Genomic DNA, 115,343 nt, shown 5'->3' on the forward strand with positions numbered 1-115,343 from the left:
AAAACGCACCAGTGTCGGGCCGCGGTTAGCAAATCGGGATGCCATGATAAACGCTATTTTAGAGAATAAAAATATGCGCCGCGTGATCCAGCAAACCGCTCTGCTTGAGCAATGCAGTGAAGCGAAAGTGGCAGCGCAATGTCGACTCTATTTAAAGGAGATAAGTGCGCATTTTTCCTATACTTGGTTGCGCCTATTTAGAGGAATATTGAGTACATTCTGGAACCATATTTACCATGGTATTGAGGTGCATCATGCGCAAAATGTGCGCGATGCTTGCCAAAGTGGTGCTGAGATAATCTATATGCCATGCCATCGTAGCCATATGGATTATCTCCTGCTTTCATATATTTTATTCGAGCAGGGGCTAGTACCTCCCCATGTAGCGGCAGGAGTGAATCTTAACTTTTTTCCTGCGGGGGCTATTTTTAGGCGTTCTGGTGCCTTTTTTATACGTCGCTCCTTTAAAGGTCAGCCTCTTTATGGAGAGGTCTTTAAATCCTATTTTGCGATGTTATTTAAACAGGGCTATCCCATCGAGTTTTTTACCGAGGGGGGACGTAGCCGTACTGGGCGTTTATTGCCTGCAAAAAAGGGACTGTTAGCGATTGCTTTGCAAACCTATGTTAATCAACCAAAACGCAATGTCTGTATCGTTCCTGTGTATATCGGATATGATCATATCATGGAAGTGAATACTTACAATAAAGAGCTTTTAGGGGCGCGAAAACGGACAGAGAGTCTATTGCAAATAATAAAAAGCATCAAAAATCTAAGCAACTTTGGGCGCGTTTTTGTTAATTTCGGAGAACCAATAAACCTTAAACAATGTTTAGATGAAAGCGTCCCAAATTGGCAACGTTCAGGCTTAACGACAGCGCAATTGACGGGACAAGTTGCTCATGTTGCGGATCGGGTGATGGTTGCGATCAATGCTGCGGCAGCGGTTAATGGTCTGCCATTATGTGCACTACTTTTGCTTGCCAATAAAACGTTATCAGTGCCCAAGGCGGTATTTCTTCACTATATTAGTGTGCATCAGCATTTGTTAATGCTGTTTAAAAAAGAGAACAAGCAAATCACCCATGTAATGGGAAGTGCCAACCATATCTATCAACAAGCGTTAGCCCTAGGTAAATTTAGCGAACAGGGGGGGCTGGTTACTTGTTCACGCTCAGAAGCGGCAATGTTGAGTTATTATCGTAATAATATAGTGCACCTCTTTGCGCTCTCTAGTTTGTTGTGCCACTGTATTATTTTTTTGCAAAAACAGGGAAAGTGGATCAACGCGATGACGATAGCTGATGCGGGTAAAAACGTGATTCATCTTTTGCAGAATGAGTATTTTTTAGATAAGCGGCAACCTTGGAGTGAAATAGTAGAGAAGGGGCTAATTCAACTGCAAGGCATTGGCGTTGTCGCCTTAAAGGGAGATGATTATCAAATTGAAGATGATAAATTGCTGCGCTTACTAGCCAATCACTTGCAAGAGACCTTTTTACGTTATCAACAATGTTTACGGCAGCTGTTATCCTTATCGTCAAACTGGCAGAAGGTTGATGCTGATGATGTCGCTTTATCTTGCCAAGAAAGGTTACAGGGCATCAGTTTTGAGCCCTTTGATAAAAAATCGGTCGCACCATTTTTACAGACCTTACAAAAATGTTACCCTAAATTTATTAATCAACAGCAAGCGCAGGCGTTAATGGATTTTTTTAGCGCGAATGCAGGTGATGGGCAGTCTACTAATTGGCATCATTATGGTCTAGTAAAATGATGCAACGCTGTTATCTATTATTTTAACCAACAAGATAGTTATGCGGATTAGTATCTATTTACTGTGATAAAATAACGCGATTCATGAATAACAGGGAGTAATAACTATGTTGATGACGGGGCAAGAATTAGTCGCATCTTTACAAGGAAAAGTGCACGAAATTTCCGTAGATAAGCTGAACATCATTATCCAAGATGATCCGCAAACATTATTGATAGATATACGTGAAAAGCATGAAACGGATGTAGGTTATGCCCGTGATGCTATCTTAATACCCCGTGGCGTGTTAGAGATGCAACTTAATAACAACGCGATTATCAACGAACGAATCGCCTCGCTTACATTAACTGCTCTGCAGCCTATTTATTTAATTTGTCGCTCTGGCGCACGCTCAGTATTGGCCGCTCATTCACTACAGCAGATGGGGTTTAGCGATGTTTATTCGGTTGCTGGTGGTTTTTTGGCGTGGCAAGCGGCTAAGTACCCATGTGCAGTAGACAGCCAATAAATTGAGATGATGACCCCCTATAATATTTTAAAATGTGATTTGTCTTTTCAAGAGGAGATCAAGAAAAGCCGTTTTATTACCTATTTAGCTGCTGCTCAAGGGAAACAACAGGCGCTTGAATATCTGCAATCGATAAAAGAGCAACATAGAGAGGCGCGTCATCACTGTTGGGCTTATATTGGCGCGTCTCCTCAAAATAGCACGATCATGGGCTGTAGTGATGATGGTGAGCCCAAGGGCACAGCCGGTAAACCGATGTTGGCGGTTTTGCAGGGGTATAATGTCGGCGAAATCGTTGCAGTGGTGGTCCGTTATTCTGGGGGCATAAAGCTAGGGACGGGCGGTTTAGTGCGAGCCTACTCTAATGGCTTGCAACAATTAGGGATGCAGCTAGAGACAATTGAAAAGCGTTTTTATCAGCAATATCAAGTAGAGTGTGATTATGCTCAAATGGCAACTATTGAGAGTTTGCTAACCGCGGGTAGCGCTCGCATTGTTGAGATTAACTATTTACAATCGGTAAAGGCGATTATTGAAATTGATATACAATATGAGCAACAATTCATAGAGCAGTTGATTGCATTAACACAAGGAAAAGTTATGCCAGTAAAAATTATATCACCGCCAAATGCTATGAGAGAGTAGAGTGGCTTTTCGTTCTATTATTCGTATTGTCGGCATGTTGATTGCCCTGTTTAGTTTAACGATGTTACCACCTGTATTTGTCGCTTCATTATATGATGGCAAGGGTGGCGGTGATTTTCTTGCTGCATTTATTGTTACGCTATTGATTGGTCTTTTGTTATGGGCTCCCAATAGAGGTTGGAAAAAAGAGCTAAAAGTACGAGAAGGCTTTGTTATTGTTGTGCTTTTTTGGGCTACGCTAGGCAGTGTTGGGGCGATTCCATTTTTAATGAGTTCGAGCATTGATATGAACATGGCCGCCGCCTTTTTTGAGTCCTTTTCAGGCTTAACAACGACCGGGGCGACGGTTATTGAAAATCTTGATGGGTTGCCTAAATCGATTATTTTTTATCGACAAATGCTGCAATGGTTTGGAGGCATGGGGATCATTGTCTTGGCTGTTGCCGTGTTACCGATGCTTGGCATTGGTGGTATGCAGCTATATCGTGCAGAAACACCGGGACCTGTTAAAGACTCAAAGATGACCCCGCGCATTGCTGAAACGGCGAAAGCGCTTTGGTATGTTTACCTCTGCTTAACGGTTGCTTGTATGTTGGCATTCTGGTTAGCGGGGATGAGTTTGTTTGATGCGTTGGGGCATAGTTTTTCAACGGTTTCTATTGGCGGTTTTTCTACCCATGATGCTAGCATTGGCTACTTCGATAGCCATTTAATTAATTTTATTACGGTGATCTTTTTACTTATTTCAGGCATTAACTACGCGTTACATTTTACCGCTTTCTCTGCTAAAAAATTCTCGCTCGATATCTACAGAGAGGATCCTGAAGTCCGCGCCTTTATCTTTATTCAAGTGCTCTTAACCACCATCTGTTTTACGATGTTAATGAATCATCATGTCTATGATTCCATTGAAACTGCCTTTTCACAGGCGCTATTTCAGGCCGTTTCTATCTCGACAACGGCGGGATTTACGACGACCTCTTTTGCTGATTGGCCTCTGTTTTTACCGGTGTTACTGGTTATTTCTAGCTTTATTGGTGGTTGTGCGGGGTCAACGGGCGGGGGGTTGAAAGTTATACGCGTATTATTACTTAATTTGCAGGGACTGCGTGAATTAAAACGATTAGTACACCCCAAAGCGGTCTACAAAATAAAAATTGGTGATAAGGCGTTGCCAGATCGCGTCGTGGAAGCTGTCTGGGGATTCTTCTCAACCTATGCATTGGTTTTTATTGTGTGTATGCTAGCCCTGCTCATGACTGGAATGGATGAACTAAGTTCTTTTTCTGCAACGGCTGCGATGCTGAATAATTTAGGGCCGGGGCTGGGGGTAGTCGCTCTTCATTTTAATGAAGTAGCTGACTCTTCTAAATGGATCATGATTTTAGCAATGCTCTTTGGGCGTTTAGAGATATTCACTTTGCTAGTCTTATTTACGCCCGTTTTTTGGAAAAATTAACAATGACGATGAAAACCCTTGTTTTATACTCATCGGTGGATGGGCAAACATTAAAAATAGTAAATCATATCAATACCTTGGTTGATGATGAATTTGTAATCATCAATATCGATAATAACCCCGAAATTGATTTTAGTCAGTATCATAAAGTGCTCATTGGTGCATCTATTCGTTATGGTAATTTGCGTAAAAATATAATCGATTTTGTTAACCAACATAAAGCACAATTAGATTTATTACCCAATGCCTTTTTTTTAGTCTGTTTAACGGCGCGTAAGCCTGAAAAAGCGACGCCTGCTAATAATACCTATATGATTAAATTCACCCAGCAGTCCCATTGGCAACCGCGTTTGAAGGGCGTTTTTGCAGGGGCGTTGCTCTATTCCCGTTATAATTGGTGGCAAACCCTGCTGATTCAATTGATTATGAAAATGACAGGTGGCAGCACCGATAAGCGCCAAGATATCGAATTAACTGACTGGGCAAAAGTAAAGGCGTTTAGTAAAGACTTTTCTGCTTTATAATCTGTTTTATACGCTATTTAATATGCACCTTACAAGCTTCATCGGCTCACTGTTTAGCATGTAGGTTTTTGCATTTTGTTGGCTAACGGGTATACAATACGCGCCCTTTAATGCTTCTTAACTAGGCTGAGTGATAGTGCAAATGCAAGCAGAGCCCACCATCTCGCAAATTTTATTTGATGTTTTTGGTTACAGTCAGTTTCGTGAAGGGCAGCAGGCGGTTATTGAACATCTCTGCAATGGTCAGGACGCCTTGGTGGTGATGCCTACGGGGGGGGTAAAAGTCTCTGTTTTCAAATACCCGCATTGGCACGAGAGGGTATCTGTTTTGTTATCTCGCCACTTATTTCATTAATGAAAGATCAAGTTGACACGCTGCGCGCCTGTGGGGTTACTGCTGCTTACCTAAACTCTAGCCTATCCTATAGCGAGCAAAATCAAATCATTAATGATATGCATCGTGGTCTGTTAAAGCTTGTTTATATCGCCCCTGAGCGCTTACTCCGTGCCGATTTTATGCAACGATTAGAGAACTTGCCGATTAATCTTTTTGCCATTGATGAGGCGCATTGTATCTCGCAATGGGGGCATGATTTTCGTCCTGAGTACGCTTTACTTGGTGAACTCAAGCAACGCTTTCCAACCATCCCTTTAGTCGCCTTAACGGCAACCGCAGACCATGCCACACAACGAGATATTTTGGCGCGCTTGCAATTGCATGATCCACTTGTCGCCATTCATAGCTTTGACCGTCCGAATATTGAGTACCTGTTAATTGAAAAGTATCGCCCCTTGGTACAGCTGTTTAACTACCTTGCAGAGCATAAAGATGAAAGCGGTATTATTTATTGTACCAGTCGCCGTAGAACCGAGGAGTTGACGCAAAAACTGCGTGAAAAAGGGTTTGTTGCTCGCTGTTATCATGCCGGGTTGGCGCTCGAGGAGCGGCAAAGTGTGCAGGAACAATTTATTAAAGATGGGGTGGATATTGTTGTTGCTACAGTCGCATTTGGGATGGGGATAGATAAACCCGATGTACGTTTTGTGGTGCACTATGAAATCCCCAAGAATATCGAATCCTATTATCAAGAGACTGGGCGAGCAGGAAGAGATGGTTTACCTGCGCAAGCGATGTTGTTCTACGATCCCGCCGATCCAGCACGGATCCGCAGTATGTTGGAAAAAAATGATAATGAGACGCAACTACGTGTTGAATTGCATAAACTCAACACCATGGTTGCCTTCGCAGAAGCGCAAACCTGCCGTCGTCAGGTGTTGCTTAATTATTTTGGTGAATATAGCCATAAGGCCTGTGGCAACTGTGATATCTGTTTAGATCCTCCAAAGAGTTATGATGCCACCGAAGATGCCCAAAAGGTGCTTTCCTGCGTCTACCGTACAGGGCAGCAGTTTGGTATGGGCTATATCGTCGAAGTCTTAAAGGGGGCGCAAACGGCGCGCGTGAAAAGTTTAGGTCATGATAAGTTATCCACCTTTGCCATCGGCAAAGAGCAGTCCGCCGAATATTGGTTAAGTGTGTTACGTCAACTTATCCATTGCGGTTTATTAATGCAAAATTTAACGCGTGGTTCCGCATTGCAATTGACCGCCGCTGCTCGACCTGTTTTAAGGTCAGAAGAAGCGCTATTTTTAGCGGTGCCGCGTTTGCAAATGGTTAAAGCTAAAAAGCGACGCAGTGCAATGTCAAATGTTGCAGACAACCGACTCTTTGCTCGTTTGCGGCAGTTGCGTAAACAGATAGCGGATCGCGAAGACCTGCCTCCCTATATTATTTTTAGTGACGTCTCATTGGCTGAGATGAGTGAAAACTTGCCAGTTAACGACCGAGAGTTTTTAAATATTAGTGGCGTTGGGCATATCAAATTAAAAAAATATGGTCGTGAATTTATGCAATTAATTAAAGAGTATTGTAGCGACTTATAATTTATAACTTATACTTGTTATTGATTAACAGGACTATTTCGAACAATAACGGCTATTTTACTTATACCAATTCCGGTAAGTATGTGATCTATATTTTGCGCAGGAAAAACAGCTTAATTCAAGGCGTAATTTGACGTAAATGGTTATTCCCTTTGCGAAAATTACAACGCAGCAGTAAGTTGTTTTAACCAGTAAAATAGATCAGCTATTTATCGAAATTGGTATTACCTGCTCATTTTTATATTTTCACTCACTTCTGCTATTTTTTATTCGCAGAAGGCGTTGTTTTTAAGGATGCAGATGTTACTCGATCAAATTGAAGTAGTTGGATTTCGTGGAATAAATCGTTTATCAATCAATGTTAAAGAGTTGAGTGCCTTTGTCGGTGAAAATAGCTGGGGTAAATCGAGCCTATTTGATGCCTTATCATTGATTTTTTGTGGTACGCGTAAGAGCTATAAATTTGTCCATTCAGACTTTCATCAATCGCCCGATCCCGATATCACCAGTAGTAAGCATATTCAGCTTGTTTTTGCCTTTAAAGAGCAGTGGCAAGGTGAAGCTCAATTACGCCAATATAGATCAATCAATGAACTCTGGAGCCCATCATCTCACGGTCTAAAATATATTTATATGCAAGTCGATGGTGAGCGTTCAGAGGTTGGAAATATTAAAACCTATCGTTATTTTTTAGATAATAACGGCCAGAAAAAAGTTTTTACAAAGGAGAAGTTAGCAGAATTAGTAAGCGAGTTTACCTCTTTTGTGCCGGTATTACGGATGGGCGGCGAGTTTTGCAAAATAGAAGAGGAAGAAGCACTTGAGATTAGCGGAAAGCGTGCATATTGTGAAGCGCGAATCAAGCGTATATTTAAACGTTTAACGGGTTCATCCCAGCAGCTATCTAAGGATGAAATAGCGCGTGGTTATGAAGCGTTAAACTATCTTTTTGACCACTATTTATTTAAGCGTTATGGTAATTTTCATACGCAAATGATAGAGACGGAACATGAAGTGCCTAGCCAGCGTCCTTTCTCATTTCAAGCGTTGACCCATTTTAACGAGCTGTTAAAGACGGGCAACAAAAATGATCGCGCCATGTTACTGCTACTTTTTGGTGAATTTCTTGAAGTGCGTGGCGAGCATTTGCTGCGTCGAGGGGCTAGTCCCATTTTGTTATTGGAGGAACCTGAGAATAGCTTACATCCGGTTAATTTAGCGATTACTTGGCGTTTTTTCTCGCTTTTACCAATGCAGAAATTAATCTCTACTAATTCCAGTCAATTACTCTCCTTTGTGCCATTGAGTCGTATCCAGCGGTTAGTACGTCATCCTGATTTAATACAAAGTTATTCACTGACAGTGGATCATTTTTCTATTAACGATTTACGGCGCATCGCCTTTCATGTGCGCATGAATCACCCACAAAGCCTTTTTGCTCGGGCATGGCTATTAGTGGAAGGAGAGACCGAGACTTGGCTTTTAACCGAACTAGCGCACTCTTGTGGCTATCAGTTAGTGGTCGAGGGGGTGCAAATGATTGAGTTTGCTCAATGTGGATTGACCCCTTTAATTAAGCTAGCTCAAGAGTTGCATATTGAGTGGCATGTGTTAACGGACGGTGATGCAGCTGGGCAAAAATATGCGGCACGAGTTCAAGAAATGCTTTTAGGTAAAGAGTTTTTATCAAATCGTTTATCTGTTGTGCCTGCTTTGGATATTGAACATCTGTTTTTTGAAAATGGTTTTGCCGATGTATACCTTGAAGCGGCTAATTACAGTGAAAAAGAGTTAGCCAAGTTGTCGGCAGCGAAAATCATTGAGAAGGCGGTGCACAAGTATTCAAAACCGGGGTTGGGGTTGGCGATTGCCAGTGCCGTTGAGCAACGGGGAGTCGATTCGATTCCTCCCCTCTTAAAGCGGCTATTTGCTCGTTTGGCCGGGTTAGCCCGATCGCAGTCTGGCTAAGATCACTTAGCTATAAGTTTATAGGTTAGTTGATGCGCTTGCCCGATAAACGTTAAGCTATCATCTTTAAGCTGCACTTCTGACCAATCTGTAAATACCGTTGTCACTTGTTGTTCAACCGTATTTTGTAAATCTAGACAGATTTTTCTGGTGCTGCCCATTGCCACTATTTTTGCCGTCTTTTCCTGTAGTTCGAATGTACCAAAAAAATTATTACAGGCTAAATTTCCCGTCGCTTTGCCATTTTTGGCAATGTTTAGGGTGCTAGTAATTGATTTATCTACAGCTTGCTTATCAATACTAACCAATTGCCATGTCTGTTGCAGTTCAGCGAGGCTAACCACTTTATCCGTTGGCGCGCTACAGGCGGCTAAAAACAGGGTAAATAGTGAGATAATCAGTCGTTTCTTCATTTATTGCTCCTCTTTTGTGGCTCTTTTTTGTGTTATACGTCTGACGCTTTTCACATTAGTTAATTTTTTGATTTGTCTCATCACGCGTGATAAATGAATGCGGTTAAGAACGCTTAAGGTTAAATTAATGGTATAGAAGTGATTCGGTAACTCTAGTGTTTGTATATCGAGGACATTGGCATTGTTTTTAGCAATAACATTAAACAGCTTGGCAAGTCCCGCTTTATGGTTAACCATGACAACCCTAAGGTCGGTTGAATACTCATATTGATTAATAAAGTTCATATCCCATTCAACGGAGATATATTTATCTAATTCATTTTTAAAACCACTGACATTATGGCACTGCTTAAGGTGAACCACTAAGCCTTTTCCATGGCTAGTATGCGCGACGATCGCATCGCCCGGTAGAGGTTTGCAGCAGTTTGCATAGGATACCATCATATTTTCAGTACCTAAAATTGCACTTTGTCGACTCACTTGTTTGAATTCAGATTCAGTGAGTTGATTGATATTACCACGCAATCTTCTTGCAATAACAATACTGAGTAACTGACCGCTGCCTATCTTGTGTAATAATGAGTCAAAATCTTCTAGATGGTGATCAGCCATTACTTTATCGATATTTTCTTGGCTTATATCCGTTAAGTTGGTTTTGTTTAATGCTTGTTTTAATAAACGGCGCCCCTCTGGGATGGTAAAGGATTTTGGCTGCTGTTTTAGGTATTGGCGAATACTATTACGTGCCTTATGGGTGGCAACAAAATTTAGCCAATTGGCGCTAGGGTTAGGCTGTTTACCGGTGATTATTTGGATGGTTTGACCGCTTTCTAATTTATCACTTAATAGCACAAACTCTTTATCCACCTTTGCGCTGACACAGCGATGTCCAATTTTGGTGTGTAAAGCATAGGCAAAATCGACAGGGGTTGCCTGCGCGGGTAGAACAATAATTTCTCCCTGTGGTGTTAATACATGGATTTCGTTTTTGCCTAGTTCTTGCTTAATGTTCTCTAACAATACTAACGGATTACTGGTTGTATCTTCTTGCTCTGTAATGCCTTGTAGCCAATTGCGGGTTTGTAATTGCGCTGTGATGTTGGAGTTGCCTTTACCCTCTTTATAACTCCAATGCGCAGCTATTCCTTGCTTGGCCACCTCGTCCATATCTTCTGTGCGAATTTGAATTTCAATATTAACACCATGATGGGTGACTAATGTCGTGTGTAAGGACTGGTAACTATTGGATTTAGGAATTGCGATGTAATCTTTAAAAAACTCTAACTTAGGTTGATAAAGGTGGTGCATTTGCCCTAATACGCGGTAACAAGTGTCCAGATCTTTTACAATAATACGAAAGGCGTAAACGTCCATTACATCGTGAAACTGACACCCTTTTTTATGCATTTTTTGATATAAGCTAAAGAGATGTTTCTCTCGCCCAATGACATTTGCTTGAATAGACATATTGGTTAATGTCGTCGATATTTCATCGCAAATACTCTGGATAAAATCCTTACGATTGCCTCGAGCTTGACTAATCGCCTTTTCTAAAACGCGATAACGAGCGGGATGTTGTGCTTTAAAGGCAAGCTTTTCCAATTCGTTTTTAAGGTGGTGGAGGCCGAGTCTATCCGCGATTGGGGTAAATATTTCAAAGGTTTCGCGGGCAATGCGTTGGCGTTTATCAAGACGTAAGGAGTCTAGCGTACGCATATTATGGACGCGATCCGCTATTTTTATCAGCATCACTCGGAAATCTTTAGACATCGCGATTAACATTTTGCGGATATTTTCGGCCTGTGCTTGCTCTCTATTTTCGAAGTTAACTTTATCAAGTTTGGTAACTCCTTCGACTAATTCTGCAACGCTCGGATTAAAGGCTTCGGAGAGCTCCTGATGAATGACGTCGGTATCTTCGAGCACATCATGCAGCAATGCTGCCGCAATGGCTTCGTGATCCAGTTTCATTGATGCAAGAATTTCTGCCACTGCGACCGGGTGAGTGATATAGGGTTCACCACTGGCGCGGGTAACACCTTCGTGCGCGTTGTCCGCAAACTCGTAGGCTCGTTCAATAAACCGACACTGCTCGGGAGACAGATAAGATTGAATGATGTCATTAAGAGTTTGAAAAATCGACATTTGCTACCTTTATTAACGGCTGTTATAGAGAAACAGAATAGCTCTAATAGTAAAGCCAGTTTGTTTGCTTGGGAAGTCTAAATATCGACTTAATTTGTTTATTCTGCCCATTTTTTTAATTGCGCGATTTCAGCCGCCCAAATATCAGGATTCGTTGTCTCTAAAACCATGGGGATATTATTAAAACGCACATCTTGCATAATGTATTTAAAACAGGGCCACCCTATTTCACCCGCCCCCAATGGCGCATGGCGGTCCACACGACTAGCGAGGGGAACTTTACTGTCGTTGATATGCATGGCACTTAAAAATTCAAAACCGACACAATCTGAAAATGCTTTAAAGGTTTCTTCACAGGCTTCGATGGTGCGGAGATCATAACCAGAAACAAAAGTATGACAGGTGTCGAGGCAGGTGCCGACACGTGATTTATCATCAACATGTTCAATGATAGTGGCAAGCTGTTCAAAACAGAAACCGAGATTAGTGCCCTGTCCGGCAGTATTTTCAATCACGGCTTTAACCGATGTCGTTTGTTGCAGGGCCCAATTAATCGATTCTGCCACACGTAGTAGGCAATCATGGCTGTCGATTTTATTAAGGTGGCTACCGGGATGAAAGTTGAGCATGGATAAACCGAGTTGTTGGCAGCGCTGTAATTCGTCTAAAAATGCGAGACGTGATTTTTGCAGTGGCTCAGCTTCTGGGTGTCCTAAATTAATAAGGTAGGAGTCATGGGGTAATATCTGGTCGCTACTGTAATTATAACGGCTGCATGCTGCTTTGAACTTACGAATTGTTTCCTCATCAAGCGGCTTAGCATTCCATTGACGTTGATTTTTGGTAAATAGTGCGAAGGCGGTTGCGCCTAAATTATGGGCATTTTTAGGGGCATTAAATACGCCACCAGCAGCGCTGACATGCGCCCCAATATATTTCATAGTTCATTTCCGATAGTAAATTATTGTTATTGAGCGGTTATTTTAGAAGATGAACGGGTGATTGTACAGTTAGGCGGTAAACGCAAAGCAACGTTAATCATCTTGCTTTGCGTATATTTAATTTGGCGGATTTATATTTATTTTTTTACAGCACCGTTGATACTGATAGTTGTTCCATCGACTATCGCTTGGCGTAAAAGCGGTCTGTCGATTGTGTCGATCAGCGCATCATTTTCTTCATCGTTTTTAAGGCTAACATCGGTTTGATCAACCATTCGTTCTGAGAGGATATTTTTATCCGTTGCTGTTTCCGGGCGTTGGTATTCGCCTTGTTTTTTACTTTCATTTTGCCTAGTCACTTCCTCTTTTTTAACGGCTAGAGGTGCGGCGGTTGTTTTTTCACTTGCTGAAATAGTGGCACTGATCGGTAATAGCGTCACTTCGTTTATCTCTGCTTGATAGGCCGGCTTGCTCTCTGAAAAATGGGTGATGCCATCTTTGTCTGTCCAAGTATAAATTTCTGCAGAGATAGCTGATGTCGTAAAAAATGAAACGGTTAATAATGTTAAAAGAGCGCGCATAGGGTAGACTCATAAAAATTAAGTGGTTGACATTGTATTTATTTTGTTCGCAATAACAATATAATTTTTTTAAAAAGGAGGCCAAAATCATGTCTTGTAGTGGCTGTAATAACCATTTCTTTAAAGAAAAGTTAGGCCGTTGTCGCAGTTGTATGCTACTTAATTTTGTGTTGTTGCTAAGTAGCGCGATAGGTTGGTATTTTTGCTATCAATCATCCCCATCGCAAGTGACAACTATTGCCCTATTATTTGCACTGATAGGCAGTGGAGTCTTAATGGTTTTACATCTTAGCGCCTATTTATATTATCAATTAATGGGGCAAGATTAAGGTTTGTAGATAGCGCCTAAAATAGCATTTTTATAGGCGCCAGTGACCTCTTTTAAGGCAATAGGAATTTCATACAAACGTTGTTCTGCAAGCCATGCAAAGGCAACTGCTTCAACAAACATTGGATCAATATTCAATATTTGTGTATCGAGAACGGTGTGGTCGGGTAGCAGCGCTTGTAAACGCTGCATTAATAACGGGTTAAGTGCACCGCCACCACAGACGTAAACCGCACAGGGACTGGTTTGTAATTTTATTTGTTCAGTAATCGTTATTGCACTGAATTCGAGTAATGTGCGTTGCACATCGTGAGGAGTGAAATAATGGGGTGTTAATGCATGCAGTTGCTGCTGCAACCAAGAGAGATTAAATTTTTCTCGCCCGGTGCTTTTGGGGGCAGCTTGGGCGAAATAGGGATCGCTTAATAATGGTGCTAGCAGTGCCGGGGCAACTTTTCCCTGTTGGGCAAATTTAGCATCTTTATCAAAGTGTTTATCATGATGTAGATTGATCCACGCATCCATCAACATATTGCCCGGGCCAGTATCATAGCCGAGTACCTTTGTATCTGAATGCAGTATGCTGATATTGGCAATCCCCCCAATGTTTAGAATGACGCGATTACAGCCCTGTTTGGCAAATAGTGCTTGATGAAAAGCGGGTACTAGTGGTGCACCTTGTCCACCATAGGCCATGTCCATGCGTCTAAAGTCTGCAACGCAGGTGATGCCCGTTCGTGCAGCAATGAGATTCGCGTCTCCAATTTGTTGGCTAAAGGGGAGTGGGCCTTGTGGACTGTGAAAAATAGTTTGCCCATGGCTACCTATTGCGCAGATTTGCTCTGCACGGATATGGCTATCTTTGAGTAATTGATTAACAGCCGTGGCACAGGCGATAGCAAATTGATGATCCACTTCGCCGAGGGTTTGTAAATCTACTTTTTTATCTTGGCAAATTTGTAACAATTGCAAACGCAGCGACGGCGGTAAATCAATGCAACAGGCGGCTATCTGCTTAAAGCCACAACGGTCGCGTTGTGCGATCACCACGTCAATACCATCTAAACTAGTGCCGGACATCAAACCGATGTAGTATTGACCAAGCGCTGATTCGGGCAAGCTTTGCATTGGCTTAAATGACTCTGGAAAACTGTTGTTGACGTGCTTTATTACGCAGGTAGATATCAAAGCACATACAAATATTGCGAATGAGCAAACGCCCCTTAGGTTCAACGGTAATTTCCTGTGCTGACACTGAAACCAGTTGATCATCAATAAAACACTGCAATAACTTAATATCTTCAGCAAAATAGTGCGCAAAATCTAACGCGAAGCTTTTCTCAATCGCAGAGATATCTAACTTAAAATTACAAATCAGCTTTTTGATCACTTCTCGGCGAATTAAATCATCTTGATTGAGGCTAACACCACGCCACTGTGCATGTCCTAATTCGTTAACTTGCTGATAATAATCGGCTAATTTTTTTTGATTCTGTGAATAGGTATGACCAATTTGGCTGATGGCCGAAACCCCCATGCCCAGTAAATCGGTATCCTCTTGCGTGGTATAACCTTGGAAATTTCGGTGTAAAACCCCTTGTTGCTGGGCAATGGCTAACTCGTCATTAGGTTTAGCAAAATGATCCATGCCAATGAATTGATAGCCTGATTGGGTTAAAAATTCAATGGTGTGTTGCAACATAGCTAATTTCTCAGCGGGCTTGGGCATATCATCTTCATTAATTTTACGCTGAGCGGCAAAAAGGGATGGCATATGTGCATAATTGAAAATGGATAAGCGAGCAGGATCGAGCTCGACCACTTTTTCTAGTGTATGGGCAAAACTTGCTTTATTTTGCAAGGGTAAACCATAGATCATATCGAGATTGGTTGATTGAAATCCCTGCGCTTTTGCGCGTGCTAATAGCTTGACGATAAAGGCTTCATCTTGTTCTCGGTTGACTGCCTTTTGTACTGCTTTGTTAAAATCTTGAATACCTAAGCTAAGGCGATTAAAGCCTTCATTGGCAAGGTGATCGATGGTCGTCAATTCAATTTCGCGTGGGTCGACCTCAATGCTTAATTCAGCATTATCACTAAAATTAAAGTTATCACGTAGTAACGTCATTAAACGGCTAATTTGTGCCGGTAGTAAAAACGTCGGTGTGCCGCCACCCCAATGCAGTTGTGTCACGGTGCGTTCTGTAAAATGTTGCGCTTGATTTTTTATCTCAATTTCAAGGTGATCTAAGTATTTATCTGCTTTCTCTTGATGACGAGTGATCACTTTATTGCACCCACAAAAATAACAAATCTTGTGGCAGAATGGAATGTGAATATAGATGGAAAGAGGGCGCTTCGGGTAGCTCTGAGTCGCCTCAAGCATCTGTGAATAAGTAAAGCGCTCATCGAACTCAAGTGCCGTTGGATAGGAGGTATAACGAGGGCCGCTGTAGTTATACTTTTCGATGATAGCCTGATCCCAGAGAAGCTTTTCCATTATAATTTCCCGCTCTTATATTATTATTGTTTGTTAAACAGAAAAGGTCTTTAACTGTATTGCCTCTGCAACGATCGATTCTTCTAACTCATTTTCAAACACGTTGCGCTGCCTATCTAACATTTTCAGTTTTTTCCCGACTATTTTTTTACGTGCATCATGTGTTGGCATATCTTTAACTTTATTAAAAAGGGTCGATAAAGCGGGATATTCTTTTTCTATATCTATTTTATTATCAATATCTAATGTTTCTAGCAATACGGTTAAACGGATCGCGGCTTCTGAGAGATTACATTGCTTTTGTGTTGTGGCATGGGCAATCAGGCGGATGCTTTCACAAATATTAGCATTACGCTGCTGTCTTTTTAATTGCCTCTGTATCTGTTGCTGCTGTATCGCCTGTTGTTGGATCGCTTTTAATGTTTGTATTCTACGAGTGAGTACTCCTATATAAAAGGCCAAAGAGATAATGATAACAACGGCAATAATGGCCAATATAATCTTAAAATCCATCACTTACTCGTATTTATTTAAATTCATCTAATGCAGAGCTTGCATCTTCAAACTGTTGTAACAGATCTTCTTCGCCATCATCATCGAGCCAGCCGAGTTGCTGCATTAATTGTTGGTGACGTTGCGTTTGCTTATTAACCCACGATTGATCTACCTGTGATAGTGTTTCGCCATTATCAAGTTGTTCAAGCAAGTCGTTAAGGCGATCATCATTTTCAATTAATGCCAGTTCTTTCTCTGGTGATAGTTTCACGGGAGCTGCTGCTTTGACGACTTTTACCTGTGGTTTAAGAACCGGTTAATCTGTTGTTCGGGTTGTTTTTCTTCGATAAGCAGAGGGACTGCTTTTTGGCTGCCAATACGTTTATCATTTGCCGCTTGTCTAGCATTTTGCTGTTGCGTCTGTTTAGACTGCACCGCATTACGCGCGCCTGCCTTGTTACCTTTTAATTTCTCTTTGCGTTTACGCTCACGAGACTCTTTTGCCTGTGATGACGTTTCTTTGCGCTTGGGAGCTAATTTACTTTCTGAATTACCTGCATTGCGATTTTTTTTAGTACGAGACATGGTTGTTTACCTTCTATAAGAGCATGCTTATATATTGGGGGTTAATTAGCGCAGAATAGCAGATCTTAGATTTTTTAAAAAGCACAGATAAATGGCGTTTCTTAATTTGAAACGCCATGATTAATTTTGATAGCCTAATGTAGTGCCGATATGTACTTAGAAAGTAATTCAATATCGTTATCGGTGAGCTTAGCTGCAATATCACTCATCATTCCGTTCTGGTCATTATTACGTGCTTTGCTGCGGAAGCTTTCTAATTGTGCTTTTAAATAAGCAGGATATTGGCCTGATATTTTTGGAAATTTTGCCAGTGCAAGACCATTGCCGCGAGGCCCGTGACAGGCACTGCATGAAGGGATTCCGCGTTGTGGGTCACCGCCCATATAGAGATTGCGTCCGGGTTCAGCCAATTCTGCCGTGACGGTTTCAGGGGTCATGGTTTGCGTTTCAAAATAGGCTGAAATATCTTGCATATCTTGTTCTGATAATGGTGTAGACATTCCCATCATGATCGCGTTATTACGAATCCCCGTTTTGAATTCTTGCAGTTGTTTTGTTAAATAATCAGCATGTTGTCCTGCTAATTTAGGGTACATATCGGTCGGACTATTTCCATCTGTGCCATGACACGCAGCACAAGTCGCTGACTTAGTTTTACCCTCTTCAATATTTCCCTGTGCTTGTGTTGCGCCAGAGAAAGAAATTGTAATCATCAATGCCATTAATAATTTATTCATAACTATCCATTTTGTTCTTAATGTATGTACAATGTGGCTAAAATAAAACTTCTCTAGTTTACACAAATTTAATAAATTAACAATTTTGCTACACGGTAAAGCGAGGCATATCTTGGAATTTCCAAAAATACATTTTCAAAAAGCGCATTTTCTTATTAGTGCACCAGATATTCGTCATTTAGACAAGCATCTGCCAACGGAGAGCGGCATTGAAATTGCTTTTGCTGGACGGTCTAATGCCGGCAAATCTAGCGCACTAAATCGTTTAACGAGACAAAAAAACTTAGCGCGTACCAGTAAAACGCCTGGACGGACACAGTTAATCAATGTTTTTGAAGTTGATCCGGGTCAGCGCTTGGTTGATCTACCCGGTTATGGATTTGCAAAAGTTCCTCTGCAGATGAAGCTAAAATGGCAACGTTCATTAGGGGAGTACTTACAACAGCGCGAATCTTTAAAAGGGCTTGTTGTTTTGATGGATATTCGCCATCCCTTTAAAGATTTAGACCAGCAGCTTATTTACTGGGCTATTGATGCCGATATTCCGGTTTTAGTGTTATTGACCAAAGCAGATAAGTTAAAGCAGGGCGCGCGCAAGACAACGCTATTAAAGATGCGTGAAGAGGCATTGCGTTTTGAAGGTGAGGTGCAAGTTGAACTGTTTTCTTCATTAAGCGGTTTGGGTGTGGATACGTTGGAGAAAAAAATTGCTTCCTGGTACGCGGTAGACGCGTTGCAATCGCAAGTTCAGCAAGAGAGTGAAGAAAATAGTGCTCAGTAAAATTAATTGAGCACTATTGGTATTATACCCATGCATCATGGGTATATCTGTTGCTAAGCTTTTTGGGCTTGATAGGGAACATCTATTATAAAATGAGCACCTTCTGTTTCTGGAATATAGTGGATATCACCCTTTAACAATTGTTTAACAATATTGTAGACAATATGAGTACCTAGTCCACTTCCTCCCGCTCCACGTTTGGATGTCACAAAGGGCTCAAATATGCGATTTGCAATATCCTTTGGAATACCTTTTCCTGTATCTCGGTAATCAATCGTTAATAGATCATCGTGCTGTGTTACATCGATAAAAATTTCGCGTTTGCCATCCCAATCATCAAAGCCATGAATTAACGAATTAAGGATCAGATTAGAATAAATTTGCATGAAACTACCGGAAAAGCTGTAGATGGATAGCTCTTCAGGGCAATTCACATTAACCTGACAGCGACCTTGTTTTAGTTTGTGTTTTAATGAAGTCACCACTTGATGAATATTTTCATTTACTTTAAAGGAATAACAGGCTTCACTTGATTGGTCCACTGCTACCTGTTTAAAGCTGCGAACTAATTCTGCAGCACGGTTAAGATTGCTGTTTAGCAGGCGACCTGACTCTGATAAACGGTCGATAAAGTTATCTAAAAAGGATCGAGATAATGTATTGTTGTCGAGTTTTTGTTTTAAATCGTTGATTTCATCAAGTAGGAATGAAGCCGCTGTTACGCTGATCCCAATCGGCGTATTTATTTCGTGGGCAACGCCTGCAACTAAGCCACCTAAAGAGGCCATTTTTTCTGATTCAACTAATGTAAGCTGAGTATTTTTAAGCTGCTCTAAGGCTTTGTTAATCTGTTTGTTGCTTTCAGTGAGCGCTGCAGTACGAATATTTACTTTTTCTTCTAGCTTGTCATTTAGCTGTTTAATTTCTAGTTCTATTTTTTTCTGTGCGGTAATGTCATGCCCAAAACCAATTAAATATTTGATACTCATCCCCTCATAAAAGGCAGAAAAGGTCCACAGCAGTGTATTTGTCTCGCCCGTTTGATCATGCATGGGAATTTCAATGCTGTTAATGGTTTCATTGCGTTGTAGTTTTTTCAGGAGACTGTTTTTTTGTTCGTTCGTGGTAAATATATCTAGCCATCTCTTACCTATTAACTCCTCTTGGCTATAGCCTGTGATAATAACTGCAGCTGGATTGATGGTGGAAATTTTAAATTCTTGATCTAGACAGCAAATAATGGTGCTCGATGAGTTGATGACGGTGGCTGAAAAATCGCGTTCCTGCTGTAGTTCCTCAATGGCTACTTTTTTATCGGTAAACTCAGAAACAATGCGATTTTGCATTTTATTGAGTAAGAAGACTAATTCATCTAATTCATCGGAGGATCTTTCTGATGTTCGCCCATCGAGTTGTAATTCATTTTGATGAGTAGTGAGGTGAATATTACGTGTATAGAGTGCGATTTTATTAATGTGACGGATCACCATGTAATAGATAATTAATAAAATACAGATTGAAACGAGCATCGTTTTGATGGTTTGGGTGACTAATATGAGTACCGATTTGGCAATTAAGCGGTCATAAACTTTATTTAATGAAGCCGCTATAAATAAACGGCCTATTGTTTCATTTTGATAAACGAGGTCAAATGTATTTTGGATATCAAATTTATTTTTCTTTTCACCGAGCTCAATTAACGGGATTGCACTCTGACCAAGTACTTCATGCACACTAACATATTGCATATCAGAAAGTTGCATGATCCCTTCAAGTTGAATTTGAATTTGTTCTTCATCAAGGTTCCATAAACTGGCCGCAATTGGTTGTAAAAAGCTGGATTCTATCTGCGCAATACTCTCTTCTATCTTATTGACATCTTGTTTAAAATCCCATGTCAATTGTACCAAGGTGATAATAATGGCAAGGCTACTACTGCAAAGTAAGATATAAGCAAGCAGGCGAACAGATAAACTCCTTTTTATTTTTAACTGTTCGAAAATGAGAGGGAAATTATTTTTTTTCATTGTTATCCACAAAGAACCAAGTTAAACGACATAATAATCGTTAGTTTGCCATAGTGAATAGATTCTCACTAGACTTGCGTTGTTTAAATGTACTTTAATAATAAAAACATTGTAAAAAACTGTCCTTTAAATTTATTAAAGCGATCTCATCATACCTATTTGCATAATATTATGGTCATCGCTTGTTGAGGAAAAATAATAGAGAGCAAGGCGCATGATTGAGTAATAGCTGGCTATTACGATTGAATGCAACGCTGTTTTCTATTATTTTAACTAACAAGATAGATCAGATACTTATGTCGATTGGTATCAATTATCCATAGAGTTTTTATTTTACAGATATTGTTAAACTTTTTGCTGTTATGATTCTATTCTGTGATTTGGGTATAACATGTAACGGTTGTTTTTTTATCTTATCGCCCATATATCAGACATTAATCAACTTTTTAAATTAGAGAAGACTATGACTCAAGCAGAAATATCATCCATGACTAGAACATCTGATTTACCGCTATTCACACAAATTAACGTAGAGGAGATAGTCCCTGCGCTGCAAAAGGCAATTGCCGACAATAAAGCATTAATAGAAGAGAAATTGCGCACACTTACTCACTATACGTGGGATAACTTTGTCAATGTGCTTGATGAGGCAGATGATAATTTATCAAAATTCTGGTCACCTATTTCACATATGAATGCCGTAGTAAGCAATGATGCATTACGTAAACAACACGATGCATGTCTCCCTTTGTTTGCTGAATATGGCACCTATGTTGGCCAGCATCAAGGGTTGTATCAAGCGTACTTAAGTATTGCTAATAGCGACGAATTTATTCAATTAAAAACTGAACAGCAAAAAGTCATTAAGGATGCGCTGCGTGATTTTAAATTGGCAGGTATTGCACTCAGTGATGATAAAAAACAGCGTTATGGTGAGATTAAGCAGCAGTTGGCGCAGTTACAGTCACAATTTAGTAACAACGTAATGGATGCGACCTTAGCTTGGAGCAAATTAATTACCGATGTAGATATGTTAGCTGGATTGCCCGAAAGCGCATTAGCAGCCGCACAGCAAGCTGCACAGGAAAAAGGCAAAGAGGGTTATTTGCTGACTCTGGAATTCCCAAGCTACTTACCTGTTATGACCTATGCAAAAAATCGCGAGTTACGTGCAGAGGTATACCAAGCATTTTCTACGCGCGCATCGGATCAAGGTCCGAATGCTGGTGAGTTTGATAACAGCGATATTATTGAACAGTTATTGGCATTGCGTCATGAGCTTGCGTTGTTATTGGATTTTGCTGATTACGGTGAGTATAGCCTAGCGACAAAAATGGCTGAAAATCCAGAGCAGGTTATTGACTTCTTAACTCAGTTAGCTGAAAAATCATATCCTCAAGCACTCAATGAACGCGATCAAGTCTTGGCTTTTGCAAAGCAAATGGATGGCATTGAAGAGTTACAGGCATGGGACCTAAGTTATTACTCTGAGCTGTTAAAGCAGCATAAATATTCAATTTCAGATGAAGTTTTACGACCTTATTTTCCTGAAAACAGGGTGCTTGAAGGTCTTTTTGAGGTGGTCAAACGTTTATTCGGTTTAACGATTAAAGAGCGCATTGATGTAGACATTTGGCATAAAGATGTGCGCTTTTTTGATATCTATGATCAACAACAGGTGCACCTTGGTAGTTTTTATTTAGATCTCTACGCTCGTGAATTTAAACGTGGTGGCGCTTGGATGAATGATTGCCGGGTGCGCCGTCGTTTAGTTAATGGCGAGCTACAGCTACCCGTTGCTTACTTAACCTGTAATTTTAATAAACCCGTTGGTGGTAAAGAGGCGCTATTTACACATAACGAAGTGATCACGCTATTTCATGAATTTGGTCATGGTTTACATCACATGCTCAGTAAAATTGAATCTGCGGGCGTATCTGGTATCAACGGCGTGCCTTGGGATGCGGTTGAATTACCTAGTCAGTTTTTAGAAAATTGGTGTTGGCAACCACAGGCTTTAGCCTTTATTTCAGGTCACGTTGAAACGGGTGAAACGCTTCCTAAAGCACTGCTTGAGAAGATGTTGGCCAGTAAAAATTACAACAGCGCATTGATGATGTTACGTCAATTGGAATTCTCGCTCTTTGATTTTGTGTTACACCATCAATATATCCCAGAAAAAGGGGGGCAAATAGAGCAAGTTTTAGCCAATGTTCGTGAAAAAATAGCGGTGATCATTCCGCCTAAGTTTAACCGTTTTCAGCATAGCTTTAGCCATATTTTTGCCGGTGGTTATGCTGCAGGATATTATAGTTATAAATGGGCTGAAGTATTATCTGCCGATGCGTTTTCACGTTTTGAAGAGTTAGGTATTTTTAATGAACAAACCGGACAGGGGTTCATGCAAGCTATTCTTGAAAAAGGAGGAAGTGAAGAGCCGATGGTATTATTCAAGCACTTTATGGGGCGTGAACCGAATATAGACGCATTGCTGCGTCACTCGGGAATAGAATAAACAGGGGTAAAGGCTTGATGGTTTAATCGATCAAGCCGCTCTACTTTTTATACCAATTCCGGTAAGTATGTGATCTAGATTTTGCGCAGGAAAAACAGCTTAATTCAAGGCGTAATTTGATGTAAATGGTTATTCCCTTTGCGAAAATTACAACGCAGCAGTAAGTTGTTTTAACCAGTAAAATAGATCAGCTATTTATCAGAATTGGTATTACCACTCAATACCGGGCTGTGCTTTTACACCCGCCTTAAATGCGTGTTTTTCATTTAAGATTAAACTGTAAGTATCGACTGCGGCGATTAATTCTGGTGTTGGTCCACGGCCAGTTAAAATGACATTCATTTTTTCAGGGCGATTTTTTAATGCCAATAGCGTTGGTTCAATATCGAGATAGCGATATTTAAACATATAAGTAATTTCATCGAGAATAACCAGTTGATATTGCGGATCAGCTAATAGCTGCTCCGCCTTTTGCCATGCTCTTTTGGCACTGGCAATATCCTGTTGTTGGTTTTGTGTCTCCCAGGTAAAGCCATCACCCATGGCGTACCAATCCACATTTTTCTGTTGGCTGAAAAAAAGCTCTTCACCCGTTGACATTGCACCCTTTAAAAATTGTACCACGGCCACTTTATGACCATGACCAAGAGAGCGTGCTAACATGCCAAAGGCCGAGCTGCTTTTGCCTTTACCTGGCCCAGCCAGTAAAATAGTGACGCCTCGCTCTTCGTTGGCTGCCGCAATTTTCTGATCCTGTTTCTCTTTTACCGCTTGCATCTTTTTAAGATATTTATCATCACTCATTTATAACTACACCTTTTTTATAATAAAAAGCCTACTTAACATAGCCATGAACTAATGGCGATGTTAAGTAGGCTGATGAATTCGGAAAGGATTAACTATTTGCTGGTTTGCTACGCATTAAAATAGTGTAGCCGATAAGGCCTGAAATAATAGAGGCGATTAGTACTGCAACCTTGGCAATAATTTGTGATTCAGGATCAGAAAAGGCAAGGTCGGTAATAAATAGCGACATAGTAAAGCCCATCCCCGCTAGGAATCCGGCACCAATAACATGTGTCCAGGTTACGCCTTTAGGCAGTTGTCCCCAATTGAGTATCGTCAATAATTTAGTAAATATCAGTATACCTAAAGGCTTACCAACGATTAAACCTGCTGCGATACCGAGCACAATTGGATTTGATAACTGATCGAGCATGCTGCTATCGATGATAACACCTGCATTACCTAAGGCAAAAAATGGCACGATAATTAATGTTGATAATGGATGTAGGGCTTCCTCTTTAAGTTGTAAAGGATTCGCGGCTTGAAAACTTAATAACTTGATTTTTTTAAGGGATTGGATCGCATGTTTAGATAAGGTGTCATCTTTATGATGGCGCTCAGTTTCTAAATCTTGTAATAACTTTTTAGTTTGCGAGAGATAGCTATCCATCGATATTTCTCGGCGAGAAGGTATAGTGAATGCGACGGCCACGCCTGCCACTGTTGCATGAACACCTGAGGCTAAAAAGCTTATCCATACAATCGACAAACCGATTGTGTAGTAGAAAATAGGGCTACGTACACCAATACGATTTGCGATCCCTAAAATAATGATCCCGACTAAACCGACGAGTAATTCGTTAACGAATATTTGCTCGGTGTAAAAGGCGGCAATCACTAACACCGCCATTAAATCATCCCCGATAGCAAGGGCAGATAAAAACAGCTTTAAAGTTAATGGGACACGACTACCAACGATCGCTAATACACCCAGTGCAAAAGCAATATCGGTTGCCATTGGTACACCCCAACCATTAGCAGAAGGGAGACCTGCGTTGAAAAAGTAGTAGATGCCTGCAGGAAGAAGTACGCCGCCCACTGCTGCAAATAAAGGTAGCGCTGCTTTTTGAAAGCTAGAAAGCTCACCATCTAATAATTCTCGTTTGATCTCTAAGCCAATAAAAAAGAAGAAAATGGCCATTAAAAATTCATTGGCAATTTTATGCAGATTGATCGCGTGTACTTTATCACTGAAACCCGTTGATACTTCCCATAGGGTGTTGTGCCAAAAGTGATGATAATTCTGTGGTGCTATATTCGCCCAAAAAAGAGCGATAGAGGCCGCGATAACTAATAATACACCGCCAGTTATTGGACTATGTAACCAGTGCCATTTATGTGAACTCATTGATGCTCCTAAAAATAAAAAATGTTCTTTCTATGTAAAATAATAGATAGAAAAACAAAATCGTGAACTGCTTCTCATTTATAATCTACAAGGTTTTTTCTTAAAAAAGAAGCAAAATCGTGACATTTTAAGTCGTTATATTATTTTGCCTTGTAAAGTATTATAGTTATGTAATGCATTTTGGTGTTTTATACTCTTGCAATTTTGAGATGCAAAGTCAGCAAGAAAAGCGTGTCAGTGTGCTAGGCATAACGTTAAAGTATAGATATGTTATAGCAATAGAGATTGAACTGGGTATATTTGTTGTTTTTTTGAGCTCATCATTTGGAAATGCTATGAAAAAGTTAATATTGGGTATTGCTGCCATTTTTTTATTGCTTCTCACGGGCATCTACTGGGTCGGCGTTGTCGCGGAAAGAGAAACCGTGAAAATGTTTGCGTTGAAGCAGCAACCGGGCAGCGAAAGTAAGTTAATTCGTTACCATCGAGGTTTTTTTACGGCAACCTCTGAAAGTGAAGTGAAAATGGTCCTTGATGATGGTCAAGATATTGTATTTCATATTTTCAGCAGTATTCAGCACTACCCCTATAAGGCGTTGATAAAAAACAAGCTAGTGGTTAAAGATGAACTGTTAAATAATAAAGTGGTTAGTTACTTTGGTCGTGAAGATTGGTTGGTGTCAGAGGATGAAATTGACCTTTTTGGACAGTTAAGTGGTCGCTTAATGGTCCCTTCTGGACGTTTTGAGAGTACCTCCGAGCTGTTTTTAAGCCAACCATTACAGCTTGATTATCAGTTTAACCTAGACGATTATTCGGGCACGGTTGATGTGATATTAGAGGGGCTGGAGTCGCGCGGTCAAGATACAGGTGTTACGTTCAGTGAAGTTAAATTCCATTCTAATTTCAACCTATTAGAGAAAGATGATGAATATGAATACCTTGTGGAAATCGCTAAGATGACTGCTAAACAGGCGCATCGAGTGATTCGTGTTGAAGAGATTAAATGGCAAGGAAAGAGTTATCTGAGTGACAAGGGTGAAAATATAAATAGCGACAATGAATTGTCTATGGGACGCTATCAAATAGGGCAAGATAATTCACATTTATTTACCGATAGCCGTATAAAAATAAATGTAAAAGGTTTATCTGCTGCTGCCTTTGAGCGCTTAACTCATGACCGAGTCAGTGAGCAGGACATTGCGCGAACCCTTTCTGATCTATTTGCCTATGGGGTGCAGTTAACAATCGCAGACTTATCCTCGCAGACCCCGTGGGGAGCGATTGATGGTGGTTTAGATCTAACCTTGCAAGAGGGGGCTGTATTAACGGAAGTGCTAGGTAATCCCTTTATGCTATTAGATTATGTTACGGGATCTATAAATCTACAATTACCCGAAAAGATCTTGCAACAGAGTGACTTAAAGCCACTGCTACGAGCAGCTTTACAGGCAGGTTTCTTGCGAGAAGAGGGGCAATCACTGCATTTTCAGACGCAGTTGCAGCTAGGTGAATTAACCGTTAATGGCCATAATATTCCCCTCTAGCAGTTATTGGCCGCCATTAGGCGGCTAATGGCTTTAGCGTAAAAAAGGGTTCAACGCCTTCTCTTTTCCTATCGTTGTTGTTGGACCATGCCCTGGATAAACAATGGTTTCTGATGGCAGTGTGAGTAACTTTTCTTTGATGCCCGTAATCAGTTGGAATTGATTGCCACGTGGGAAATCAAAACGTCCAATACCGCCGTTAAAGAGGATATCACCAACAATGATCTGTCCACTTTGTTGATCTAATAGGGCGATATGACCGGGTGTATGTCCGGGTATGTGCAGGACTTTTAATTTGATATTACCGACTTCGACGAGGTCATTCTCTGCTAGCCATTGGTCGGGAGTGAAGCTAGCCGTATTGGGAAAACCGAAGCGCTGACTTTGTGCTTCTAATTGATCCAACCAGAAGGCATCTTCCTTTTGTGGGCCAATAACTGGAATATTAAGCGATTTAGCAACCGCTTGTGTGCCACCAACATGGTCTAAATGACCATGAGTTAAGATGACTTTGGTTACGGTCACGCCCTGTGCGGCTACAATATCCAAAATATGTTGTTGATCGCCTCCTGGGTCAACAATGGCAGCTTGCTTTGTCTCTTCACAAATCACCAAACTACAGTTTTGTTCATAGGGGGTAACGGGGATCACAATGATTTTCATAATTTATCACTCTAAATAGCACAAGCTTCTAAACTTGCTCTGTTTGTAAACGTTGTTTTTTATCTTCGACAGCTTTCGCTAAATGAATATGATTCATCACATGCACCATGGCTTTCGCTGATGATTCAATAATATCCGTCGATAAACCGATACCATGGAATTTCTGCCCATTATAAGTTGCCACAATATCCACTTGCCCAAGCGCATCTTCACCATCACCCTTTGAGCTGATGTGGTAATCTAACATGTGAATATCTAAATCAGAAATGCGCATCAAACACTGGTAAGCCGCATCGATTGGGCCATTGCCCGTCGCCGCTTCGATAACTTGTTTTTGATCGCCAATGGTCATTTTTACGGTGGCTGTCGCCGTTGCATCACTGCCAGATAAGACGCTAATATGGTTTAATTTGTAATATTCAGGCTCAATATTTACCTTACTGAAAAAGAGTAACGCTTCCAAGTCGTAGTCAAATACTTGTCCTTTTTTATCGGCAAGCGCTAAAAAGCTATTATATAGCTCTTCTAAATCATAATCGCTATCTCGATATCCAAGTGCCTGCATGCGATGTTGAATGACATGACGCCCAGAGCGTGAAGTTAAATTTAATTTATTGGTTAGCAAGCCAACACTCTCTGGGGTGATGATCTCATAGGTGTTTTGAGATTTTAGGACGCCATCTTGATGGATACCTGAAGAGTGTGCAAAGGCATTCGCCCCTACAATCGCTTTATTCGCTTGAATCGGCATATTACATAATTGGCTGACTAATTGGCTGGTACGTGAAATTTCAATGGGTTTAATATTGGTCGTTAAACCGAGTTTACTTTTACGTGTTGCTAAAATCATTGCCACTTCTTCAAGTGAACAGTTACCTGCACGTTCGCCAATGCCATTCATTGTACATTCAATTTGTCGAGCGCCTTTTTCTACGGCGGTAATCGAGTTGGCAACGGAGAGACCTAAATCATCGTGACAATGGACCGAGATAACTGCTTTATCAATGTTTGGTACGCGATTAAATAAGGTTTCAATGATCCCGCCAAACTCACTAGGAATAGTGTAGCCAACGGTATCGGGAATATTCACTGTCTTTGCGCCAGCATTGATTGCCGCTTCCACCATGCGGCATAAATTATCAATCGGTGTACGCCCTGCATCTTCACAGGAAAACTCAACATCATCGGTAAATTTTCGTGCATACTTTACTGCATTCACGGCCATCTCTAGGACATCATCAAAGGACCGTTTTAATTTGCTCTCTACGTGTATCGTTGAGGTAGAAATAAAAGTATGAATACGGAATGCTTCAGCGACGCTTAATGCTTGTGCGGCTGCATCGATATCCTTAGTAAGTGCGCGTGATAATGCACAAACGCGACTATTTTTGATCTCTTTGGCAATGGTTTGTACCGATTTAAAATCACCAGGTGAAGAGATCGGGAAACCGACTTCCATAATATCTACACCTAAACGTTCGAGAGCAAATGCAATTTGTAGTTTTTCTTTTACGGTAAGGCTCGCGCTTAATGCTTGTTCGCCATCGCGCAACGTCGTGTCAAAAATAAGAACTTGATTGGACATAGGAAATCTCTCTTGTTTAGCTGTAAAATTTATACGTAGGTATAAAAAAACCCGCGCAAGGCACGGGTTTTGGAGTTCTAATTGATCTTATTCAGACTCCCGCCACCCGCATGCATTGAGCATCAGCAGTATCGTTGGCAGGCGTAAAAATATCGTTTTCATCAATTAATCTCAAAATATTTATTTGTGCTTAAATTAATACCGTTTTTTAACAAATGCGTCAAGCAATAGTTGCCTTTATTGCTAGGTGGTTACATTGTTCATACAAATTGATAACATGGTAGCTAGGCATCTTACTCGTCAGTTTATTGAGTAAGGTTGCGAGTATTAATTGTTGCTAATTGAAAAGAGGGATTAATGAAGGATTATAAAAAGCCACAGCCTGAAGCGTTACGCGAGCAGTTAACGGAATTGCAATTTTCGGTTACTCAAGAAGAGGGCACAGAGCCACCATTTCGCAATAGTTACTGGGACCATCATGGAAAAGGAATTTATGTCGATATTGTTTCTGGCGAGCCATTATTTAGCTCCCTTGATAAATTCGATGCCCATTGTGGTTGGCCGAGTTTTAGTCAGCCATTGCCAAAAACGCATTTAATTGAAAAAGTCGACAATAAACTATTTTCTACCCGCACAGAAGTGCGTAGTTTGCATGCAGATTCTCATTTAGGGCATGTTTTTAATGATGGCCCCGCGCCGACAGGATTACGTTACTGTATTAACTCAGCCGCTTTACGTTTTATACCATTCGCTGAAATGGAGGAGCAAGGGTATCAAGATCTATTAGTTATTTTTGACCAATAATTGCAACCTGTTTTTCTTATTATAGATGGCAAACTTATCACGAACTTGCTGTGGCGATCTCTCTTTGGTTACAAGAGTAAAACCAAGCTTATTGTAAAAAGGGGTGAGATGGGTGTATGAAAAACAGTAAATGGGCTGCGTTTGTAATGCTAATACGAGCTTAAGTAATTGTGTTGCATAGCCTTGTCTTTGATAATCGTGATGACAAACTACGCCGGTTAATAATAAATAGCTATCAATCGGCACGACCTTGGCACTACAAATAATCTCTTTAAATTGTAAAACAAACACAGACTCATTGTTGCTGGCGACCCCTTTTTTATAAAATTGTTTATAAAAAAGGTTAACCCAAGGGTATTTAATTTTATCCACAATAACAAACTGTAATTCGCTTCTATCCACAGAAACTCCTTTATTTTTTGTTTCATCATATGAATCAGGTAAACTATTGCTATCAAAAATATAGGGCATCATTATGATTGAACGCAATACCTCTCTGAAGGCTTTTAACACCTTCGCTGTTGAAGCGCAAACGCAGACGCTATTTCATTTTTACAATAGTGGACAGGTCAATGAGTTATTATCGCTTGTTAAAGCAGCACAACAAAGCAACCAACCCATTTTAATTTTAGGCGCGGGTAGTAATATTTTGTTCTGTGATGATTTTGACGGTTTAGTCATTAAAGTCGAATTAAAAGGTATTGCGATTCGTGAATCTGAAGATGCCTATTACTTACAAGTCGCAGCCGGTGAAAATTGGCATCAATTAGTGAGTAACTGCATTGAGCAGGGGATCGATGGACTGGAAAATTTAGCGCTCATTCCCGGCGTGGTCGGTGCGGCACCCGTACAAAATATTGGTGCCTATGGCGTGGAGTTTAAAGATTTTTGTGAGTCTGTTGAATACCTTGATTTGGATTCTGGTGAGTTTATCACATTGTCAGCAGCGCAATGTCTATTTGCTTATCGTGATAGCATCTTTAAAAGCGCGGCAATGCACAATGCGTTGATCACCCAAGTCACGATGAAATTAAACAAAGCGTGGTATGCACATAGCCGTTATGGCGTTTTAAACGATTTAGATGCCAATACTCCAGTGACTGCAAAGCAGATTTTTCAGTCAGTTTGCGATGCGCGCAATCAAAAATTACCCGATCCTGAGTTACTAGGTAATGCTGGCAGTTTCTTTAAAAACCCCGTCGTCACTCAACAGCAAGCCAACCATTTACTCAGTATATATCCCGCCATGCCCCATTATCCACAAGCAAACGGAGAAGTGAAACTCGCTGCAGGGTGGTTGATTGAACAGGCCGGTTTGAAAGGAACGCAGGTAGGAGGGGCTGCCGTTCATCAGTTACAAGCATTAGTGCTTATTAATAAAGATAACGCATCGGCGCAGGATGTTATCCAGCTGGCGGAGTTGGTACGTGCAAAGGTTGAAGACTTATTCAATGTTAGTTTACAGCATGAGGTGCGTTTTATTGGTAAGCGGGGCGAGACAAATCTACAGCAGGTACTCAATCATGTCTGAGCTTAACGAGCAAGGTAATGCACTGCTAAAATTATTGGCCGATGGCGAGTTTCATTCTGGAGAAAAAATCGGTGCGTTATTGGGTGTTTCCCGCACATCCGTAAATAACTATATCAAGGCGCTACAAGAGATTGGCTTAGATATTTATAAAGTTACAGGAAAGGGCTATCGTAGTGCCGTGGCGATTGAATTGTTAGATGAGCAAAAAATCAAGCAGCTTAGCAATACGAATCATGTGCATGTCGAGCAGATTTTAGACTCGACGAATCAATGGCTGTTAGATCGTATTGACAAGATCGACAATGGACAAACGTGCATCAGTGAATATCAACTTGCCGGACGAGGCCGACGTGGACGCACTTGGGTATCTCCCTTTGCATCGCATCTCTATTTCTCTCTATATTGGCGCTTTGATGCCGGAATCGAAAAAATTTCGGGTCTCAGTTTGCTGGTGGGCATTGCAACCGTTAATGCCTTAGAGAAAATGGGTATACATGGCGTTAGTTTGAAATGGCCCAATGATCTCTATTATCAAGGCAAAAAATTAGCAGGCATCCTAATTGAGCTAAAGGCACAGGCTACCGCTGCTTGCCACTGTGTAATTGGGATTGGCATTAACGTGCGTATGCCTCCAGAGCAAGCCAAGCTGATTGATCAACCTTGGATCGATTTAACCAGCATAAGTGCGCAAGCAATCGATAGAGATCAGTTGAGTGCTACCCTGATCAATGAATTACAGCAGCTATTGAGTGATTATGAGCAAAGCGGCTTAACGCCCTATATTAAACGTTGGTTTGAGTTAGATTGTTTTTTAAACAAAAGTGTCAATTTACTTATTGGTGAACAGGTAAAAACGGGAATTTGTCGAGGAATTAACCCGAGTGGTGCCTTATTGTTAGAGCATAATGGAGAAATTGAACCTTTCATTGGTGGTGAAATATCATTACGTTTAGCGGATTAGGTGTCACTAAAGCCATCAAGCAAACAAAAAAACAGCAACTTGTTTTGTTTTTGAGCAATCAAACAATAAATTGCTTTTTTTCTTAATAAACACTTGCAAGGTGAAATCAATTTCTCTATTATTCGCACCACTTAGACGGCGCCGACTTAGCTCAGTCGGTAGAGCAACTGACTTGTAATCAGTAGGTCACCAGTTCGATTCCGGTAGTCGGCACCATTTAAGTCTAGGAGGGGTTCCCGAGTGGCCAAAGGGAGCAGATTGTAAATCTGCCGCGAAAGCTTCGATGGTTCGAATCCGTCCCCCTCCACCATATTTTCTCTCACTTGCCACAGTGAGTTTAGTAACTAACAATGCCGATGCATTGTTTTTTGCTATAAGATGCATCTTACGCGGGCATCGTATAATGGCTATTACCTCAGCCTTCCAAGCTGATGATGCGGGTTCGATTCCCGCTGCCCGCTCCAAGTTTTATTTGAAGATGGAACTTCCGATGTTCTCTATGTACCTAAAAACTCAGAAGATTTTACCAGCCGCGTGTTTGCTAAATACAATGTTCGTCAATATAATGATGTTTTTGCAATAGATAACTGGCGAAGCGAATTTGCAGGGCCGATGTTTAATGAACTTGATACGGTAGGATTGTATCAAGGGAAAGGTGCAGGCACCCCTAAACTTGGGGTTGGAGTTGATCTTATAGGGGATGCTAAGGGGATTGATTTAAGTCGATGGCAACAACAGGAGTTAGCTGTTGAAGGAACAATAAATACCTTTAGCCGTACGACTAGATATTCTGATGGTTCTACATTGCCATCGCAATGTATTTCCTATGATCTAAAAATAAACAACGTTGGCTCACCTACAACAGGCGAAAATGTGCGTATTAATTACAATTTTGGTCAGATGAAGTTGGGAATGCCTTCCCCGATTGAGTTAGTTATGCCCTGGAAATTTTAATGTTTAAAAAATTAATTACTTTTGTCTTTTGTTTGTTTTTACTCCCTGTTGCTATTGGGAGTGAAAGTGATGTGATAAAGCATATTGATAATCTTCTGAATGATTATCAAAAGAGAGATTGTGAGGGTTACTATGGCGAATGGTATGCACCAGATTATGCTGACTGTCAAAATCTTTATTTTGCGTTTAAAAACAGCATTGGAGTTTCGACAATACAGTGGGATTCACAGCAAAAAGCTAAATTGCTTGAGCGTCTGTGGCATTCTAATTCCGCTTTATTAGCAGAAAATAGATTATTTAGAACAAGGCTGGCAGCATCCATCGCTAAACTCCCTGAAGAGCAGAGGGGCTATCTTACAAATGAAGAGCTTGAAAAGTTGGCGTTTAAGCAACTTATGAATACACCAACCTATATTAGATACGATTCTATTTATATTTTGGGTGATTTGGGTAAAAGAAGCTATTTAGATGTTCTGATACGTCTAGCAATTGAAAACCAAGATGGCGCTGGTTCTGTAGCCGTTACATCAATCAATCGTATTATTCCTGATAGAAGAGAATTACGGCCGATCTTGTGGGATATTCGTGGTCAGACAAAAGATATAAAATTTTCAAAATGGCTTGATAAGTATATGAGCAAAAGAGGAGGCTGGCAAATGAAAGAGGCTGGACATCCATAAACTTTGACTTGTTTAAAAGCGAGCTCTACCTTTTAGTTATGCATGCATTTTGCATTGCTAGGAGGTAGTTATGACCCAGTCTCGCCAATCGCAAATTTCCCTTATCGACACCCCTTATTATCACTGTATTTCCCGCTGTGTTCGCCGTGCATTTTTGTGCGGTGAAGATAAATTTACTGGGCAGAGTTTCAGTCACCGTCGGCTGAAAAAGGATGGACATCCATAAACTTTGACTTGTTTAAAAGCGTGCTCTACCTTTTAGTTATGCATCGATTTTGCATTGCTAGGAGGTAGTTATGACCCAGTCGCGCCAATCGCAAATTTCCCTTATCGACACCCCTTATTATCACTGTATTTCCCGTTGCGTTCGCCGCGCGTTTTTGTGTGGTGAAGATAAACTTACCGGGCAGAGTTTCAGTCACCGCCGGCAATGGCTGGCGGAACGTATGCATTTTTTGACGGACGTGTTTAATATCAATATTTGCGCCTATGCGATTATGTCCAATCATTATCATTTAGTTTTACATGCCGATATTGATGAGAATCAAGCTCTTAGCGATGATGAAGTGTGCCTGCGCTGGTGTCAGCTATACCGAGCGCCACTATTGGTCGATAGGTGGATAAAACAGCAATTGAAGACACAGGCAGAAAAAGACGTTGCTTTGCAGATAATTAATAACTGGCGTATGCGATTAGTTGATATCTCTTGGTTTATGCGTTGCTTGAATGAGTTTATAGCGCGTAAAGCCAATAAAGAGGATAAATGTAAAGGTAGATTCTGGGAAGGACGTTTTAAATCACAAGCCCTATTAGATGAAGAAGCTTTGCTCGCGTGTATGGCTTATGTGGATTTAAATCCAGTGCGTGCCAAAATGGCTGATAGCGTGGAAGCGTCAGAATACACATCAGGTTATGAGCGTATTCATGGTGTTGCCAGTAATGGAGGCGTGAATGAAAATAATGTTGATAAAAAGCCGCTTTTCGGTTTTGTCGGTGATGAGCATCAGGCAAGCCCCAAAGGAATACCTTATTCCCTGATTGATTATCTTGAACTGCTAGACTGGACGGGGCGAATTCTCCGCGCAGATAAGCGTGGTGCTATTTATGCACAGCATCCGAGATTACTTAATATTCTTGGGCTGGAAGATGCTGCTTGGCTTGAGCTTGCCAGTGGTTTCGGTAAAAATTATCAGGGGGCAGTAGGCTCATTAGACGAGTTGGCCTTATTTGCTGACCATACTGGCAAATGTTGGATAGCCAAAAAAAATGCACTGCGCCGATGTTTGCATTAACAGCTCTGCTTTAATCAAGTAAGCACTTCAAAATCTACCTCATTAGCTGCAGCTAAGAGGATAACCTTCCTAAAATTTACCAAGTCCATCATCAATACGAACTATTCAGTAATTATGTCGCTATATACCGTTTTTTAATGATTGAGTCTTGGGGCACAGTTTGTGGTTTTGCTCTTTCCTTCTCTTGTTGAGTGATTTGGATGTTTACTAGTTGCTTACACCGTACGCTGTGAGATATTAACATTTTGATATTAAAGGGTTTTGTACTTCCGCCATTCCTGGCTGAGGTTAAGTAAAAACAATTTCTATGCTATTCATGTGTTTAAATCAATAAGTTTAACTATAAATCAGCCCCTATTGACTTTGTGTTACACGTCTCGCAAACAAAAATAAATGGTAGAAAAATAGTCCTACAAACAAAAATTAAAAATCAAAATATCTTTTTTTCAATAAGATAGGCGTGTAAAATCTTTGGATTTTATAATGTTCATTTGTTGTCTGGGGCTAGGCCCCCTTTCTCTGTTTACAATACTTTTCAATTTAAAAATCAAGGATGATGTATGACTGCATTAATTGTTAATGAAGGCTTAGGTTTGTTCAACCCCTCTTATGTTGGCGGGCAAGCAAGCATTGGCCAAGGCGATATAAAAAATTATGTTAATGCAGCGACAGGTAACTTGGTTCTTAATGACCGTGATGAAATATTGGTCGGGCGTGGCGTCGATATTGTTGCTGAGCAAACCTACAACAGTCTAGGTGAGTGGAACGATAGCGACCAAAATGGCTGGCGTTTCGGTTTTGAGCGCACGGTTAAATTAGTCGGCTCACTTAATAGCAGCGGAAGCAGTATTATCCGTACGCTTGGAGATGGTCATGAAGTGACCTATGCCTATATCGGCAGCGGTCAATATGAAAGCCGTAATGGTGAAGGCAATTTTGACCGCATCTGGAAATCGGGCGCGAATTATATCTGGAAAAATCAAAGCTCTGGCGCATCCGATACATACAATAGTGCTGGTTATCTCATTAGTTCGGCGGATAAAGACGGCAACACCCGTAGTTACAGTTATAGCGGAATCAAGCTCACTGAAATCAAATTTGGCAATAACGAAAAGATGTTGTTTGATTACCATAGCAGTGGTTATGGTAGTGGTAAATTAGCAAGTTTAAAAACCTATGCCAATGGCGTGACCTCAACTGAGGTTTATTATAATTACGATAGTAGTCATCGTTTGTATCAGGTTAAAAGTGATTTAAGCTCAGATGATAACAGCATTAGTGATGGGCACGTTTACACCTCAACGTATCTTTATGATGGTGCCAGCCTCCGAGTGCGCGAAATTAGCCAAAGTGATGGTAGTAAAGTCAGTTTTACTTACCTGTATCATGATGGCAAATACAAGGTCCACACTGTTACCGATGGCACCGGGCATAAGCAGACTTACAGCTATGGCAGCAGTTACACCAGTGTCAGTGATGATTTGGGTAACAGTTGGCGTTATGATTTTGATAGTGAAAAACGGCTAGTAAAAACGACCAGTCCCAATGCAGACGGGCAAGTGATGGTCACGCAGTTTCAGTATGATGCGAATGACAACATTATTAAATCCATTGATGCAAATGGTAAGACCACCAGTTTCACTTACGATGGAGTGGGTAATAAAACCAGCCAAATCGATCCGCTTGGCCATAAAACCGAGTGGCGCTATGTGGGTAAAAAGCTTGTCAGTGAAACGCATTATATTAATGCGAGCACTCCTGCTACTAACCGTTTCGTCTATGATGGAGTCGGGCATTTACGTTTTACTATTAGCGCCGAAGGGCGGGTCAGCGAGCAACGTTATAACAGTGTTGGTCAGCGTGTAGCTGCAATAACTTATAACGGCGGCCAATATCCGGCAGGTAGCTTAGCGGTGACTACGCAGTTGAGGCTGTAGAATTTCTCCAAAAAGACCGTTTTTACGTTGTTTTTCATTTAATGAAAATTGTATAAAAAATGTACTTGCATGCGCTGATCGGCTGTGATCTAATAGTTATTATTCGCTCAGAGTGAAACGTCATGGCTAATTACAAACCAGACCTATCTTGTCAAAGTAAATTCATCCCGATTGACTTTGCACAGCAAATTCTCCCCGGTACATTTGAGTACGCACTTTCCCATATCGTTGATAAGCACCTTGATTTAAGCACCTTTGATGATTGGTACAATAATGACAATGGCGGTGCAGCTGCTTATCCACCTTCTGTTATGCTAAAAATCATCTTGTTCGGTTACTCTCGTGGCCTTGTTAGTAGTCGCCGTATCGCAGACGCGTGTGAGCGTAATATCACCTTCATGAGTTTATCGGGTGATGTACAGCCACATTACACGTCAATCGCCAACTTTATCTCCAAAATGAAAGATAAAATCGAGCCGCTTTTTACCCAAGTCTTAATGATATGCGATAAAGAAGGGTTGATAGGTCGTCACATGTTTGCGATTGATGGTTGCAAGATAAGCAGCAATGCGAGTAAAGAGTGGAGTGGTACATTTGCAGAGCTTGAACGCAAACAACGCAAGTTGCAACGTGCTAGCCAACGCATTATTGCAAGACATCAGGCACAAGACGGTCTTAATGAAGATGAACGCCAACATGACCTAAAACAGAAACAAAAATTAGATGAAAGTGCCAATAAAATTAGTGCGTTCCTTGCGAGTAATAAAGAGAAAATAGGTAGTCGAAATAAACCAGTAAAAAGCAATATCACCGACCCAGATAGCGCCAAGATGACCACCAGTAAAGGGACGATTCAAGGTTATAACGGTATTGCTATCAATGATGATAAACACCAAATCATAGTGCAAGCGCAGGCATGGGGCTCGGTAGGTGAGCAGCAGACATTGAAGCCCGCGGTTAAGCAGTTGCAAGAACAACTTACGAAGCTAGGTACACCCGATACCTTTAAAGATGCCAAGTTCAGTGCTGACAGTGGTTTCCACAGTGAAGTGAACCTTGAGTTCATGGCCACGACAGGGTTAGATACTTATATAGCAGATACCGCATTTAGAAGCCGCAATCCTTTATTCCAAACCAGTCAAACCTATCAAACAGAACAAGAAAAACGGCGATTAAAACGCAGTAAAGGCAGAGCGCGACTATTTACTAGTCACGATTTTTACTTTGATGAAACGGTCTCAAGTTGCCGCTGCCCAGCAGGTAATGAAATGTGGTTAAGTGTTAAAAATGTTGAAACGGCAGGTCGGCAATACGTTCGTTTCTCAGGTTATTTAAAGGATTGCCGGGCCTGCGTACTACAAAAGCAATGCATGCGCAACGCGCCGACTAAACAAGGCAGACAAGTCCAGTTTGAAATCAATAAAAGCACCAAACCTATATCTTATAGCGATAAAATGCGGGTGAAAATAGACAGTAGCCCCGGACGGCGACAATACAGTAAACGGTTAGGTGCAATAGAGCCGGTATTTGGCAATATTACGGTCAATAAAGGGATGAATAAATTCACGCTGCGCGGGCAAGAGAAAGTGAATGCGCAATGGCAGATGTACTGTTTAGTGCATAATATTGAGAAGTTAAAAAACAGCCTGCATTAACCCAAGGGCGATGCCTTAACATCGAATACCCCCGCCTAATTAAGCCAATTCAGCGATATATCACTCAATTTAATCAGTCAGTTATTAAAAACAGAATATTTAATTGAATATCAATAAATTATGAATTATTGTGTTTTTTATTTAAAATAATCAGGCTGAAAATGAGAAATTCTACAGCCTCGTTATCTGAAGGTCAGCTTAATAGTTGGGTTGCCAGCCAAAATAAAATCCTGACCAGTCGCAGCGATTATGAATATGATGGTCGTGACCAATTAGTAAAGAGCAAAAATTTCAGTGCAGTCAATAGCAGTGGTGTCGGCATCATCAACAGCGCAATGGAAGAGAGTCGTTTTGCTTATGATGAGCATGGTAAGCTGCGTCAATCTATTACCGTCAAAGGCAACGCAACTTATATAACCAGTTATGCTTATGATGGCATGGGGCGTTTGCTTGCAACCACCAATCCTAAAACACAGGCCGTTTTTAGCAGTTATGCAGGCAATAAAATCACCACCACCTCTGCCGAAGGTAAGGTTAGTATACAAACCTTTGATGCTGCAGGTAAGTTAAGCAGCAGCACTGTGACAGGCGCTGGTAGCACTGCTACCAGTAAGTATGTATATGACAGCGCGGGGCGATTAAGTATGACTGAAAATGCGCTAGGGCAACGCAGTTATACATTTTATGATGCCGCGGGTCGGGTGAGTGGCAGTGTCGACGGCACAGGTGCGGTCACCGAAAACATATACAGTAAAACAGGGCAGTTAACGAAAACGCTTGCTTATGCGAATTTGGTCAATACATCGGGTTGGTTTAATGGCAGCGTGGTGGTTAAAGCCTCACTCGCACAAATTCGCCCTGCGCTGCATGGTAACGACAGAACAACACAATTTAATTATGATGATAGCGGTCGTTTGACCAGCTCTGTTGATGCATTGGGCATAGCTGCAATGACCAATTATGACGATGCATCACGGGTTACCGCACAAACTCAAGCCGGGGTAATTACGTGTTTCTTCTATGATAAAGATGGTTTGAAAACGGGTGTATTAGACGGTGAAAACAACCTAACTAAATTCACCTATAACGCCCAAGGGCAGTTGGTTGAGACCATTCGTTACTATAACAAAGGTGATACCAGCGGCACAGCAACGGCTAATACAAAAGACCAGCATAGCTACAACTACTATGATGGTGCTGGGCACTTGGTGGCAACGGTTGACCCAGAGGGTTATTTAACGGAATTTGTATTTGATAATAACAATAATAAAAAACGAGAAATCAATTATAAAACCCCAGCAACGGGTATCAATAGCGGTACCACGCTAACAACTTTACGCACCAAAGGGGCTGTTGTTGTCTCTTACTCTGAACATTATTACAACAACCTTGGTCAGTTAGAAAAAACCATTAACGGCGAGGGCGTCAGTACAACTTATAGTTACAATAAAGATGGTCACCTCACTCAAGAAGTCAGTGGCTTAGTCGGCAGTGACACTAGCCACAGCCATACCATTAACTATGCGGTCAATCAATTAGGGCAAGTCACTCAAGTTTCGGGTGATACCAGCACAGCGAACTATACCTATGACTTGCTGGGCAGAAAATATTCCGATTCATTAAATCATATTACCTCTCAAAGCTATGATGCAGTGGGACGTGCAACAACCAGCGCCAATACGTTATATCAAACCATGAGCAATAATTACGATGCTTTTGGTAATGTCACCAGTGTTGTTGACGGCGCTCGTGTGGTGAATTTTTTAGCCGATAAAAATGGGCAAACACGTTATACACTCGATGCACTGGGTTATATTACAGAATTTAAATATGATGCAGCGGGGCATAAAACAGATGCAATCACCTATGCGCGCCAATTCCCCGTAGACAGTTTTACTTCAATTAGCAGTGTGAGTAGTTGGTTGGGCGCGGTACGGGCAGAAGACCGCCATACCCAATACGTATATAATAAAATTGGCCAGCTAACCAGCACCACGGATGCTGAAGGTAAAATAGAAATCTATGCTTACGATGCGTTAGGTAATAAAACCAGTTTCACAGACAAACGCGGTAATGTTTGGCAATACAGTTACGATAAAAATAGGCGCTTGCTGGAAGAAATAAGTCCTCAGGTAGGCGCTTATGTTGACTCTTTGGGATCACCCAGTAGTAATGGTAGCTACAAAACAGGCTCTGTGGTCACTAAATTTGCTTATAACCATCAGGGCGCGGTGACGGCGCGCACAGAGCTATTTAGAGATACCGCTAACGCCGAGCATGACGTCTTAACGACCTACTTTAGCTACGATATTATGGGGCGTCAGGTAAAAACTACCTTGCCAGGTTATTATCATGCTTCTACCGGGCTGGTAAACGGCAGCTCAGCAGGCGGCACTCAAACCACCAGTCAAACTATTTATAATGCCAGAGGGCAAGCGGTTGTCGGTATCGATGAGGCCGGTAATTCTAGCCATAAAGTTTATAATAAACAGGGGCAGTTGCGCTTCGAACTCGATAGCGAACGTTATGTAACTGAATATCAGTATGATGCCAAGGGCAATCAGATAAAAACGACCCGTTATAACAATCGCTTTAATATCAGTGGGTATGAAAACACAGAGCTGAGCGAAGCCGTTGTTATCAGCCGCTTAAGTAAAAATAGTAGTTTAGATCGCAGTATTACTAAAACTTATGATGAACTTGGGCGGGTCAGCAGCGTTAAACAAGATGCCATTAGCATATTTGACCCAATTCATTGGCGGTGGGATAGCCTAAGCCCTGAAACTCAATATGAATACAATCGGTTTGGCGAGGTGATAAAAGAGCATGTTAAAATCAATAGCCTTGATTGGGCTGATACCTACCACTTTTATAATAGTAATGGCCAAAAAACAGCAACGGTGGATGCAGGGCTGTATTTAACCACCTTTGCTTATAACAGCTTTGGCCTGCTTGAGACGCAAACTGAATATGCAGGAACAGTGAGCAGTATATCAACCTCAAGCTACGGCTCCCCCGCAGCAGGCAGTGCCACTATTGGTTATAATCGTATCACTACTTTTAGCTATGATGAGCTGGGCCGCAAAATATCAGAAAACCATTCCGGTCGTGTAACTCGCTTTGAATATGATGCCAAAGGTAATATTACCGCAACTGTGAATGCGGCAGGAGGTCGTGAAGAGAGTGAGTTTGATGGGTTAGATAGAGTGACGCGCGCATCTGGCGTCAGCCATCAAGTATTTAATGGCGGCGATCTATTTAACGGAGCTGCTAAGTATGATCGACAAGTCACCGACTTTAGTTATGACAGTCATGGTAATTTGAAAAAACAAAGCAATGTCTCGCTGAGTGGCCGAGAGGGTAACGTGGTTACGGATAATTATTATGATTATCGTAGTCGTAAAATTGGCATACGCAATGCGAATGGCAGTTTAGTCGAGATGGCATATAACCAAAAAGGGCAGGTGACTAAAGAGTCACGTCAAATATATAGTGGCTATAACTACTGGTCAAGTCTCTCTTTAACCAGCACTAAAACCTACACTTATGACAAAGTGGGGCAATTAGTATTATCAACCCACAATGGTCAAAGTGGTTATAGTGATGACAAGTACGAACGCGCTGCTTACAATGCCTTTGGTGAGGTGACAGAAAAAGGCAGTTATAACAGCAGTGCAAATACCGGCTGGCAGTTCACCTACAGTTATGATAAAGCAGGTAATCTAACTCGTGCTAAAGGTGCGGACAGTGTTTACACCTCCAACTATTACGATCTGCATGGTAGCCTTACTTATTCTAACAAAGGCGGACGTCAAACCTTTAATTACATGGATAAACTTGGGCATATTACTCGCCAGCAGCAGCCCAGGATAAACGGCGCCGTTCCCAATATCTACCAAACAAGCGATCGCTGGGGTAATGTTATTACCAGTAAAGATGCGCGTGGTTACTCGACTTATATGCGTTTTGACAAGTTTGATAAAATGACCCGTCAACAGTTGCCATCCACCACGGTGATGCGCAGTAATGGCTCGACTTACAGCCTTGCGCCAATCACCACTTATCAATACGACAGCTTAGGTAATTTAACAAACATAAGCGATGCTGGCGGTCACACGCAACAATGGTCTTACGACAGTGCAGGGTTAATGCAATGGTCTAAAGATCAAATAAATCGTTATACCTATTACCGTTATGATGCTTTTGGACAGCAAATAGGTAAAAAAGATGCCCTTGGGCGTGTTACTAAAACGACGTTTGATAATTTAGGACAAGTAACGCGACAGGGGTATATTAACAGCGCGGGCAGTTACAGCTGGGGCAGTAAATCCTATCAATATAATGCGTTGGGACAACGCATAGCCGATATCACCCTAAGTGGTACCAGTACAGCCGAAGCGGCAGGTTATGCGCTTTATAGCCAATATGATGCGCGAGGCAATGTTATCCGCACTCGCGACTTGGCTGGACGGGAAACCAGCAGTCATTATGATCATCAAGACAGAAAAATCTATAGTTATCGCGCTCACACGGGGGCGGTTGCTCAAATCTGGAGTTACGATGCTTACCACCTGAAAACCCACTCAGATATGGCGGGCGTGGTAACCAGCTACAGTTACAATGGCCTTGGGCAACTGAGCAATGAGAGTAAAGGTGGTATCAATAACAGTTACAGCTACTGGGAAAATGGCTGGTTAAGAAAAATCACCACCACAGGTATAGACAGTGGCTTTACCCAGTTAGCCACTGATATGGCCAGCTGGCAGTTTGCTAAGCTGGGCTCAACGCATCGCATAAGCAGTGCTTTTAGTGTCTCCAATCTGAGTCGTACTGAAAGCACTGAATATTATTATGATCTTAACGGTAATCGTAGCCAAGAGATAAGCAGCAGCGAACGCAGTTTCTCTATGAGTGCCGCAAAGGAGGTATATGTTACCTCGCAATATGGCTCCTCTTCTTGGCAATCTGATGGCGTTTTTCAGTCTGGGCTGAGTTACCATTATGCGCGAACGGTTAATAATAGTTACGATGCTCAGGGGCGTTTAACTCAGGTTACCTCTCCTCAAAGTATCTTTACACCCAAAGCATTGCTTGTGGCAGCGTCGGTAGCTTATGGCAGCTCTGTTCCGGAGCAATCTGTCAATGAAACATCTGGTTTAAAATCATTGGCTTATCATTATGATGAGCTGGGTAATCGTCGCCATATTAAGTCTGAAGTGTATAAGCTGGGCTCCAGCGGCATCGTTGAAACGAAAGATTTGTATTACACCTATGATTCGGCTAATCGCATGTTAATCAGCCAGGGGCGATTATATAATGGCACAATAGATATCGCTCAAGAAGGCGCGCATCAGATTTTGTATGATAATGCCGACCGGCGCATTCAAGATAGTTGGAAGGATGGTGACAAGTACCGCCATGAAACCTACAGTTATCAATATGATTCAGCGCGTGTGTTGGTGACTAAAGCAGTAGAAAATAGCAGTGAAACGAGTTTCAGCGGTTTGGCTGATCTCAGCAGCCGAGCTTATGATAGCCTTGGCAATTTAACCAGTGAAACACGTTATAACGACTATAACGATAAAAATAAGGGGGCGCGTGGGAGTTACCTTTCTAGCATGACCAATAGTTATGTTGGCTCTGAGCTTAGAAGTCAAACTAATTATGCGCGCAAAGATAATTTCACCACAACCAGCAGCACGTATGGTGGCACCTCCGTCACTTATAGTGGTTACTCTCAAGTCAAACAGGCGGCATTAAACTACACCTATGACAGTGCTGGGTTACAAAAAGGTAATACATTAACCGCTTATAAAGACACTGGCGCCACGTTGTACACAGATACTTATAGCATGGTGTACCAGTTAGGCAACAGTGCCCAGTTACTGGAAAACAATGTGAGCACGGCGCGAGATGGTTGGCGCTCGAGTAGTATTAAACAATATTATGATGCGCGTGGCGAACTGCTTTATGTGCGCGGCAGTAATAAAGGTGCAAAAGGTCACGACCGTTATATTGTTAATAACCGGGAAGGGCAAATATTATCCCGCCGAGACGGGGCTAAAATCCAAGATTATTATTACGCCAATGGCAATATGCTGGGAGAGACGGGCGACCTATCAGATACCAATTTTGATGCGAATTATAACAGTGTTGCCGATATGCAATCATCTGCGAGTACCTACACGGTACAAGGTGGAGACAGTTTAAAAAGTATCGCTCAACGTCTATGGGGCGATGCGAGTCTTTGGTATATGCTGGCAGACGCCAACGGCATAAGTGATGACGGTGCGTTAGCGGCAGGGCGCACATTAACCGTGCCGACAGTAAACAGCAATGTGCATAACAACGCCAGCACCTTTAAACCCTATAATGCCGCTGCGATTATAGGCGATACCACGCCCGAGGCGATAGCGCCGCCGTCCCCTTCTGGATGTGGTATGGTTGGTATGATCATAATGATTGTGGTGGCTATTGTGGTCACTATTTATACTGCGGGAGCGGCAACTGGCCTTGTAGCGACTGCGCTTAATAGTGCAGGTGTTGCCACCGGTGCGTCAACGGTTGGTGGTGCTGTGGCTGGCGCTATTGGTGGTGCTGTTGGTGGCGCTGCCGGCTCAATTGCCAGTCAGGCGGTGGGCAATATAACCGGTAATGTCGATGGTTTTGACTGGAAGCAGGTTGCACAAGGGGCTGCATTAGGGGCTGTCGCAGGAGGCATTAATGGTGGTCTCAATGGTGTTGATGCAAATGGAATTATGCAGCCAAAGACTAATCCTGATATAGGAACTATAGCCTTGAAGAGTGTGGGACGTACTGCGGGTAACTATCTGGTCAATAAGGCGATGAATAATGAGTCATTTAGCTGGCGTTCAATGGCAGCTGGAGTTGCGGGAGGGATGGCTAGTGAGAGTGGCTTGACCAATGTGAGTAATAGCAATATTTTCGTTAACAGTATCGCAGGCAGTACGGCCAGCATGTTAATTCGTCAGGGCTTTGGTGTGCAGGGGGAGTTTAACGCAGAGATGTTTGTGGCCGATGCGTTTGCCAATGCCTTGGGGAGTACCATGGCGGCGGGGATGAAATCTCGGGTGCAGGGGGGGGGGAGTAAGAATACCGCTGAGAAGAGCGCTGCAATAATCCAGAAAGAAGTTGGCCAATTAAAGGGTGAATATTTAGAGGTTTATAATCAGGCGATAGCAGCAAATGATTATGGGAAATCAGTCAGTCAAGCACAGGCGCTTGAATTAACATATATGGTAGATGTGAGGAAAAAGGTGGATATTATAACTACCCAACTTGATGAATTTTCTGATGTAACCAGTTCTGAATACGCTGCACTGCTTGCCGAACGTAATCTAGGAGTTGCCGCGCTGGTGGCAACTGATGTGTATTTTGATAAATCAATTAATCTATTACTACCTGCAAGTATTAAAGCATTAACCACTGATAGCCAACTTAACCTATTTGGCATAAAATCTAACCAGTTAAATACGAGTTCAGGTTACTATGCACGCGTCTATTCGGACGACTTTGCAAAGTCGCCTATTCTCGTTAATCGTGGCACTGAAATGGGATCTATCAGGGATTGGGCAACAAATGTCGGACAAGCAATGGGTTTTGAGGTTGATCAATATCAGGAAGCAATAGCGGTAGCGAAAACAATTTCTGGCACAACTGAAGGGGAAAATGTTAGATTTGTTGGTCATTCTTTAGGCGGTGGCTTGGCTTCAGCACAATCCATGGTAACTGGTCATTCTGCAATTACCTTTAATTCAGCAGGACTCAACCTGAAAACAGTTCAAGATTATGGGGTTAAATCGTTTGATAATGCATCAACACAGATTGAGTCATATGCATTAAATGGGGAAGTATTAACTTGGGTACAAGAATCAAGCTGGTTATCAGGTGTTGCACCAGATGCTATCGGGCACCGAAATCCTTTGTCGGTGCAGAATTTTAGTCATCAATCATCGCCATCAATGATCGATAAGCATGGCATGACTTATTTTGCTCAGGCCATGGGCTTTTAACTAAAAGTAATTATAGTGAGAGAAAATATGTTAAAGGAGTTAGTTAAGTTAAGTATGGCAAGGGGGTTTTTACTTTTGTCGTTGCTACTTATTTCAGGGTGTAAAGATATGGAAATTAAAGGTAAGACATACCAGCAAAGTTATACTGATCAACAAGTTGTGGCTTTGATAAAAGCGGCTTGCAGTGGCAATATAAAGAAGCTAGAGCAGTTAGTTAGCGCCGGTGCCGATGTTAATGCTATGGGTGAGCATGGATCAACACCTTTAATATGGGTAATGTTGGCTAAAAATTATCAGGGCGTTGAAGCTCTTCTTAAATTGGGTGCTAATCCGAATCAACGCTTTGACCAAGGTTATACCCCGATGTGGTTTGCTGCCGGCGGTGATGATATTAAGCTATTGAAATTGCTATTACAGTACGGAGGGGATGTTGATATATGGGCGGAAGGTAAAAGTCCGCTAGTCTTAGCCGCTCTGCAAGATCGCACTGCTCATTATGAATTACTCATAGAATATGGCGCTGATATCAATAGTGCTGATATAGTTGGGAATACATTGGCAACTTGGTATGAAGCGTTGGCTTATTATGAGAAACTGTTGGGGCTACTAGAAAGTGGTTATCATTATGATCTTGATTATCTTGCACGTCGAGTCGCCAATAGTCAGGTGTCTGAAACAGCGCCACAATGGCAATGGCGTAAAAAAGTGATCGGCAAGTTAAAACAGATGGGAGTAAGCTATCCGCCAGTCCTCTATACAGGACCTGAGCTTACTTATATGCGCTTAAAACCCAGTGAAAGAGTGCGTCTTGAACAGGCTGAAAGAGACGGTAAGTTACCGTCAACATCTAGAGGTCAAAAGAGGCTTGATGATGATCGTGAACTGGAAAAACAAGCCAACTATCAGGCTAAGCTTGAATATGATAAATTATTTGGGCAGCTTGAAAAAGGCTATTGTGAGAACACTGTTGAATTTGCTCTTTGGGTAGAAGATAACCCTGTGCCAATAAATACCCCGCAATGGCAATGGAGAAATAAAGTCATAGAAAAATTAAAAATAATGCGAGTGTATTACCCTCCTCGTAGAGCTAAAAAAATGCGTTTAACTGAAAAATATAGGGCAACATTAGAGCGCTTAGAAGCCGGAGGGAAACTGATGCCAGGATCAAATGCAGCTCAATTTTTAGCTAGAGATAGAGCATTACAAAGTACCGTAAAGTAGAAAAATAATGGGGCAGATCTTGCCTTTTAATAATAAAAGGCTGGACATCCATAAACTTTGACTTGTTTAAAAGCGTGCTTTACCTTTTAGTTATGCATCGATTTTGCATTGATAGGAGGTAGTTATGACTTAGTCTCGCCAATCGCAAATTTCTCTTATCGACACCCCTTATTATCACTGTATTTCCCGTGTGTTCGCCGCGCGTTTTTGTGCGGTGAAGATAAATTTACCGGGCAGAGTTTCAGTCACCGTCGGCAATGGCTGGCGGAGCGTATGCATTTTTTGGCGGACGTGTTTAATATCAACATCTGCGCTTATGCCATTATGTCCAATCATTATCATTTGGTTTTGTATGCCGATATCGATGAGAATCAAGCTCTTAGCGATGATGAAGTGTGCCTGCGCTGGTGTCAACTATACCGAGCGCCACTATTGGTCGATAAGAGAAAAGGCTAACATCAGACAAAGAATCGTTAACAACTCATACCGCTTTTATTTAGTGCATAAATCTGGCATCGTTCTTCATAGGTCAGTTGTTTATATGTTTTCATTGTTGCATCTCTTGCCGGAGCAAAAACGCTTAGCATATATTCAGCAGACCACTTTGTCTACCAATTCAAGTTATGCACTTATTATTTGAACCTAAGTAATAAAAGAAAGCCTTTAATAGCACAGAATGATACGTTGTAATAAGTAAATTTTAGAATCAGTTTGTATTAATTCACGATCAATAAACTGTAATAGACGCATTGGCCATTCTATTGCAGTCTTATCGGATTTAGTGTGTTGTTTGATAAGCAGAAAGAAACAATTGATTTGTAGAGTTATCGTCCTCTTCTTCTTGGACATTTTCCTCAGCTAAATTAACGTTTTTTTCCTTTGGTTGTTGGAAGGGAAACATATTGATCTTTCCGATTGAGTTTAATACATTTTTCATGTCATTATTAAGTGCTGTATTGTCTTTATTTAACTCAATGCCTTCCGCTAACAGTGATTTAGCTTTTTCTTCTTGATTATTGACGAGGTGAATTAAGGCTTGGGAAAAAATATAAATATAATCATTTTCTCCTTCTTGTTGAATCGTTTTCCATGACTCTTGTGCGTTGTCGTATTCTTCTGTTGCCATATATAACAGCCCTAATTGAAAATTAGCCGCAGTTAAAGTAGTACCTAATTCGATGGTCTTTTCCATATACTTTATAGCTTCTGAAAAAAGCCCGACTTGGGCGTATTCAGCGCCAAGAAGGAACAATCCTTGTTCGTGATCTGGTACGTTTTCAATTAGCTGCTTTAGGTAACCAATCGCTGTATCGTGACGCTCATTTTTATTGGCATCCAGCGCAAAATGAAATAATTCATCATTAGATAAATTTTGCATTAGCAATTCTCCATAAATAATATTTAAAATATACAGCACGATCTCATTGTTTTTATAAAAATTCAAGTTTTGCTTTCTATTTTCAGCAATTCTCGGCAATTTGGAACTTGCTAAAGGGGCGAAGTTATTTCTCAGCATTTTTACTTTCGTTAGTATTTTCTGGTACTTCGCATTGTGCGATAATCTGTTGATGAAAAATTCCAAGTATTTATTATTTTGGTTAAAAAATTTAGGAGTTTATTTGCCAACTTACACACTTTAAGCAAAGTCATCGTTTATGCATTCTTATTTAACATCATAATTCCCATCATGTGAATTAAAAAACTAAGGGCATTTGATGAGTATTTTCTTATTACTTTTCCGCTAGAGGATTTTTTTACTGGGGAAGTGCTCAATGTATTAAACTTTTCTAGTTTTTCAGCATGGCTTTCTCTATGGATTGCTTTAATTGACGCTTCATCTGGATGAATAAGCTCTAAGCGTACATGTCCTCTGCCGGTTGAACCTGTAGATTTCGCTCTCGCCCCCTTTCTCGTTCGAATATTTTTATAAGCGAGCTCCCACTCGTTAACTAATGAGCCTTCTTCGATAGTGTAAGTGATCACGCGCCAATTACTTTTGGGGATGATATTTTCAAATGCTTTTAAAAAGTATTCCAAGTCTTCTGGCCAATTGAAATTGATGCCTGATTGATTCATGCATTGGTTTTGTAATGCATGCTTTATCATATTGGTAATGTGCTCTTTATTTTCAGGAAATTCCGTGCGCATTTGGGTTGTTATCTTATCGAGAAAAGCGAGTTCTTTACTGCTTGGCGGCTTACCTTGAAGTAATGATGAAGGTCTTGAATGGCGAGGAGCAGGGTTACTTCTTTTGGTAATGAATGTTTGAATATAACTAGCGTTGTCTATCCAGTGATTAATCGTTTTAATGTTGATATTAAATTCAATTGCCGGTAACTCTGCAGCATAACCCTGTTCTATTTTCTTTAGAATATCGTAACAAAGCATGATACTTATTCGCTTTTTTTGAGCTTCTTTATGCTGTTTATCTTTAAATTCTGTTGCACCAAGCAACTGAGGCTCTAATCTATTTATCTTTAATTTTTTATTCAACTCCTCATGGCAGTGCGCTATTTGCACTGAATTTGAGTGTGTGGCTTGTAATTCGGAGAAATGACGGCGATTTGTTAAGCCAAAAGCTCGATTCTCTTGTGGGGTGATGCTATGCGTTGTTTTAGATAGTTTGTAGGCGACAATCCAATCAGAAAAATGAAAGTAATTACTAAAGCAGGTAACTGGTGTCGCGTGGCCATCAAAACGTGCAATGCCATAGTACTTGTTACGTAATGATTGGCCACAAATGAGTTGTGTGATTGCTTCGCTTTGTTCTTTTGAATAAGGTACTGCATTAGGCAGTAGGGCGTAGGCATCATCGATTTCGACCATTAGCTGTATCCGGCTAATGCAGCTATGTCTTAGGTGATGAAACACAAAAATATCTAGCTGTGAGAGATGGCGTAAGATGCCTGAAATTGTGCTTGAAACATAGAGCTCAGAAAAGGGCGTGTAAATGTCACTGCCTAATGTAAATGCAAGGTTGTTATCTGCCATTGATAATATTCGCTTGCGACTGATATACTCTCGAATGAGTTCATTTTCATTTTTGGTGAGTAATGGATACAGTGGTACTTTTCTTAAAGAGGCGGGTTTCTTATTGTTGCCAATTTTATTAGTGCGGATTTGCATCCAGCCAATCTCTGATTTTTCAATTTGATTGAGTGTTAATTTTCTTATTTCACCAATGCGCAGGTTGCAACGGAAGCTGATAATGGCAATACATTTTAATATGTCTTTATTGTCATCACTTAAATCGGTTAAGTTATTTATTTCCTCTAAGGTTGCACTGAAGAGCGCTTCATCTACAAAGCCTGCACGAGTGTGATTAGGTTGTTCTGCATTACTATTGATAGGTTCAAGTAAAGCTGGAAAGCCAAATTGTGATACGCAAAATGAATGTAAGTCGCTAATACGCTTTATTAGGCTTTGTTTAATTTTTTCAGTCGGTGCTTTTTCAATCAACTCTCTATATATTTCAGCTATCTGACTGTGCGACATATCTCGAATATTTTCACCTTCAAAAGCAAACAGCCATCGACGCGTTAATAATGAATGGTAGTTAGCAATTGTTTTTGGTTTACATGTTGTGGCTAGTTTATGAATAAACCAATGCAGTAGTGCTTTGGGAGCAGTTGGTAGAGGTAGCTGCGCAATGTTTAATAATGCTTTTTCGAGTGCTTTTTCCGAACGTTTTTGTTTTGGCTCTGCTTTCTTTAATGCTGCTTTTAATCGATGAAACAGATCGCTATTTGGACTTGAATGGTTACCGATAGAAGTTGGGCTGTTAGTAGATATACCATTGGCATCTATTTTGTTTGCATTTGGTTCAAATCTACCCTGAGCAACTAAAGTGGTATTGATTCTAGCTAGATTGCTCGATGGTAAAGAGTAGGATTTGGTTCGCCCAGATATATATTCAGAAAGTGCCTGATTAATGTTAACACCCTCAGTTCGCTCCACAATATAGGTCGCTACTCTGCTTAGTTTTTTTAATGAGTCAGGGAAATATTCTAGTTCCTTATCCATGCCCAATATAATTTGGTTATACAGGGCTAAGTGAGATGTAGGGGACTTCCAATTTAACTTGTCCAATGATTGCCACTGCTTGATCAGTCCTAGTGTGAAAGGGGATAAATAGCACTGGCTTTGCGTTGAACTATTCCCTTCCTCATCGTACACATTTGTATTAAACCCAGAGGCTTTATAGCTTAATGTGATTAAAGGTAAGCCACCCGCTTTAACGATGGTTAAAGGCGATGTAAGTCGTTTTGAGAAGGCAATAATCAGCGGGTAACTGCAATGGCCAGAATGGCACATGAAGGAAAGTAATAGTGCTTGAAAATGCTGTTCAATGGACCTTTTTGCTGGTGGTTGTTTAATAAAATCGTCATACCAGCCACGGTATTCCTGTTCAAATGCCCAAGCAGTGTGTAACCAGTTTATATTTTTAGTTTGTTTCTCTGGCTTAGCGGTAAATAAGTAAGCAGGGGCACTCACTTGCCAGTTATGTTTTTTGCGATAATTTTCAACGGTATTAACTGCGCGATTAAACGCTAATTTAAAGTCGCGAGATTCTCCAAATGTGTCACGTAGCCTTTCTTCCATTTTATCCCACTGTGGCAGAAACTCGGGTTGTTGAAGCGGACGTTCGACAGGTAGGAAATCATTCACGACTTTGCTTGCTCTTTCTAATACGCATCGTATCTCATCGTTTCTGTTTTTCCGTCTTGCCTTCGCGCCAATCTCATTAGACATACGCAACCTCCTTTACGCCGATTCTATTCAGTAAGTTCTCAATAAAGATTGATATCCCTCTTAAATCTTTAATGCCAATGCTACTGAATTGTGAGAAAGCCGTTTGGCTAATGCCTGTATGCCCCATCCAAGCATCCATTAGGTCAGGCGCTACTTTATGTTTATGTAAAAGTGTTCTCAATTGGTGGCGATGCCAATTAGGAGGGAGTGGAAAATAATCAAATTGTAAAATAATGGTGCTTGGTGTTGATTCATCAAATAGGTTATCAGGATCTTGAGTATTGCGATAAAAAAAGAGGTGTTCTCGACTATTTAATATTTTTTGATAACGCTTACTTAATTGAGGATCTATATTTTTAAAATAACGCGCAGCCTGTGACACAAACTCTAAGTATTGTTTAATTATTTTTAATGTAATAGGGGGGATAATAACAACGCGGCCAGATCCGATCGCTAATGAATCTTTATCTGAAATGTAATACTCACCTGAAAAAAGGTTTAAATCAGACTTTTTACCTAACCATCCCGTTACTGGTCGATAACCAGAAGATAGCCCTAAAACCATCTGCGAATATGATGTGATCAAATCATGGTGATCTTCTGTAAACCAATAGCTCTTGTTTGCTGCGCTTTTATTAAGACGTTCAATTAACTTATTCATTAAACTAGAAAGGATCTCATCAGATACATATAAAGCAGAGCCGATCTGTTTATTGTCGATCGCACCTTGCTTTTTGGTTTTTTTTTTCACGGAAATATAGGGGCGTGAAATTGAAATAGTTGGTGCTATGTTATAAATATAACGGACAAAATTATCAAAGGTATCGATCAGGTCTTCAATATTAATATGTGTATATGAAAGGGCTGGTAATTTTTGTACATCAGGATCAGATATTAGCTGTGTTAATACAGGATCAATGCCTACCTGTTTATGAAAATGGCTTAAAAACCCACTGATTTTATTTAACGTTAAATGTGTATGGTGTTGCTTATTAATTGTTGATAAAGCACCGGAAAGATCTTCTTTCGTTACTCTTCGTAAAAGCGTTGCATTTTTTAATGAAGAAGGAAAGGTAATATCAAAGTGTTGGCTGACATGGGGTAAATAAAGCGCGACTTCAGGGCGTTGTTTTTGAGATGGAATTACATGTTTTCTAGTGAGGGAGCTGTTCCCGTTTTTAATACTAAATTTGGTGTTAATAATTTGCGGTAGAGCATTCCCTAAAAATAGCATCAATATTAAGCAGTTAACGACTGGTTTTTGCTCTTCAGCTGCAGAGTAATAATGGGTTTCACAATAAGCTAATAATTGCTGTATCTCAAATTCAGTTGCTTGGTTTATGCTACAGGAAGCGGAAATTTTATTTTGGATGATATGGTCTGAAATAGCTTTTGCTTGTAACGCTTGAGCACCATAATGAGAGAGTGTGTGCTCAGAGGAAGCTTCCTTTATCGTTACAACAACAAACTCTTTAGTATTACCAATATTTTCTTCTTGTTGGTATTTCTCGGTCGCTTTTTTTTGGCTTGCAAGTACTTTAACCTCGATGTTATTTTCATCTTCCAATTCAGCATCTTCATAAATTGTTTCAACCATCGCGTGTTTACTCGTAAACTCTCGAGTACCACCGCTCTTTTCTATGCCTTGCTTACCTTCGGCGCAATTACTTAAGGGAGTATGATAGTGTGCTAATTGAGCATCGATTGCTTTAGTGAGCTTTTTCGATAAGTCACTGTTAGGTAAATCTTCTCGTGCAGTTTCAAAGTCACTAATTAGGCTTTGTAGATAGCGATTGCCGACTTTATTAAGCCTAGGCAAGTATGGAGTAAGGTTTTCTCTTTTCCCTTCTGCGTATAGCCTTATCTCATCGCAAGCTCTTTTAATTAAACCTTGAGTGCTTCCCATAAAAATCAATTTAATAGCGACAGAAAGCATCAATGCTTTGTATTGATCAAATTGCTCTAGGTTGTATGATTTTCTGATAGGCTCAGAAGCTAGCATTGCCGGTAAATAATACGTACCTAAATGATCTTTGCAGCGAATCAATAACGTTTTTTTTGTGCAGGGCGTACACTGTGAATATTCTCTTAGTTTTTCTTGTAGTAGGATATCTTCATCAAAACTTACCTTTAAAGTAGGAGAAAGAAGCTGAGTCAGTCGTTTTACTTCTTGTGAAATACAAGAGAGGGCATCTTTTTCGAATGAAGCAGGAAATAGCGTCATAAAGAATATTTCAATATTCTCTTTTTCAAATCTTGCTTTAACGTCATCTTCTGTCATTGATAATCCTCATTCATGTGATATCTTTTCAATTAGAAGTGCTAATATTGTTGAAAATCTAATTTAGGTGAAAAAATGATTAAGCGTAAAAAAGAAAATCTAGATTTATCGTGCCGTTGCTAGCTCTACTGCAATTGAAACGGGTGAGTCTATTCCTGAACTCGAGAAAAAGTTGAAAAATAAAGAAAGTAAATTTAATTGGCTGACTTTGGCGTAAGTACATCACCTATTAACCTTTCCATGTGTTGATAATCACCTGCAACACCCGCTTGAATCGCTTTAAAATAAAACGCTTTATGCTCGTCCCAAAGGTTGTAATTCAAAAGCGAAAAGCCTGCCTTATCTGCAATAACATCCAGTAATAATCGTGCAATCCTATCGTTACCTTCCCTAAAAGGATGGATCAAAATAAACTCTACATGCACCTTTGCTAAAAAATGAATAAGAGATTCTTCGCTTATATTAGGTAAGTCATCGAACTTATTGAGTAGTGATTTTTCAAAGTTATCTAAAAGACTAGGGATTTGTCTCGCAGCCGAAAAATCAAAGCTTCCTTTTCTCATATTTACAGACCTTGCGGTACCTGCCCATTCATAGATATTACCTAACCATTTTCGGTGCCATTCGCTAATGTCTGCGACCGTTAATGAACTTAATGCGGGGTTTGAGCCATCGAATAAATACTGATATAGCTGAACAAGCAGAAGACTTTCAGCTTCATTGATCTCGGCTTCAGAAATGATTCCTTATGAACGATTTATCGGTCTGATTGGTTAATTCGTTTAAATGTTAGGCTTTGCTTAAAAGTAGCTCTGCTCTCATTTCATTTAAAATATCATCTTTGTTAATTTTTTTATCTACTTCCTTTTCTTCTCTAATTGCAGTTCTCTGATTAGCAATCGTGCCACGACATATTGATGCTAGTTCTGCCAGTTTTGGCTCAGATAAATGACTTGAGCCATAAAGTGTTTTTATGAAATCTTTTGGCATTTTTTCGTTAGTTGTATTCATAAAATGGCCGAGTGATTTCATATCAATTGATGAGTGAATTTTTTCCGCGACACCAGACCAAGCCATTTCAGAAATGTCATTTTTAGATAATTCAGGTGAATAAATGAGTATGTTGATGGAAGAAAAATTAGTTTTTGTTAAGTCAAAAGCTGCATGTTCGAAACCTGAAATTATTTGAATAGAGCTGTGATTTTCAATTGCATGTAGGGTCATCGACTTAGTAAAAAACTCAGTCGATGAGGTGGGGAGCTTTTCAATGTTGAATAATTTTTCCATGGAAATAAAAAATTCAAATGCAGTTTTTGCTCTTTCATGAATATCAAAAGTTAGATTTTTCTTCTTGTTTGCACCTAGAATTTTGACCATATAGCACCGCTTAAATTGCCATTTCAGTATAAATACTATACGATCTATTGTGACCAAAAACAAAGAAAGTGCCGTAATAATAGGTGTTTTGTGATGTTAAACGGTGTTAATTATTTTTTTAAATTTATATTTAACTATATGTTTTAAATGAAGTTGTTGTTTTAATAGGCATTTTCAGATTAAAAACAAAAACTAGGGGGTAAGCCTTCCAAGCTGATGATGCGGGTTCGATTCCCGCTGCCCGCTCCAAGTTTTATCTTCATAAAATCAACCTCTTACGGTTGATTTTTTTGTTTCTGGCATCCAGTAAAAATAAATTTGTGGCAGATTTGTGGCCAACTTGTGGCACACACTGCTTATTACATTTTTATTGTTAGTTTTCCACGGTATTGTCAACTTAACAACCTCCAAGCCAATTGTGCGATAATCTGTTGATGCATAATTCTAATATCTACGCAGGTTATCGTTATCCTGCACAAATAATCAGCCATGCTGTTTGGCTTTATCATCGATTTACGCTGAGCTTTCGTGATATTGAATAATTACTAGCAGCGAGAGGTATCATCGTCAGTTATGAAACGATTCGGCAGTGGTGTAAAAAATACGGCAATATCTACTGTAACCAGATCAAAAAGAACCGTTGATCAAGATGGTGACGAGATAGATCTTTGGGTTCAGAAACGAAAGAATATGGCGGCTGCGATGCGCTTCTTTAAACGATTATTAAAAGGGCAGGGATGTACGCCGTTAAAGATTGTGACGGATAAATTAGCAAGTTATTCTGCTGCAAAAAAGAATTAATACCAAGCGTAGAGCACTCAACTGTTCAGTATGCAAATAATGGTTGCGAGCTCTCTCATCAGCCCACTCGGCAACAAGAAAGACAGATGCGACGCTTCAAATCACAGGGTCAAGCTCAACTGTTTTTAAGTTGTCATGGTGTGGTCAATAACCTGTTTCGTTTTGGTCGTCATTTAATGCAAGCAAAACATTATCGAGCATTCCGAGAGCGCTCCTTTTCAGAATGGATGCAGGTGAGTTGTGTCCAAAAATCAGATTAAAGCTAATTTTAGAGTCTTTAATCGTCCTGTTCATATAAGTTGACAATACCGTCATAAAGAATATTTTAATATTCTCTTTTTCAAATCTTGCTTTAACGTCATCTTCTGTCATTGATAATCCTAACTCAAGTGGTTCGCTGTAACTTCTTATACAGTCATGTTTACAGAGGTAATTACTTGTGCTGATATATTGATTAAACGTGCCACTTTGACACTTTTGTTTGTAAGAAGTCTGTAATTGTAATATACTTTTGATGTGCCACTTTAACACAACCTGGAGATTATTATGGCTACTGCACTACCTCGTATTACTGCTCGTGTAGACGTTGATACGCAAGAGCTACTTTCACAAGCTGCAGCTATTGCTGGCATGTCTAGCATTAACTCATTTGTACTTAGTGCTGCTTTAGAAAAAGCAAACACAATTATGGAACGTGAAAGATCCCTTAAATTAAGTCAGAAAGATACAACGGCATTAATGAATGCCTTAGATAAACCTGCAAAATCAAATGATAAACTACAACAAGCAGCCTTACGCTACATGGACAAAAAACAATAATGAACACTGTCCAATTAGAAAAAGCTAAGCACGATCGGAATCGCTTTGATTGTGGTATAACTGCACTAAACAATTACCTAAAAATAATGGCAAGTCAACAAGCTAAAAAAGACAATACTCGTACTTTTGTACTTGAGGATGAACGCTGTCCTGAACATATTATTGGTTATTATACATTAACGATGACGCCTATTGATGCTGATGGCTTGCCAGCAAAATTACAAAAGAAACATTACAATGTTACGTCTGGTGGCTTAATCGCTAGATTAGCTGTTGACCAAAGATACAAGGGTAAAGGTTTTGGAGAGTGGCTTTTAATTGATGCGCTTAGAAAATTATTAGCAGCCAGTGAAACGGTCGCATTTCCAGTTGTGATTGTTGATGCGAAAGATGGTGCGGGGCATTTCTATGAAAAATATGGCTTCACGCCCTTTAAAGATGCAAATAATAAACTGTTTATAACAATTGCTGATATAAGAGTCAGTATCTAGCTTGGTTAGCGGTAATTAAACCGTAATGCCAATTAGTTAGCCTTGTTACTATACCTTCAGTCTGAAATACTATGTTGTTGAAAATTTAATTTGGGTAAAAATGACAAAGCGTAAAAAAGAAAATACCGATTTAAAAAATCAAATTTATCGTACCGTTGCTGATTCTACAGCAATTGAAACTGGTGAATCGATTTGTGAACTAGAGAAGAAATTGAAAAATAACGATAGTAAATTTAACTGGCTAACTTTGGCGTAAGTACATATCTATTATCGGTTTCACCTGTTGATAATTGCACTCAGTTCTGAATATTATCAAAGCAATTCCAGCCTCATCTCACTTAAAATATCATCTTTGCTAATGCTTTCATTAGCTTCATTCTCTCCTCTAATTGCAGTTCTCTGGTTAGCAATAGTACCACGACATATCGATGCTAATTCTGCTAATTTAGGCTCAGACAAATGGCCTGATCCATAAAGTATTTTCATGAGATCTGTTGGTATATTTTTATTGCTTTGATTCATAAAATGGCCGAGTGATTTCATGTCAATTGACGAGTGAATTTTTTCAATGACCCCAGACTAAGCCATTTCTGTAATGTCAGATTCAGATAATTCAGGTGAATAGATGAGGGTGTTAATAGAAGAAAAATCAGCTTTTGTTAAATCGAAAGCGATGTGTTCGAAGCCTGAAATTATTTGAATAGATTTGTTATTTTCGATTGCATGTAGGGTCATCGACTTAGCAAAAAAATCAACAGATGAGGTCGGGAGCTTTTCAATGTTGAATAATTTTTCAACTGAAATACAAAATTCAAATGCAATTTTTGCACTTTCATGAATCTCAAAAGTTAAATTTTTCTTCTTGTTTGCACTCAAAATTTTGACCATATAACACCACTCAAATTGCCATTTTAGTATAAATACTATACGATTGGTTGTGGCCAAAAACAAAGAAAATGCCGTGATAATAGGTGTTTTGTGATCTTAAATGGTGTTAAATATTTTTAGTTAAACTGTCTTTAATTGCATGTTTTAAAAGAAGTTATTATTTTAGTTGGTATTTTTAAGTTAAAAACAAAAACTAGGGGGTAAGCCTTCCAAGCTGATGAGGTGACCAAACGGTGACCATCTGCTGCCCAAACTGATTTTTTAGTACTAGCTAGGTTAATAATCCCTTAGCGTCTTCAAACTGTTTCTTCAGACTCACCTTCTAAATCTTTCTTTGGAAGTTCGTAAAGATCGCCAACTTCAATTTTTAAATACTCACATAAAGTTTCAACAACATTTAATTCAACTCTTGTCTCTGTTTCATTAAATATTCTTCTGATGGTGCCCGGTGTGCACGACCATCCCCTAGTACAGCAGATTGATAACGAAATTGCACATCGCGAAGCGCGTTTATCTGAGTTGCAAGTACAAAAAATATCGCTGACTAAGGCGCTATTAAAGTCCACCTATGAAGTTGCTGATACTCTTTGTAGGAGGCTGCATATTCAAAAGAGGGAAAGGGTGTAGTGGTACATTGATTTTGGCGACTTAAGTAGAGGTGATATTATTCATCTGGCGATTAAAATGGGCAGAACAACGCACTCCAGCGGCTCACTAGGACTTTGAGGTTGCTAATTTTTGTATTAACCTTGTTAATTTAAGTTAACGTATCAAATTCAGTTACATTAATCTTATTAATTTAGGGTAATGTGTCAATTTTGGTTACATTAATTGATTAAATTTCTGTTAATGAGTAAAGTTATATACATTATCAATTAAAGTTAGTGACTAACTAATGGTGACAGCATGAAGCAAGATGAACTAACAATCCAAGCTTTCTTGGATAGAGAATGGGTTGATATTGCGAAACTTTCGTTTAGAAATACAAATGGTGTTCTATTTAAGGGGACACAGCTTGAGTATGATTTTGATCACACCATTCTGAATCCGAATAGTGATGATCACCGTGCGGTTTCTATTAATCACCCAGTGATAATGATGGAAAAGTACATTGATGCTAATGGCTTGCTTACATTTATAGATGACATTATACCTAGTGGATCAAGCCGTGACTTTTTGGTTCGTCATTTAGGTATTTTAGACCACTCGATTGATGCACAGCATTTTATACTTCTTAGCACTAGCACTAATGCCCCTATTGGTAACTTAAGGATCAAGGAGTCTTTATTGCATAACTCAGGTGGTGATGAAGAATCAGTTGGCCAGCATTTTACTATTGAGCATGTGATAGATAAGTCAGTTGATTTTTTAGAGTATGCTCAAGAAAGGGGGGCCGCCTGTGGTGGTGCCACTGGCGCTGGAGGTGCTGCACCTAAGTTGCTTGTGCGTTTAAACGATGCGAATCAGGTATGGATTGATAACCTTCAATTAAACAACTCTACAGATATTCATTACTTGGTAAAGTTCCCTAGAGGGAAAGCGAACATTGATAGCGATATTTTAAGGGCTGAATACCATTTCTACCATGAGCTACATGCCATGGGCTTTGATACTATCCCTATTGCAGATATGAGGCTTGAAGAAGGGGAAAACGTACCTTCTTTATGGCTACCTCGTTTTGATATAGAGATGGATAGTAACGGAGTGGCTAAACGCTATGGCATGGAGTCTCTTTACTCAATGCTTAAGCAGCGTTCTGGAGCTTACGTTGATCATAATCATGCTATTGATGATGTGATTCGTAAGATTAAAGGGAGTGACCTGCTTCTTCAGAATCCAGACTTTCATTTTGATGCTTCCGCGTTTGTGGCAGAGTGGGTAAAGCGGGACTTACTAAACATTGTGTTTGGCAATAGTGATAACCATGGGCGTAACACTTCTTTCTTGAGGGATGAAAATGGTATTAGGTTCGCACCTATATATGATTTTGCGCCTATGAAAGCTGATCCCGAGGGAATTACACGGGTAACGAAGTGGGCTTCTCCTATGGAAAAGGGGGGGGAATATGATTTTGGGGCTATCACTAAGTCTTTGGAGGTTTATGTTGAACCGGCAGAGTTAATGGCGGAATTACAAAATACTGCTAAAGATTTACTTACTCTTAAGGCTCGTCTTGCTGTTCGTGGAGTGCCACTAGCTATTTTAAATCATTCTAATATTGGCTTTGACTATATTGAAGATAAATTGAAAAGATGGGGGCTGTTATGAGAAGCAAACATACAATGATGTTGGTTAATCAAGTGACTGAAAGAGAGCAAGCTGTGAAAAAGTTGCCTAGTGATTCGGGCAAGCGGAACATAAAGGTGAGTTCGACTGGTAAGCAGGTGGAGATAGACACGAGTCGCGATTATGATCCCCTGCTTGCTCCTACCAAGCGTAGGGTGGCTAAAAAGGTCGTAGCAGGTAGAGTAACTCATAAGGATGTGCTTAAGCTCATCACTCGGGCAATTATGGGAAGCTTGTTGCTAGGAGAAATTACTTATGGTGATGCTTTAAGGCAGTTGCGTTTAGAGGTGCTTAATATGAAGCAACAAGATTATGCAAATATGGTAAGCGTATCTCGTAAGACGATTTCTGATATAGAGAATGGTAGCAAAATGCCAAGTGCAGATGTTATCAATAAGGTATTTAAGCCTTTTGGTCTTGAGCTTAGCTTGGTTCCTAAGAGTAAGAGTGTTTTGCGCGATATATTGAGTGGCGATGGTGATTCATTCTAACCAGAATGCAGGTGAAGTGTACTAGCTCAGACTTAATCTGACAGTTACCCGTTTTGTAATACTGCTTATATCTTCTCTAGTTGTGTTTTCAATAGCGTCATAACTCATCCCAAGGAAGTACTAATACTAATCCTCTAGCAGCATTTTCTTACTAATTCAGTCACTAGTGTTTACTGGTTTTAGCGTGTAAAGTTTGATTTACCTGTTAAGGCGTGTAATACTTTGTTTACTTGTTATAGCGTGTAAGGTGTAATATGAAAATATCCACAACAAAACAACTCAGTGCATATTTAAAGGATGTTCGTTTAGATAATGAATTATCTCAAGCAGATATCGCTAAAAAAGTAGGGATTCGCCAAGACACTGTTTCAAACTTTGAGTTAAGGTCTGGAACGACCAAGATGGATACCTTTTTTAAACTACTTTCTGCGCTTGAGTTAGATTTTGAAATTACACCTCGTAATGGCAAAAATAGCGATGATGAATCAGGCTGGAAAGAGGAGTGGTAATGGCTGTTTTAGATGTTTACCTCAATGGTTATCTTGTTGGTGAGTTTAAAAAGTCTAGTAACGGTGCTCACTCTTTTCGTTACTCAGCAGGTTGGTTAGCATTGAGTGGAAGCCACCGGTTTCATTATCAATGCCGCTCGCTAAGTCTGAATATCGTGGCGATGTTGTGTATAACTACTTTGATAATTTATTGCCTGACAACTCAGAGGTCAGACAGCGTATTGTTGCGCGTTATCAAGCTGGCTCTTCTCTACCCTTTGATTTGTTATCCATGATCGGTAGAGACTGCATAGGTGCGCTGCAGCTATTACCAAAAGGGGAAGTCCCTTTAAACGTTAAAAATATAGAATATAGAGCGCTAGATCATGAAGAGTTAAATAAAATAATAATGGGATATCGTGCCGATATACCACTTGGTATGATTGCAGAGCTGCAAGATTTCCGCATATCCATTGCGGGAGCACAAGAAAAAACAGCGCTATTGAATATCGATCAAACTTGGTGCTTACCCTTAAATTCCACACCTACTTCTCACATTATCAAACTGCCTATTGGGCAGATTCAAAGTCACTCTTATTCACTAGATATGTCTGATAGCGTAGAGAACGAATTCTTATGTATGCAATTACTACAAGCTTACGGCTTATCTGCTGCTGGCTGTGAAATATTAACATTAGAGGAGATGAATGTACTTTCTGTTGAACGTTTTGATCGCCAATATTCAAGTGATAAAAAATGGTTAATGAGAAGGCCTCAAGAAGATTACTGCCAAGTATTTAATGTACCTTCAGCCTTGAAGTATGAAAACCAAGGTGGCCCTGGCATTGAGCAAATCATGAGTCATCTATTAGGCTCAAAGAATGCAGCAAAAGATAGATGCGACTTTATGAAGGCACAAGTGCTGTTTTGGCTGATGGGCGCTTCAGATGGTCACGCTAAAAACTTTTCAATTTACATATTACCAGATGGACAATTTCAATTAACACCGTTTTATGATGTGTTGTCTGTTTTCCCTGTCGTGAATAAAAAAGGGCTAAATATTCGTCAGGTAAAACTGGCGATGGGCTTGAAAGCGACGAAAGGTAAAAAGTATCATATTAATAAAATTTACCCTCGACATTTTATTGAAACAGCAAAGCAAGTTGGATTTGAAACGGTTAAAATGGAGGGAATACTCAGTGATATTAAAGCGAGTACAGAGCAAATAATTATTGAAACTCAAGCTAGCTTGCCAGTCAATTTTCCAAAAAAAATATCAGAAAGTATATTTTCAGGAATGTTAAAACAGCTTAAAAAATTATAAATCAAGCTTCAAATATTGAGTTTTTCCAACAGCAAAGCTCAGTGACCACTGCTTAAGTTGTTTTTTAGTGGCTTGTGCAGAGGGGCTTGCATCAAGTCCTGAGGTGAATGGTGAAATCAGCTTTAAACAGGTACGTTTTCGTTATCAAAGTGATGCTCCAGAAGTCATCAGTAATTTAAGTTTTGATATAAAGTCAGGTGAATTTATTGGCATAACAGGTAGCTCTGGCTCGGGTAAAAGCACCGTCACTAAACTGCTACAACGTTTATACAGCCCCTCCTCGGGCGAGGTCTATGTCGATGGATTAGATTTGGCGATAGCCGATCCCGTGGAACTGCGCCGCAACATGAGCATTGTACTGCAGGAGAGCCATCTTTTTTCCGGCACGGTAAGTGACAATATTCGCCAGTGCCTGCCGCAGGCCAGCGATGAGCAGGTTATGAATGCTGCAAAACTGGCAGGGGCAGATCAGTTTATCGAGCAGCTACCGCAAGGTTATAACACGCAAATTGGGGAGCGTGGCGGCAGTCTGTCGGGCGGCCAAAAACAGCGTTTAACCTTGGCTAGAGCATTACCAACCCGAAAATACTGGTCTTAGATGAAGCCACCAGTGCGCTGGATTACGAATCGGAAGCTTCGATTATCAGCCGTTTACCGGAGATAACCAAAGGACGTACCGTGATAAGCATTGCCCATCGATTAAATACCATCAGACACTGCGACCGTATTTTTGTGATCGAAAGCGGACAGATAAGCGAGTCGGGATGTCATCAGGATTTGCTCGAACGTCAAGAAAAGTACGCAAGATTATGGGCGAGTCAGGTTGGCTAGGTTTTATGTATAAAAATAATGCTAGATTTTAAAAAGAAGAGGAAAAGCAAATGAAAAAAATACTACTGTTGGTAGCCTTAATAGCCGTTGGATATTATATCTATAGCGATTATTTATCGCCACCCGATAAAGATACAACGCTATCCGAGAAAGATTTAAGGGCAAAAAAGCTGTTTGATAAACTGTCTTCAACACCTGTTTCAGCTCAAGAGGTAAAACCTGTTTTTAAGGATTCCATGATTAGTAATTGCAAACTCAATGGTGCTAATACAGAGAATGGTTTCGGAACCACTGCTGAATGTATCAATAATTTCGAAACGCTGGCAAGTGACCGTTGTTTTGGTCAACTTGCTGATTTTGAAGGTAAAGTTTACGCTTCAAAACGTGCTCTAATGGCTGACTTTCTAGTGTTCAATAGCTGTGCATCGGCTATAGTCAGGGACGCCGCATTGTAATTTAGGTTGTTTTTTGATCTATTAACGCGCTTTACGATGAAATCTTGAACGGGCGAAAGAGGCGGGACAAATAAGCGAGTCGGCTAGTCACCAAGCCTTGCTTGAGTAGTAACAGAAATAGGCAGGATGATGGTTGAGCCTGCCTTGTCACTTTATGTATAACTAATGGAATAAAAAATGAAAAAAATACTACTTTGGATCGCTTTAATAGCCGTCGGATATTATATCTATAGCGATTTTTTATCGCCACCTGATAAAAACACAACGCGATCTGGTCAAGATTTAAGGATAAAAATGCTGTTTGAGAAAGTGTCTTCAACACCTGTGTCAGCCCAAGAGGCAAGACCGGTTTTTAAGGGGGCAATGATTGATATTTGCGAAAGAATGGCTCGTATTAATGAAAATGTTTACGGAACGGCTGTTGAATGTACTCATAATTTCGAAAGACTGGCAAGTGAGCAGTGCTTCGAGCAACTCACTGATTTTGATGGTAAAATTTACAATTCACTCAGCGTGCTAATAACTGACATTGAAACATACCAAGCATGTGCATCTGATATCATCTATCTCGAAAAATTGTGATTTAATCGCTTCTTAGCCTATCACTGCGTTTTATGATGACGGGCAAATAAGCAAGTCCGGTTGTCAGTGGAGTTTACTTGAACTACAACGGAGATAGGCAGGATGACGGAAGAGCCAGCTTTGCCACTTTATATAACTAATGGAATAAAAAATGAAAAAAATACTACTGTTAGCCGCTTTAATAGCCGCTGGATATTATATATATGATGAACATTTTTCGCTCTCCGAAAAAAATCTAACGCTAACCGATAAACAATTAGCGGTAAAAAAGTTATTCGATAAAGTGGCTTTAACGCCCGTTTCAGATCAAGAGGCAAAAGCTGTTTTTAAGGGGAACGTTATTGATATTTGTGAAGAAAATGGTGGAGATACTTTCGGAATAACAGATGAATGTATCAATAATTTTGAAAGACTTGCAAGTAAGCAGTGTTTTAGGCAGTTGGTTGATTTTGAAGGTAAAATTTACAATTCAAAACGCGAATTACATGTTGACTTGCTAACATTCGAGATGTGTGCTCTGGATATAATCCGGGAGGCCAACTTCGACAACACTATCGGGGACATCCACACTATCGGGGACATATATGGATGCTCCCCATCTGTCAAATAAATTGAGTTAGATAATACAATTTAAGTACTCTGTTTCGTTGCAAACTGCTGGTCATTATAAGTTAAACGGTTATCGACATATATCCGGCTTCTTTCATGACCATCCGTGGCCGAGCCTTAATGAGATTCAAATGCGCTAATGTCCTTTGCACCCAAGTGGCCTATTACGGCCGATGTCCACGAGCAGGTTTTCATTAGCGCGAAACCAGTTTAATTCACAATGTGCATAGCACCGTTTGCGGTGAGTCCTTCTTGGTTAAACTTGTTTTAACATCTTTTTAAATCGTATAACTTGGTAACTTAAAATCTTGCTCTTTGGCAATCACGGCCCATGTCATTCGAGCTAGTTTATTTGCGACAGCTACAATAACTTTACACGTCGGTTTAGTTTCCATAAATGACTGTATCCACAAGTTAAAACTGTCATTATGTTTGTGGCACCAATTCATTAACGCTCTTGCTCCATGAATAAATAGAGTCCGTAGTTGTCGATTCCCGCGTTTGGTAATGCCGCTCATATAGCTATTGTCGCCACTAGCGTGTTGCCTCGGCGTCACACCTATCCAAGCTGCGAATTGACGCCCATTTTTAAATTGTTTTCCATTGCCTATGGCTGCGATAGTGCCTGCTGCGATAATAGGACCAATGCCAGGAACTTGCTGCGCACGTTTATAATGTGGGTTATCAGCGAGCAGAGCTTGCAGCTGTATTTCAATTTCATTAACAGCGAGATCTTTACCTTTTACTTCGTGATGTAGCTGTTGTAGAAACTGTCTTGATATGACTGTTAAGGGCTGCGTAGCATCTTCGAGGATTTCAGGTAACTCTGCCCGTAGCTTGACGATGTTCTTACCGATTATGATCCCATAGTCTGCAAGAAAGCCTCTTATTTGATTGCAGATAGCAGTACGTTGTTTGACGTGTCTTTCTCGTATCCGCTGCAAGCATTGCATATCTTGTTGCTCAAGTGACTTAGGTTTAACAAACTTTATGTTAGGTCGGAAGCTTGCTTCTGCGATTGCTAAAGCATCGTTTGCATCATTCTTATTGCCTTGCACAAAAGGCTTTACTTTAATGGCAGGGATCAAGTTAACGGTATGACCTAACTTAGCGATTTCTCTGCCCCAAAAGTTAGCTGAATAGTAGGCCTCCATAACAACGTGTGTTGCTTTATATTGTCGTAAAACATCAAGTAATAGATCTCGTTTCACTTTTTTATTGGAGATAACCTTGTGCGCTTGGTTAAGTGCGCAAACTTGAAATACGTTCTTTGCTAAATCGATGCTAATTACACTAGTATTCATATTGGACGCTCCTTTTGCTTTAGTTAGACGCTTTAAGCATGGCACATTGCGATGCCGATACTTGGAGCGTCCATCTCAGCATCCATATCTTTTCATTTATAAAAATATAATAGCCATTCTTTTTAAAAATAATCTTAATCAGCGCTTTGCTGTAATTAAATAGTTAAATTCCCGCACTTGAGACTCAATCCAATATGTTTAAACAAGTTTTATTAAAATCAACGCACAGAGCCTCCTTAACGAAGCGCTAATAGTTAATAAAAAAAACAAATGATTGGGAGTTAATGCAGCATACAACTCAGTTTGTTTTGCCCAGATACCCAACATCGGCCTGTGTGTTCGGCAAATAGTGCCAGTTCTTCGAGTGAGCCCACTGCACCATGGTAACCTTTACCAAAACTCACGGCTAAGGCTAACCATGTGTCACTCTCTAAGCCAAGGCTGCTTAATAAGCTTGGCAGTTCGCTCGAAATCACGCCGCGCTTATCCTCTCGAATCGCTCGTCCAGTCCAATCAACAAGCTCTAAATAATCGAGTAAGGCATAGGGAATACCTTCGTGGGGCGCATCACATTCTGCCGCTAAAAAACCAAATAAGGGTTTACTGTTATCATGGTGATGCAAGGCTTCATCGTGACTACATTTACTGTGGATACGCTCAAATATGGACGTAAACTCCGATGTTTCCACACTTACTGACATTTTTGCTCGCACGGGGTTTAAATCAACATAAGCCATACAAGTTAATAGTGCTTTTTCATCAAGCAATGCTTGCGACTTAAAGCGCCCTTCCCAAAAGCGTCCTTTACAGTTATCTTCGGCGTTCGCTTTGCGGGCAATAAATTCATTTAATGCGCGCATGAACCAAGAGATATCAAGCAAGCGATGACGCCATTTGCTGATTATCTCAAGCGCCACCTCTATTTGACCTGCGCAAGTCAGTTCCCCTTTACGCCATCGCGAAACTATTTCTGAGCCAGAATAAAGTTGATACCAACGTCGGCAAACTTCTTCATCGCTACAGGCGCTAATCTCGGCTTCATTAGCATGTAAAACAAGGTGATAGTGATTAGACATAATCGAATAAGCGCAAACATCAATGGCAAAGATATCACTTAATTGCCGAATGCGATCGACCATCCATTGCCGGCGATGTGAATAGTTTTTACCGCTGTAATTATCTTCGCCACACAAAAATGCACGGCGAACACATCGAGAAATGCAATGATAATAAGGTGTGTCCACAAGAGAAATTAACGAAGCACGTGATTGTGTCATACCAAACCCCACAACTGTAAACAAAAACACTGTTTATATAGTAGGTGCAGTATTCTGTTTAGTCAAAAAGGTGTGGGTGTCCTACACTATCCTACACTATCACTACACTATCATGCTTTTCTCAACAGCAAGAGAAAAGTAAGCAAAAGAGGTGTCGTCCAGAGACGTTGTATTTCGTATAACGGGGTCAAAATGTTGACTGACCCCATTTCACTGAACACCATTTTAATGTGCAATGGCGACATCGAGCTTTAAAGTGCTTGGATGAGTTTAGCGATTTCAGGCCAGTTGCCTTGGTCAATCAGGGGCGTTGGTACCATCCAAGTTCCTCCACAGGCTACAACCGCATCTAGCGCTAAGTAATCCTCTACATTAGCGACTGTAATGCCTCCCGTTGGCATAAATTGCACCGGATAAACGGCTGCTAACGATTTTAGCATCGCAATTCCACCCGAAGGTTCAGCGGGGAAAAACTTAACCGTTTTTAAGCCGAACTCCATCGCTTGTTCAACCAAACTCGGGTTGTTAATGCCCGGCACAATGGCGACCCCAATCTGCTGGCAATATTTTACCGTATTAGGATTTAATCCTGGGCTAACAATAAAATCAGCACCCGCTTCAACCGCTTGATCAACTTGCTCTTTGTTAAGCACTGTGCCCGCGCCAATTAAAAGCTCAGGATAAGCTGCCCGCATTAAGCGAATTGACTCTGCTGCCGCTTCTGTTCTGAATGTCACTTCAGCACAAGGTAAACCATTTTCGACTAAGACTTTCGCTAAAGGCACGGCATGCGCTGCATCTTTAATGGCAATGACTGGTACGATACGAATCGTTTGTAATTTTTGTTCAAGTGTTTGCATATTAAAACCTTAAATAATGTAACTAAGTACAGCAACAATAATGAATGCGATACCACCAAGCAGTGTTTCCATCACAGTCCACGTTTTTAATGTGGTTTTCTCATCCATATCCATCAAACGAGATACTAACCAAAATCCTGAATCATTAAAGTGTGATAGTACCGTTGCGCCAGAAGCGATCGCGATAACAATGAAACAAAGATCTAATTCACTTAGTCCAATAGTTGAAGCAACCATTGGGGCAATTAGTGCAGCTGTTGTTGTGAGTGCAACCGTTGCTGAGCCTTGCGCAACACGTAAGCATGTTGAAATAAGGAAGGCGGCGAGAATAAGTGGCATGCCAGTATCGGATAATGCACCTGATAACGCTTCGCCAATACCGCTTGCACGTAATACGCCACCAAACATGCCCCCCGCACCCGTTACTAAGATAACGGCACAAATTGGCGCTAATGATTGAGTACATAGTGACTCTAATTTGGCCATGCCGTACTCTTTCGCAAATACCGCAAGACAAACTAATAGTGTGATAAGGAGCGCTACGGGGGTTTTACCTAGCATGCGCAGGAAATCCACGACCGGTGAAGCACCGTCAATAACACCAGAAACCGCTAATGTATTTAACCCTGTATCTAAAGAGATTAAGATGATAGGTAGGATTAGAATCGCTAATACAGTTGAGAATGTTGGTAGTTTTTTCTCATTAATAATTGCTTCTTCGCCAAAAAAGGCTTTTGAAAGAGGGATATCGAATTTTTTACCTGCATAGAGACCAAATAGGTACGCGCCGAAGTACCAAGTCGGGATCGCGACTAAAAGACCGACAAACAATAGTAAACCAATGTTCGCACCTAATAATTCAGCTGCTGCAACTGGGCCCGGATGCGGGGAACAAAGGCATGCATGACCGCAAAGGCACCTGCAGAAGGAAGTGCGTACTTTAATACTGAGCCACCAAACCGTTTTGCCACACTAAAAATAATCGGCATCATGACAATTAGACCCGCATCAAAAAAGATCGGAAAACCAAACAGTAGAGAAGCGACACCCAATGCAAGTGGCGCTTTTTTCTCACCAAATCGACCAATTAGGGTATCAGCCAGTACTTTGGCACCACCAGTGATTTCAAGGATCTTACCAATCATTGATCCTAATCCGACCAATAGGGCTACCGAAGCTAATGTGCCTCCGAATCCGCCCATCATTGTCGGTACCACTTGAGATGATGATACGCCCGTGGCAATCGCAGTGCCTAAGCTTACTAATGTCAGTGAGATAAACGCATGTACTTTTAATTTGATTATCAGGACTAGCAGTGAAAGAACGGCTAATCCTGCTATTGTTAATAGGAATATTGGGTCTGCTTGTTGAGCTATCTGTTCCATGTTTATACCTTATTTAAGATTAATTTTCATGATGAATATTTTGTGAGAAACTTCACAAACCGCTAAGTTACGGGTAACATGTTACCCGTAACTCTTGTAAGGTAAACACATATTTTTGGTTTCGTTTAAAAATGCGATCTACTTCAAAGTAGAGCTGGGAGAGAAAAATGGCAGGTAAAAGTATTGTTGTAATGGGAGTATGTGGCTCAGGTAAAAGCACGATTGGTGATAAAGTATCAAAGTTAATGGGGTACAAGTTTATCGATGGTGATGATTTACACCCTAAGGCAAACATTATTAAAATGGCGGGTGGAGAAGCACTGAATGATGATGACAGAGCACCATGGTTAGAGCGCATTCGTGATGCAGCGTTTAGTTTAGAGAGTAAAAATGAAACGGGTATTATTGTTTGCTCGGCACTGAAAAAAAGCTATAGAGATAAAATTCGCAATGGCAACCAACACGTTCATTTTCTCTACCTAGAAGCATCGATTGAATTGATCATGCAGAGAATGCGTGCGCGTAAAGGTCACTTTATGCAAGAAAGTATGGTGAATGGCCAATTTGCTACTTTAGAGCGTCCCGAAAATGAACCTAATGTCGCAGTCGTTGATATTGATGGTACGCGAGAACAAGTGATTGAGCGTGCAATAAGCGCATTAACCCAATTAAATATTATTAAGGAAGTAGCATGACACATTCTGTAATTCTCGCTGTGACTGAGCGAATTATACGTCGTAGTGAAGCTTCACGTAGTGCATTTTTAGCAAAAACAGAGCAACAAGCTGCTATCGGAAAATCGCGCGCATCACTGTCCTGTGGCAACTTAGCACACGCGGTGGCAGCATCTTGTCAAAGTGAAAAAAATCAGATCCTCGATTTTACGCGTTCAAACCTTGCCATTATTACCGCATATAACGATATGCTTAGCGCGCACCAGCCTTATAAAACTTACCCAGATCAAATTAAGCTGGCGCTTTCAGAGCTTGGCCATACCGCGCAAATAGCGGGCGGTGTACCGGCAATGTGTGACGGTGTCACACAAGGTCAAGCAGGAATGGATATGTCGCTTTTTTCACGTGATTTAATCGCGCAAGCAACCGCTTTTTCATTAAGCCATAATCTATTTGATGGTACGTTATTGTTAGGCATTTGTGACAAAATTGCACCAGGGCAGTTGATGGGGGCATTGACATTTGCTCATTTACCGACCGCTTTTATCCCAGCAGGTCCAATGGCAACGGGTATTTCGAATGAAGAAAAAGTCGATGTAAGGCAAAAATATGCGGCTGGGAATGTGGGTAAAGATGCGTTATTAGAGATGGAGTGTGGTGCCTACCACTCACCGGGGACTTGTACTTTTTTTGGTACGGCCAATACCAACCAATTAGTTTTTGAAGCGATGGGCTTAATGTTACCCGGTTCGGCATTTGTGCATCCGCAATCCGATTTGCGTAGAGCGTTAACTGACGATGCAGCCAAAAAAATAGCAGCAATGAGTTATGGCTCATCTTGTTACCGCCCGCTAAGCGAAGTTGTGACCGAGAAAAGCTTGGTCAACGGTGTTATCGCCTTGTTAGCATCGGGCGGTAGCTCAAACCATACCATTCATATGGTGGCGGTTGCGCGCGCTGCAGGGATCATTTTAACATGGCAAGATATGAGTGATTTATCTGATGTTATTCCGCTGTTATTAAAGCTTTACCCCAATGGCCCTGCCGATGTGAATGAGTTTCAGCGTTTAGGTGGTGTGCCTGCCTTAATGAAACGCTTGCATGCCAGTGGTCTTTTGCATATCGATGTCACGCCAACGTTTGGTTGTTTTGAAGATCAGTTATTGTCACCTAACTTAGTGGATGGAAAGTTGGCTTGGCAAGCGCTTGGAGAGTCTGTCAATACGCAAGTATTAGCGGCAAATGATAGTTACTTCCAAAAAACCGGAGGCACAAAAATGCTCACTGGTAATATTGGTAGATGTGTCGTGAAAGTGTCTGCCGTTGCGGAGCAGTTTCATATCATTGAGGCGCCCGCGAAGGTTTTCCATTGTCAGCATGAGGTTGAAAAAGCTTATCAGGTAGGGTTACTCAATAAACATTGTGTCGTGGTGGTCGCCTTTAATGGCCCGGCCGCCAACGGCATGCCTGAGTTACATAAATTAATGCCTATCTTAGGTAATTTGCAAAAGGCTGGCTATAACGTTGCATTAGTCACTGATGGTCGATTATCAGGGGCGTCTGGGAAAATTCCTGCGGCTATCCACTTATCACCAGAAGCCCTGCATGGCGGCGCCATTGGGTTGATCTGTGATGGCGATATTATCCGCTTAGATTGTACGACGGGTACGTTGGATAACCTCAGTGATGTCACAGGGCGAACACCGCCAACACCGGATACTGAAGCCGCACAGCAAACATGGGGGCGTGATATGTTTAAAAACATGCGCAGCTGTGTATCAAGTGCAGAGTTAGGTGCGAGTTTTATCGTCTAGTTTGTTATATCAATGCGTCAAAGGCTTTGCCCAAGGCGCATTGAAAATCCAACATCCACCACTTTTTGTTGGATATCTTCACCGCGCAGCGCTTGTAATAATAACCTCGCGCTTGTTTCGCCAATCTGCTCGATGGGGATTTCAATACTGTTTAATTGCGGGGTTAATGCCATGCCGATATTAAGTGCGTTGTACCCAACAACCCCTAATTGTTTTGGGATCTGGATGCCTTTCTTTTGCGCCGCCATGATTGTACCAATCGCAATATCATCATTGGTGCACAGTACTCCATCAATATTAGGGTTTTGCCGTAACGCCATATCAAGTAACTCTCCGCCTAATGTAAATGAAGAGTGCGCTTGAGTTAAAATGTGTATGCTTTTCATGCCTTGCTCAATCAGCGCGCGATCGTAACCCGACATGCGTAATTGTGTGCGCGAATCTAAGCGAGCACCAAAGTAAGCGATGTTTGATTTGCCTGATTCGAGTAACGCCTTTGTAGCAAAATATCCCGCTGCTTCATGGTCGACACCAACCACCATATCTATCGGTTGTTTGGGTAGCTCCATCGCTTCGACAACGGGCACTCCAGCAGTTTTAATCATCTGTAATGTGCGTTTTGTATGCTTTGTCTCGGTGAGTATTAAGCCGTCTACTTGATAGGAAAGTAACGAAGCGACTTTGGCTTCCTCTTCGAGCTCATCGTAACCAAAATGAGCAATTAATGTTTCATAACCATTCGCTCTGCAGACACTTTCAATGCCTTGAATAAAACTAGCAAATACTTGGTTTGATAAAGAAGGAATAAGAATTCCGATCGCTTTGCTAGATGACTTAGAGAGCATCGCTGGTGCTCTATTGGCAATGTAGCCAACTTCTTCCATCACCACCATTATTTTTTCTCTGGTTTTTAACGCAACAGAGTTAGGATCACGCAAGTACCTAGAAACGGTCATTTTAGTAATGCCCACTTTATCTGCAATATCTTGCAGAGTAGGCCTGTTTTTTTGTTGTTTCTGCATTGGCTATCCCGATGATGTGGCATAAGTTTAAAATGTTACAGTAACATTATCATGCTACTGAAAAAGAATCGAGAAGCAATATAGCAGGAGTGTTTAACAATAGAGGGGCAATGTTGATTTACCTGCTTAGTTGTTGTGTTTGTTGGCAATAAAAATGTTCTTCATCGTGGTGACCATTTTGCTTTAGTCGTTTCTTAAATTATCAGTGAATGACGTTTATGACTGGAAAATACTTTTCTAATAAAATATTATCCGGCGCAGAGCAAAACCGAACATGGAGTGTGGTTTATTTACAAATTATTTTCATTGAATATTGAGAATAATGGGTGTGAACTATCACATCAGCCCACTCGGCAACAAGAAAGACAGATGCGACGCTTCAAATCACAGGGTCAAGCTCAACTGTTTTTAAGTTGTCATGGTGTGGTCAATAACCTATTTCGTTTTGGCCGTCATTTAATGCAAGCAAAACATTATCGAGCATTCCGCGCTCGCTCATTTTCTGAATGGGTGCAGGTTAGTTGTGTCCAAAATTTAGAATAAGGCTGATTTAATGGCCTTAAATCGTCTCGGTCACATAAGTTGACAATAGCCCTTTAATCGCCCTTCGTACATAAGTTGACAATATCATCCAAGTAGATAAGTTGATGGTAACCAATTTGGTAAAATTATTAACCAAATTAGCCTAAGGGTTGCTTAAATATTATAAGAAACATATGCTATGAGTATCTTAGGCTCTGCTCAGAAAGGAATAATAATGAAAAGAATACTCTCTATGGTTTTAATAATATTAGTGGCTGGATGTAGTAATACTAGCGCGTTCATCGACTACGGTGATGAGGATACACAAAAGATACAAGATACAGATGCCTCGATTGGCTATGAAGCACTCAAGAATGCTCCTATATGCTGCACGTCATTGAGTGAACTTAATTATACTACAATCTCTACTCCTGGTGCGTTTGATTATATTATTACGGACAAAAATGACGCGTTTAATTTTACTACGGGTAAATCATTCGTCCAAGGTATTACGCTCCCTGCAGCAGAAGGGACAATTAAAATTAGTGTATCTGCTCCTATGGTATCAAGTGTTTTTGTTCCAACAATAGTCATATTAGATGAGCAATATAAACCACTAAGATTGTACGGAGAAGAAAGTATTCACTACGAAAGTGGGTCTGTGTTAAGGATTGATAGGTTCTTTGCCAATATTGAAATCCCGCCTATATTTAATAATGGTCGCCATGCAAAACATTTAGTTATCCTGACCACCGAAAAAGCAATGAAGGAAACGACAAAGCTTGTCCCACCTGAACCGACATCGACAAAAATTGATCGCGAAGCGTTAATGATCAAAGCGAATATGCTCGAACCATTTCGACATACTGCAACAGGTGTTGTTAGACTTACCTTTGATTACACACCATATACAGCCAGCTCGATGAAAAAGACAATAGCAAAAGAGCTCAATGACAGCCACAAAGCTCAAGCAATCGTTACCACAAATGAAATGGAAAACATTAAACCGAAAGCAACTGCTATTAAAGAACCAGTGGCCACATCTCAGGTCAGTAATAACTCGATTCAACCAGAAAGTGAAAATATGTATATTCTTTTAATTGAAAAATCGGTAAAAGAAGAGGACTACAAAAAAGCACTGCGGTTTGTTGAAGAAGCAGAAAAAGCAGGTTCAACGAAAGCGCGTGATGCAATGTTTGAAGCGATGAAAAATACCAATAAATAACCATAGGAAAATATAATTTTCAGGATCCCAATGACATGAAATTTATAAAGTTGTTGGGATAATCTTATCTTTTCATTTTAGATGCTTCTACACACCACACCAGTACAACCTGAAATAATAATGGTTTTAAGTTGTATATCACAAAATGATAGTCATTTATTTTTGTAAAATAAATCTTGATCACATCTTTTGAAAGTTTTATAATTGCTTTGCTGTTAAAGAACAGAGCTTATAACAACTTTAAAAGGAGATTTACTATGTTATATTCAATTAAACGTTTATTTACTCGTACTGAAGATTATGCTGGTCGAGATATCGATAAAGTGATTGCTAGTTTAGCGGTTAATTCAGGTACACCAGCGCATGTTTGGTCATATCTTAAAGAGCAAGCTGTTTATGAGAACACAGTAAACGGATTACGCGTATACCCACATGAAGTTGGTAAATATGCAGCTTAATGAGGTGCATAATAGCACTGTGCTGTATAAAAGTAGGAATATGCTGCTCAGTAGATAATTGCCTTAACGCATTCTACTAAGAGCAGCTCACTTTATTTATAAAAAATAAAGTAATCATAATTTAAAACAAGTTAGATAATATAATTTAACCTGTTTATTATTAAATTAAAAATTCTCGAAAGATCCCCTATATAAAATTTTCTACATCACCTCACGACATCTGGTATTTATGTTTACTCAGCGTCGATCTTTTTTAAGGTTATCAAAAGATAATTATAGATTAAGGTAACGATTCATTGCCATTTTAAGATTATCTGATTTACTACCAAAAATAGCGTGGATGCTGTGATCTTGGGCATATACAACGCCAACTGCGCCTAGTTTTTTTAATTGCAATTCATCTATCACTTTTACATTATTAACTTTTACTCTGAGTCGAGTAAGGCAAGCATCAAGTTCTTGAATATTGTTTTTTCCTCCAAAAGCTGTGACGAGATCCTTTGCAAGATCAACATTCGTATCAATCCAATTTGTCATATCTTGGCGATACTTATCGGAATTAATGCCAAATATTGCTTGGGCAACACGGTCAATGATAATAACCCCTTTTGCACCCAGTGCTTTTAACTGAGCTTTATCAACACTTGTTGTGTCTTTCACTGTAACTCTTAGGCGAGTTAAGCATGCATCAAGCTGTTCGATGTTTTGTTTGCCACCAAAGGAGGCGACGAGTGCGTTGGCCATTTCGGCGTTTGAAAGGTTGCTTGTCATAAAATATTTCCTTATATGTATTTAAATAGAGGTTATTGTTCTATGTTTATAACGCTCTGATTGTTGATGTTGTACTTAATAATTTAATTGCAGGATAAATATTAACAAACCTAAACTCTGTAGACCAGTTTGTGGTTTAAATCATAGATTGGAAATTCAAAGTGGTCAATAGGTTGATGACTTCTGTTTGATATTTGTTTGGAACAAGTTATGTAAGGTAAGTTAGCCTAAAAGCGTGTGGGGTTTTCTGCGCAGAACTTAGAGCACATAGTTATTGCAATCGCTATTATATAAACAAGCCGATTACATCAGTAATCGGCTTGTGTTAAACGATAAAAACTGTCTAATTATTAACGTTTTATGATGGTGATGTCACCAGGTGCCCAACCAATACCTCTCTCCTGATGCTCTCCATTTTCAGTATTAAATTCAAAGAATAGAAAGTGGAAGTTACCATCTGGTAGATCGGCAGTAGGGGTTACATTTGCATCAGACAAGTCAAACTCAACTTCAATTGTACCTGATTGTGTACCTGCAGCTATTAAGCCTATGTCGGTTGCAGGAATGTAATCTTTTGCTAGCCCCCAGCTAGAGGTCATTTCACGAAGTCTATAACTGATACCACTGTCATTCACCAGGTCACCTGAACCAGCGTTATAGTTAAAGGTTACAACCATCTTCGTATCTGTATAGTGAGTGGTCATGTATTTGCTATTATCATCAAATACACCACTTTTCTCTTCACGAACCATTACCTTTAAGCTCACTACTTTTTCTACTATTGCTTGTCCTGGTTCAGATCCATTCGCTGTTGCTGTAATCGTCACATCACCCGCGGCGACACCCGTTACTTCGCCATTATCACGCACTGTTGCAACGCTAGTATCACTACTGCTCCAAGTAACTGACATATCATCAGCATCGGTGTCAAAAACTGTTGTTGTCAGCTCTGCTGCCAACTGGATAGACTCGCTTTTGTATAGTGGTTGATCTGATCCTGTAACAGCAATAGCCGATACGTAAATCGGATCATCAGAGACAGTCACTTCAAAAGAGGCCGTTGCAGCGGCGTTCTCAAGTGATGTAATTGTAATTGTCGCTGTACCGGTTTTTGTAGCGCTTGATGTAATAAGCCCCTCTGCATCTACCGAAGCAATGGTAACATCTGATGATGTATAGCTAACCGAATTAATCGCATTAAACGGAGTAAAGATGGGTTCAATTTGATAAGTTGAATCGGTATTAATACGTTTGCTTGTGCGCGATAATGTAATCGCTTCGGGTGTTGGGCTTACAGTATCTTGGCTGTTAGATTTATAAAGTGTGTCCGCAGCAATATCATTAAAGGTGACGGTTTCGCCATTACGCCATGTGATTTTAACGCTTTTTATCGCTGTTTCATCACCTAAACCAAAGTGCATAATGTTAAGCATACTTTGTGAGAACACTTCACCAGCAGAAGCGACACGTTTTACATACTCTTTGCCATTTTCAGTGGTTACAATTACCTCTGCTCCATATGAGTCAATACCTTTAAGTGGGCTGTATTTAACATCGATTAAGAGATAATGACCTGCGTTTTCAATTTGATTTTGGTAGAGGTACCATTTTCCTAACTCATCTGAGCCGTTTAACATATCTACCTTGCCATCGAGATCAAAGTCAAAGGCTTGTCCCATGTCACCATGGCCTTTATCTTCAGGATCGCGCGCACCATGCTGTGTCACCGCTTGGAAGCTTCCTTTACCTGTATTAAGTAATAATACGTCTGAAACACGCTCTTTTAGGTATCCGTAGCGATAAACAAACAGGTCATTGAAACCATTATTATTAAAGTCGCCAGAGGTTACCCCCCACGCGTTGCCACCTAGTGGAATATTCCACTCTTCGGTTGCATCAACAAAACCTTCCTCTGTATTGAGTAATAATATATCTCGACGGTTGTGGTTATTTGGTTCCCAATCGTAATCAAGTGTTGCGACATTATCTAGTTTAAAGGCGATATTCCAGAATAGGTCGCCATCACGTACTGTTTCAGCAGTCCATTTTCCATCTTTAAAGCCGATATATAAACCATTTTCAGTGCGCTCTTCAGGCCATCCTTCTGCATCACCTGTTTGGCTAATGACCACTGAATCAGGTGCATCTCGCATCTCATCAGGGTATTGGTTCTCTTGGAAACCAGTCGCTTTAATGGGAGTGCGAACTTTGTTTTTACCTAGGAAAATTGGGAAAGTACCGTTATAAGTACTACGGTAAACCATATCCATTTCAGAAAATTTAATATCACCTTCACTGGTAAAATTGATTAACGTTGTCCCTTTTTCTGCTTTGTCACGGAAATCGACAGACTGAGTTAATGGATTATAGTCGATAGATTTATTCGACAGCTGGTAGAGCGGCAGGCCGCGGGCTAAATAGAGGTCTGGACGACCATCATTATCAACATCAACGCTGGCTGCGCCAAAGGTATTACTACCGTTTAATACTGAATCCGGTAGTAGTTCTGCACTTACATTTGTAAAAGTAAAATCGCCATTACCTTTCCATAAACTGATAGGGGAGTAGCTAGATACTAATAAGATATCTTCTTTACCATCGCGGTTATAATCAAGCATCAGTACGCGTTCTGCATCAATCTCTTCTAAGCCCGAAACACGCACAGCGGTAAAGGTCTGGTCACCATTATTACGGTAAAATAGTTGTTGAGGTGAAGTTGAATTTGGTGTTTTAGCATTGACTAATAACAGATCTAAATGGCCATCGTTATCAAAGTCAGCCCAACGAGGCGCACGACCACGGGCAGGGGTTAATATGCCTGTTTCTTTAGAAACATTAGTGAAGGTACCATCGCCATTATTTTTTAATAATTCATAGGAACTATCACTGGTACCGTTTGCGCCACCTACCGATTGCATAAGGTCTAAATCACCATCATTATCGTAATCACCCCATGCAGAGCCATGTAGATCGGGTACAGTGCCTTCTCCATAGATAGGATTCATATCGGAAAGGTCACCATCGTTATTGGTCACCACTATTGTAGAGACGAAGTTGTGGTTGTTTAGTGCAAAATCATAATCGCCATCGTTATCGAAATCGGCGACAGCGGGGCCACTATATTTATAGGTTACTGCGGTTGTCATACCGCGCTCTTCGGCGATATCTTTGAACATTGGGATATTAGCATCGACAGCCGTAAATTCGATTTTCTTAACTTCAATATCGCCATCACGTGCCACAAATTTTACCACACGGCTAAGGCCATTATCTGCCGTTTTTGCTGCGCTTGCTTCTGGCAGGTTTAGTAACATGTTGATGGTGTTCTCACCCTTTTGCGGGATATTGACATTATCTAGCACTATCTGATCATCTATAAATACACTTAGGTGAGCATATTCAGTTAATGCGTTAATCGTCAGTGTTAGTTGCTGTGTGCCCTCTTCGGTAAAAGTTTGTAGGGCTTCGAAAGGTTCATAGATACTTACTTTAAACTGAGCTGGGAGTGGCGTTAAGTCACTTGGTGGTGTGTTAGGTGTATCGGAACTAGAGGAATTACAGCCTGCGACTAACGCGACTGAAAGCGATAAAGCCAGATATTTTAATTTGAATTTAGAAAGATGGTTCATCATCAATATAATCCTTTACATATTAGCGTGCAGAAATGAGCTCGAGCGATATCGTTTGCTAAAGCATCACAATTAGGTGGTAGATTAAACAATTCGCCTAACTTTTATTCAATCGTGGTTATCCAATTTGGTGAGTTTGATTGCAATTGGTTTTCCAAAACTGTGATGGCGTTATCTTTTGGTTGTTCAATTTTATTTTTGGTATGGGGTGCTTGAAAAGTAATGAATTTATTTAGCTTAAATATAAATGCATTGTTTACTTAGGGGCTCTATACTATTTAGTGTTGAGACCGTTGTTTCTATATTGAAATGTTGTGTCAGTTTTGATGTGGAATAACGCATGAATAGCTAAAATAGATACTTAAAGAGGGGGGAGATAAACCAGGCTGAAAAATTCAACCTGGTTGATACTGTTTAGTCAATATAATCTATTGAGTGAACTACAATAGTTTGCTCTGAAATTGGACCAACCGAATAGAGTGTAAATTCTGCGATCGTATTGAGTGATAAATCGCTACCTCCACGGTAACCTTCAAGGCCTTTTTTAGCGCCATCAAATAGGTAATTAACCGTTGATACACCTGGTGGCAGATAGATAGGAAGATCTAGTTGATGCTTCGCAGCGCCCATTATTCCTATGTTGTCGGAAACTTTCAACTCAATACGTGCTTCTTCTGTGCCTTTGTTTTCTAACTCAAGCACTAACCCTTTTTTATGGCTCCAGTCATAGTTTCCACTGACAGGATGAAACTTGATACTTGGCCATTTTGAGTTAGCTTCTGACTGCGATACTCTATCAAAGATGATTTCTAATGAGTCGTCTACAACTTTATAACTTGTATATAACTTTGCAGTTTTAGCAAGGAATTCGCCTTCAGTAACGTTGATCTGCACTGATTCAACATTTTCTTCTGCCATTCTGTCGGTTTCAATTATATTGCTATTGTCTGAACTGGTATTTGCACAACCAACCATCATTCCTGCTGTCATTAGGGCAATGGTAAGTTTTTTTTTCATCATTGACATGGTTTATCTCCTTTAAAATTTCCAACAACACGTTGGATAACCAATTTTGATAAGTATACATACCAATATATATATTTTTTGTGATCAGTTTATAATTGTGTGTTATTTGATGAGTTTCAATCACATTATTGAGATGATATTAGCTACTTTACGTTGTCTTTAAGTTGTTTTTTTTGGTTTTTACTTCACTTTTCTTTGCAAATCATTTCAAAAATGTATAAGAATTACACCAGTTTGTGTGAGTGTTTAACCTATTTTTGGTGGGGGGGGAGTAATTGATAGCGAACTAGTGCTTCATACTATTATTAGGTGTTTAAGTTGAAAATTAAAAAGCCGCGCTCGATCTGAACACGGCTAGTATTGCTTGTTAGTGACTCGCTATTGAGCTTAACTATTTGGGTTTATAAACTCGGATCCAATCAACTAACATTGTTGTTTTACCCGATTCATTAGCAAGTTGTTGATCTGTAGGATCTGCTTCCCACCAACTTTGTAGCTCCATGTTAATAATAATATCAGCGGGTTTGTAAAAACCTTTACCTGATTGATAGCTGTAGGGATCGATAACCGATAGCGTTGATTTAGCACTGGCTGCTTTTAATGTTGCAAAGCTAAAGTCTTCATCGCTCACAGCATACTCTTCAGTAACTTGGTAGCCTTTGTCAATAATTATGTGGCCATTATCAGCTGCTGGGTAAGTATAGTGCCACTGATCGTTGATTTTACTAGCGAAGGCATTTTTGTAAAGTACACGCACTAACTCGCCATCAATGTAATATTCAAAGTGAAAAGGGCTTATCCAGTATGTACCCACTTGGATATACTGTCTATCACCACTATTCCAGCCAAAATCACCCCAGCTGGCAAATCCATGAATATCACTTTTCCACCAACTGTTGATATCGCGTGGTTGGTAATCAGTAAAGGGCTTTCGAATAAATGAATGATGGCTTAAATGAATCAATTCAGAGAAATAATCATTACCATTTTCTGCACCAGGGTAAGCTTCTATAATATCGATTTCTTGCGTATCATCTGGACTTAATAACCATACTGCTGCCGCTAATGATACATCAGGTAAGCTTACACTTGCTTCGACATAAGCTGGGTAGACAACCTGTCTTGCGGAGCTAATAACACCTGCATCAACTCCTGGTTTATCTTGCTTACCACTGCTTGCGCTTCGTGATACTTTAAAAGCTAGATTTCCATCCTTAACTGAAACGTGATCATGTTTCCAATAGGTCGAACCTGGGCCATCCCAATCGGCATGGTAAAAGTTATACCATTTATCATTTTCGCCAAAATAGGTTTTTTCAGTTCTAGGCGAAAAGTCATAGGTAAAGTCATCAGACATTGCTGTTACTTCAACCCAGTTTTTACCTTCACCAATCGCTGCAGGAACGGGTAATTGTTGGACGTCACTAGGGTCATAACTTAATGCTTTATAACCATTGCGTGCGATATCAGTAATCGGTGTATTAGGTTCCTCTACCGGTGGAGGCTGAGGAGCTGGGGTTTCGGTAGAGCTAGAGCCACAACCTGTTAAACCAATTGCCAGCAAAGGAAATAAAATTATTTTATTCATGATTTTTTCTCTTTTAATTAACTGCATAATAAAAGAGAGTGCCGATTTGACACTCTCTTTTATCTTATTTTCGTGAGCGTTTGAAGAATAAAAAAGCTCCCATTAGCATGATACCAAAAGTACCGAAAGCCCCACCTGTACGGATAGTTGGTTCAGTTGGATCAACTGGGTCAACTGGATCAACTGGATCAACTGGATCAACTGGATCAGTCGGATCGTCACCTACAGCAACCATGTTATCGATTTGGAATGAAGCTGCTAATGTTGCCCATGGCATTCCGTAAAATTGGATATATTGAATTTTACTAAGATCTACATCTGTACAAGTTGTTAAATCTAAGGTCATAGTATCCATTTTAGCAACGGCAAAACCATATTGCTCTAAATTACAAACTGCTGCATTTACATCTTCAAGTCGCAAAGCAAAATCAATTGCTGCACCAGATGTGTTGTAAACATCAAACTTAATTTCGTTATATTTACTTAAATCAAAGCTTGTTCCACCTAATCCACTAAATCCTACTTTTTGGTAGTCAGTACTATTAGCTGCATTGAACTCAATATCCCAAACCTGACCATCTGCCGAAGTAAATCCTGCATTTGCAGCAGTAAGATCATATGCAGCCCCATTATTTACATAAGCAACCTCATCAACAGGTTCAGCAATTGTTCCTTCAAATGTATTAATTACAGTGGTTGCAGCCATTGCTGATGTAGATAACATTGCTAGCGATATTGCTGAGGTTAATAATGTTTTTTTCATTTGTATATCCTTATATATGCATTGTTGATATGCCGCCTAACAGCTAGACGACATTTGTTTTTACTATTTAGAAAATCGATTTTGGTATAAACCTTTATTGAATGCTTTTGCCGCTTCAATTAGTTTTGTATAGGGTTGGTCAGCAATGGTGACAAAACCTACGTTGTAGTTTTCGCCATCCCACGCTCGGCCAGTTGCGGGTGAATCTAAGTATTGGAACCAATGTGCACCAACAAAGTAAGGGTTATCCACTACACTTTGCATGTACTTGGTATACATCTCAGCACGTTCTGCTTGGTTTGAAGCACTTACAATACCACCATGGAAAAGACCGGTATCTGTCGAACCAAAGTGGAACTCACCAATCACGCTTGGTTTATCAATTTTTGCTAACCACTTTTTAAAGTGCGCTTTTTTAGGATCGTTGAGGTCGTTTGCATAGAGGTTATAACTCATCACATCGACGTATTTTGCCGCCCCTGCTGCAATCTCTGGCGTTACACCCCAGTCTGCAAAGCGAGCCCCTAAATACATATGATTAGGTAAAACACGATTTAACTCAGCGTCAACAGTTGAAAAATATTTCTCTGATAATAGTGTTAACATTGCAGAGTAATCATTTTTCATACCTTTGTTTAACTTTTCGCGATGATCAAACGAAGTATCAAACTCCTTCCATGAACTAACGTTGGTATTCCATGCATTGTTCAATGCTTTGATTGTTGTATATTTACCTTTTAGATAGCTTGAAAATGCCGCTTTTGCAGGGCTCTCTTTTACATTATAAGATAGGGCATTAATGATTAAACCAAAGTGGTTGGCTTCATTAAGTACGTTACCCCAGCTGATCTCATTGTCGACAAAGATACCTACTAACCACGGGTCGTTTTTATCAAGTTGTTTAGCAAGTCCTTCTGCCATATCGCGCGCACTTACTTTAAACTCAGGGTCGAATGGATCATGAATCGGTCCCCAGTAGTCGTTACCGGTACTAATTCGCGCATGCTTGCCGTTGATCCAACCGTGTGCTTCATAAGCAACTTTTGTTGTGCCATAAAAGGCAGGATCAATCCAGTTTCCTAGCGTTGTAAAGCCCCATTCTTGCATACGATCTAGCGTTACTTCGCGCCATATTTTCATCGCTTTTTCTTTGTTGGTATCATATTTACGCATTAGATTTGCACGATAAAAACTGAATACTTCACCTTTTTGTACCGCTCCTGAATGGACATAGCCAGCATAGTCATAGCTTTCTGCTAGAGGATCTGAATATTCAGGTAACCATTCAAACATTGAACGACGTAGTTCAGATTTCAACTCAGCGCCTTCGCGTTTTTCAGGATTAGTAAAATCAATACCAGTTATTGTAACCGTGTCATCCATACGGATGTTATCAAGACCAGTCATAAAGAATAAGCAGCCTTCAGGATCAACTAAATTCCATTGACCATCGGTTTTTTCTGTACGGAAGTGACCGGTTGCCTTTAAGCGAGGCCCATCAGCCCAACCTCCAAATTTACATCTGCCTTGCATTGGCTGCGATTTACCAATATTGGCGAGCTCTTCTTGACCTTGTGTACGTAACTCTTCAACTGACTTGATTTTTTCGTTCCAATCATCACCTCTAAATTGACCAAATTTATCCACAAGGCCTTCATAACGGCTTGTATCTGCATCAATATTTGTAATTAAACGAATAGAATCGACTATAATTTCAGCGTCTTTTGTTGGGTTTTGAAGATAGAGCTGAATCGAAACAATGTTTGATAGATCTAATGATTTTTCACCCCAACCGTAACTAATTGCTTGTGCATTGTATGATTTTTTTGGCGGTTCACTACGCATGCCTGAAACAATTTTTCCGTCTAATTGACTAAGTGGCATGTAGTAGGTTGCTTTCTCATGTGGTTGTAGTGTCATATAGCTAGAGATACTATCTTTAACACCATCTGCTGTGCCGCCCCAGTTTTTGTTCTCAGCTTGATCCACGCGTAGAAACATTTGTACTGCATCATCGGTTGGATTTTCAATTTCAAAGGCTAGGCTAAAGTTATCTACGACAGACCAGTCCCAAGGTTCTTGTGCTTTGAAGGTAACATTAGGGTAGTCATCAGTAGCCGTGAATTTTATGTGTAATCCCTGACCTTCTTGTGTTTTTACTTTATTGATATTTGTAGCAACACTTCGTTCTGTGTCTACGAAACTGAGTTCACCATCATCAAATTCAGTGATCATTTGTAGCGTTGGAATAGAGCCCGCTTCAATTACTTTTTCTTCAGCAGAGATAAAGTCACCAGTCGCATCGATAAGTTCGAAATTATCAAGGATCACTGTTTGAGCGTCTATTGGCCCTTGTACAAAGACTTGCAGTTCAGCAAGTTTACGTAAGTTGAGGTTTTGCCCATCCCAGTAACCAGGTAGGTTGCGTTTACCACCGTTGAATAGCATTTCTACTGTTCTTGTTTCACCCGCAGGAATCTGTGTCGCATAGTTTAGTTGATTTGTTGCAGCACCCATTTGACCAACGTTATCGACTAATTTGAAAATGATATAAGCTTCTGTATCTGTTGGATTTGTGACATCAACTTTAAAACTGCCTTTGTTGTTCCAATTCCAAGGTTCACCTTGTGGGAAAAATTTTGCATTTGGCCAGTATTTAAATTTATTCGCTTCAGACACCGCTTCAAAATTAATTTGAACCGCATTTTTGCCTGCTGTTACCCCCGATTTAGAGACCAATTCCGCACTAGCATGTGATGTTTGAGCATTTGACAAAAAGGATGCTGTTTCAAAGTCTGGCAGTGAAGTTGCAGTATTGCTTGACGCATCTATTGCCGTATTTTTGGTGTCTGTTGATTGACAACCAACTACACCAAGTAAAATTGCTGGTATAACCAACGAAAGTTTATTTTTAATCATGATTTATCTTCTTAATTGTTACAGCATGTACGTTAATGAAATTGAAGAAACCTATTAACGTTAGCTTTTTGCTAAAACACTTTGCCACTCATTTAATAAGCGCCTTGAAGTTGAGGAAAAAGCCCGATAAAAGTGTTTATAGGGCTTTAAGGTTTTAACTAAGGGTAAGTCACTATTATTTTAGGATTTACCATAGCGTAACTCTTACCACCAAGCTTCAAATTGAGCGCCATAGGTTACGGCATCGTGTTTACCCATTTTCACATCGCCATCTAATCCCCAGCGGTCATAAACTTTAGTTTCGACATCTTGTTTTGCATAGGTTACAAAGAAGTGAATAACAGGACGATCCCAGAAGCCACCACCTATGTGTAAGTCTTGACTAAGTGTAACTTTATGGCCTTTGTTTTTCCCATCATCACCGGAGTTTACAGCAGTAAAATCGATCATTTCATAGCCAAGTTCAAGCTGTGTAGAAGTGCGTGTATTCCAGTTATAAGTATTTCGAACTACAAATGTATCCCAATCAGAATCGATTACTTTCATACCTGATTCATCGCGAGATTGTTGGTCGTATCTTGCTGATTCATGTTGCCAAATATATGAAACACTGAAAGCTTGGTTGAATGCATGGTAACCTTGCCAGAAACCACCGATTTGATACTCTGGTAAAGGCTCCCAACTACGTGTCATTGAACCTGATGCGTTATTTGAATAACGAATGAATAATTCGTTATAAGAGCCCCAATCTCCTAAGCGGAATTTTACAGCACCTTGATAAGCATCACGCTTATTTTTCTGTTTGTTTTCACTATCTGGACCTGATGGAGTACCAAAGTTTGCATATAGATTCATTGATAAGTCATCAAGTAGTTTGATGTCTGATAATGAAGAACTAAATGCCATTAACTCACCAGCACCATCTGCAGGCGCTTCAGCATAAAGGTTGCGTGTAACACCAAAATGAAATTTAGCAAAACCGAAATCGACGTTTTCAATACCAAAACCAGAACCATCATTAGACATTGATTGTGAATCTGTTAAAAAGGTTTCTACACGGTTGAAGTAACGCTTACCAGCCCAGACCGTTGCACTAGGGTTTGAAGGAATAAGGCCTGAACCTTGTGTATAAAGCTCATCCAGATCAAGGTCTGTTCCATACACAACATTGGCTTTTATGCCCCAATCCATATCATTTGTTGTTTCCCAACCATGAGCGATATGCATCTCTAACCAGTTTGCTTCATTACCAAGGCGGCCACCTGATGAGTTAGTGTAGGTATTGCCTGGTAAACGGAAGATATTCATACCATTATTCGCCCAGTCATAACCCGATTTATTTAAGATATCATCACTCGTAGTAGCCATGCCTCCTTTTGCGTAACCATGGTAACTAAAGCCTTTGTCAATTGCTTGAGCCGAAAAGGCAAGCATTATTCCGGAAAACAATGCTGAGTATTTTAAAAGGTTGTTTTTCATTTTTCGTCCTTAGATAAATGATGAAGTAAAGTTATAAATAATCGATTTCCTAAAATAGGTGTTTATTTATGGGGGTATTTTAAGGAATGGACAACCAATTTACAGTGATAGGTTTAACACTTTGGTTATATTATTAACCCTTATTATTTGTAGGTATATATTGGCTTTTGTTGTTCTTGTGCAATAAAGCATTGTTTATCAGTTGTTTAGGGCGTTTTGTTGGGTTTTTATACTTTTGTTTGTTAAGTGTTAATATTCATAATTGTGCTATGAATCACGAATTGGTAAATGATTGTTGTTTGTTGGTAGTTTGCCACTCTCTTGTTGGTAGTTGAATGGATGGTTATTTTTCCTTCGTTTTCTGTAAGTTGTTGAAGTTGAGCTTGTTTTTATGTTGCCCTATGTCCTTGTAATTGGTTGAACTGTTTGCATTTAAAGAGTGTGAGTATATTTACCCACACTCTTTATTGATAATATGTTATTTATAACGGCGAGGGTACATCTCATTATGTAGGCGTTTTGCTGCTGCTACCATAGGTTTATAGGGTACATCTGCAATAGAAACAAAGCCAACATTATAGTTTTCCCCATCGTAAGAACGGCCTGTTATAGGAGAGTCAATGTATTGAAACCAGTGAGCACCGACAAAGTAGGGGTTATCGATGACAGTATGCATATAATCTTCATACATTTTACTACGCTCTACTTGGTTGTCTGCACTCACTAACCCTGGATGATATAAGCCAGTATCTTTAGAGCCAATATGGAACTCGCCAATAATGCTGGGCATATCGACCTCTTCTAAAAAGGTCCACTGCTGTGGATGTAAGCCCTCTTTGTAGTAGTTGTAACTAATCACATCACAATGTTTTGCAGCGGCTCTCACCACATCGGGGGTCATACCCCAATCTGCAAATCGTGCACCTAAATAGAGGTGGTTTGGTAGCTGTGCTTTTAATGACTCGTTAACCACTTTGAAATACTCTGCAGCGTAGATCTCTAATAGCATGCCGTAATCTTCTAATTGTGCTTCGTTATGGGCTAATCCTGAGACCCCTTTTTCTATCACTTGCCAGCTTGAAAATGCCGTTGACCAACTACTATTTAATTGCTCAATGGTGTGGTATTTCTCTTTCAGCTGTTGTGTAAATACCGTTTTAGTTGGTGAAGTTTCATCATCAAGGCTTAAGGTGTGAATGGCAATACCGTGCTGGCCTTCGATAGTGCCCATGCGCCCCCACGATTTTTCATTATCGATGAATATCCCCACACACCAAGGAGAATCTTGGATCTCCTCCTTAATTTGAGCAACGGTCACTTCAGCGCGCTCTCTAAATAATGGGTCAAAGGGATCAGGCAGTGGCGACCAAAAATCATCGCCACTACTGACGGTTTTAAAGTTACCAATTATCCAACCATTAGCAAAAAAGGCGACTTTTTCATTGCGGTAAAACTCAGGTGCAGCCCAGTTGCCCAAAGAGGTAAAGCCCCAGTTGATCATACGGTCAATGGTGACGTCACGCCATTTTTGCAGGTAATTTTCAGTGCCATATTTGCGCTCTAAATTGGCGGAGTAGAAGCTGAAGGTTTCGCCGTGGTCTAGTGCGCCATCAAAAAGTTCACGCATATAACCATAATGTTGACCTAATGGCTCATCGTATTTAGGCAACCAATTAAAACAGTCACGGCGCACTGCACTGCCTACAAATGCCGTTTCTTTAGCTGCATCAGAAGCAGTGATTTTTTCAATCGAATCTTCAGGTGTTAAATCATCCGGATGACGTTGTTCGATAAGCGCTTGATCATAATCGATGCCGGTAATGGTGTATGCGTTCGCAAGGCGAATAACATCAATACCGGTTGCAAAGTAAGGGTAGCCCTCTGGGTCGATCAACGACCATTGGCCATCAAATTTTTCTGTTCTAAAATAGCCTGTTGCTGTAAATTTTTTCGCACCGGTATAACCACCAAAGCGTGAGCGGTTAGTGAGCGCTCCCTCTTTTAGCTCTGCTAACTCCTCGTTCATGAAGCGAGTTAATTGTGCTTCATCGTGTACTTTTTCAGGATATTCAAACTGTGCATTTTGACCAAACTCATCGATGATATTGGTGAGAAACTCAGGGTTAACATCAGGGCTTAGCATTAAGCGAAATTGGCTGAAAATAAGGTCATGATCAATCAACGTTCCGTGGATACTCAGTTCAATAGACGCAATTGCTGTCAGGTCAATATTCATTGACCCCCACATCCAGGTTGCATATTCAAAGGGGCTAGACCATGGTGCAGGGTTGGAACGAAAACCTGAATAATAGTTAGTGCGGCCTGTTAAATATTCACCTTTTAATTCAACAAGGTAAGTATTTTTTGTTGACCCTTTTATATTAATACTACGGCTATGCATGGTGCCATTTTTATCGAATATATTGATAAACACCTGTGTAGAGCGTGCTCCGAGATTGTTTGCATCGAAGGCAAAACAGAAGTTTGTTAATTGGCTCCAGTTCCATAAAATATCGTTTTGAGGCTTTAAAAAAACAGAGGTTTTAAAGTTTTCTTTACTTTGAGTATGTATTTTTAAACCATACTGCTGCTCATCATGTTGAGAAACAATCGGCGTGATTTCTGCATCTACATTTGAAAATGAAAATTCGTTGGGCAGTTTTGCATCGTTAAAATCAAACAGAGTGACTGACGTGTCAAACTCTGATCTTTTGATCGCATCTTGGGTTGAGATTACCATTATTTATTTACCTATGATTAATTGTCTTATCCTTTATTGATTCTAGACCAATTGAGTGTGGGTGTTAACCAATTTTAAAGGCTAATATATGATCTGACTCGCATCATGACGGATTAATCACCCTGTAATGCTGTTAACATTTTTATCCATATTTTTGAAATTGTTATCACTTTGCCATTGGCATAGTTTGTAATAAAAATAATGTTGGAAAATTCACTATTTTAACCCTGAAATAAAGGAATAATTTTTTGTTTTGTGTGCTGACAATAACTCACCTATTGCGCTCTATTAACAATGGGGTAGACTGGCATTATGAAAACAGTTTACGTTTATTAAAAATTATAAATGGTGGTTGATGCATGGATAAAGTAAATACTAAAAGACGTTATTACGATATTGGTTTACAAATTGAAGGGTTGCTCTATTCTGGTGTTTTTCAAGCTGGCGAGCGACTGCCATCAGAGCGCGAATTAAGTGAAAGATTTGAGACTAGTCGTGCAACCATTCGAGAAGCAATTATTATGCTTGAATTGAAAGGGCTCGTTGTTGTGCGTCAGGGGGCAGGAATTTATTTTATTGATTCGCCAGATAAAATCACTAACCGTTCTTTTATTCCCCATAGTGACATTGGCCCCTTTGAATTGTTGCAAGCGCGACAAATCATTGAAAGTAATATAGCTGCGTTTGCGGCAAGCCAGATTAAAATTAATGAACTGCGTGAATTAAAGAGAGTACTCGACGCTCAAATTAATGAACTCGATGGTGACAGCGAAAAATTTGAAGAGTTAGACCGTCAGTTTCATAGTTTGATTGCTGAATCAACACAAAACAGAATGTTGATTAATCAAGCTAATGAGATGTGGAAATCGGTTAGAACTAACAATCCTCTTTGGCGTGAACTTAATAATCAGTTTCTCCATAATATTGAATTAAAAAAGATGTGGCTCAATGATCATAAGCGTATTCTTTTAGCATTACAAAAAAGATCTTCTGAAGAAGTACGTCAAGCGGTATGGCAACATATAGAAAATAGTAAACAACAGTTAATGAAAATAGCAGGTAGTGATGTAGAGAATGTAGATTTAGAGGATTACTTCTTTAGCTTAGATCTTGACATTGAAATGTGATACTAATCTGGAGAGATATTAGGTCCATTTTTTGCTATTAGATAGCCACGTTGCATCCAATCGCAATTATTCAATCACAGCTATAAAAGTAAGTGAATACTTGCTTTTATAGCTAAAGGTTAGCCTATTTTAAGCACGGCACCCGATGAGGTTTTATATTTCCCGCCACGAAGTGCACAGAAAAGATATTCTGGTTTACCATCACGCATCAGCAATTGTGGACGTTCAAAGCGTCCTTCATGATCTAACCGGTTAGTTGTTCATCGAAATAGTGGTGAGAGTTCATAAATGATATCGTCGGTTCAGACCAATATATTCCATCTTGTGATTCAAAATAGAGCCCATATTGGTGATTCCAAACACCCATGTCGCGCATAATCATTTTGAATTTTCCATCTTCTGACCAAACATAAGCATCTTCACTTTGTGCATAGCCTCCTTGTGCGCGTAAATCAATGATAGGCTGCTCTCTTTTAATCCAAGGACCCGCTAAACTATTTGCAACAGCTAATCCATATTGTCTATTTGAGCGTTTCCAATCTCCCTCCTGGAGGTCTTTTTCCCAATCGCTAATTGACCAACTCTTATAATAGAGCCATAACTCCCCATTAGGGTGTTGCAGTAAAGCGGGGTTAGATGTACATATTGAATCCCATGCATTACGATCTGGGTTGTTTCAATAATAGGGGTGTCACAGCGCTTCCATGGGCCATAAAGTGAATCTGAGGTTGCCATACCAATACGCTTACTGTAAACGCTGCCCTCAGTGGTGCCGATATAAAACAGTGCATATTTATCACCAATTTTATGAATGGTTGGGTTATGGCAAGTCATTGAATCCCACCAGTCACCGCCTCGCCCTGTAAGTGCGATATCTACGGTTTCATAAGGACCTTCGGGTTTGTCGGCAATAGCATGTGCTATTTCACAACAGGAAAGCCAACCAAGGTGGGTTGCTTCATTTTTCCAGCGTGAATAAAAAAGATGAACTTTGCCATCAGGGCCATATATCGGAGAGCATCCCCATACATTATTATCTTTATCTTCTAAAATACGGCCAACACCTGTGAGTTGATAACAAAATTCAGAAATAATTGCAGGTTTATTTTCAGTGATCGATAACATTATCTTCTCCTGATCAGAGTGATTAAAAAGGTTGTGGGATTACTGTTGTGTGGTTGTGAATAGCGCAGTGGTATTGTATTGAAAATGCCTCTCACATAGAGAGGCATTGAATAGAGGGGATTATTTAACAGCGCCTGCTGTCATACCATTAACAATCTGTTTCGACAATGCGAAGAATAGTATTAGTAACGGTAACGATGCAAGTACCGCTGCTGGGAATAACTGTGTCGGATCAACCGAGTAAGTTCCTAACAGTCTTAATACAGCTGGCATAATTGTTAGTTTAGTCTCAGTGGTGATGTAGATAAGTGGGTTAATAACATCATTCCAACAAGATAAAGTCACAAATATTGCAAGGGTACCCGTGATTGGTTTAAGCATTGGGAAAATGATAAACCAGTATGTTTGTAGGAAACTAGCACCGTCAAGGCGTGCCGCTTCTTCTAACTCAACCGGAATCGCTTTGATAAAGCTGGTATAGAAGAAAACACCTAATGGTAAGTTACCTACACTATAAACAATAATTAGACCAATAGTTGAATCAAGTAGCCCTAAATCACGCATAAATAGGTAAAGTGGTGTTAGTGCTGCAAAGGGTGGAATAATCATACCTAACATAAAAAATATGTAAGCAAAGTTTGATATTTTGCCACGTAGTCGTGCTAACGGGTACGCCGCTAGTGAAGACAAAATAGCAACCACAACAATGGTCGATACGGTAATAACGATGGTATTAAAAACAGCACCAAAGTAGTTCATTTCGCCAATGACGTTAACGTAGTTTTCCCACTGTAGAGTATTAGGCAGACCAAGCGGGTCCATCATAATCTCTTTACGTGTACGGAAAGACATGAAGAGCATGTATAAAACGGGTGATACGATAACAAATGTAAAAAGACCCATTAATGCAGTTAAACCACCGATTTTTAAGCGACGCGTTGTAAATAGGTCTTTTATTTTTTGACCAGTGTCTGTGCTAGATGTAGCTGGGTTAGTGATTGTAGTGTTCATTAGATACGATCCTCTCTTGCACGTAGGTAACTGTTTTGAACTAATGTGATGATGCCAACGAAGCCGATCATAACAACTGAAAGGGCGGCAGCCATACCATATTTAAAGTCTTGGAAAATTAAGTGGAAAATTTGTAATCCTAGCGTCATTGTTGCGTAATCAGGACCACCGGCTGTCATGATAAACGGGAATTCGAATGATTTAAGTGTACCAATCGTTGCGAGTGTTAAGTTAACCGTGATTGCTGGAGCCAGTAAAGGGATATCGATGTGCCAGAACGATTTCACCGCAGATACACCATCTAGCTTTGCTGCATCTTTAATTTCTGAAGAGATACCTGCATAACCCGCTAAAAATATTGCAGTAGAGTAACCAACAAACATCCAAACATGTACTGCTGCAACTGAAAAGATTGCAATTGAAGAATCACCAAGCCAGACCTGTTGTAGGTTGTCCATACCTAAAGCAACAAGGGCTTCATTTAGGCCACCGCCTATTGGGGCGTATAAATATTGCCATATATAACCCGCAATAACTAAAGAGAGCATTGATGGCACAAGAAGAGCTGTTCGTAAAAAATTACGGACAACGGGTAAGCTGTTCAAAATGGCAGCGAAAACAAGCCCTATACCATTTTGGAAAACAACGACTACTACGCCATAAACTAATGTGTTTTTAAGGACTTGAATATAACGTTGGTCTTGGAAAATCTCTTTATAATTTTCGAAGCCTATCCATTTAGCTTCACCAACCCCTGCATACTCTGTCATCGAGAGAGAGAAGCCATTCATAACTGGGTATATCATGAAGATAACATACATTAATAGCGCTGGAATTAGCAGATAGAGTCTTTTATCAATTTTCACAACCATTTACCTTTTTAATAATAATAACTAAGTTAAAGGCAGCTAAGCGTGCTTAGCTGCCGACAGATTTAGCGTTTAGCTATATCTTTTTTCACTATCTCATCCCAACGTTTTAAGATTACATTGTAATCTTGTTCGGGTCCAACATGAACGATACGATATCATTTACCATGTCTCGTGTTAAATCTACAGGTAAAGCGCCAACAGGGAAGGTGACATAATGTAATCCATCACGAGCTTTAAGGTAATCACCCGCTACAGATTCAGGTAAACCAGAAGTACCACCTGCAAGTGACGTTAGGCCTGTATCTGCTTCTAAGAATACTTTAAGATTTTGATCGTGAGTCCAGAAATCAATCCATTTTTTAGCTGCATCAACATCTTTAGCAGCTGTTGGAATTGCCCAACCTGGACCAATGTAATCTAATGTAACGCCCGATGAGCCTGTTGCCGATGGGAATGGGTGAACAGAAAAATTCTCTGGTAAAGAGTCGTTCATAAATGGAGTTATATTCCATAGACCTTGTGGTAACATCGCAACTCGACCTGATTGGAATGTCGTTAGACCAACAGACCATGGATCCGTACCAGCAGAGATTTTAGGATCAAAACATTTTGCGTCAATCAATTTACGGAATGATTCAAATGCCGCTTTCATTGCTGCGTCATCTGCAAATTTGATATCACCGTTGTTGAATTTAGCTAGGCGATCTTGGCTTGGCACGTCACCATCAGCAAGACCCATTGCTAAGAAAAAGATATATGGAGTCCAACCGCCATTGCTTCGCTGGTAGTACCAAAGGTTGAATGCCTTTAGCATTTAACGTATCACAAGCAGCTGTGAAGTCAGCAATCGTTTCTGGATAAGCTTTTATACCAGCTTTAGCGAACAGGTCATCATTTACATATACACCCATTCCTGATATTTGCAGCATTGCATAATAAGTTTTATCATCAAGACCTAAGTAAGGGCGTAAATCAGGTTGGATGCGTGATACAAAAGATTGGTCACCAATATCCATCAGCTGGCCATTACCACCCCAGTGAGTGATGAAATCTTGGTCAACCATGATCACATCTGGAGGAGTTCCTGCTTGGAAGCGTGCAGGGATACTTGTTACCATATCATTACGTGACATATAGTTTAATTTAACTTTGATATCTGGGTTTTCTTGTTCGAATTTTTTAATGAGTACTGGGAAGTTAGCAACTTCAGTACCGGCTCCTTTCCAACTTGCCACCTCAAGTTCTACTTTTGCAGCAAATGCAGAAGTGGAGAGTGCTAAAGCAGTGAACATAGCTAATTTATTGAGTTTCATTTTTACCATCCTTTATTAACCCAGAACCAAATAGTGGCGCTGGAAGTTTTTGGTTGTTGTGAGTGTCACTATAAAAATTGGCTTACCAAATTTTTGCTAAGGTTAACAACTTTCCGCGAAAGAGAATGTGATTGGGCTCAAATTAAGTGACTCGACGTATTAAAAGTGAATGAAATAAACTTAAATTATGAATTAAATCACATTCCTTACTCAAACAGTTAAAATTCATTTACCAATAATGATTTTTTGAGGTAGTTTGGTTGATAAATAGGTTCCCTCAAATATTAAGGCTAAATGAAATGGCAGATATAACACTCAGAGACGTAAAGAAGAGATTTGGAAAAGTTCAGACTATCCATGGAGTTGATTTAGATATCAAACACGGTGAATTTGTTGTTTTTGTTGGTCCTTCTGGTTGTGGTAAGTCTACTTTACTACGTTTGATCGCAGGCTTAGAAACAATTTCTGATGGTGAAATTTATATTGGCGACAAGCTAGTTAATAATGTTGAGCCATCGGAGCGTGGTGTCTCTATGGTATTCCAATCCTACGCGTTATACCCTCATATGACGGTAGAAGAGAATATGGGATTTGGTTTACGCATGAATGGTATGTCAAAAGCCGAAGTTAAAAAACAGGTTCAGCTTGCTGCTAAGACGTTACAACTTGAAGCTTTGTTAGATCGTCGCCCTAAAGAGTTGTCTGGTGGCCAGAGGCAACGTGTTGCAATCGGACGTTCAATCGTAAGAAAACCAAGCGCTTTCTTATTCGATGAGCCACTTTCTAACCTTGATGCTGAGCTGCGTGTTGAGATGCGTCTACAAATCGCACGTTTGCACCACGAAATCGATACAACAATGGTTTATGTAACACATGATCAAGTAGAAGCGATGACGCTTGCTGATAAAATTGTGGTACTACGAGATGGTAGAATTGAGCAATATGGCTCGCCACTTGAGTTATACAATAAACCCGTTAATACCTTTGTTGCTGGCTTTATTGGTTCACCACGAATGAACTTTATTGATGTTGATGTTGTTACAAAAGAGGGGGAAACGTTAACAGTTAAACTAGGGGATGATCAGATTATCCCGATTACTATCAAAAACCTTGAAAACATTACTCTCGGCGAAAAAGTGAAAATTGGTATTCGTCCTGAGCATATTTATATGGACGGTGAAGGTGAAATTACTATTAAATTCCAAAGTGAGGTTGTTGAACGTTTAGGTAACAGCACTTATCTGTTGGTCAGTTTGCAAAACAATCTGGATTTGTTGTACATCACCCCGGTGATAAAGAGGTCGTTGAATTTGAAGAGATTGAATTGACCTTAAGTGTTAACGATTTTTATGTATTTAGTGAAGATGGTTTATGTATTAGCAATGGTTAATTTATTAGCGGTTGCTTAACCTCTTTTTATCTACCACTAAAAACCTCGCAATCGCGAGGTTTTTTTATGCAACCTATTTTTGTTCGTGTTTTATATCGACTACATCAATTAATGCAATCGGTAAGTAACTATTCAACCACATTAAATTTAATGCTGTTTTAACCAGTAAAATAGAATAACTATTTATTGTAATCATAACCATTAATACTAATTTGCATAAGTATCTGATCTCGCTATTACTCAATCATGCGCCTTGCACTGCATCCTTTTTCTTCAACAAGCCTGACCACAGTATTATGCGGAATGGTATTTAAGTATGGATGTATTAATATATCAATCAACATAGGTCAATTAATCGCCTAAATTGGTATGGGTGTCTTTTGAATTTAATTTCCTCTTAAATCGTGATTAACGCCTCTAATAATTAGTGGCTTTTGTTATTTACCGCTGTCCACTGCTCTTTCACCCCTTTTTATTTTGTTTTTTTGACCTATTTTTTATGTTTGTATTTTATTTAAGATCAACAAAATAGCTGTTTCAGCGCTTCATAACGCAAAAACATCAATTTTGGTCGGCAATTAACCCCTTTTTACGGTATATTGGTTGATGATTGGTAATAGAGGTATTTATGGGAAATTTAAGTTCAAAAAGACGTTACTTTGAGATTGGCACACAGATAGAAGAGCTGCTCTACTCTGGTGTCTTCAAAGTGGGGCAGAGGTTGCAATCCGAGCGAGAACTGAGTGAAAGGTTTGATACTAGCCGTGCAACAATTCGAGAAGCGATTATTATGTTGGAGCTGAAGGGACTGGTTTCGGTTAAACAGGGCTCGGGCATTTTCTTCAAAGAAAACATTCAGTCGAGTATACCGAGATTAGGCTCGCTTGAAAATGATATTGGACCATTTGAATTATTACAAGCAAGGCAGATAGTTGAAAGTAATATTGCCTCTTTTGCTGCGACTCAAATTAAACCAACTGAGCTTAGAGAATTGAAGGAGGTATTGACCTTACAACAAAATGAGATTAATGGTGATAGCAAAAAGTTTGAAAAATTAGATCAAAAATTTCACCAGTTAATATCAGAATCGACTCAGAATCGAGTGCTTATTCAACAAGCCGCAGAAATGTGGAAAAATGTACGGGTAACAAATCCTTTGTGGTTACAGCTTAATACAAAGTATCTGCATGAAGAGAAGTTGCAAGCACAATGGATTAATGATCATAAAAGAATATTAGTTGCCTTACAAAGGCGCTCTCCTGAAGATGCGAAACAAGCGGTATGGCAGCATATAGAAAATAGTAGGCAAGAGCTGATGAAAATAGCCAGTGCCTATGATGAAGATGTGGATTTAGATGATCTGTTTTTTGCTTCAGATATTTAGTGATGAAAAATCGAGTAATATATAGTGGATTTTTTACTACATATGGTTTTTATTTGATGCTTATCACATAGTAATTGGTTTAATGTTTGCTACAATGCGGTAAACCAATTGCCGTTTGATAGATTTAAATGGTTTATAAACTTAAATTAACAGCGATTATGATGGAGTAAAAATGAAACGTTATCAGATGTATGTCGATGGAAAGTGGATCGATGCTAAAAATGGAAAAATTGACACAGTAATAAGCCCGTCTACTGAAGAGGTTGTTGCTGAAATTCAAGACGGTGATGCTTTAGATGCTGATCATGTATTGAGCGTGGCTAAACGTGCTCAATCTGAGTGGAAACGAACGACTGCTCGCTACCGTGCGGAGTTAATGCGTAAATTTGCACAAGAGATCCGTAACAACAGAGAACGCTTAGCTGAGTTACTCGTTACAGAGCAAGGTAAACTACTCCGAGTTGCACTTGGTGAGGTGGACGTTGCGGCATCATTTATTGAGTATGCATGTGATTGGGCGCGGCAAATGGATGGTGATATTGTTCAATCTGATAATGAAGATGAGCATATCTGGATTCAAAAAATTCCACGTGGTGTTGTTGTTGCAATTACAGCATGGAATTTCCCATTTGCGTTAGCGGGTCGTAAAATTGGACCTGCGCTGGTAGCGGGTAATACGATTGTTGTAAAACCAACTTCTGAAACACCTTTAGCAACACTTGAACTTGGTTATATCGCTGAAAAAGTAGGTATCCCTGCAGGTGTTTTAAACATTGTAACAGGTGGTGGTGCTAGTTTAGGTGGTGCATTAACAGGTCATAAATACACGAATATGGTGACAATGACGGGTTCAACACCTGTTGGTCAACAAATCATTAAATCAACAGCGAATAACATGGCTCACGTACAGCTTGAGTTAGGTGGTAAAGCACCGTTTATTGTTATGGAAGATGCGGATTTAGAGCAAGCTGCTGCGGCTGCATTACATTCTCGTTTTGATAACTGTGGTCAAGTTTGTACTTGTAATGAGCGCATGTATGTACACGCTTCTGTCTATGACCAGTTCATGGAAATCTTCATGGCTAAAGTGAAGGCGCTTAAAGTGGGTAACCCAATGGATGCTGAGTCTGATATGGGCCCGAAAGTGAACAAACGTGAACTTGAACATATGGTCGAGTTAGTTGAACAAGCTAAAAAAGAGGGCGCTACAGTTCTATTTGGCGGTAACCGCATCACTGGTGGTGAGTTTGATAAAGGTTTCTGGTTTGAACCAACTATCTTAACAGATGTAACGCAAGATATGACAATTGTTCATGAGGAAGCGTTTGGTCCAATTTTGCCTGTTGTTAAGTTTGCGACATTTGAAGAAGTGATTGGGTATGCTAATGATAGTGAGTATGGCCTAGCGACAATGATCTGCACGAAAAACATGAAATATGTTTACCGTTTAACGCATGAGCTTGAAAGTGGCGAAATCTATGTAAATAGAGGCCATGGAGAGCAGCACCAAGGCTTCCACAACGGTTATAAACTAAGTGGTACGGGTGGTGAAGATGGTAAATACGGTTTTGAACAGTATTTAGAGAAGAAAACATTCTACGTTAACTACGCATAATAGACTTTCTATTTAAGTAAAAAAACCGAGATTATTCTCGGTTTTTTTGTTTTTATGCCATTCCACATAATATTGTATCAGGGCTTGTTGAGGAAAAATGATGGAGAGCAAGGCGCATGATTGAGTAATAGTAGGCTATTGCGATTGAATGCAACGCAGCTTTCTATTATTTTTAACCAACAAGATGATCAGATACTTATGCGGATTGGTATTACCATAGTATTGCGATTGAATATAGCGCGCTATTTCAAATTACTACCTTCTATTCTTACTCCATACTGCCAGCCAGTCTTTTAATCAAACAGTGGCTTACGCAGAGGAAACTTTTTCAGCGGAGGAGATAATATCAAGCGAGCTATCCCCTTTTTAAGGGATGGCTCGCTTGTTGTGTCCAATAAACTTAAAGTGAGGTGGAAAGGGAGATAGTTTGGCTATATTGCCCTGACATAGAGTTTTGAGTGTCCTCAAGTGAAACTGTTAATTCTCCCTTTTGTCCAGGTAAAACCTTGACAATAGCGAGAGCTCTCCCCTCCTTTGTTTGGATCCAATGATTGCCATGTGCAGCACTGTTTTTAATTGAACCATTATCGGCACCAACCCAGGTGATATCGCCACTTAGTTGGAAAGTTAATCTCTGCTGTTGATGTTTTATCGGCACACCATTAAAGTCCATGAGCTGTATTACAAGTTGCTTGTATTGCTCATTGTTCGCTGATTCATCTTTAACTGATATATCACTGATCGCACCTGAAGTGGTGAGTGATTGTGTGGCTCTTATTTTATCTTGATCATAACCTATCAGCTCAATTTTCCCTTCTACGAATGGAACCACCCAGCGGAAAGTACGATCTTTTTGTTCAGTTAATAAACGTGAGCCATAACTTTGTCCATTAATAAATAGCGTTAACGTTTCACAATTGCTGACCGCTTCAATAAGAATTAATTCATCCTTTTGATAGTTCCAATGCTGATTTGACTCTGGCCATACCCATAATTTTTGCTCCCATGCGTCTGGATCGCTCTCCTGCGCATGATAGGTTTTAATATCAAAATCGATCTCGCGCTCTTTTGCTGGGATGGTGGTCATATGAACTATCGGCTCATCTGACCAAAGTGATTGGAACAGATAAAATGAAGATTTTTCAAATCCAGCCGCATCAAGTAACCCACTATCCGTTGTTCTTGTTGGCCACTGCCCATGTGTTTCACCCATGTAATTAACGCCAGTCCATAAAAATAATCCGCTGACAAATGGGCGTTCACTGACCGCTTTCCATTCATGCCATTGCGATAAATTTTCATTACCAATAATGGGCAGATTCGGATAGTGTTGGTGTGCATAATCATAAATAACTCGTCGGTAGCTAAAACCAATAACGTCTAATGCATCTGCATATCCCGACAGATAACTTGTTGAGGGCAAGATACAGTTCGCGGTAACAGGGCGTGTTGTATCTAGCTCCTTAACCCATTTAGCTAGTTTTTGCGCGGTTTTACCAATGTTGTACTGATGTTCAGGTAACGTGTCCAGCAGGTTTTTAATTTTCTTGGGGGAGTGAGGTGGCTGGCTCCAGAAGTAGTTACCATCCCAGCTGACATCAAAGAATCCTGTTGCTTCAACGTTACGTGGGTAGGTCCACTCAATCTCATTACCGATACTCCACATAAAGATAGAGGGGTGGTTAATATGGCTTTTTAGTGTGTTTTTGAGATCTTTCTCGGCGTCTGTTTGAAAATGCTCAGTATAGCCACGACTGATGAAATCATCGTGTTGGTCATTCATATTTAAACGCTTATCTTTAGGGAAATCCCATTCATCAAAAAATTCATCTTGTACTAATACACCAAGCCTATCACATAAATTTAATAAGCGTTTAGAGGCTGGATTATGTGCGATACGTACAGCGTTTACACCACAAGCTTTAAGTTTATTGAGGCGTCGCACCCAAACTTCATCGGGCACTGCTGCCCCAACCAAGCCACCATCATGGTGGAGGCAGACCCCTTTTATTGGTGTCAGTTGATCATTAATACTAAAGCCATTGTCTTTGCAAAAAGCTATTTTTCTAACCCCAAAAGTATCTGTTACACAGTCGACAACTTGATTATCAACGATGACCTTTGCGTTAAGCTGATACAGATGCGGTGTGTCAGGGTGCCATTTTTTAGCTTCATTGATTGTATGCTCTATTGTGACTTGTGCTTTATTTCCACTGAGCGTTGTGTTGTAAATATTTTCTTGTATTAATGCACCAGAGTCGACAGAAGAGATAGTTGTTGCTACCTGAGCAGCTGTTTCTTGATTGCAAGGTAAACCGGTCAGTGATAAGTCTACTGTTACCTCCGCTGTATTATCTTCATTCAGCTGAGTGGTGATCACGCTCCCCCAAATAGGCACATGAATCTGGTTGGTGATATGTAGGTGGACATCACGGTAGATACCTGAACCGGTATACCAACGCGAGTCAACATAACGGCGACGGTCAACCTCTATTGTTAGGGTATTCTCTGCACTTAAAAAAGGGGTAATATCAAGCACAAAGGGGGCATAACCATTCGCCTGAAAATGTATTTTTTGGTCGTTGAGATAAATGGTTGCATTGTTGTATATGCCATCGAACTCAAGGTACGCGTGTTGATTATCTGCTGATAGAGGATTTGTAAACTCTTTTTTATAAGTCCCCATTCCACCAGGAAGGTATCCTGTCGCGCCATCCCATTGCTCAGAAAACTGCTCTAAAATACTCCAGTCATGCGGTAGGGTGACAGTGTGCCAGTCAGAACGCTGTTCATCTCGCGCTAACTGAAATTGCCAGTTTTTATTAAATAGTGTTGTTATTCTTGGGGAGATAGGCGTATTCATTATATAACCTTTTAAAGCTGAGTTGTGTTAGTAATAGAATGTATTCGCTAAAAATAATAGCCCCAAGCAAACATTTGTCGGGGCTATACCAGCAGGGTAGTGTGGTTTATTTAATTACTATTTTGGAAAGTGCCTGAACTAAGAATCTGACGTTTTATGGTGTATAGACAAATATAGTTCCAGTTCCATGAAGGGTCATATTTATGACAAACACCCCAGTTTAACCCTGGATTTGCAAAACTTCCTTCATCTGCCTCTCTAAAAATACCGAGTGCTTCTGGCGCACCTTTTATGTGCGACATGATTTCAAAGTTTATGCCATCTTTTGCCCATTGGATTGTATTTTTTTCAGGTCCATCGGTAGTAATTAATGAAGCGATACCCCCATTTTGGTGCCATACAGCAACTTCATGTCCTGAATTAGAGATAGGGTTATATTCTGATTTTATATATGGTCCATGGATATTATCAGCGATTGCCACACCATGTTTTATTTCACGGCCGCCCATGTTCATCTCTTCACCCATTGTTTCTCCCTTGTAATAAAGGAAAAACTGGTTATTAAAAAACATTAAGCAAGGATCGTGTACTTTATGGCTATCAAAGCTACCCTTTGATTTTACGTGGAAACGATTATCTTCATCCCCGTCCCATTGACCATCTCTTGCTGGGCTCAGAATAGGCTCTGGTGATTTTTCCCATGGGCCAAATGGCGAATCAGACCATGCCATTGCAATCTCTTCATACTGACGATTGGTGTAAGGAGATTTTACCGTTTGATAAACCAGGTAAAACTTACCTTCATGCTCTAACACCTCGGGGGTAAATACTGCGCGGTCATCGTAACTACCTGCTTCACCTGCTTGCACGGCAGGGCCTTGCTCTTTCCATGTTATTTTATCTTCAGAGGTTGCATGCCAAACTTCCGTTTTATCCCATGGAAAGACTTTATCCTCTATATTACCGGTAAAGCCTTTTGTTTCACCCTCTCCTTTTGTGTACCAGCAGTGATATAAGCCATCAACTTTGATAACAGCAGTCGGATCGCGACGAATAACGCCCTCTTGATAAGCAAAGTCACCTTTAAGCTCAACTACATCAAACTCTACCATCCAATCTGGGCCACGGTTATCGTAACCTCGCTCTATTGCACGTAAGCTTGCAAGACTGAGCTTTTTTTCTGTTGTCATGCTTTTCTCCAATATAAAAATTGACATTAGGAGGAAAGGTAAACCAATATTGCCTTTAAGGCAATTGAAGAGTGCATTTTTACAGAAAGAAGTTGTGCAGATAGTGATTTGTCGCACAAATAAATATTGTCACATGAACGAAATAACACTAGTCGTTGCTCTTATGTTGCTGATTTGTAACTGTTTGTGTGATTTTTCTGTTTTTTGTTGAGTATTTATCATTTTCCGCTATTGAATCTATTGGTTGTAATTGGTTTTCCTGTTAGCATTGAAAGTACTGCTTCGCGCCTATTTTGGTAAACCAGATGGTGTTTGCTGTGTTGTCACCATTAAATATAATGTTTAATGTGATGTGCTAAGGGTAAGGTTTTTTATAATTGAAATTAAGGATGTAATTATATGTTATTTGGTAATGTTCAAAAGCTAAGCATGCTTAGCTATGCAAGCAATGAATTGGTCGCTTTGATTAAAGAGGCGCTGGCGCTAGTTGAAGGTAAAAGTGATGGTAAATACCCACTATCTGCGGCAAACGCCTTTGTGATCGTTGCCCATGGTGAAACTGAGTTACGTGAACAACGTCGCTCTGAAATCCATAAGGCTTATATTGATGTGCAGGTGGTTTTACAGGGGAGTGAAGCGATTGGTTACTCTTATTCACTTGACGAAAACAGCGCTGCATTAACCTCCTTAGAGAATGATGTAACATTTTTTGATGATGTCGAAAATGAACAATTTGTTAATCTATATGCGGGTGATTTTGCTATATTTTATCCAAATCAGCTGCATAGACCGCTCTGCGCTATTGATAAACCTGAGAAAGTAAAGAAAGCGATCATTAAAATTCCTAAAGTGCTATTCGATTGATTTTCAGTGCCTAATTGAGTGTTATAATCTACTTTATTACACTCAATTGTTGCCCCTTTTTAGTTAATAATAGTTTGCTTATCCTCGCTTATTTCTCATCATAATGACTGTTGTCCCTACCAATGTTATAAATTGCTATCAAGATCACTTTATTTTTCTTATTATCTATCTTGCTGTTTTTAAAGTGTTTATTTTGCTGTTTTCTCTATTTATTAGTCTAGATAACAAAATGAACGTTAAATTTTCTGTATTGATCACTAAATTTTTCGTATTGGTATGTAGAATTGCCTGAATACGTCAACCTGTTGTTATTTTTGGTTGACTTTTTTTGTGATTAAAAGGAGACACCTGTGTATTTAAAAAAGAATGCAATCGTACTTGCTATGATATCTGCCACCTTAATTGTCGGCTGTTCTATTAATACTGATAATGGGAAGGAACCATCGAATGCAGCCCAAACTGCTGAGACGGATATGACCAGTGCAGCCGTTGATATTGTTTTATCTGAAGCGGCTTTTTTAGCAAAAACGGAGAATACTCATACTTCCTATGAAGTTGTAGGAGAAGCACTCAAAATTACATTTGATGAGATCACCGAAGCGGAGAAAAATTCAAAGTGGCCTAATATGAAGTTCCGCCCTGTTGCTGGTAGCTATGATTGGAATACTAAAGGTGGGTTAAAGCTAAAATTAGAAAACCCTGGTAATGAGCAGGTTCGCATCGAGATGAAAGTAGTTGATGCAATTGGTTCAATGGGAGCGGCGACGCATCAGTTGGATCTTCCTATCTATATTGATGCTGGAAAAACAAAAACTGTTGATTTCTTGTTCAATGGGTTAGAGATGAATATCGAAGGCTACCGTGGTGGTAGTGAGCTTGATTTAAAAAATATTGTTGAATTTCAGTTTTATTCTGTAGGGCCAACGGGCAAGCAAGAGGTGATTGTTCACGCTATCGATTATATTGACAGAACGGGTGATTTTGTTGTTTCTGAGGCAAGAACAGATGTTGTAAAAGAAACCTCCATTGCAACCGTATTGAGTTTAACCGATTTTGAAAATTCAGCAGATGATCTGGTTGAATTATCCCTTGGTACAACTGTTACAGAGGTAACGGATGGTGGTGATCATGCGGTTCAAGTTGCATACGGTATTGAAGAATCCTACCCAACGATCAAGTTTTCTCCTGGTGTTGGCAAAGTATGGGATTGGTCAAAATATGGGGATGTCGCTTTTGCATTTGATGCTAAAAATATAGGCGATAAAGGTGCGCAAGTATTTTTACGTGTAGATGATGATGCTGATGAAAAATTAGGTGGCAAGGCGACGGGTGTTGTGCACAGTCGTACCGGTTATGTGCAACTACCTCCTAACTCTTCAGATACCTACTATTTCACCTTGAAAGATGTTGCTGAAGCGATGAACTCAGGTATGCGTGGTGAGCCACCTAAGAAAGAGTTTAGTGCTACACAGGTGGTATTTGGTTGGGGTGAAAGCGGCCTTGATATCTCTAATATCAGTAGTATACAGCTGTATATGATGAACCCGCAAAATGAAGCAACTATTGTTTATGATAATCTACGCTTGATTCCTAATTTAAGTAATGACACTGCACGTTATGTAGGGTTAATTGATCAATTTGGTCAGTATATTGATGAAACATGGCCTACAAAAGTAACCTCAGAAGCACAGTTAGTAGAGCAGGGTAAAACGGCTCTCAAACTGATTGATTCTGCGAAACCGCTCAGTGACCGTTCACGCTTTGGTGGTTGGGCTAAAGGTCCGAAATTAAAGGGAACAGGCTATTTCCGCACTGAAAAAGTTGGCGATAAATGGTCAATCGTTGATCCCGAGGGTTACCTCTATTTTGCGACAGGTCTTGATAATATCCGTATGGATGATCTGTACACAACAACGGGGATGGGGCTAGCCAGTATTGCTGAAGTTTCAACGGATAACTTACGCCCGAGTGAAGTTTCAGATCAACCTTATAACGAAAATACCGAGCCGCGTACTGAGCTTTCTCCATTACGTCATGGTATGTTTACATGGTTGCCTGATTATGATGCTCCACTAGCGCAAAATTATAATTACACTGAGATGATTCATACTGGGCCACTTGATCATGGTGAAATATTTAGTTTCTATGGCGCTAATTTAATGCGTAAATATGAGACAGATGATCGTGCTAAAGCATTGGATATTTGGCAGGACAGTACCCTTGCTCGTATGACTGATTGGGGCTTTACATCATTAGGTAACTGGTCGGATCCAAGTTTTTACGGTAATGGTAAAATTCCTTACACTGCACATGGTTGGATTATTGGTAACCATAAGCGTATTGATACTGGTAATGATTATTGGGGACCAATGCATGATCCCTTTGATGCAAACTTCCGCCAGTCTGTCGCAACAATGGCTAAGAAAGTATCAGGAGAGGTGAAAAATGACCCATTCTGTATCGGTTACTTTGTTGATAATGAGCTGAGCTGGGGTAACACCGTCTTTGATGCAAACCATTTTGCTTTAGCTTTGTCTGGCTTGCGTGGATCGGCTGCTGATAGTCCAACTAAAGCTGCATTTGATAAATTCTTAAAAGGTAAATATGGCTCTATCGCTAAGCTAAATAGTGCTTGGGGAACCGATATTGCTTCTTGGGAAACATTTGCTAAGGGCTTTAACTACCAAGGAGAGTTCACTGAAAACGTTAAAGCGGATTTAAGTGATCTGCTGTACCTATTTGCTGATCAATACTTCAAAGTTGTAAGTATTGAGATGGAAAAAGTGATGCCGAATCATATGAACCTTGGTTCACGATTCTCAGATTGGGGTATTACGCCTGAAGCGGCAAAAGCGGCGGCAAAATATGTTGATGTGATGAGCTACAACTTATATGCAACGGATCTTGAGTCAAAAGGGGATTGGAGTCGTTTACCTGAATTAGATAAGCCAAGTATCATCGGTGAATTCCACTTTGGTTCACTTGATTCTGGTATGTTCCATCCAGGTTTGTTAAGTGTGGATAGCCAAGCAGATCGTGGTAAAGCTTACGCTAAATATATGCAGAGTATTATTGATAACCCATACTTCGTTGGTGCGCATTGGTTCCAATATGTTGATTCGCCAGTAACAGGGCGTGCTTGGGATGGGGAAAACTACAATGTCGGTTTTGTCAGCATTACAGATACGCCTTATTTGCCACTCATTAATGCAGCGAAAGAGGTTAATGTCTCGCTTTATGAAAGACGTTACGGTGATGTAAAATAGTCTAATGATAAGTTGACAACTGCTTTTATATAAAGGCATAAACGTCATATGAAGCACTACACGCGAAAGCGTTTAGTGCTTTTTTTGTAGGTAAATAAAAGCGACAAGAATTTTCTTATGCGCAATGGTATTACATAGACTCTAATAATATTCATTAAAAAGTGTGTCCCCTCTCTATTTTATGCAATAACAACGATTTACTTTAAGTTACATAGGAATAAAATATTCATATAAGAATGTGTTATTTCTATATGAATCTATTTTGATGTTTAAGTGAGGGTGGTATGACAAGAAAAACAGTTGATCTAAGTGGTTGCCGTTGGCAGATGGAGCGCATGCGCCCAGGCCAAGGTGAAAAAGAGGGGTTACACCTACTGCCAGCCGAGTACCAAGGTACTCACTTTAGCTGGAACTTCGGCAGCGTGCCGGGTGATGTCTACACAGATTTACACCGCGCGAACGAAATTGCGGATCCCCTGTTTGGTCGTAATATGCACCGTGCTAAATGGGCGGCAGAATATGAGTTCTGGTACTGTCACCGTTTTGAAGTACCTGCAGAGATGAAAGGCAAAAAAATTCGCCTTATCTTTGAAGGTGTTGATTACAGCTGTGACGTTTGGTTAAACGGCACGCATTTAGGGCGTCATGAAGGGATGTTCTCAGCGTTTGAATTTGATATTACTGACATTGCGAGCTGGGCAGACTGGCGCGGTGGCTCCAACATGTTGATGGTGAAATTAGATCCGCCACCTAAAAACTACCGTAACTGTGGCGGTACAAAAGTTAATTTCTCTGGTGATTACTTCTCAGGTCTTGTGCCATTTGGTATTTGGCGTCCAGTGCGCATCGAAGCAACAGAGCAGGTTCGCATCGATAGCATTCGCACCGATGTAACGGTTGAGCGTTTACAAAACCAAGATAATGCACAAGTTGCATTAACGGTAGATATGGTAAGCCATAGCGATAGCACACAAAAAGTTACACTGGCTGGTGTTTTACAGGGTAAAAACCGTGCAACAGCCGCTGTGCACTTTGAAGTGGAAGTTAACGTGCCAGCAGGTGAGAGCCAAATTAGCACCACTATCAATGTTGAAGATGCTGCACTTTGGTGGCCGTGGGATATGGGCGCACAAAATCTCTATACCCTTGACCTTGAAGTAAAACAGGGTGATGCCATTTTAGATAACATGCAGGAGGTGATCGGCCTTCGTGAAGTCACAATGGACTTCAACCCAGGTTATGATAATGAATTCCCATGGACATTTATCATCAATGGCAACAAGCACTTCTTACGTTCTGCTTGTTGGGGTGGCCAACCTTCATTCTTCTACGGTCGTAACAGCCTGAAAAAATATGAAGATCGCCTCGCAATGGTTAAAGAAGCCAACATCAATAACCTGCGTATCTTCGGCTGGCATCCACCAGAAGTCCCTGATTTCTACCGTATCTGTGATGAATTAGGTATCACCGTTTGGACTAACTTCACACTGGCAACACAGGCTTACCCGAAAGAGCAAGCCTTTGTAGATGGGGTGTTACATGAATGTGTGGCAACCGTCAAAGAGCGTCGCAATCACCCATCACAAATTTTCTGGATGGGCGGTGAAGAGGTATTCTTCTCAGGTGCGCATGAAGAGAGTGGTAACAAACAACTCATGCAAGTGATCGGTGAAACCTTAAAAGGTTACACCAATATCCCTTACGGTTTAGCCTCACCACTGAGCTCAGAATCAGCGCAGAACATGGGCTTTGGCCCGAATGAATCGATGCATGCCAATGAGCATTACTACCAAGGTGGTAAAGAGTACATGGAAGAGTACTACCCCTCTCTTGATTGTGCCATTATCCCTGAATTAACCGCCGCTTCTGCGCCAAACATTGAAAGTCTGAAAAAATTCATCCCGGCAGATGAGTTATGGCCAATGGGGCCAAGTTGGGCATATCACTGGGCTGATATCGACATGTTAATCAACCTGAACTACGAAGTATTCGGTGATTACAAAATGGACTCATTAGAAGAGTTTGTAGAAGCGACACAAATCGCACAGGGGACGGTTATCCAATTTGCACTTGAAACTTACCGTCGTCGCAAACCGAAAATGAGTGGTGTTGCTATCTGTCACTTTATTACTCATGTGCCAGACATCAAATGGGGTGTGGTTGATTACTACGGTAAGAAGAAAACATCCTTTGATTGGTTAAAACGTACTTACCAACCACTACTACCAAGCTTACATTTCGACAAACGTCGTTGGGATGCAGGTAGCGAGTTCAAAGGTGGTATTTGGATAGTCAATGATTACCAATACGAATACAGCAACCTAACACTGGAGTGGAAAGTCTTATACGAAGGTCAAGAAACCGGTGTTGCAGGTAGCAAACAGGTTGATGTTGCATTAGATAGTTCAGAGCAATTTGCAGAGATTAGCTGGACACTGCCTAACAATGCCTTTGGTAGCTTTGAAGTAGAGTTAGTGATTAAAGATGAAGACGGCAACGTATTATCTGAAAACGCTTATGAACTACTGGTTGGCAATCAACAAGCAGCAAAAGCACAAAGCCTTGCTTACTTAGCTGAAGCGCAAGCTCGTTTAGATAAATACGGACACAGTGTTTATCGTTATTTTCCTGAAATGTGGGAAGAGCTAGAGGAATAACAGTAGCACCCACGTGGCAAAAGTTAATTATCTTTACTACGTGGGTAGAACATCTCCTTGATTTTTTAATCAACACTACAAAATAGATATTCATGCGTATAAATATACGTAATTGCTCTCTTCCCTAATGAAAATGACATGCTGGATATTTAATAAATAACCATGACACAGAATCTGGAATGCCTCTGTTTTATATGTCGAACTCTTGTGCGTATTCATTCAATTTATCACCGCTTGCTTTTAATTTTACACAAGCCTGCGTCGATGCTTCTGAATGACGAAAAAGCGCCTCTGTATCATCTTTAATCTTATGGATTCTTTCATTAATTTCAGCGGCTACCACTGTCTGTTCTTCGGCCGCTGTAGCGATTTGTTGCGACATAGCAGTAATATTATCAAGTTCTTCACGCAAGCATTCAACACCTTTTGCACTGTTTACGACTTCTTTTACAGCTGCAGTACCTTGCTCTTTTAAAGCTATCATATTTGTAGCTGCTGCTTTAGAGCCTGCTTGTAATGTTTCTATTTGTTGACGGATCTGCTGTGTTGACTCTTGTGTTTTGCTCGCAAGAGTGCGGACTTCATCTGCGACAACTGCAAAACCTCGTCCTTGCTCTCCTGCTCGTGCGGCTTCAATCGCTGCATTAAGTGCCAATAAATTAGTTTGTTCAGCAATGCTCTGAATCACGGAAAGTACATTGCTAATTTCTGCTGTTTCATCGTTGAGTTGATATACTTGTGTTTCTGTATTTGATAACTCTTGCAATAAATTTTCCATCATATCTTTAGTCAGGCTTGCTTTTTCTGCACTATCGATGGAGCTTTTATGTGCTCTTCCTACAACCTCAGCTGTATTTTGAGACAATGCTGCTACCTCTTGAATAGTTGCCGCCATTTCATTAATTGCGACCGAAATTGTATCTGTAGATTGGTTTTGGCTGTGAGCTAGTTTTTGGTTTTGCTCGGTAGAGTAGGAAACATCAGTGGATTGTTTTGCAATATTTTTAACTTCATCCTGCACATTATCAATAGCTTGGCTAAAACTTTGCATTAATGAATTAAATGCTAAGGCAACATGTGTTAATTCATCATTACCTTCACTTGGTAACTTATGCGTTAAGTTTTTACTGATTGATACCTCTTTTAGGGTGTTGACCAGAGCTTTGAGAGGGGGAATGATAGATTTTATAATAATAAAGGATATCAGTGCGATGATAATTATCGTTGTTATTAATATAATAAGGTTAAGCAATACTTTATCAGAAGCGGCTTTTAAGGAGGTTGTCACTTCACTTTTAATTTTATCTTCGATCAAAACGATCACTTTATGCAACTCAGACATGTTTTGAGTTGTTAAATCAAACCAGCGTTCTGGGGTCATATTGTAGGCCGTTCGCCCATACCCATCATTTCTCGGCGCATAGCATCAAGTTTTTTGTTGATGTCTGATTGTAAATAACCATTCCAGTAAGCGTCTGATATTTTTTCAGGTGCATAGGCTGATATACGTAGCTGCATATCTTCAATTTGACGGAAAATAGCCACATTGTTTCCCATTGAACTGTAATCTAAATTTTCGCGGGAAAACCCATCAAGACCATTGCCTCGTTCGCTTGAAAAACGATTATTAAGAGTGATAAAAGCGGAGTAAGTACCTGTTAATATACTTAATTTCTGATTTCCTGCGGATATTTTAACTACCGCATCAATGGTTTCAATTAATCCGGTATTCATATAGCCATAACGCCATAGAACATGCATATTATCAGCATCAAAAAGTTCTAATTTATCGGCATGGGAACGAGCAGATTTGAGGTATGAGAAGTAGTCATTAAAGGCATCAAATTTATTTTGTATACCCAATTCTGCTAATGCCTCCTTATTAGCAGCTTGATAGTGTTGATAGTTAGTAAGGACCTTATCTAATGTAGCACGTTGAGCAATTAACTGAGACTGAAAGCCTTTGCCTGTACTTCCTACTGGTGTACCACTAATGAAGCCTTGTGTTAAATCACGTTCAGTTTGCAGCTCCTGAAGTACTTTTCCAGCCTCTTGAGCTAAGAGCATTGCACTTGCAACTTTTTCTAATTTTGCCTGCTCATTTAATGAATCTAATAAAAATTTAACAGAGTAACTGCCTGCAACAATTGTTGGTAACAGCGCTAATATTATAATTCGAGTCGATATTTTTAATTTTGTTAACATAATTTACACCACATAAATAGAGTTAATATATTTTCTTATTGCAGGGGCTAATTTATTCCATCAATATGGTTCTGTATGCTATAGCATTTGGTTAAATAGTAAATTAAATTGGTTGATGAGTTTGATGTTGGCCACGTTATTTAACAATACATTCATTTATCAATTTTTCAGTTAAGTAATAAACGGTTTTATAATGACTTTAGATATGTATTAAATATCCGTCTGTAGTGGTTATTTGTCCAAGGATTTGTAGTCGCATAGTGGGGCTATTACTAACTCGAGAGAAAAACTAATCTTCGGTCGTTCAAACATATATCCATGTGACCTCCAGTTGCTTTGCCTATTGTTAACGGCATCTCATCTTTTATTGCTGGCCTTACAGCATAAGTTGCATGGGTATACTCTCTACATTATGTACCTATTTTTTTGAGCTTATAGCAATTCAATAAATAGCTGCTCTATCTATTAGTTTAACCAACAAGATAGAGGAGATACTTATTCGGATTGGTATATATTTATTTAACATTGCAGTTGCTCAGATATTTTGTTGGCAATAGTTTGTGCATGAGTGATTAATGCCTGTGATGGGGCGTCCCCATT

Annotated in this window: 89 protein-coding genes, 3 tRNA genes and 7 pseudogenes (2 of these 99 cut by a window edge); 51 read left to right on the forward strand and 48 right to left on the reverse strand. The window is 40.2% G+C overall.

The features are described from left to right. The 7 genes and pseudogenes from plsB to AB2N10_RS14140 all read left to right on the forward strand — a co-directional run. Positions 1 to 1,777, forward strand: partial view of a glycerol-3-phosphate 1-O-acyltransferase PlsB gene (plsB, locus tag AB2N10_RS14110; protein ID WP_369433996.1) — the 3' portion only. 620 nt of this gene lie to the left of the window's left edge; the window shows 1,777 of its 2,397 coding nt (coding positions 621-2,397); the start codon falls outside the window, past its left edge; the stop codon is at positions 1,775 to 1,777. A gap of 106 nt (positions 1,778 to 1,883) precedes the next feature. Next, positions 1,884 to 2,285 carry a rhodanese-like domain-containing protein gene (locus AB2N10_RS14115; RefSeq protein ID WP_354622998.1) on the forward strand — a complete coding sequence of 134 codons (402 nt, stop codon included), beginning with the start codon at positions 1,884 to 1,886 and terminating at the stop codon, positions 2,283 to 2,285. 6 nt (positions 2,286 to 2,291) lie between these two features. Further along, positions 2,292 to 2,930, forward strand: coding sequence for a YigZ family protein (locus AB2N10_RS14120; protein ID WP_354622999.1), 639 nt, complete (start codon positions 2,292 to 2,294; stop codon positions 2,928 to 2,930). A gap of 1 nt (position 2,931) precedes the next feature. Continuing rightward, entirely contained in the window at positions 2,932 to 4,389 is a 1,458-nt protein-coding gene (locus AB2N10_RS14125; RefSeq protein WP_354623001.1) for a TrkH family potassium uptake protein, read from the forward strand. A 2-nt stretch (positions 4,390 to 4,391) separates the two neighbouring features. Then, a complete protein-coding gene (hemG, locus tag AB2N10_RS14130; RefSeq protein WP_354623002.1) occupies positions 4,392 to 4,913 on the forward strand; it encodes a menaquinone-dependent protoporphyrinogen IX dehydrogenase in 522 nt (173 codons plus the stop codon). 142 nt (positions 4,914 to 5,055) lie between these two features. Then, a pseudogene (recQ, locus tag AB2N10_RS14135) lies at positions 5,056 to 6,857 on the forward strand (DNA helicase RecQ). Positions 6,858 to 7,157: 300 nt separating this feature from the next. Beyond that, on the forward strand, positions 7,158 to 8,825 hold the full coding sequence (locus tag AB2N10_RS14140; RefSeq protein ID WP_354623003.1) for a DUF2813 domain-containing protein: 1,668 nt from the start codon (positions 7,158 to 7,160) through the stop codon (positions 8,823 to 8,825). A gap of 2 nt (positions 8,826 to 8,827) precedes the next feature. Here the strand turns inward: AB2N10_RS14140 and AB2N10_RS14145 are convergent, their stop codons facing one another. The 4 genes from AB2N10_RS14145 to AB2N10_RS14160 form a co-directional block, all read right to left on the reverse strand. Then, positions 8,828 to 9,238 carry an META domain-containing protein gene (locus AB2N10_RS14145; RefSeq protein ID WP_369433997.1) on the reverse strand — a complete coding sequence of 137 codons (411 nt, stop codon included), beginning with the start codon at positions 9,236 to 9,238 and terminating at the stop codon, positions 8,828 to 8,830. Next, positions 9,239 to 11,383 carry a bifunctional (p)ppGpp synthetase/guanosine-3',5'-bis(diphosphate) 3'-pyrophosphohydrolase gene (locus AB2N10_RS14150; protein WP_369433998.1) on the reverse strand — a complete coding sequence of 715 codons (2,145 nt, stop codon included), beginning with the start codon at positions 11,381 to 11,383 and terminating at the stop codon, positions 9,239 to 9,241. A gap of 98 nt (positions 11,384 to 11,481) precedes the next feature. Then, positions 11,482 to 12,324, reverse strand: coding sequence for a deoxyribonuclease IV (gene nfo, locus AB2N10_RS14155; protein WP_354623007.1), 843 nt, complete (start codon positions 12,322 to 12,324; stop codon positions 11,482 to 11,484). A gap of 137 nt (positions 12,325 to 12,461) precedes the next feature. Further along, positions 12,462 to 12,905, reverse strand: a complete 444-nt coding sequence (locus tag AB2N10_RS14160) for a DUF4124 domain-containing protein (protein WP_354623008.1) — start codon at positions 12,903 to 12,905, stop codon at positions 12,462 to 12,464. An 89-nt stretch (positions 12,906 to 12,994) separates the two neighbouring features. Here AB2N10_RS14160 and AB2N10_RS14165 point away from each other — a divergent pair, with 89 nt between their 5' ends. Continuing rightward, entirely contained in the window at positions 12,995 to 13,234 is a 240-nt protein-coding gene (locus AB2N10_RS14165; protein ID WP_354623009.1) for a DUF3624 domain-containing protein, read from the forward strand. Here AB2N10_RS14165 and AB2N10_RS14170 read toward each other — a convergent pair. The 6 genes from AB2N10_RS14170 to AB2N10_RS14195 form a co-directional block, all read right to left on the reverse strand. Further along, positions 13,231 to 14,352: an anhydro-N-acetylmuramic acid kinase gene (locus AB2N10_RS14170; RefSeq protein WP_369433999.1), complete on the reverse strand. Its 1,122-nt coding sequence runs from the start codon at positions 14,350 to 14,352 to the stop codon at positions 13,231 to 13,233. The genes AB2N10_RS14165 and AB2N10_RS14170 overlap by 4 nt on opposite strands. A gap of 13 nt (positions 14,353 to 14,365) precedes the next feature. Further along, positions 14,366 to 15,733, reverse strand: coding sequence for an oxygen-independent coproporphyrinogen III oxidase (gene hemN, locus AB2N10_RS14175; protein ID WP_369434000.1), 1,368 nt, complete (start codon positions 15,731 to 15,733; stop codon positions 14,366 to 14,368). Between the two features lie 33 nt (positions 15,734 to 15,766). Beyond that, the gene (locus AB2N10_RS14180; protein WP_354623011.1) at positions 15,767 to 16,246 is read right to left on the reverse strand and encodes a DUF2489 domain-containing protein; all 480 of its coding nucleotides are present in this window, start codon (positions 16,244 to 16,246) and stop codon (positions 15,767 to 15,769) included. Positions 16,247 to 16,259: 13 nt separating this feature from the next. Then, complete coding sequence (locus AB2N10_RS14185) at positions 16,260 to 16,499, reverse strand: GTPase-activating protein (RefSeq protein ID WP_369434001.1); 240 nt, start codon at positions 16,497 to 16,499, stop codon at positions 16,260 to 16,262. Between the two features lie 23 nt (positions 16,500 to 16,522). Beyond that, positions 16,523 to 16,813, reverse strand: a complete 291-nt coding sequence (locus AB2N10_RS14190) for a GTPase-activating protein (RefSeq protein ID WP_369434002.1) — start codon at positions 16,811 to 16,813, stop codon at positions 16,523 to 16,525. Between the two features lie 134 nt (positions 16,814 to 16,947). Beyond that, entirely contained in the window at positions 16,948 to 17,550 is a 603-nt protein-coding gene (locus AB2N10_RS14195; RefSeq protein ID WP_354623013.1) for a c-type cytochrome, read from the reverse strand. A gap of 112 nt (positions 17,551 to 17,662) precedes the next feature. On the opposite strand from AB2N10_RS14195, the gene yihA reads away from it, so the two are divergent. After that, positions 17,663 to 18,331 carry a ribosome biogenesis GTP-binding protein YihA/YsxC gene (gene yihA / locus AB2N10_RS14200; RefSeq protein WP_354623015.1) on the forward strand — a complete coding sequence of 223 codons (669 nt, stop codon included), beginning with the start codon at positions 17,663 to 17,665 and terminating at the stop codon, positions 18,329 to 18,331. Between the two features lie 53 nt (positions 18,332 to 18,384). Here the strand turns inward: yihA and AB2N10_RS14205 are convergent, their stop codons facing one another. Beyond that, a complete protein-coding gene (locus tag AB2N10_RS14205) occupies positions 18,385 to 20,358 on the reverse strand; it encodes an ATP-binding protein (protein ID WP_369434003.1) in 1,974 nt (657 codons plus the stop codon). 463 nt (positions 20,359 to 20,821) lie between these two features. Between AB2N10_RS14205 and prlC the strand changes: the two genes are divergently transcribed. Continuing rightward, positions 20,822 to 22,873, forward strand: a complete 2,052-nt coding sequence (gene prlC / locus AB2N10_RS14210; RefSeq protein ID WP_354623018.1) for an oligopeptidase A — start codon at positions 20,822 to 20,824, stop codon at positions 22,871 to 22,873. Between the two features lie 210 nt (positions 22,874 to 23,083). On the opposite strand, the gene cobO is transcribed toward prlC, so the two are convergent. Together cobO and nhaA are read right to left on the reverse strand one after the other, a co-directional pair. Continuing rightward, positions 23,084 to 23,677, reverse strand: coding sequence for a cob(I)yrinic acid a,c-diamide adenosyltransferase (gene cobO / locus AB2N10_RS14215; RefSeq protein ID WP_354623019.1), 594 nt, complete (start codon positions 23,675 to 23,677; stop codon positions 23,084 to 23,086). A gap of 91 nt (positions 23,678 to 23,768) precedes the next feature. Further along, complete coding sequence (gene nhaA, locus AB2N10_RS14220) at positions 23,769 to 25,067, reverse strand: Na+/H+ antiporter NhaA (protein WP_354623020.1); 1,299 nt, start codon at positions 25,065 to 25,067, stop codon at positions 23,769 to 23,771. Between the two features lie 335 nt (positions 25,068 to 25,402). Here nhaA and AB2N10_RS14225 point away from each other — a divergent pair, with 335 nt between their 5' ends. Beyond that, positions 25,403 to 26,614, forward strand: coding sequence for a DUF945 family protein (locus AB2N10_RS14225; RefSeq protein WP_354623021.1), 1,212 nt, complete (start codon positions 25,403 to 25,405; stop codon positions 26,612 to 26,614). Between the two features lie 33 nt (positions 26,615 to 26,647). Here the strand turns inward: AB2N10_RS14225 and AB2N10_RS14230 are convergent, their stop codons facing one another. Beyond that, positions 26,648 to 27,277: an MBL fold metallo-hydrolase gene (locus AB2N10_RS14230; protein ID WP_354623022.1), complete on the reverse strand. Its 630-nt coding sequence runs from the start codon at positions 27,275 to 27,277 to the stop codon at positions 26,648 to 26,650. A gap of 28 nt (positions 27,278 to 27,305) precedes the next feature. Then, positions 27,306 to 28,862: a 2-isopropylmalate synthase gene (gene leuA, locus AB2N10_RS14235; RefSeq protein WP_354623024.1), complete on the reverse strand. Its 1,557-nt coding sequence runs from the start codon at positions 28,860 to 28,862 to the stop codon at positions 27,306 to 27,308. A 390-nt stretch (positions 28,863 to 29,252) separates the two neighbouring features. On the opposite strand from leuA, the pseudogene msrB reads away from it, so the two are divergent. Next, a pseudogene (gene msrB / locus AB2N10_RS14240) lies at positions 29,253 to 29,666 on the forward strand (peptide-methionine (R)-S-oxide reductase MsrB); the annotation flags it as partial. On the opposite strand, the gene AB2N10_RS14245 reads toward msrB, so the two are convergent. Next, positions 29,646 to 30,068: a GNAT family N-acetyltransferase gene (locus AB2N10_RS14245; protein ID WP_369434004.1), complete on the reverse strand. Its 423-nt coding sequence runs from the start codon at positions 30,066 to 30,068 to the stop codon at positions 29,646 to 29,648. The pseudogene msrB and the gene AB2N10_RS14245 sit on opposite strands and share 21 nt — an antisense overlap. Positions 30,069 to 30,141: 73 nt before the next feature. On the opposite strand from AB2N10_RS14245, the gene murB reads away from it, so the two are divergent. The 14 genes and pseudogenes from murB to AB2N10_RS14315 form a co-directional block, all read left to right on the forward strand. Next, entirely contained in the window at positions 30,142 to 31,197 is a 1,056-nt protein-coding gene (gene murB, locus AB2N10_RS14250) for a UDP-N-acetylmuramate dehydrogenase (protein WP_354623026.1), read from the forward strand. Continuing rightward, positions 31,190 to 32,158, forward strand: coding sequence for a bifunctional biotin--[acetyl-CoA-carboxylase] ligase/biotin operon repressor BirA (gene birA, locus AB2N10_RS14255; protein WP_354623027.1), 969 nt, complete (start codon positions 31,190 to 31,192; stop codon positions 32,156 to 32,158). Before murB ends, birA begins: the two co-directional genes overlap by 8 nt. A 140-nt stretch (positions 32,159 to 32,298) precedes the next feature. Beyond that, a tRNA-Thr gene (locus tag AB2N10_RS14260) sits at positions 32,299 to 32,374 on the forward strand. A gap of 10 nt (positions 32,375 to 32,384) precedes the next feature. After that, positions 32,385 to 32,468: transfer RNA gene (locus AB2N10_RS14265), tRNA-Tyr, on the forward strand. 79 nt (positions 32,469 to 32,547) lie between these two features. After that, positions 32,548 to 32,622: transfer RNA gene (locus tag AB2N10_RS14270), tRNA-Gly, on the forward strand. Positions 32,623 to 32,692: 70 nt separating this feature from the next. Then, positions 32,693 to 33,112, forward strand: a complete 420-nt coding sequence (locus tag AB2N10_RS14275; protein WP_354623028.1) for a hypothetical protein — start codon at positions 32,693 to 32,695, stop codon at positions 33,110 to 33,112. Continuing rightward, complete coding sequence (locus tag AB2N10_RS14280) at positions 33,112 to 33,792, forward strand: hypothetical protein (RefSeq protein ID WP_354623029.1); 681 nt, start codon at positions 33,112 to 33,114, stop codon at positions 33,790 to 33,792. The genes AB2N10_RS14275 and AB2N10_RS14280 overlap by 1 nt, the downstream gene beginning before the upstream one ends. A gap of 70 nt (positions 33,793 to 33,862) precedes the next feature. Further along, positions 33,863 to 33,994: pseudogene (locus tag AB2N10_RS14285) on the forward strand (Type I secretion system protein TolC); the annotation flags it as partial. A gap of 94 nt (positions 33,995 to 34,088) precedes the next feature. Beyond that, positions 34,089 to 35,084, forward strand: coding sequence for a transposase (locus AB2N10_RS14290; RefSeq protein ID WP_354623031.1), 996 nt, complete (start codon positions 34,089 to 34,091; stop codon positions 35,082 to 35,084). A 560-nt stretch (positions 35,085 to 35,644) separates the two neighbouring features. Next, positions 35,645 to 37,021: a hypothetical protein gene (locus AB2N10_RS14295; RefSeq protein WP_369434005.1), complete on the forward strand. Its 1,377-nt coding sequence runs from the start codon at positions 35,645 to 35,647 to the stop codon at positions 37,019 to 37,021. Positions 37,022 to 37,143: 122 nt separating this feature from the next. Further along, entirely contained in the window at positions 37,144 to 38,676 is a 1,533-nt protein-coding gene (locus AB2N10_RS14300) for a transposase (RefSeq protein ID WP_354623034.1), read from the forward strand. Positions 38,677 to 38,837: 161 nt separating this feature from the next. Then, positions 38,838 to 46,709 carry a LysM peptidoglycan-binding domain-containing protein gene (locus tag AB2N10_RS14305; protein WP_369434006.1) on the forward strand — a complete coding sequence of 2,624 codons (7,872 nt, stop codon included), beginning with the start codon at positions 38,838 to 38,840 and terminating at the stop codon, positions 46,707 to 46,709. A 27-nt stretch (positions 46,710 to 46,736) separates the two neighbouring features. Then, on the forward strand, positions 46,737 to 47,930 hold the full coding sequence (locus AB2N10_RS14310) for an ankyrin repeat domain-containing protein (protein WP_354623038.1): 1,194 nt from the start codon (positions 46,737 to 46,739) through the stop codon (positions 47,928 to 47,930). A gap of 148 nt (positions 47,931 to 48,078) precedes the next feature. Continuing rightward, a pseudogene (locus AB2N10_RS14315) lies at positions 48,079 to 48,281 on the forward strand (transposase); the annotation flags it as partial. A 427-nt stretch (positions 48,282 to 48,708) separates the two neighbouring features. Here AB2N10_RS14315 and AB2N10_RS14320 read toward each other — a convergent pair. From AB2N10_RS14320 to AB2N10_RS14340, 5 genes are all read right to left on the reverse strand, one after another. Continuing rightward, positions 48,709 to 49,308, reverse strand: coding sequence for a tetratricopeptide repeat protein (locus AB2N10_RS14320; RefSeq protein ID WP_369434007.1), 600 nt, complete (start codon positions 49,306 to 49,308; stop codon positions 48,709 to 48,711). 275 nt (positions 49,309 to 49,583) lie between these two features. Next, positions 49,584 to 52,682: a hypothetical protein gene (locus AB2N10_RS14325; protein ID WP_369434008.1), complete on the reverse strand. Its 3,099-nt coding sequence runs from the start codon at positions 52,680 to 52,682 to the stop codon at positions 49,584 to 49,586. Next, positions 52,675 to 54,963 carry a hypothetical protein gene (locus AB2N10_RS14330; RefSeq protein WP_354623042.1) on the reverse strand — a complete coding sequence of 763 codons (2,289 nt, stop codon included), beginning with the start codon at positions 54,961 to 54,963 and terminating at the stop codon, positions 52,675 to 52,677. The genes AB2N10_RS14325 and AB2N10_RS14330 overlap by 8 nt, the downstream gene beginning before the upstream one ends. Before the next feature lie 194 nt (positions 54,964 to 55,157). Then, complete coding sequence (locus tag AB2N10_RS14335) at positions 55,158 to 55,706, reverse strand: Fic family protein (protein WP_354623466.1); 549 nt, start codon at positions 55,704 to 55,706, stop codon at positions 55,158 to 55,160. A 46-nt stretch (positions 55,707 to 55,752) separates the two neighbouring features. After that, a complete protein-coding gene (locus AB2N10_RS14340) occupies positions 55,753 to 56,340 on the reverse strand; it encodes a hypothetical protein (RefSeq protein WP_354623043.1) in 588 nt (195 codons plus the stop codon). 690 nt (positions 56,341 to 57,030) lie between these two features. Here AB2N10_RS14340 and AB2N10_RS14345 point away from each other — a divergent pair. Then, a pseudogene (locus tag AB2N10_RS14345) lies at positions 57,031 to 57,242 on the forward strand (DDE-type integrase/transposase/recombinase); the annotation flags it as partial. A gap of 43 nt (positions 57,243 to 57,285) precedes the next feature. On the opposite strand, the gene AB2N10_RS14350 reads toward AB2N10_RS14345, so the two are convergent. Further along, entirely contained in the window at positions 57,286 to 57,513 is a 228-nt protein-coding gene (locus AB2N10_RS14350; protein WP_354623487.1) for a hypothetical protein, read from the reverse strand. A gap of 174 nt (positions 57,514 to 57,687) precedes the next feature. Here AB2N10_RS14350 and AB2N10_RS14355 point away from each other — a divergent pair, with 174 nt between their 5' ends. From AB2N10_RS14355 to AB2N10_RS14365, 3 genes are all read left to right on the forward strand, one after another. After that, the gene (locus tag AB2N10_RS14355) at positions 57,688 to 57,960 is read left to right on the forward strand and encodes a DUF1778 domain-containing protein (protein WP_354623044.1); all 273 of its coding nucleotides are present in this window, start codon (positions 57,688 to 57,690) and stop codon (positions 57,958 to 57,960) included. After that, positions 57,957 to 58,451 carry a GNAT family N-acetyltransferase gene (locus AB2N10_RS14360; RefSeq protein WP_354623467.1) on the forward strand — a complete coding sequence of 165 codons (495 nt, stop codon included), beginning with the start codon at positions 57,957 to 57,959 and terminating at the stop codon, positions 58,449 to 58,451. Before AB2N10_RS14355 ends, AB2N10_RS14360 begins: the two co-directional genes overlap by 4 nt. Before the next feature lie 100 nt (positions 58,452 to 58,551). After that, complete coding sequence (locus tag AB2N10_RS14365) at positions 58,552 to 58,707, forward strand: hypothetical protein (protein WP_369434009.1); 156 nt, start codon at positions 58,552 to 58,554, stop codon at positions 58,705 to 58,707. Positions 58,708 to 58,763: 56 nt separating this feature from the next. Here AB2N10_RS14365 and AB2N10_RS14370 read toward each other — a convergent pair whose 3' ends face one another. The 3 genes from AB2N10_RS14370 to AB2N10_RS14380 form a co-directional block, all read right to left on the reverse strand. Then, entirely contained in the window at positions 58,764 to 58,973 is a 210-nt protein-coding gene (locus AB2N10_RS14370; protein ID WP_369434010.1) for a hypothetical protein, read from the reverse strand. A gap of 57 nt (positions 58,974 to 59,030) precedes the next feature. After that, positions 59,031 to 59,339, reverse strand: coding sequence for a hypothetical protein (locus AB2N10_RS14375; RefSeq protein ID WP_354623045.1), 309 nt, complete (start codon positions 59,337 to 59,339; stop codon positions 59,031 to 59,033). 296 nt (positions 59,340 to 59,635) lie between these two features. Continuing rightward, positions 59,636 to 59,875 carry a helix-turn-helix transcriptional regulator gene (locus AB2N10_RS14380; RefSeq protein WP_354623468.1) on the reverse strand — a complete coding sequence of 80 codons (240 nt, stop codon included), beginning with the start codon at positions 59,873 to 59,875 and terminating at the stop codon, positions 59,636 to 59,638. On the opposite strand from AB2N10_RS14380, the gene AB2N10_RS14385 reads away from it, so the two are divergent. The 9 genes from AB2N10_RS14385 (at position 59,790) to AB2N10_RS14425 (ending at position 66,406) form a co-directional block, all read left to right on the forward strand. Further along, on the forward strand, positions 59,790 to 59,966 hold the full coding sequence (locus AB2N10_RS14385; RefSeq protein WP_354623488.1) for a hypothetical protein: 177 nt from the start codon (positions 59,790 to 59,792) through the stop codon (positions 59,964 to 59,966). The genes AB2N10_RS14380 and AB2N10_RS14385 overlap by 86 nt on opposite strands. Positions 59,967 to 60,245: 279 nt before the next feature. Further along, entirely contained in the window at positions 60,246 to 61,607 is a 1,362-nt protein-coding gene (locus AB2N10_RS14390; RefSeq protein ID WP_354623046.1) for a HipA domain-containing protein, read from the forward strand. Then, complete coding sequence (locus AB2N10_RS14395) at positions 61,604 to 62,116, forward strand: helix-turn-helix transcriptional regulator (RefSeq protein ID WP_354623047.1); 513 nt, start codon at positions 61,604 to 61,606, stop codon at positions 62,114 to 62,116. Before AB2N10_RS14390 ends, AB2N10_RS14395 begins: the two co-directional genes overlap by 4 nt. 254 nt (positions 62,117 to 62,370) lie before the next feature. Continuing rightward, a complete protein-coding gene (locus AB2N10_RS14400; protein WP_354623048.1) occupies positions 62,371 to 62,625 on the forward strand; it encodes a helix-turn-helix domain-containing protein in 255 nt (84 codons plus the stop codon). 130 nt (positions 62,626 to 62,755) lie between these two features. Next, entirely contained in the window at positions 62,756 to 63,928 is a 1,173-nt protein-coding gene (locus AB2N10_RS14405; RefSeq protein ID WP_369434011.1) for a type II toxin-antitoxin system HipA family toxin, read from the forward strand. 67 nt (positions 63,929 to 63,995) lie between these two features. Further along, positions 63,996 to 64,526 carry an ATP-binding cassette domain-containing protein gene (locus tag AB2N10_RS14410; RefSeq protein WP_354623050.1) on the forward strand — a complete coding sequence of 177 codons (531 nt, stop codon included), beginning with the start codon at positions 63,996 to 63,998 and terminating at the stop codon, positions 64,524 to 64,526. 283 nt (positions 64,527 to 64,809) lie between these two features. Beyond that, positions 64,810 to 65,214 carry a hypothetical protein gene (locus AB2N10_RS14415; RefSeq protein WP_354623051.1) on the forward strand — a complete coding sequence of 135 codons (405 nt, stop codon included), beginning with the start codon at positions 64,810 to 64,812 and terminating at the stop codon, positions 65,212 to 65,214. Positions 65,215 to 65,391: 177 nt separating this feature from the next. Continuing rightward, entirely contained in the window at positions 65,392 to 65,796 is a 405-nt protein-coding gene (locus tag AB2N10_RS14420) for a hypothetical protein (RefSeq protein WP_354623053.1), read from the forward strand. 151 nt (positions 65,797 to 65,947) lie between these two features. Next, complete coding sequence (locus AB2N10_RS14425) at positions 65,948 to 66,406, forward strand: hypothetical protein (protein ID WP_354623055.1); 459 nt, start codon at positions 65,948 to 65,950, stop codon at positions 66,404 to 66,406. 277 nt (positions 66,407 to 66,683) lie between these two features. On the opposite strand, the gene AB2N10_RS14430 is transcribed toward AB2N10_RS14425, so the two are convergent. The 4 genes and pseudogenes from AB2N10_RS14430 to AB2N10_RS14445 all read right to left on the reverse strand — a co-directional run bounded on the left by AB2N10_RS14430 (position 66,684) and on the right by AB2N10_RS14445 (position 71,231). Further along, positions 66,684 to 67,709: an IS110 family transposase gene (locus AB2N10_RS14430; RefSeq protein WP_354623056.1), complete on the reverse strand. Its 1,026-nt coding sequence runs from the start codon at positions 67,707 to 67,709 to the stop codon at positions 66,684 to 66,686. A gap of 281 nt (positions 67,710 to 67,990) precedes the next feature. After that, complete coding sequence (locus tag AB2N10_RS14435; protein ID WP_354623057.1) at positions 67,991 to 68,986, reverse strand: hypothetical protein; 996 nt, start codon at positions 68,984 to 68,986, stop codon at positions 67,991 to 67,993. 251 nt (positions 68,987 to 69,237) lie between these two features. Then, a complete protein-coding gene (locus AB2N10_RS14440) occupies positions 69,238 to 69,846 on the reverse strand; it encodes a bifunctional 4-hydroxy-2-oxoglutarate aldolase/2-dehydro-3-deoxy-phosphogluconate aldolase (protein WP_354623058.1) in 609 nt (202 codons plus the stop codon). 9 nt (positions 69,847 to 69,855) lie between these two features. Continuing rightward, positions 69,856 to 71,231, reverse strand: a pseudogene (locus AB2N10_RS14445) (GntP family permease). 167 nt (positions 71,232 to 71,398) lie between these two features. On the opposite strand from AB2N10_RS14445, the gene AB2N10_RS14450 reads away from it, so the two are divergent. Next, the gene (locus tag AB2N10_RS14450) at positions 71,399 to 71,926 is read left to right on the forward strand and encodes a gluconokinase (RefSeq protein WP_354623059.1); all 528 of its coding nucleotides are present in this window, start codon (positions 71,399 to 71,401) and stop codon (positions 71,924 to 71,926) included. Continuing rightward, positions 71,923 to 73,719, forward strand: a complete 1,797-nt coding sequence (edd, locus tag AB2N10_RS14455; RefSeq protein ID WP_354623060.1) for a phosphogluconate dehydratase — start codon at positions 71,923 to 71,925, stop codon at positions 73,717 to 73,719. The genes AB2N10_RS14450 and edd overlap by 4 nt, the downstream gene beginning before the upstream one ends. 17 nt (positions 73,720 to 73,736) lie before the next feature. Here edd and AB2N10_RS14460 read toward each other — a convergent pair whose 3' ends face one another. After that, positions 73,737 to 74,741 (reverse strand): LacI family DNA-binding transcriptional regulator, encoded by a 1,005-nt coding sequence (locus AB2N10_RS14460; RefSeq protein ID WP_354623061.1) that lies wholly within the window; start codon positions 74,739 to 74,741, stop codon positions 73,737 to 73,739. Between the two features lie 369 nt (positions 74,742 to 75,110). Here AB2N10_RS14460 and AB2N10_RS14465 point away from each other — a divergent pair, with 369 nt between their 5' ends. From AB2N10_RS14465 to AB2N10_RS14475, 3 genes are all read left to right on the forward strand, one after another. Beyond that, on the forward strand, positions 75,111 to 75,284 hold the full coding sequence (locus AB2N10_RS14465) for a hypothetical protein (RefSeq protein ID WP_354623062.1): 174 nt from the start codon (positions 75,111 to 75,113) through the stop codon (positions 75,282 to 75,284). Between the two features lie 214 nt (positions 75,285 to 75,498). Further along, positions 75,499 to 76,488, forward strand: a complete 990-nt coding sequence (locus AB2N10_RS14470; RefSeq protein ID WP_354623064.1) for a MalM family protein — start codon at positions 75,499 to 75,501, stop codon at positions 76,486 to 76,488. 257 nt (positions 76,489 to 76,745) lie between these two features. After that, a complete protein-coding gene (locus AB2N10_RS14475; RefSeq protein ID WP_354623065.1) occupies positions 76,746 to 76,946 on the forward strand; it encodes a hypothetical protein in 201 nt (66 codons plus the stop codon). A gap of 273 nt (positions 76,947 to 77,219) precedes the next feature. On the opposite strand, the gene AB2N10_RS14480 is transcribed toward AB2N10_RS14475, so the two are convergent. From AB2N10_RS14480 to AB2N10_RS14515, 8 genes are all read right to left on the reverse strand, one after another. Continuing rightward, positions 77,220 to 77,717: a glucose PTS transporter subunit EIIB gene (locus tag AB2N10_RS14480; protein ID WP_369434012.1), complete on the reverse strand. Its 498-nt coding sequence runs from the start codon at positions 77,715 to 77,717 to the stop codon at positions 77,220 to 77,222. Between the two features lie 350 nt (positions 77,718 to 78,067). Continuing rightward, positions 78,068 to 81,349, reverse strand: a complete 3,282-nt coding sequence (locus tag AB2N10_RS14485; protein WP_369434013.1) for an FG-GAP-like repeat-containing protein — start codon at positions 81,347 to 81,349, stop codon at positions 78,068 to 78,070. A gap of 411 nt (positions 81,350 to 81,760) precedes the next feature. Beyond that, a complete protein-coding gene (locus tag AB2N10_RS14490) occupies positions 81,761 to 82,372 on the reverse strand; it encodes a hypothetical protein (RefSeq protein ID WP_354623072.1) in 612 nt (203 codons plus the stop codon). 391 nt (positions 82,373 to 82,763) lie between these two features. Beyond that, the gene (locus AB2N10_RS14495) at positions 82,764 to 83,960 is read right to left on the reverse strand and encodes a hypothetical protein (RefSeq protein WP_354623073.1); all 1,197 of its coding nucleotides are present in this window, start codon (positions 83,958 to 83,960) and stop codon (positions 82,764 to 82,766) included. 64 nt (positions 83,961 to 84,024) lie between these two features. After that, entirely contained in the window at positions 84,025 to 84,723 is a 699-nt protein-coding gene (locus AB2N10_RS14500) for a hypothetical protein (RefSeq protein ID WP_369434014.1), read from the reverse strand. A gap of 63 nt (positions 84,724 to 84,786) precedes the next feature. After that, a complete protein-coding gene (locus AB2N10_RS14505) occupies positions 84,787 to 87,642 on the reverse strand; it encodes a beta-galactosidase (RefSeq protein ID WP_369434015.1) in 2,856 nt (951 codons plus the stop codon). A 204-nt stretch (positions 87,643 to 87,846) separates the two neighbouring features. Beyond that, a complete protein-coding gene (locus AB2N10_RS14510) occupies positions 87,847 to 89,121 on the reverse strand; it encodes a carbohydrate porin (protein WP_354623077.1) in 1,275 nt (424 codons plus the stop codon). Positions 89,122 to 89,599: 478 nt separating this feature from the next. Then, positions 89,600 to 91,861 carry a beta-galactosidase gene (locus AB2N10_RS14515; RefSeq protein ID WP_354623078.1) on the reverse strand — a complete coding sequence of 754 codons (2,262 nt, stop codon included), beginning with the start codon at positions 91,859 to 91,861 and terminating at the stop codon, positions 89,600 to 89,602. Between the two features lie 359 nt (positions 91,862 to 92,220). Here AB2N10_RS14515 and AB2N10_RS14520 point away from each other — a divergent pair, with 359 nt between their 5' ends. Further along, complete coding sequence (locus AB2N10_RS14520; protein WP_354623079.1) at positions 92,221 to 92,988, forward strand: FCD domain-containing protein; 768 nt, start codon at positions 92,221 to 92,223, stop codon at positions 92,986 to 92,988. A gap of 244 nt (positions 92,989 to 93,232) precedes the next feature. Here the strand turns inward: AB2N10_RS14520 and AB2N10_RS14525 are convergent, their stop codons facing one another. The 5 genes and pseudogenes from AB2N10_RS14525 to AB2N10_RS14545 form a co-directional block, all read right to left on the reverse strand. Beyond that, positions 93,233 to 93,370 (reverse strand): hypothetical protein, encoded by a 138-nt coding sequence (locus tag AB2N10_RS14525; protein ID WP_369434016.1) that lies wholly within the window; start codon positions 93,368 to 93,370, stop codon positions 93,233 to 93,235. Positions 93,371 to 93,495: 125 nt separating this feature from the next. Continuing rightward, on the reverse strand, positions 93,496 to 94,113 hold the full coding sequence (locus tag AB2N10_RS14530) for a glycoside hydrolase family protein (protein WP_369434017.1): 618 nt from the start codon (positions 94,111 to 94,113) through the stop codon (positions 93,496 to 93,498). 120 nt (positions 94,114 to 94,233) lie between these two features. Continuing rightward, positions 94,234 to 95,124, reverse strand: coding sequence for a carbohydrate ABC transporter permease (locus AB2N10_RS14535; RefSeq protein WP_354623081.1), 891 nt, complete (start codon positions 95,122 to 95,124; stop codon positions 94,234 to 94,236). After that, complete coding sequence (locus AB2N10_RS14540) at positions 95,124 to 95,990, reverse strand: sugar ABC transporter permease (RefSeq protein ID WP_354623082.1); 867 nt, start codon at positions 95,988 to 95,990, stop codon at positions 95,124 to 95,126. The genes AB2N10_RS14535 and AB2N10_RS14540 overlap by 1 nt, the downstream gene beginning before the upstream one ends. Positions 95,991 to 96,108: 118 nt before the next feature. Continuing rightward, positions 96,109 to 97,318, reverse strand: a pseudogene (locus AB2N10_RS14545) (ABC transporter substrate-binding protein). Between the two features lie 290 nt (positions 97,319 to 97,608). On the opposite strand from AB2N10_RS14545, the gene AB2N10_RS14550 reads away from it, so the two are divergent. From AB2N10_RS14550 to aldA, 3 genes are all read left to right on the forward strand, one after another. Continuing rightward, a complete protein-coding gene (locus AB2N10_RS14550) occupies positions 97,609 to 98,637 on the forward strand; it encodes an ABC transporter ATP-binding protein (RefSeq protein WP_369434018.1) in 1,029 nt (342 codons plus the stop codon). A 690-nt stretch (positions 98,638 to 99,327) separates the two neighbouring features. Further along, positions 99,328 to 100,083, forward strand: coding sequence for an FCD domain-containing protein (locus tag AB2N10_RS14555; protein WP_354623087.1), 756 nt, complete (start codon positions 99,328 to 99,330; stop codon positions 100,081 to 100,083). 172 nt (positions 100,084 to 100,255) lie between these two features. After that, positions 100,256 to 101,698, forward strand: coding sequence for an aldehyde dehydrogenase (gene aldA / locus AB2N10_RS14560; protein WP_354623089.1), 1,443 nt, complete (start codon positions 100,256 to 100,258; stop codon positions 101,696 to 101,698). 400 nt (positions 101,699 to 102,098) lie between these two features. Here the strand turns inward: aldA and AB2N10_RS14565 are convergent, their stop codons facing one another. Continuing rightward, positions 102,099 to 104,561 carry a glycoside hydrolase family 2 TIM barrel-domain containing protein gene (locus AB2N10_RS14565; RefSeq protein ID WP_354623090.1) on the reverse strand — a complete coding sequence of 821 codons (2,463 nt, stop codon included), beginning with the start codon at positions 104,559 to 104,561 and terminating at the stop codon, positions 102,099 to 102,101. Positions 104,562 to 104,671: 110 nt separating this feature from the next. After that, positions 104,672 to 105,751, reverse strand: a complete 1,080-nt coding sequence (locus AB2N10_RS14570) for a family 43 glycosylhydrolase (protein ID WP_354623091.1) — start codon at positions 105,749 to 105,751, stop codon at positions 104,672 to 104,674. A 399-nt stretch (positions 105,752 to 106,150) separates the two neighbouring features. On the opposite strand from AB2N10_RS14570, the gene AB2N10_RS14575 reads away from it, so the two are divergent. The 3 genes from AB2N10_RS14575 to AB2N10_RS14585 all read left to right on the forward strand — a co-directional run bounded on the left by AB2N10_RS14575 (position 106,151) and on the right by AB2N10_RS14585 (position 112,538). Beyond that, positions 106,151 to 106,615 carry a YhcH/YjgK/YiaL family protein gene (locus AB2N10_RS14575; RefSeq protein ID WP_354623092.1) on the forward strand — a complete coding sequence of 155 codons (465 nt, stop codon included), beginning with the start codon at positions 106,151 to 106,153 and terminating at the stop codon, positions 106,613 to 106,615. 350 nt (positions 106,616 to 106,965) lie between these two features. Next, positions 106,966 to 109,881 (forward strand): beta-galactosidase, encoded by a 2,916-nt coding sequence (locus AB2N10_RS14580; protein ID WP_354623094.1) that lies wholly within the window; start codon positions 106,966 to 106,968, stop codon positions 109,879 to 109,881. 284 nt (positions 109,882 to 110,165) lie between these two features. Beyond that, positions 110,166 to 112,538, forward strand: a complete 2,373-nt coding sequence (locus tag AB2N10_RS14585) for a glycoside hydrolase family 2 protein (RefSeq protein WP_369434019.1) — start codon at positions 110,166 to 110,168, stop codon at positions 112,536 to 112,538. A gap of 190 nt (positions 112,539 to 112,728) precedes the next feature. On the opposite strand, the gene AB2N10_RS14590 is transcribed toward AB2N10_RS14585, so the two are convergent. From AB2N10_RS14590 to AB2N10_RS14600, 3 genes are all read right to left on the reverse strand, one after another. Next, positions 112,729 to 113,919, reverse strand: coding sequence for a methyl-accepting chemotaxis protein (locus AB2N10_RS14590; RefSeq protein WP_369434020.1), 1,191 nt, complete (start codon positions 113,917 to 113,919; stop codon positions 112,729 to 112,731). Next, positions 113,916 to 114,743: a nitrate- and nitrite sensing domain-containing protein gene (locus AB2N10_RS14595; protein WP_369434021.1), complete on the reverse strand. Its 828-nt coding sequence runs from the start codon at positions 114,741 to 114,743 to the stop codon at positions 113,916 to 113,918. Before AB2N10_RS14595 ends, AB2N10_RS14590 begins: the two co-directional genes overlap by 4 nt. A gap of 519 nt (positions 114,744 to 115,262) precedes the next feature. Then, positions 115,263 to 115,343, reverse strand: the 3' portion of a protein-coding gene (locus tag AB2N10_RS14600) for an IclR family transcriptional regulator (protein ID WP_354623098.1). The gene runs 690 nt beyond the window's last position; 81 of the gene's 771 nt are visible here — the last part of the coding sequence; its start codon lies beyond the right edge, outside the window — the gene reads right to left on this strand; the stop codon is at positions 115,263 to 115,265.

Source organism: Psychromonas sp. MME1 (genome assembly GCF_041080865.1).
Taxonomy (GTDB): domain Bacteria; phylum Pseudomonadota; class Gammaproteobacteria; order Enterobacterales; family Psychromonadaceae; genus Psychromonas.

What these genes read in the sequence shown, in the direction of transcription:
- AB2N10_RS14115 (WP_354622998.1), top strand. Translation starts at nt 1,884, where the DNA reads ATGTTGATGACGGGGCAAGAATTAGTCGCATCTTTACAAGGAAAAGTG.
- AB2N10_RS14120 (WP_354622999.1), top strand. Translation starts at nt 2,292, where the DNA reads ATGATGACCCCCTATAATATTTTAAAATGTGATTTGTCTTTTCAAGAG.
- hemG (WP_354623002.1), top strand. Translation starts at nt 4,392, where the DNA reads ATGACGATGAAAACCCTTGTTTTATACTCATCGGTGGATGGGCAAACA.
- AB2N10_RS14140 (WP_354623003.1), top strand. Translation starts at nt 7,158, where the DNA reads ATGTTACTCGATCAAATTGAAGTAGTTGGATTTCGTGGAATAAATCGT.
- AB2N10_RS14145 (WP_369433997.1), bottom strand. Translation starts at nt 9,238, where the DNA reads ATGAAGAAACGACTGATTATCTCACTATTTACCCTGTTTTTAGCCGCC.
- AB2N10_RS14150 (WP_369433998.1), bottom strand. Translation starts at nt 11,383, where the DNA reads ATGTCGATTTTTCAAACTCTTAATGACATCATTCAATCTTATCTGTCT.
- nfo (WP_354623007.1), bottom strand. Translation starts at nt 12,324, where the DNA reads ATGAAATATATTGGGGCGCATGTCAGCGCTGCTGGTGGCGTATTTAAT.
- AB2N10_RS14160 (WP_354623008.1), bottom strand. Translation starts at nt 12,905, where the DNA reads ATGCGCGCTCTTTTAACATTATTAACCGTTTCATTTTTTACGACATCA.
- AB2N10_RS14165 (WP_354623009.1), top strand. Translation starts at nt 12,995, where the DNA reads ATGTCTTGTAGTGGCTGTAATAACCATTTCTTTAAAGAAAAGTTAGGC.
- hemN (WP_369434000.1), bottom strand. Translation starts at nt 15,733, where the DNA reads ATGGAAAAGCTTCTCTGGGATCAGGCTATCATCGAAAAGTATAACTAC.
- AB2N10_RS14180 (WP_354623011.1), bottom strand. Translation starts at nt 16,246, where the DNA reads ATGGATTTTAAGATTATATTGGCCATTATTGCCGTTGTTATCATTATC.
- AB2N10_RS14190 (WP_369434002.1), bottom strand. Translation starts at nt 16,813, where the DNA reads ATGTCTCGTACTAAAAAAAATCGCAATGCAGGTAATTCAGAAAGTAAA.
- AB2N10_RS14195 (WP_354623013.1), bottom strand. Translation starts at nt 17,550, where the DNA reads ATGAATAAATTATTAATGGCATTGATGATTACAATTTCTTTCTCTGGC.
- AB2N10_RS14205 (WP_369434003.1), bottom strand. Translation starts at nt 20,358, where the DNA reads ATGAAAAAAAATAATTTCCCTCTCATTTTCGAACAGTTAAAAATAAAA.
- prlC (WP_354623018.1), top strand. Translation starts at nt 20,822, where the DNA reads ATGACTCAAGCAGAAATATCATCCATGACTAGAACATCTGATTTACCG.
- cobO (WP_354623019.1), bottom strand. Translation starts at nt 23,677, where the DNA reads ATGAGTGATGATAAATATCTTAAAAAGATGCAAGCGGTAAAAGAGAAA.
- nhaA (WP_354623020.1), bottom strand. Translation starts at nt 25,067, where the DNA reads ATGAGTTCACATAAATGGCACTGGTTACATAGTCCAATAACTGGCGGT.
- AB2N10_RS14225 (WP_354623021.1), top strand. Translation starts at nt 25,403, where the DNA reads ATGAAAAAGTTAATATTGGGTATTGCTGCCATTTTTTTATTGCTTCTC.
- AB2N10_RS14230 (WP_354623022.1), bottom strand. Translation starts at nt 27,277, where the DNA reads ATGAAAATCATTGTGATCCCCGTTACCCCCTATGAACAAAACTGTAGT.
- leuA (WP_354623024.1), bottom strand. Translation starts at nt 28,862, where the DNA reads ATGTCCAATCAAGTTCTTATTTTTGACACGACGTTGCGCGATGGCGAA.
- murB (WP_354623026.1), top strand. Translation starts at nt 30,142, where the DNA reads ATGATTGAACGCAATACCTCTCTGAAGGCTTTTAACACCTTCGCTGTT.
- birA (WP_354623027.1), top strand. Translation starts at nt 31,190, where the DNA reads ATGTCTGAGCTTAACGAGCAAGGTAATGCACTGCTAAAATTATTGGCC.
- AB2N10_RS14280 (WP_354623029.1), top strand. Translation starts at nt 33,112, where the DNA reads ATGTTTAAAAAATTAATTACTTTTGTCTTTTGTTTGTTTTTACTCCCT.
- AB2N10_RS14290 (WP_354623031.1), top strand. Translation starts at nt 34,089, where the DNA reads ATGACCCAGTCGCGCCAATCGCAAATTTCCCTTATCGACACCCCTTAT.
- AB2N10_RS14295 (WP_369434005.1), top strand. Translation starts at nt 35,645, where the DNA reads ATGACTGCATTAATTGTTAATGAAGGCTTAGGTTTGTTCAACCCCTCT.
- AB2N10_RS14300 (WP_354623034.1), top strand. Translation starts at nt 37,144, where the DNA reads ATGGCTAATTACAAACCAGACCTATCTTGTCAAAGTAAATTCATCCCG.
- AB2N10_RS14305 (WP_369434006.1), top strand. Translation starts at nt 38,838, where the DNA reads ATGAGAAATTCTACAGCCTCGTTATCTGAAGGTCAGCTTAATAGTTGG.
- AB2N10_RS14310 (WP_354623038.1), top strand. Translation starts at nt 46,737, where the DNA reads ATGTTAAAGGAGTTAGTTAAGTTAAGTATGGCAAGGGGGTTTTTACTT.
- AB2N10_RS14320 (WP_369434007.1), bottom strand. Translation starts at nt 49,308, where the DNA reads ATGCAAAATTTATCTAATGATGAATTATTTCATTTTGCGCTGGATGCC.
- AB2N10_RS14325 (WP_369434008.1), bottom strand. Translation starts at nt 52,682, where the DNA reads ATGTCTAATGAGATTGGCGCGAAGGCAAGACGGAAAAACAGAAACGAT.
- AB2N10_RS14330 (WP_354623042.1), bottom strand. Translation starts at nt 54,963, where the DNA reads ATGACAGAAGATGACGTTAAAGCAAGATTTGAAAAAGAGAATATTGAA.
- AB2N10_RS14340 (WP_354623043.1), bottom strand. Translation starts at nt 56,340, where the DNA reads ATGGTCAAAATTCTAGGTGCAAACAAGAAGAAAAATCTAACTTTTGAT.
- AB2N10_RS14350 (WP_354623487.1), bottom strand. Translation starts at nt 57,513, where the DNA reads ATGACAGAAGATGACGTTAAAGCAAGATTTGAAAAAGAGAATATTAAA.
- AB2N10_RS14355 (WP_354623044.1), top strand. Translation starts at nt 57,688, where the DNA reads ATGGCTACTGCACTACCTCGTATTACTGCTCGTGTAGACGTTGATACG.
- AB2N10_RS14365 (WP_369434009.1), top strand. Translation starts at nt 58,552, where the DNA reads ATGACAAAGCGTAAAAAAGAAAATACCGATTTAAAAAATCAAATTTAT.
- AB2N10_RS14370 (WP_369434010.1), bottom strand. Translation starts at nt 58,973, where the DNA reads ATGAATCAAAGCAATAAAAATATACCAACAGATCTCATGAAAATACTT.
- AB2N10_RS14375 (WP_354623045.1), bottom strand. Translation starts at nt 59,339, where the DNA reads ATGGTCAAAATTTTGAGTGCAAACAAGAAGAAAAATTTAACTTTTGAG.
- AB2N10_RS14390 (WP_354623046.1), top strand. Translation starts at nt 60,246, where the DNA reads ATGAAGCAAGATGAACTAACAATCCAAGCTTTCTTGGATAGAGAATGG.
- AB2N10_RS14395 (WP_354623047.1), top strand. Translation starts at nt 61,604, where the DNA reads ATGAGAAGCAAACATACAATGATGTTGGTTAATCAAGTGACTGAAAGA.
- AB2N10_RS14400 (WP_354623048.1), top strand. Translation starts at nt 62,371, where the DNA reads ATGAAAATATCCACAACAAAACAACTCAGTGCATATTTAAAGGATGTT.
- AB2N10_RS14405 (WP_369434011.1), top strand. Translation starts at nt 62,756, where the DNA reads ATGCCGCTCGCTAAGTCTGAATATCGTGGCGATGTTGTGTATAACTAC.
- AB2N10_RS14415 (WP_354623051.1), top strand. Translation starts at nt 64,810, where the DNA reads ATGAAAAAAATACTACTGTTGGTAGCCTTAATAGCCGTTGGATATTAT.
- AB2N10_RS14420 (WP_354623053.1), top strand. Translation starts at nt 65,392, where the DNA reads ATGAAAAAAATACTACTTTGGATCGCTTTAATAGCCGTCGGATATTAT.
- AB2N10_RS14425 (WP_354623055.1), top strand. Translation starts at nt 65,948, where the DNA reads ATGAAAAAAATACTACTGTTAGCCGCTTTAATAGCCGCTGGATATTAT.
- AB2N10_RS14430 (WP_354623056.1), bottom strand. Translation starts at nt 67,709, where the DNA reads ATGAATACTAGTGTAATTAGCATCGATTTAGCAAAGAACGTATTTCAA.
- AB2N10_RS14435 (WP_354623057.1), bottom strand. Translation starts at nt 68,986, where the DNA reads ATGACACAATCACGTGCTTCGTTAATTTCTCTTGTGGACACACCTTAT.
- AB2N10_RS14440 (WP_354623058.1), bottom strand. Translation starts at nt 69,846, where the DNA reads ATGCAAACACTTGAACAAAAATTACAAACGATTCGTATCGTACCAGTC.
- AB2N10_RS14450 (WP_354623059.1), top strand. Translation starts at nt 71,399, where the DNA reads ATGGCAGGTAAAAGTATTGTTGTAATGGGAGTATGTGGCTCAGGTAAA.
- edd (WP_354623060.1), top strand. Translation starts at nt 71,923, where the DNA reads ATGACACATTCTGTAATTCTCGCTGTGACTGAGCGAATTATACGTCGT.
- AB2N10_RS14460 (WP_354623061.1), bottom strand. Translation starts at nt 74,741, where the DNA reads ATGCAGAAACAACAAAAAAACAGGCCTACTCTGCAAGATATTGCAGAT.
- AB2N10_RS14465 (WP_354623062.1), top strand. Translation starts at nt 75,111, where the DNA reads ATGCGACGCTTCAAATCACAGGGTCAAGCTCAACTGTTTTTAAGTTGT.
- AB2N10_RS14470 (WP_354623064.1), top strand. Translation starts at nt 75,499, where the DNA reads ATGAAAAGAATACTCTCTATGGTTTTAATAATATTAGTGGCTGGATGT.
- AB2N10_RS14475 (WP_354623065.1), top strand. Translation starts at nt 76,746, where the DNA reads ATGTTATATTCAATTAAACGTTTATTTACTCGTACTGAAGATTATGCT.
- AB2N10_RS14480 (WP_369434012.1), bottom strand. Translation starts at nt 77,717, where the DNA reads ATGACAAGCAACCTTTCAAACGCCGAAATGGCCAACGCACTCGTCGCC.
- AB2N10_RS14485 (WP_369434013.1), bottom strand. Translation starts at nt 81,349, where the DNA reads ATGATGAACCATCTTTCTAAATTCAAATTAAAATATCTGGCTTTATCG.
- AB2N10_RS14490 (WP_354623072.1), bottom strand. Translation starts at nt 82,372, where the DNA reads ATGTCAATGATGAAAAAAAAACTTACCATTGCCCTAATGACAGCAGGA.
- AB2N10_RS14495 (WP_354623073.1), bottom strand. Translation starts at nt 83,960, where the DNA reads ATGAATAAAATAATTTTATTTCCTTTGCTGGCAATTGGTTTAACAGGT.
- AB2N10_RS14500 (WP_369434014.1), bottom strand. Translation starts at nt 84,723, where the DNA reads ATGAAAAAAACATTATTAACCTCAGCAATATCGCTAGCAATGTTATCT.
- AB2N10_RS14505 (WP_369434015.1), bottom strand. Translation starts at nt 87,642, where the DNA reads ATGATTAAAAATAAACTTTCGTTGGTTATACCAGCAATTTTACTTGGT.
- AB2N10_RS14510 (WP_354623077.1), bottom strand. Translation starts at nt 89,121, where the DNA reads ATGAAAAACAACCTTTTAAAATACTCAGCATTGTTTTCCGGAATAATG.
- AB2N10_RS14515 (WP_354623078.1), bottom strand. Translation starts at nt 91,861, where the DNA reads ATGGTAATCTCAACCCAAGATGCGATCAAAAGATCAGAGTTTGACACG.
- AB2N10_RS14520 (WP_354623079.1), top strand. Translation starts at nt 92,221, where the DNA reads ATGGATAAAGTAAATACTAAAAGACGTTATTACGATATTGGTTTACAA.
- AB2N10_RS14525 (WP_369434016.1), bottom strand. Translation starts at nt 93,370, where the DNA reads ATGATTATGCGCGACATGGGTGTTTGGAATCACCAATATGGGCTCTAT.
- AB2N10_RS14530 (WP_369434017.1), bottom strand. Translation starts at nt 94,113, where the DNA reads ATGTTATCGATCACTGAAAATAAACCTGCAATTATTTCTGAATTTTGT.
- AB2N10_RS14535 (WP_354623081.1), bottom strand. Translation starts at nt 95,124, where the DNA reads ATGAACACTACAATCACTAACCCAGCTACATCTAGCACAGACACTGGT.
- AB2N10_RS14550 (WP_369434018.1), top strand. Translation starts at nt 97,609, where the DNA reads ATGGCAGATATAACACTCAGAGACGTAAAGAAGAGATTTGGAAAAGTT.
- AB2N10_RS14555 (WP_354623087.1), top strand. Translation starts at nt 99,328, where the DNA reads ATGGGAAATTTAAGTTCAAAAAGACGTTACTTTGAGATTGGCACACAG.
- aldA (WP_354623089.1), top strand. Translation starts at nt 100,256, where the DNA reads ATGAAACGTTATCAGATGTATGTCGATGGAAAGTGGATCGATGCTAAA.
- AB2N10_RS14565 (WP_354623090.1), bottom strand. Translation starts at nt 104,561, where the DNA reads ATGAATACGCCTATCTCCCCAAGAATAACAACACTATTTAATAAAAAC.
- AB2N10_RS14570 (WP_354623091.1), bottom strand. Translation starts at nt 105,751, where the DNA reads ATGACAACAGAAAAAAAGCTCAGTCTTGCAAGCTTACGTGCAATAGAG.
- AB2N10_RS14575 (WP_354623092.1), top strand. Translation starts at nt 106,151, where the DNA reads ATGTTATTTGGTAATGTTCAAAAGCTAAGCATGCTTAGCTATGCAAGC.
- AB2N10_RS14585 (WP_369434019.1), top strand. Translation starts at nt 110,166, where the DNA reads ATGACAAGAAAAACAGTTGATCTAAGTGGTTGCCGTTGGCAGATGGAG.
- AB2N10_RS14590 (WP_369434020.1), bottom strand. Translation starts at nt 113,919, where the DNA reads ATGACCCCAGAACGCTGGTTTGATTTAACAACTCAAAACATGTCTGAG.
- AB2N10_RS14595 (WP_369434021.1), bottom strand. Translation starts at nt 114,743, where the DNA reads ATGTTAACAAAATTAAAAATATCGACTCGAATTATAATATTAGCGCTG.